The organism is Pseudomonas sp. B21-019, assembly GCF_024749225.1.
Lineage (GTDB): Bacteria > Pseudomonadota > Gammaproteobacteria > Pseudomonadales > Pseudomonadaceae > Aquipseudomonas.
Genome location: NZ_CP087193.1, coordinates 5372501 through 5487843, shown reverse-complemented (window position 1 = coordinate 5487843; position 115343 = coordinate 5372501). Strand labels below are relative to the sequence as shown.

Here is a 115343-nt window from a genome sequence, read left to right as displayed (position 1 = left end):
AAATTCCGCGGTTCTCCACGGCGTCCAGCGAGCTAGATCGCGTTTTGGGCGGCGGCCTGGTGGATGGCTCGGTGGTGTTGATCGGTGGTGACCCCGGTATCGGCAAGTCGACGATTCTGTTGCAAACCTTGTGCAACCTCGCCAAGAGCATGCCGGCGCTGTATGTCACCGGCGAAGAGTCCCAGCAACAAGTGGCCATGCGTGCCCGGCGGCTGGGCTTGCCTCAGGATCAACTGCGGGTAATGACTGAAACCTGCATTGAAACCATCATTGCCACCGCCCGGCAGGAAAAGCCCAAGGTGATGGTGATCGACTCGATTCAGACGATCTTTACCGAGCAACTGCAATCGGCACCGGGCGGTGTCTCCCAGGTGCGCGAAAGTGCGGCATTGCTGGTGCGCTATGCCAAGCAAAGCGGCACGGCGATTTTCCTCGTGGGCCATGTCACCAAAGAAGGCGCTCTGGCCGGCCCCCGAGTGCTGGAGCACATGGTCGACACCGTTCTGTATTTCGAAGGCGAATCCGATGGTCGCCTGCGTTTGCTGCGGGCGGTGAAAAACCGGTTCGGTGCGGTGAATGAACTGGGCGTGTTCGGCATGACCGACAAAGGACTGAAAGAAGTCTCCAACCCTTCGGCGATTTTCCTGACACGCGCTCAGGAAGAAGTCCCGGGCAGTGTGGTCATGGCGACGTGGGAAGGCACCCGGCCGATGCTGGTGGAAGTCCAGGCGCTGGTAGATGACAGCCACCTGGCCAACCCGCGCCGGGTGACGCTCGGTCTGGATCAGAATCGCCTGGCCATGTTGTTGGCGGTTTTGCACCGCCACGGCGGCATCCCGACCCACGATCAGGACGTGTTCCTCAACGTGGTCGGTGGTGTGAAGGTCCTGGAAACCGCTTCCGACCTGGCGCTGATGGCGGCGGTCATGTCCAGTTTGCGCAACCGGCCGCTGCCGCACGATCTGCTGGTGTTTGGCGAAGTCGGGTTGTCGGGTGAAGTACGCCCGGTACCGAGTGGCCAGGAGCGCTTGAAAGAAGCGGCCAAGCACGGCTTCAAACGCGCCATCGTGCCCAAGGGCAACGCGCCGAAAGAGCCGCCGCCGGGGTTGCAGATTATCGCCGTGACGCGGCTGGAACAGGCCCTCGACGCACTGTTCGAATAAGCATGTGATCGCAATCCTTGTAGGAAGCGAATCAGGGGGCGATCAGCGCTCCCAACTCCCGCTCCAACTCTTCGGGATCGCCGAGGTTCAGCTCGACCAGCCGCCTCAGGTGTTCGATCGATTCCAGCCCGATATTCAGGCAGACAAAACCCAACTGGCCCTTGCCATCGTGGGTCAGCTGCACGTCCATTCGGATCTCGGCCTCGTTGTTCAAATGGATATCGGCTGCGAAGGGCTGGCTGGCGTCGCCTGACCAGGGCTCGGGACGCTGGATCAGCATGCCCTTGAGCGACAGGTCGAGTAATTGCACCGGCCAACGCTGTCCGTCCTGGCTCAGTTCGGCCTTTGCACTGAAGGCGATGCGCTTGAAACGGCGGCGATCGGAATGCTGTTCGCTCATGGCCTGACCCTCTCTGCATGGTGCACTGACTATAGACCGGGCTTTGCATCAGCCGCCACGCAATCCCTTATCTAGACCAACGTTGGGGGTGGCCTTTGAGGCCAGTAGCGCTAAACTCGGGATGGCTGTCTTTCTTGTCCACTCTGGCTGGAATCATAAAATGAAAAATAATAATAGCCCGCTACGCCACTTACCCTGGCTGCTGCTGGCAGTCGTAGGAGCGTGCGCCCTGGGCGTAGTGGCATTGCGCCGAGGCGAGGCGATCAACGCCTTGTGGATCGTTGTCGCAGCAGTCGCTATCTATCTTGTCGCATACCGCTACTACAGCCTGTTCATCGCTAACAATGTGATGCAACTCGATTCACGTCGGGCTACACCTGCCGTAATCAACAATGATGGTCTGGACTACGTGCCGACCAACAAACACATCCTTTTCGGTCACCACTTCGCGGCCATCGCCGGCGCGGGGCCGCTGGTCGGTCCGGTGTTGGCGGCGCAGATGGGCTACCTGCCCGGTACGCTGTGGCTGATTGCCGGCGTGGTGCTGGCCGGTGCGGTTCAGGACTTCATGGTCCTGTTCATGTCCACCCGCCGCAACGGTCGCTCCCTGGGCGACATGGTTCGTGAAGAAATGGGCCGCATCCCCGGGACCATCGCGCTGTTTGGCTGCTTCCTGATCATGATCATCATCCTCGCGGTGCTGGCGCTGATCGTGGTCAAGGCCCTGGCCGAAAGCCCGTGGGGCATCTTTACCGTGATGGCGACCATCCCGATCGCGATGTTCATGGGCGTCTACATGCGCTACATCCGTCCTGGCCGTATCGGTGAAATCTCGGTGATCGGCGTGGCGTTGCTGCTGGGTTCGATCTGGCTGGGCGGGCAGATCGCCGCTGACCCGGTGTGGGCCAAGGCGTTCAGCTTTACCGGGGTCCAGATCACCTGGATGCTGATCGGCTACGGTTTCGTGGCAGCCGTGTTGCCGGTGTGGCTGATTCTGGCGCCGCGTGATTACCTGTCCACGTTCCTCAAGATCGGCACCATCGTTGCGCTGGCGATCGGCATTCTGATCACCATGCCCGTGCTGAAAATGCCGGCATTGACCCAGTTCATCGACGGCACCGGACCGGTGTGGAAGGGCGGGCTGTTCCCGTTCCTGTTCATCACCATCGCTTGTGGTGCGGTATCCGGTTTCCACGCGCTGATTTCCTCCGGCACCACGCCGAAGCTGCTGGATAATGAAGTCAACGCTCGCTACATCGGTTACGGCGGCATGTTGATGGAGTCCTTCGTGGCGATCATGGCGATGGTGGCCGCTTCGGTGATCGAACCGGGCGTGTACTTCGCCATGAACAGCCCGGCCGCGGTTGTCGGCGGTGATGTGGTGGCGGTAGCGACAGCGGTCAGCAATTGGGGCTTTGCCATCACGCCGGAAGCGTTGCAGGCGGTGGCCAAGGACATCGGTGAAACCACCGTCCTGGCCCGTGCCGGCGGTGCGCCGACCCTGGCGGTCGGTATCGCGCAGATCCTGCACAGCGTGCTGCCGGGCGAAAACACCATGGCGTTCTGGTACCACTTCGCGATCCTGTTCGAAGCACTGTTCATCCTGACCGCGGTCGACGCCGGTACCCGTGCCGGGCGTTTCATGCTGCAGGACTTGCTCGGCTCATTCGTACCGGCGCTGAGACGCACCGAGTCCTGGACCGCCAACCTGATAGCCACCGCCGGTTGCGTGGCGATGTGGGGCTACCTGCTGTACCAAGGCGTGATCGATCCACTGGGTGGCATCAACACCTTGTGGCCGCTGTTCGGTATCTCCAACCAGATGCTGGCCGGTATCGCGCTGATGCTGGCAACCGTTGTGCTGATCAAAATGAAACGCCAACGCTATATCTGGGTCACCATGCTGCCAGCCGTTTGGTTGCTGATCTGCACCACCACTGCAGGCTTCATCAAGCTGTTCGACGCCAACCCGGCGATCGGCTTCCTGTCGCTGGCCAAGAAGTACAGTGATGCCCTGGCCAGCGGTCAGATCCTCGCTCCGGCCAAGAGCATCGAGCAGATGCAGCACGTGATCTACAACGCCTACACCAACGCAACGCTGACCGCGCTGTTCCTGTTCGTGGTGTTCAGCATCCTGTTCTATGCGCTCAAGGTCGGTATTGCCGCCTGGGGCACCAAAGAACGCACGGATAAAGAATCGCCATTCCAGGCTCTGCCGGATGCGTAACCTGAGGATTGCACCATGTTCAATGACCTGAGCCGCCTCGGTAAATACCTCGGTCAGGCCGCGCGCCTGATGGTCGGCATGCCCGACTACGACAACTACGTCGAGCATATGCAAACCAAACACCCGGACAAACCGGTGATGAGTTACGAGGCGTTCTTTCGGGAGCGCCAAGAGGCTCGTTACGGCGGCAAGGGTGGACCGAAGTGCTGTTGATGTACGCGGTTTAGGTAACACACCACTGTAGGAGCAGGGCTTGTCGGCGAAGGCGATCTTCAAGATGCTTTCGCCGGCAAACCTGGCTCCTACAGTTTTTTTGCGTCCGGGAGATCTTATTTTGTTAGCGCCAATCCCTGTCACGATCCTCAGCGGCTTCCTCGGCGCTGGTAAAACCACTTTGTTGCGCCACCTGCTCAAAGCCGAGCACGGCCTGAAAATCGCCGTGATCGAAAACGAGTTCAGTGACGCCGGCATCGACACCCAACTGTTGGGCGACGAGCCTGTGCAAGTGATGACGCTGTCCAACGGCTGCGTCTGCTGCACCATCCACACCGATTTGACCAAAGCGCTGTACCTGCTACTGGAGCGCCTGGACAGTGGCGAAATCGCCTTTGACCGCCTGGTGATCGAATGCACCGGTCTGGCCGACCCGGCCCCGGTGGCGCAAACCTTTTTTATCGATGAAGAGCTGCGCGAACGCTACATCCTCGACGGCATCATCACCCTGGTGGACGCGGCTCATGCCGACCTGCACCTGACCCAGACCATCGCCCAGGCGCAGATCGGTTTTGCCGACCGCTTGCTGGTGAGCAAGCGCGATCTGGTGGATGAGCCGACCTTCACTGCCCTCAGCGAGCGCCTGACCCGCATCAACCGCCGCGCACCGATTCGTGTGGTCGACCACGGCAAGATTGATCTGGCCGAATTGCTCGATGTGCGTGGCTTCAACCTCAATGCCGACCTCGGTGGTGGCGTGAGTTTGCGCCCGGTGAGCAAGGCGCCCTCCATCGATCGCATTTCCAGCCTGGTGCTGCGTACCGACAAACCGCTGGATATCGACAAGCTCAGCGAGTTCATGAACGAACTGCTGGAAGACCATGGCAAGCAATTGCTGCGCTACAAAGGCGTTTTGAACATTCTTGGTGAGCCGCGGCGCATGGTGTTCCAGGGCGTGCTGAAACTGTACGGTTTCGATTGGGATACCGAGTGGGCGGACGATGACACACGCGAAAGCGTGATCGTGTTCATTGCAGATGAGTTGCCGGAAGAGAAGATTCGCGAGGGGTTTGCGCGGGTTGCGGCGGATTGAAACTGTGTTCGTCGATGATGACGTCTTCGCGGGCAAGCCTCGCTTCTACAGATGATCAAAACTGTAGGAGCGAGGCTTGCCCGCGAAGGCGATCTAACCGGCAACACGATTTCGGCGAGATACCGGTTCTGAGTTCAGTAATGTCTCTTCCAAATGATCCAGATGCCGGGTCATCAACATCACTACCATTGCCACATCCCCGCACTCAACCGCATTCAAAATGCCTTCGTGCGCCTGCCACGTGCAATAACCCTCCGCCTGCGCATCAAACTGCGCAATCGCCAGCGAAGTCAGCGGCACCAGACTCCCGAGAAAATGCGCCAACGGTGCGTTCCCCGCCATTTCGGCCAGTTGCAGATGAAACTCCCCAGACAATCGAATGGCCGGACCACGCGACGTGCATTGGCGTTCGCTGTCGATCAAGGCGCGCAGGCGTTTCAGGTCCTGTGGGCGAGGTTGCTGGCAGGCCAGTCGAGCCAGCGTGATTTCGGTCAGTCGTCGGGCATGCAGCGTTTGCCTCGTCTGCTCGGCATCGGGCGCGGCGACCCGGGGGCGATGATTAGTCCGCAGGATGATGATCTGCTGATGGGACAACTGCGTCAGCACACCACGAATGTCACTGCGCCTGGCACCGAACATCTGCGCCAGGCTATCTTCGGTAAAACGACTGGCCGCATTGATGCGCTGTTCGAGAATCGCGTCGAAGATCCGCGAATAGAGATCATCCACCGGCGGGCGAAAGGGCAGGGCAATAAGCGTTTGTGGTGAGGCGAAGCTGTTCATGGCCTGTCTCCAGTTCGAAGAGGGGGTCAACTGCCGAGGTGGTCGTCCGGGATATTCAATTCGATGCCCATCCGTTGACCTTCCCGAAGGATGTGCCGACGCATTTCGGCGCTGGCCTGGGCGCTGTTTTTGCTGCGGATCGCTCGTACCATGGCTTCGCTTTCTTCAAGGCGCTCAGCCAAGTGCTCGGGAGAATTGCGCAGCACGTCGGCGCTTTGCTTGAGGGCGTTGCTGGTCTGCTGCACCACACTCTGGAAAATCGGGTTCGAGGTCAGGGTGAACAACTCTTCGTGGAACGCGATGTAGGCGTTCACACCGGCCTCGCTGTCATTGGCTTCCAGGGCTTCGCGCATGTCCATCAGGGTCAGGCGCAGTTGCCCGACTTCCTTGCTGCTGATGGACTGCGCCACCAGGCCGACGATGAACGGTTCGAGGGTGTAGCGCAGTTGCAGCACGTCTTCCAGGCTGGCCCCGGCGACTGCGCTGTCGTGGCTTTGGCTGTCGCTGAGATTGGCCTCCAGCACCACCACGCCTTTGCCCGGCATCGAGCGTACCAGCCCGAGGGTTTCCAGCACGATCACCGCTTCGCGCAGGCTTGGGCGGCTGATGCCCAGTTGTTCGGCCAGTTCACGCTGGCCTGGCAGCATGTCGCCGGAGCGCCACTGACCGCGGGCCAGCGCGGCCCGAAGTTTTTCTACCACTGAATTTACGACGGTTGACGAGGTAATCACTGTTCGCTCCAGATCGCGATAAATGTGCCTGCCCGTGGGCAGGCACACGTTGTTTAAAATTCCTGCTGATGTGCCGGGACCACCGGTTTTCTCGGCTGGAAGGTATAACCCACCTGGCCGGACAGCACTTTGTTTGCCCGTTGGATATCGATGTCCTTTTCCCAGCGGGCAATGGCCACCGTGGCGACGCAGTTACCAATCAGATTGGTCAGTGCCCGGCCGATGCCCATGAACCAGTCCACCGCCAGCACCAGCACCAGGCCCACCACCGGAATTGCCGGGATCGCCGTCAGGGTGGCGGCGAGAATCACCAGCGCCGAGCCGGGAATCCCGTGGGCACCTTTGGAGGTGATCAGTGACACCAGCAGAATCGTCAGCAGGTCAGTCATGGCCAGCGGCGTGCCGGTGGCATTGGCGATGAACACAATGGCCAGGGTCAGGTAGATCGAAAAACCATCAAGGTTGAACGAATACCCGGTCGGAATCACCAGCCCGACCGTGGAGCTGCCGATGCCCAGATGCTCAAGCTTGCGCATGATTTGTGGCAGCACGGCGTCGGAAGAAGCGGTGCCCATGACGATCAGCAGTTCTTCGCGCAGGTACTTGAGCAGCGGCCACATCCGCAGACCCGAGAGGCGCATCACCAGGCCGAGAATCAGCGCCACGAATGCCGCGCAAGTCAGGTAAAACAGGCCGACCAGGCTGCCCAAGTGTTGCAGCGAGTCCAGGCCATATTTACTGGTGGTGAAGGCGATGGCGCCGAAGACGCCGATCGGCGCCAGGCGCACAATCATGCCCATGATGCGGAAGATCACATGGCTCAGCTCGTTGATCAGCCGGGAAATACCCGACGCCGCTTCACCCACCAGGTTCAGCGCGCTGCCGAACAGCACCGAAAACAGCAGGACTTGCAGGATGTTGTTGTCGGCGAAGGCGCCGATCACCGACGTCGGAATCAGGTCCATCAGGAACTGCGTGGTGGTGTGCATGTGCTGACCGCGCTGGGCGATGTCGCCCATGTCGGCGGCGGAGAGCTGCTCAAGATGAATGTTCGCGCCGCTGCCGATGCCGGTCGTGAAGGCGAACACCAGGCCGATCACCAGGGCGATGGTGGTCAGTATTTCGAAGTAGATGACCGATTTGAGGCCGATGCGTCCGACCTTCTTCAGGTCACCGGCACCGCTGATGCCGCTGACCACCACGCAAAACACGATCAGGCCAATAAGCATCTTGATCAGTTTGATGAAGCCGTCGCCAAGGGGTTTGAGTTGGGCGGAGTATTCGGGAAGGGTCAGCCCGCAGACGATGCCGAGCACCAGTCCGAGAACCACTTGAAGGAAGATTGAACGCGAGCACCATCTGAGCATGGGAGGAATCCTGGTCGGTGTCCTGGCTGCCGTGCGCCAAGCGCATCAGATTCAGGACTTAATTATTGTGGTCTTACCGGTATGTCCAGTGCAGGCGCAGTCTACGCTGAGTTTTTTCGGGATTACAAGTGAAAATCTAAAAATTGGCATGACCGGTCTGACCAGTGGTGCTAACCCCATTGATCTTTATGGCGGACGAAAAAAAACCGGCCATCACTGGCCGGTTTTTTCATTGCTGCGGTTTAGCGGGGCAATTAAGCGCCGTACACCGGCAGTTTCTTGCAGATGGCCTTGACCTTCTCACGAACGGCATCGATCACCGCCTCGTTGTTCAGGTCAGCCAGGATGTCGCAGATCCAGCCGGCCAGCTCTTTGCACTCTGCTTCCTTGAAGCCGCGAGTGGTCACAGCCGGGGTACCGAAACGCAGGCCGGAGGTGACGAACGGGGAGCGTGGATCGTTCGGTACCGAGTTCTTGTTCACGGTGATGAACGCTTTGCCCAGTGCGGCGTCGGCGTCTTTACCGGAGATTTCCTGCTTGATCAGCGACAGCAGGAACAGGTGGTTCTGAGTACCGCCCGACACCACGTCGAAACCGCGCTCGATGAACACGCCGGCCATGGCTTGGGCGTTTTTCACCACTTGTTGCTGGTAGGCCTTGAACTCAGGCTGCAGCGCTTCCTTGAAGCAGATCGCCTTGGCAGCGATCACGTGCTCTAGCGGGCCGCCCTGGGCACCCGGGAATACTGCGGAGTTCAGCTTCTTCTCGATGTCGGCGTTGGCGCGAGCCAGGATCAGGCCGCCACGTGGACCGCGCAGGGTTTTGTGGGTGGTGGTGGTCACCACGTCAGCGAAAGGCACCGGGTTCGGGTAGACGCCAGCGGCGACCAGACCGGCCACGTGGGCCATGTCGACGAACAGGTAAGCACCAACCTTGTCCGCGATAGCGCGGAAGCGTGGGAAGTCCAGAACCTGCGAGTAGGCAGAGAAACCGGCCACGATCATTTTCGGCTTGTGCTCAACGGCCAGACGCTCGACTTCGTCGTAGTCGATCAGGCCATTGGCATCGATGCCGTACTGAACGGCGTTGTACAGCTTGCCGGAGGACGAAACGCTGGCGCCGTGGGTCAGGTGACCACCGTGAGCCAGGCTCATGCCCAGAATGGTGTCGCCCGCTTGCAGCAGGGCCAGGTAAACGGCGCTGTTGGCTTGCGAACCGGCGTGCGGCTGAACGTTGGCGTAATCGGCGCCGAACAGTTCCTTGGCTCGATCAATTGCAAGCTGCTCGACGATGTCGACGAACTCGCAACCACCGTAGTAACGCTTGCCTGGGTAACCTTCGGCGTACTTGTTGGTCAGTACCGAGCCTTGAGCTTCCATCACCGCAGGGCTGGTGTAGTTTTCCGAAGCGATCAGCTCAATGTGTTCTTCCTGACGCTGAGCTTCTTGCTCCATGGCGGCAAAAAGGTCGGCGTCGAACTTGGCAATAGTCAAATCACGGCTGAACATGGCGGTCCTCAAGGATCGGGGCAGAAAAGGGAGGCATTCTAACCCAATGGGTTTTAGATGGCATATGAAAGGACATCATGTCGCAGACAAGTGGTGTTCATGCGCAGGATTTTCAATGTCTGTGGCGAGGGAGCTTGCTCCCGCTGGGCTGCGAAGCGGCCCCAAATCTTGCGAGCGCTACGCACTCGAGCGGGACGGTGCGGCGATCCGACAAGCTCCCTCGCCACAGAAGTTCCTCTTCAGTCGAACATGAACAACGCATCATTGCTGAACTGCGCTTCGAACCGGCCGGCCGGCATCGGGCGGCCGAACAGGTAGCCCTGAACCTCATCGCAACCATGCTCGCGCAGGAAGTCGAGCTGTTCGTGGGTTTCCACGCCCTCGGCGATTACCGCCAGATTGAGGCTGTGGGCCATGGCGATGATCGCCCGGGCAATCTGCGCATCCTGCTCGCCCGACGGCAGGCCATCAACGAAGGTGCGGTCGATTTTCAGCACATCGATCGGGAATTGCTTGAGGTAGTTGAGCGATGAATAACCGGTGCCGAAGTCGTCGACCGCAATGCTCAGGCCGAGGTTTTTCAGACCGGCGAGGATCTGCATCGCCTCGCTGACTTCGCGCATCAGGATACTTTCGGTCAGCTCCAGCTCCAGGCACGCCGGCGGCAGGCCGGTTTCCCTGAGGATGGTGGCGATCCGTGTGCCGAGCTGCCCGTCGGAGAACTGCCGGGCCGAAATATTCACCGAGACCTTCGGCACCCGCACCTTGGCCTGGTGCCAGGTCTTGAGTTGACGACAGGCCTCACCGATCACCCAGTCGCCGACATCCACCACCAGCCCGAGCTCTTCGAGCACCGGAATGAAATCTCCCGGCGGCACCAGGCCGCGGCGCGGATGGCGCCAGCGCAGCAGGGCTTCGGCGCCGGTCAGGCGTTTGCCGTCGCCGCTGAATTGCGGCTGGTAGTACAGCACGAATTCGTTTTGTTCCAGGGCGTGGCGCAAGTCGCTTTCCAGCTCGAGACGCTCCAGGGCGCTGGCGTTCATGTCGGCCTGATAGAACTGGAAGTTGTTCTTGCCGCGCTCCTTGGCGTGGTACATCGCGGTGTCGGCGTTCTTCATCAGCTGACTGAGTTCGCTACCGTCCTGAGGACTCAGGGCGATGCCGATACTGGCGGTGACGAAGAACTCGCGGCCTTCGAGCACGAACGGTTTCACCAGGCTGGCGAGGATCTGTTCGGCCACGTGAATCGCCCGGTTCAGCGCGATCTCGCGGTTGACCCGGGGTTGCAGCAGCAATGTGAACTCATCACCGCCCATGCGCGCCACGGTGTCGTCATCGTCGACGCAGCCGAGCAGGCGCGTGGCCATTTCCTTGAGCATGCGGTCGCCGGCGGCATGGCCCAGGGAGTCGTTGATCGGCTTGAAGCGGTCCAGGTCGAGGAACATCAGCACCACCCAGGACTTCTGCCGTTCGGCCGACTGCAGCGCGGTGTGCAGGCGATCCTGGAACAGCGTGCGGTTGGGCAGGTGGGTCAGGGCGTCGTAATAGGCGAGGCGGTGAATCCGTTGCTCACTGGCCTTGCGTTCGCTGATGTCGCTGAAGAAACACACATAACTGGCCAGATCGCCTTCGTCGTCGAGCACCGCCGTAATCCCGACCCAGGCCGGGTAGTGCTCGCCGTTGCGACGCTTGAGCCAGACTTCGCCTTCCCAGGTGCTGTGCTGATGCAACTGCTTGAGCACGTAGCGCAGATGAGTTTCCTGCTGCTCGTCGACGGTGAGCATGTTCGGCAACTGATCGAGCACCTGGGACACCGCATAGCCGCTGACTCGACTGAAGGCCTCGTTGGCCTGGACGATGTAGCCGGCCGGGTCAGTGATCAGAATCGCCGAGGTCGAGTGCTCGAATACCGTGGCCGCCATGCGCAGGTCTTTCTCGGCCCGGCGTTGCTGGCTGATGTCGCGACCGACCCCGAGCACACCTTCGAAGGCGCCGTGTTCGTCCCAGACCAACACCAGACGCAACTCGATAGGGATCTTGCGTCCGTCGGCCCGCAGGCAGTCGAACAAAAACAGTTGGGTCTGCACCTGACTGCGCAGCAGTGTCAGTTGATCGGGTTTATCCAGCGCTTTGCTGACCCGGTCCATCAGGCTGTAGATGCCGCTCAGTTGTTGCGGGTTGGCGATGGTCGATTGCCAGCCGTTCTGGAATATCCAGTCGGCGTCGAAGCCCAGCACCGCTTGTACCGAGGGGCTGACGTAATTGAGCGCCATCTTGCTGTCAGTGGAGAAAATCACGTCGCTGATACTTTCGGCGAGCATCCGGTAGCGCTGCTCGCTGTCGCGCAGGGATTCACTGGCTTCGATCTGCTCGGTGATGTCCTTGGCCACGCCGATGATGCGCGTGACCTGATCGTGCTTGTCCCGCGCCAGGGCCTGTTCGCGAATATCGAAACGCCGCCATTTGCCATCGCGATGACGGAAGCGCAGCTGGCACTGCAGCAATTGGGTATAACCCGCCTGACGCTGAGACTGGCGAGAGCGGTGGTAGTAGTCGGCATCTTCCGGGTGCAAGAGGATTTCCCAGAAGTACTCGCCCATCTGGTGCAGCTCGGTGCGGTTGTAACCCAGCGTCTGCCCCAGGTGATGGTTGCTGAAGATCATCCGCTGGCTGATCACGTCTTGCACATACAGATGATCCGGCACGGTACGCACCACATCGGACCAGAATCCTTCGCGCTCCAGCAGCGAAAGCTCAATGAGTTTGCGGCTGGTGATGTCGCTGATGCTCAGGATCACCGCCCTATAGTCGGGCTGATCTTCCGGCAGGCGCAGCACGAGCCACAAGTGCTGGTCGCGGCCATTGGCGTCCTGAAGCTTGATTTCCAGCTCAAGCTGTTTCTGCTGGTGGAGCACCGCTTCGAGCACTTGATTGCCGATGGCCGTGCAGTCCAGTGGGCAGCCGTTGATCAGTAGTTTCCAGGCCTGATCGCAGGAATTGACGTTGAGCAGTTGCAGGGCGACCTGGTTGACTTCGGTGATGCGCAGTTCCTGCAACAGTTGCTGGCGTTGCTCCGGTATCTCGAGCCAGGTTCTCAGCTGCTCGCTGCTGGTGAGTTGCTCCTTGTCGAAAAAACTTTTGAGCCCGGACAGGTCCAGCACGCACAGGGCAACGCCGGTGCCTTCGAAGATGTCCTGATAGCGTCGGCGGCCTTCATGCAGTTGGCGTTGGCGGCGACGAATGTTCAGCAAAGCGATGAACGGTAACAGTGAGAAGGCCAGGCCCAGAAGGCATTTGCCGATGAATGCCGGCAGCAGTTGTTCGATCACCCGTTGCCGGTCGAACAGTCCGCGCAGTTGCCAGTCGCTGCTGCTCAGGGGGACGGTCAACACGCTGTTGGTCAGTTCGTCGGGTGTCAGCACCGCGGGTTTGGCTGAAGCCAGGGCGTCATCGCGACTGATGATCTGATGATTGATGCGGTTTTCCACCAGCCACTGGGGGCGAATGCCGGCGTCGCCCTGTTTGGTCAATGAAGAGAAAAATGTCGGTGTCAGGCGCAGGGCCCAGTAGCCGCGAGTGCTGCCGCTGGCCTGATGCAGGAGCAGGTGCACCACCGAGCCGTCATCGGCATTGCTGAAATAGTGGGCCTGGGCGCGGCTGCGCTGGACCAGTTCGCTCAGGTAGTTGGCGTCCTGGCTGTCGACGGCGCTGTCACTCAGGACTTTCCCGGAAGGGCTGAGCAGCGCCAGGCTGCGCAGGTCGGGCAGCGACTGTTGCAGTTTGCGCAGCAATGCCTGCTGTTCGTCGGCGCTTTGCGGTTGTTCGACGATCGGTAGCAGATTAAGGGCGATCTGGGCGTTGAGCGCCATGTTGAGGCTGACTTGCGAAGCCAGGTCGGCGGTGTAGTCGATGGTGTACTGGCGCTGGTTTTTCTGGGTTTCGCGCAGTTGATCCAGCAACTGCCAGAACAGCAATGCGAGCAGCAACAGCACAAGCGTCGCCAGCGCGCCCTTCAAGCTTCCGCGCAGGGGCGAGCCGAGCCCAGGGTTGAGCACGCTCGCGGACGGTGGCGGAGTGACATTGGACAAACTGTAATCCTGCGGTTTGGCTGGACTGGCGCGGCGTGCACTATAAGCCGGACGCCCGAAGGGCGGCTAGCATGCCTTGAGTTGTGGCGAAGTGCCAGCCCCGCTCGGCTGGACTGCCTTCTGTCAATGAGGTAGCTTTGCCGGTTACGCGGGAGCGTTCCAGCTCCTAGGTTTTTTCAGCGCGCCGCCTTGATACCCATCAAACGAACGACGCGCATGGCCTGGCCGGGCATCGCCTGCGCTCCAATCATTCATCAGTCACTGACCCTAGGTTCTCCATGGCTCAATACGTCTTCACCATGCATCGGCTGGGCAAAGTTGTTCCGCCGAAGCGGGAAATCCTGAAAAACATTTCGCTGTCGTTCTTCCCCGGCGCCAAAATCGGCGTCCTCGGCCTCAACGGTTCGGGTAAGTCCACGCTGCTGAAAATCATGGCAGGCGTCGACACCGAGTTCGACGGCGAAGCCCGTCCGATGCCGGACCTGAACATCGGCTACCTGCCGCAAGAACCGATCCTGGACCCGACCAAGACCGTGCGTGAAGTGGTCGAGGAAGCGGTCAGCGTGATCAAGGACGCCCAGGCGCGTCTGGACGAGGTCTACGCGGCCTACGCCGATCCGGATGCCGACTTCGACAAGCTGGCTGCAGAGCAAGCCAAACTTGAAGCCATCCTGCAGGCCAGCGATGGCCACAACCTGGATCGCCAACTGGAAGTCGCTGCCGATGCGCTGCGTCTGCCGGCCTGGGATGCCAGGGTTGAACATCTTTCCGGTGGTGAAAAGCGTCGTGTGGCCCTGTGCCGCCTGCTGCTGTCCGCCCCGGACATGCTGCTGCTCGACGAACCAACCAACCACCTGGACGCCGACTCCGTCGCCTGGCTGGAGCACTTCCTGCACGATTTCCCGGGCACCGTGGTTGCGATCACGCACGACCGTTACTTCCTGGACAACGTTGCCGGCTGGATCCTCGAACTCGACCGCGGCGCCGGTATCCCGTACGAGGGCAACTATTCGGGTTGGCTCGAAGCCAAGTCCGATCGTCTGGCGGCCGAATCCAAGCAGCAATCGGCTCACGAAAAGGCCATGAAGGAAGAACTGGAGTGGGTGCGCAAAGGCGCCAAGGCCCGCCAGTCCAAGTCCAAGGCTCGTCTGCAACGCTTTGAAGAAATGCAATCGCAGGAATTCCAGAAGCGCAGCGAAACCAACGAGATCTACATCCCGGCCGGTCCACGCCTGGGCGACAAGGTCATCGAATTCAAGAACGTCACCAAGGGCTACGGCGATCGCGTGTTGATCGACAACCTGTCGTTCTCCATGCCTAAAGGCGCCATCGTTGGCGTGATCGGTGGTAACGGTGCCGGTAAATCGACCCTGTTCCGCATGCTGATGGGCAAGGAAACTCCGGATTCGGGCAGCATCGAAGTCGGCGAAACCGTGCAACTGGCGTGCGTCGATCAGAGCCGTGAAGACCTGGATGGCAGCAAGACTGTGTTCCAGCAGATCTCCGATGGTTCCGACCAGATTCGCATCGGCAACTACGAGATCCCGTCGCGTACCTACGTCGGTCGTTTCAACTTCAAGGGTGGCGATCAGCAGAAGTTCGTCAAGGACCTGTCCGGCGGTGAGCGTGGTCGCTTGCACCTGGCCCTGACCCTGAAAGAGGGCGGCAACGTCCTGCTGCTCGACGAACCGTCCAACGACCTCGACGTTGAAACCCTGCGTTCCCTGGAAGAAGCCTTGCTGGACTTCCCGGGCGCCGCCATTGTGATCTCTCACGATCGGTGGTTCCTTGACCGCGTCGCGACGCACATCCTGGCGTACGAAGACGACTCGCAAGCGGTGTTCTTCGAAGGCAACTACACCGAGTACGAAGCCGATCGCAAGAAACGCCTCGGCGAAGCGGCCTCCCAGCCGCACCGCGTACGGCACAAGAAACTGGCCTGATTTCAGGTTGGTCGCATAAAAAAAACGGAGCCTTTCGGGGGCTCCGTTTTTTTATGGGCGTTCAGCAAGATCGTGGCGGCCTGAAGATCACCCGATCTCTATGGCCAGCACCTCAATCACCAAATCCCCCGCCGGCCGCTTCCACAGCACTTCATCGCCCTTGTGCGCGCCCAGCAACGCCCGTCCCAGCGGCGAACTCCAATTGATCAGCCCATGGGCGGCATCCGCCTGGTCTTCTCCGACCAATTGCACGCGCTGTTCATGATCGTGCTCGTCGGCAAAGGTCACCCAATTGCCAATCTGCACTTTGTCGGTCGAGGAGGCTTGTGCGACCACCTGTGCGCTTTGCAGGCGCTGCTTGAAGTAGCGCCAGTCGCGATCGAGGTCAGCCTGGCGCTGCTTGTCGGCCAGGTCACCTTTGGCGCTTTCCTCGTCGAGCAGGCTTTGCAGCGCGGCGACTTTCGCCTGAAGCTGCATGAGCCCGGCGGGCGTGACGTAATTGGGCTGCGCGCTGACCTGTCGTTCGACTGGCAGGTCGGCTTGTGCGGCGGCGTTATCTTCATTGACGAAGGCGCGACTCATGCTTTTCTCCCGTTATAGGGTTTGGGCCATGGTCGCAGGCTTTAAGTTTCGACAAATGTCTGTAAACGACTTATTGCGAGCGATAGGCTCGCGCGGCGTCCCGGTCTTTCTGCTGTTGCCAGGCCCGTTCGCGCTCGTCCCAATGGCGTTCCCTGTACTCGTTTCGATCCTCGTTTTCGCGCATGGCCTGGCACTGACGGAAGCCATCGGTCCAGCCTTCGGCGTATTGCTTGTCCTTGAGGTAGCGCGGGACGTTTTTGCGAAATTCACCGGTAATCGCCCCGGCGGCTTGTCGACCGCTGCTGCAACCGTCATCGAAGCCATCGGCGAACGCCGGCGGATACCCTTTGGCGATCAGATCCTCGTGGGTGGACTGACACCCTGTAATCAATAGCAAAAACCCCAACACACCCACGCAACGCCACATCTCGGACTCCAGGGCCGTTCAACGGCCTATAGGGGAAGTCTAGAAGCGGATTTGTCGGATGGGAGTGAAAGAAAGGTCAAAAGATCGCAGCCTTCGGCAGCTCCTACAAAAAGTGCGGTTACATGCGGTCCTGTAGGAGCTGCCGAAGGCTGCGATCTTTTGCGGTTAAGCAACGATCAATAGTGATACCACTTCACTTCAAGCATCACTTCGTTTTCAGGAGATGCCAGATGGCTGAATTCGCGTTGGGCACTCAGGCGCAGCCCGAGGTTGCGCGACAACTCCCACTGCTGATTCAGGCTCATGCTCCGGCGCACTTCGCCGTTGGTGAAGTAATCGCCCTTGGCTTCCAGGCTGAAATTCCCCAGCGGGTTTTTCCACAGCAAACCGCTGTTGAAGCCCGCTGCCGGGGCAATGAAGCCCGCGAAGTCGTTGTTGTGCTCCACGCGCACGGTGCCCAAGGCGAACCCGAGCATGTCGTCGCTCAGTTGCCAGGTCCCGCCGCCACCACCATTGACATGACTGACCAGGGTTTCGTCATCATGCTTGCCCGGTACACGTTCCAGGCCGCCGGTGACTTGCCACGACAGCGGCTGCAACAGCGCGTTGCGCGGGGTCAGGGAGCGGATGGTCGCCAGGTCCAGTTGCTGCAACTGCCAGTGATTGCCTTCGTATTGGCGCAGCTTCATCTGCAGGATTTCGATCTGCGCGCCAAGGGGGAAACTTTCAGCGTTGTCGTTGAGGTCGTGGTAGGCCATGCGCAGGCCATATTCGCCGAAGGCTTTGTCGCCCCGGGTGCCGATGCCGGCCTGCCAGGTGCGGGACTCGTGGCCATCCTCGGGCAAGCCAGGTCGCGCAATATCCAGTTCAGGAGGCGGGTTTTGATTGATCGCGCGCAGTAATTCAAAACTGCGCTGAGCTCGTTGCGGGTCACGTTCCTGGCCGTTGGCGCGATAACGCTCCAGACGATAGGCCGCATCGATGATCAACGCCTGTCGCGCGCGCGGTTGCGCCTTGAACGCCGGTTCCTGCAATTGCTTCTGATCGGCGCTGACTTTCAGCACCCACTGCTGCTCTTCATCGGTCAACGGCTGCGCGCGGCTCAGCAGTTCACGCTCGCGGGACGGGCGATATTCGATCGACTCCACGAGTCCGGCCTGTTTCACCGCTTTGACGGTGTCGGTGGGAATGGCGGTCAACGGGAACTGATCGGTCAGCTTCAGGCCCGGCCGCGCCACCTGCAGCAGCTCAAGCAGGCGATAGGAGCAGTTTTCATCGAAGAAGAAGTAGTCGAACTGGATCTGCTTGAGCTCCCAGACATGCTCGACCATGCGCTCGGTTTCCTGCTGGGTCAGGTTCAAGCGGTATTCCCATAGGTCGCGGTTTTCGAGGCTACGGTATTCCGAGAGTTTTTCCTGATAGGGCACCAGTGCAAACAGCCCCGGATAACCACCCATCAGGCCTTTCCACGCGTACAAAATGCTGTTGTCCGACCCTTCGATGTAGGCGCCGAAGTTGATCGCGTAACTCAGCAGCGAGGTCTTGTCGCGCTGCACATCGGCCTGATCGATGCGCAGCAAGGTATGGCCGAACATCGACGACGGGCTGTTCAGGTAGGCGGCCGGGAAAATCATCACCGCACTGTGGGGCGAAACGTCCTTGAACCATTGCTTGAATTCAGCACAGTCCAGCGACGGCAGATCCGTCAGGTCAAGTTGCGCCTTGAGCCAGCGAGTACGGGCCGGATAGACGCATTGCGCATGCTGCTCGCCGGCACTGGTCGGGGCATACAGCGCCTGTACGGTCGCCGCCAGTTCGCGGTCGGGGTGTTCGTTGCCGTCGGAGGCGAGAAAGAATTTTTTGTCGCTGACATAGCTGCGCCAGCCACCGAGCTTGGCGGTTTCGTAATGACCCAGCGAAATCCAGAAGGGGTCGTTGGCCAGTTGCTGCAAACGTTGATTGTCGATGTGGGGCGCGGCGGACAGCGGGGCGCAGACACAGAGCGCCAGCCAGGCAAGGCGTTTGAGCATAGTGAGCAACTTAAGTCGAAAGAAACGAAGACCCAAGGAGGCAGCGAAAAAGAGCCAGGGTCAAAAAATAAAACCCGCTCCCCAAAGAGAGCGGGACGGGTCGAGCTTAAGCTTGAGTGGCGTACTTGGCCAGACGAGGATCGTTCTTCAGTACGGCCAGGGTGTTGGTATGCACATCCTCAGCGGTCACGTCAGCTTTGCTGAAAATTTGCTGGAAGTGTTGATGAGTCACGGTGGCGAAGTGCGCACGGTCTTCCGGCGCCACACCCAGTACCACGGCGTAAGTGGTCAGCGCTTCACCCTGACCTTTAGCCATGTCTTCGGACAGCTCGTTCATCATGCCATTCATGGCGAGCCAGGATTTGCCGCCATAGGTCAGCGCCGCATTGGTCGAGCAACCGTTGGTACCGGAGGTCATGCCGAAAGTTGCGTTACCTGAGGTGCCGTTGGTGGTGGATGCCAGGAAGTGTGCCGGGGTGCCACGCTGACCTTCGAACAGCATGTTGCCCCAACCGCAGTCCGGACCGCCTGGCGCCTGAGCCATGGCGTTGATGGATACAACGGTGAAGAGAGTACCAAGAAGAATCCGTTTCATAGCTATGTTCTCTTTGTGTGCATACCAATGGACAGGGTGCTGGCCCCTAATGGTGCCAGTGGGCCGGTTATTCGTTCCAGCCGCGCAGTTTGGAGTTTAGGCAGGTTCCAGGGGTTCCGTGATTTTTTGCGAAACATTCCCTGAAAACCTTGATTTTGACCCGCGCGGCCCGAGGATGGGGGCTTGTCTAAGCTTTGGCTTGAGGTGCGCCTTGCCAGTGGGTACGGGCAGCGCCAGAATGCCGTTATCTGCCCCGCCTGATGTAAGGAAGCCCGATGCCTGATCCTGTTGCTGCCAGCTTGCGTCTAGCGCCTGAAGCGCTGACCCGTCCGTTTTCCGCTGAACAGTTCAGCTTCTCTACCACCAATGATCTGGAGCCCTTTCGCGGTGTGCTTGGCCAGGAACGTGCGGTCGAAGCCTTGCAGTTCGGTGTGGCCATGCCGCGCCCCGGTTACAACGTGTTCGTCATGGGCGAGCCCGGCACCGGCCGGTTTTCGTTCGTCAAACGCTACCTCAAGGCCGAAGGCAAACGCCTGCAGACCCCGGCCGACTGGGTCTACGTCAATAATTTCGATGAGCCTCGCGAGCCTCGCGCCCTGGAATTGCCGTCGGGCACCGCCGGCGCCTTTATCGGTGACATCAACGGCTTGATCGACAACCTGCTGGCGACCTTTCCGGCAGTGTTCGAGCACCCGTCCTACCAGCAGAAGAAAAGCGCCATCGATCGCGCCTTCAACCAGCGTTATGACCGTGCGCTGGATGTGATCGAGCGTCTGGCGCTGGAGAAAGACGTCGCGCTCTACCGCGACAGCAGCAACATTGCCTTCACCCCGATGAGCGAAGGCAAGGCCCTGGATGAGGCGGAATTCGCCCAGTTGCCGGAAGCCGAGCGCGAGCGCTTTCATGATGACATTTCCGGGCTCGAAGAGCGGTTGAACGAAGAACTCGCCAGCCTGCCGCAATGGAAGCGCGAGTCGAGCAATCAGCTGCGCCAGCTCAACGAAGAAACCATCACTCTGGCCTTGCAGCCATTGCTGGCGCCGCTGTCGGAAAAGTACGCGGAAAACGCAGGCGTTTGCGGTTACTTGCAAGCGATGCAGGTGTACCTGCTTAAAACGGTGGTCGAGCAACTGGTGGACGACAGCAAGACCGACGCCGTCGCCCGCAAATTGCTTGAAGAGCAATACGCCCCGAGCCTGGTGGTCGGGCATCCGCACAGCGGCGGTGCGCCGGTGGTGTTCGAGCCGCACCCGACCTACGACAACCTGTTCGGCCGCATCGAATACAGCACCGATCAGGGTGCGCTCTACACCACCTATCGGCAGCTGCGACCGGGTGCTTTGCACCGGGCCAACGGCGGTTTCCTGATCCTCGAAGCGGAAAAAATGCTCAGCGAGCCATTCGTGTGGGATGCGCTCAAGCGTGCCTTGCAATCGCGCAAGCTGAAAATGGAATCGCCACTGGGTGAGCTGGGCCGTCTTGCCACCGTGACGCTGACGCCGCAACACATTCCGTTGCAGGTCAAAGTCGTGATCATCGGCGCCCGGCAGCTCTACTACACGCTGCAAGACCTCGATCCGGACTTCCAGGAGATGTTCCGCGTCCTGGTTGATTTCGATGAAGACATTCCGATGGTCGACGAAAGCCTGGAGCAGTTCGCCCAGTTGCTCAAAACCCGTACCTCGGAAGAAGGCATGGCGCCGCTGACCGCGGATGCGGTGGCGCGTCTGGCGACTTACAGCGCACGTCTGGCCGAGCACCAGGGACGTTTGTCGGCACGGATCGGCGATCTGTTCCAACTGGTCAGCGAGGCAGATTTCATTCGTGACCTGGCGGGTGACGAGATGACTGACGCCGGGCACATCGAGCGTGCGCTCAAGGCCAAGGCTACCCGTACCGGGCGAGTTTCGGCGCGGATTCTCGATGACATGCTGGCCGGGATCATTCTGATCGACACCGATGGCGCGGCGGTCGGCAAGTGCAACGGGCTGACGGTACTGGAAGTCGGCGATTCGGCCTTCGGGATACCGGCGCGGATTTCCGCCACGGTGTATCCGGGCGGCAGCGGCATCGTCGACATCGAGCGCGAGGTCAACCTCGGCCAGCCGATTCACTCCAAAGGCGTGATGATCCTCACCGGGTACCTGGGCAGCCGCTATGCCCAGGAATTCCCGTTGGCGATTTCCGCAAGCATCGCCCTGGAGCAGTCCTACGGTTACGTCGACGGCGACAGCGCATCGTTGGGCGAGGCCTGCACGCTGATCTCGGCCTTGTCGAAAACTCCACTCAAGCAGTGCTTTGCGATTACCGGTTCGATCAACCAATTCGGTGAAGTGCAGGCGGTAGGCGGGGTCAACGAGAAGATCGAAGGCTTCTTCCGGCTCTGCGAGGCTCGCGGCCTGACGGGCGAGCAGGGAGCGATCATTCCTCAGGCTAACGTCGCCACGCTGATGCTTGACGAGAAGGTGCTGGCGGCGGTGCGCGCGGGGCAGTTCCATGTCTACGCGGTGCGCCAGGCCGACGAAGCCCTGAGCCTGTTGGTCGGCGAGCCGGCCGGTACGCCGGATGAGAATGGCGACTTTCCCGAGGGCAGCGTCAACGCGCGGGTGGTGGAACGCTTGCGGGTGATCGCTGAAATGGTCAGCGAGGAAGACCTCAAGGAGGCCGAAAAGGAGTTGGCGCAGGAAGCATTGCTGGAAGTCAAACCAGCCTGAGTCAATCTCGAACCTGAGGAGGCTCCCTGTGGCGAGGGGGCTTGTCGGACCGCCGCACCGCCCCGTTCGGCTGCGTAGCAGTCGTCAAATCGGCGATGAGGTCTGTCTGATAAATTTCGGGGCCGCTTCGCTGCCCAACGGGGCGGTGCGGCGGTCCGACAAGCCCCCTCGCCACAAGTCTGGCGTCAATATTTGCACGGCGACCACTCGGCGCCTTCTGGCCGCGGGCCGCGTGCGAGCTGAACTTTTCTTCTATTCTCTGCTCAAGGATATCGACAGTTATCACTGGATCGAGACAGCCTTCCCGTGGAGGCTGAATACCGGATCTACCGAGGGTCGCCGCCATGTCGCGCAACCTCTGCCTCACCCGTCAATGCCTGGGCCTTGTGACCCGTATCGAATGTGCTATCCGCCCGCTGGCGGGAGATACGGGCATGTGGACCTTGCTTTTTGCCGCCGGAATGGCCGGCGAGCAACCTTCAGCCATCAAGGCTCAAGGCCCGTTCCGTGGGCCGGTCGTGGCTGAATCGATCCTCGACACCATCGTCGAAAGTCTGACCCTGCATGGCTACGAGTTGGCCGATGACCCGCAAATCTGGTGCCTGCACCTGCAAGCCCAGTTGCGAGAGATCAACGGTGGCCGTTTCCACAACCTTGCCGGTCCCGGGTTTCGACCTGAAGGCTGATCCAGGCTATTGATCCAGGTTACCTGGCTCGGTCTTGTCGAGTTTGACCTCGAAACCGTATTGCACGGTGGTGAGGTTGGTTCGCTGATAAGTTTCCAGACGTGTGGGCTGGCCGTAGAAGTAATGCACTGCGAATAACCCCGGACCTTGCGCATTCGCGTCGTGACTGACCGAAAGAATCTCCTTCAGATAGTTGCCACTGTCGTCCTTGGCGAAAAAGCGCCAGTCCTGGTCGGGGAACAGCTTCAGATCAACCACCAACTCATTCCCTTTGAGCGCCAGGCCCTTGGGCAGTTGGTGGGCGTCGTAGGTTTGCTTGTCGACAGTCGCCAGGAACAGCGGCATGGAGCCCACTGCGTAGGCCGGAGTTTCTGCAAACAGATTCAGATCGTAGGTGATGCTGCCGCGTAGCGGGTCGACCTGATACGCCTCCGGTGGCAGCTCGATCGGCCCGTCGCGCCGGCCATTGCTGTCTTGGGTAAAAAACGTCACGGGACTTTCGCCGGGATTGAACGAGGTGCCGAGCAGTTCGTCATTGAAGCTTCTGGGGTGATCGAAATCGATGCGCGCGGCGCTTGGATCATCGATCGACTGGCTGATACTGATGCTTTTTTTCAGTTGGTTCTCGTCCAGCGTCGCACCCTTGAGCCAGGTCGCAGCCTGGTCGTCGTATACCACCACGGGCAAGGCCAGTGGCTGGATGGTTTTTTCCGTCGTGTGCGGGTCGAAGCGGCGTACCGGCAGGTTTAGGTTCTTGCGGGTCACCGTGACCGCCGAGAAGTCCAGCAAGCTGACTTCGAGCGTGTCGATCGGTCCGTTGAAGTACACCTTGGCGTACTGTCGGGTTTGTTGTTTTTCAAAGGCGCGCTGGTCGTCCTCGAGCTGTTTTTCGAACGCTTCGCTCCAGGCTTTCTGCTGTTGCATTTGCGCCAGTTGTTTTTGATAGAACGCAATTTGCGCGGCGGTTTCATTGATCGCGCCCGAGCGCGAGAGGAATTGTCCGGTGGTGTCCCTGGCCTGAACGATCAGCGGGTTGGGCGGTGTATCGCGAACCTCGGGGGCTGGTGGTGCGCTGTTACTGAATTCGATTTCGGCATGGTTTTTTTCAAGCTTCAGCAGCGTGACACTGAGGTTGTCATTGGTGCGCGTCTGGCCGATGTCCTTTTTCGTCAGGTCGAAGCTGTAGAGTCGGCGCGGGGCGATGACCTCCACCTTGCCTTGCAGACTCACCGGTTGTGGCAGGTTCTTCTTGTCCACACCCAGGCCTTCGATGAAGGGGTAGGTCACCGTCAAGTCATCGGGGTTGGTCAGGTTGGAGCTCGACGGGCTCAGCTGGATTCCTGGATCGGTTTCCGACCATTCCGGCTGAAACGCGATGACGCGCTTGTTGCTGAGGGTCACCGATTGCCATTCCAGGTCATGAGGGAAAAGGAATGCGCCAGGGGTGTTGAAGTGGAGGGGGAATACCGGTTGCAGATCGGTCAGGTAATCCGAGCTGGACTCCTTGTGCAGCACGAACAGCCCGTTGATGTAGGTGTCGACCAGCGCCTGGGGCGTGGGGTAGTGCTTGAATACGGCGAGGGCATCTTCGCCGTATTCGGTGACCACCGGTTTACTGTCGAGCTTGAGTTGCGCACGCTCAAGCAGCAGCAGTGAACCGCCGAGTTCGGTCACGACGTCCTTGAGTTTCGGATCCTTGATCGCCTCCAGAGACTTTTCGAATTGCGCGGTCTTTTCTTCGAGGCTGACCTGGCGTTTCTCATCGCTGGGTGAACAACCACCGAGCAGCAATGCGAGGCAAAGTCCGGCACTCGTTAAGGGCAATCGCACATCCATTTCCAGTTTTCCTGTCCGATGTCGCTGACCTGTCATTGATCTGGACACTAGCAGAAAAACTTTGTCACACACACGCAGGTTGCGGATTTTCCGGCGGTTTCTGGGTGTAACAGGCGGCTGTTATACTCGCCGCCATTTCCAGCCCCTTGTGTGAGATTCAATGGAACGCTTTATCGAAAATACAATGTACGCCTCCCGCTGGTTGCTGGCGCCGATCTATTTCGGTTTGTCGCTGGGCTTGCTGGCGTTGGCACTGAAATTCTTCCAGGAAGTCATCCACGTCATCCCTAACGTGTTCTCGATGGCCGAGTCGGATCTGATTCTGGTGTTGTTGTCGCTGATCGACATGGCGCTGGTAGGCGGCTTGCTGGTAATGGTGATGATTTCCGGTTACGAGAACTTCGTTTCCGAACTGGATATCGACGACAGCAAGGAGAAGCTCAACTGGTTGGGCACCATGGATTCGTCTTCGTTGAAGATGAAGGTCGCGGCTTCCATCGTGGCAATTTCGTCGATCCACTTGCTGCGGATTTTCATGGACGCCAAGAACGTCGATCCTGAGCATTTGCAGTGGTACGTGATCATCCACATGACCTTCGTGGTGTCGGCGTTTGCCATGGGTTATCTGGACAAGCTGACCAAGCACTGATCCACCCTTACTTGCTCCACCGCACCGCCCGTCTGTTGCGAAACAGACGGGCGGTGTCGTTTGTGGCTTGTACTTTGGCGCGTCGAGGCATATCCCTGTAAGAACCCTGGCTCTCCACTGCGTGAGGTGCGCTCATGAACCTGCAAGAGTTGAATGCGTATGCCATCGCCGGAAAGATCGATGAGTTGAACCTGATCTCGATGGAAGGCGTGTTCTACGTGCTGGAAGCTCGGATGCATGGTGCGGCGCATCCAGTGCTCGATGCTCATGGCGAGACATTGCAGCTGCGCTCGGTCGAGCATGCGCGTGAAGTGCTTCACGCCTGTCCCAAGCCATTCAACGTTGTATATACCTCGGCCCATGATGAAATGTGCGGTACCAGCGCCGAGGAAAGTCCGAAATTACCGAGCACCTTCCGTACTGCGTAACAGGGCTGACGCCGCTCATCAACGTGGCGGCATCTGTGCTAGTCTGCTCGCCCTTTTGATTCCGGGCGCTCCGGGATGCGCTGTGCACGCACGGCAAGTTCCAGGGCCGTCCGCACAGCGGAGCAGTGTCATGTCCGAAGTAAATCTGTCCACCGATGAAACCCGCGTCAGCTACGGCATTGGCCGTCAGTTGGGCGACCAGCTGCGTGACAATCCGCCACCGGGCGTGAGCCTGGACGCAATCCTGGCGGGTCTGACCGACGCGTTCGCCGGTAAGCCAAGCCGTGTGGGCCAGGAAGAAATGTCCGCCAGCTTCAAGGTGATCCGCGAGATCATGCAAGCCGAAGCGGCTGCCAAGGCTGAAGCTGCTGCTGGCGAAGGCCTGGCTTTCCTGGCTGAAAACGCCAAGCGTGAAGGCATCACTACTCTGGCTTCGGGCCTGCAATTCGAAGTGCTGACCCAAGGTGAAGGCGCCAAGCCAACCCGTGAGGATCAAGTGCGCACTCACTACCACGGCACTCTGATCGACGGCACTGTGTTCGACAGCTCCTACGAGCGCGGCCAGCCTGCAGAATTCCCGGTGGGCGGCGTTATCGCCGGCTGGACCGAAGCCCTGCAACTGATGAACGCGGGCAGCAAATGGCGTCTGTACGTGCCGAGCGAACTGGCTTACGGCGCTCAAGGCGTTGGCAGTATTCCGCCGCACAGCGTACTGGTATTCGACGTCGAACTGCTCGACGTTCTGTAATCCCGGTGTTGGAGCTGGCCCGCTCCTGCAGGGCCAGCTCCGGCATTTTTACAAATGATCTTCATACCTCGAACTTGGTATTCAGGTCATGACTCGGGCGCAACGCCCGGGCATAGCAAAACAGAAATAGATTGCGCACCAGTTCCTTGAGTACCACCGGCTCACTGGAACTCAGGCCATTGACGTCCAGATCACCCTGATCCTGCAGCTCGTTCAAGGCTTCTTCTTCAAGCACCGCACAGACTTCCCCGGTTTCCCGATGCAGGATTCTGAGGTAGGGATGTGGGCGGTCCAGCCAGGCATCGATCAAATAAGTCATGGGTCTCATCTCCATTGATTGGTTTCAATGAGAATAATTCCTATTCATTAAATAGCAAGGGCCTATTGGCGGTTTGCGTTTTTTATCGGGTAAGGATTGCGTAAGGTCAAAACGGCTGGCGTTTGGCTATTGCGAGGAGTGCTGGGTGACGCGGGGAGGGTAAAGCACCATCCCACGCAGGGCGCGGGATGGAATACAGCGGGCTCAGACTTTTCTGACGAACTCGGATTTGAGTTTCATCGGGCCGATGCCGTCGATCTTGCAGTCGATGTCGTGGTCGCCATCGCACAGGCGGATGTTCTTGACCTTGGTGCCGACCTTGACCACCAGGGAAGTGCCTTTGACCTTGAGGTCCTTGATCACGGTGATGGTATCGCCGTCCTGCAGGACGTTGCCGACCGAGTCCTTTTTCACGGTATCGTCGGACGCTACTTCGGCTTCGCCGTTGGCGGACCACTCATGGGCGCACTCCGGGCAGATCAGCTGTGCGCCGTCTTCGTAGGTGTATTCGGAATTGCATTTCGGGCAGGGTGGCAACGTGCTCACTAAGGCTCCTTGGATTCAGGATGGCTAAAAAGCGCACATTATATAGGGTTTTATCGCGGGAGGGAGCGAGCAGCAAAAGATCAAAAGATCGCAGCCTCGCTCTGCTCGACAGCTCCTACAGGAATGTTGACTAACGCGGTCACCGTAGGAGCTGTCGAGTGAAACGAGGCTGCGATCTTTTGTTGTGAAATCAGTGCGTGCGAGCGACCGCAAATTCACTCAATTCCACCAGAGCATCGCGGTATTCGCTGGCGGGCAGGGCGTCGAGGCACTTGATCGCACGGGCCACGTAGTCGCGGGCCAGTTGCGCGGTGTAATCCAGCGAGCCGGAAGCTTCGACCGCTTCGCGAATGCTTTCCAGGTCTTCGATGCCACCTTTCTGGATCGCCTGACGAACCAGCGCGGCCTGCTCCGGAGTGCCTTCGCGCATGGTGTAGATCAGCGGCAGCGTAGGCTTGCCCTCGGCCAGGTCGTCACCGACGTTCTTGCCCAGGGTCTCGGCATCGCCACGGTAGTCCAGCAGGTCGTCGACCAGTTGGAAGGCTACGCCCAGGTGATCGCCAAAGGTGCGCAGCGCTTCGCTCTGTTCCAGCGAGGCGCCGGCCAGGGCTGCGGCGCTGTGGGTCGAAGCCTCGAAGAGCATCGCGGTTTTGCCGCGAATGACTTCCATGTAGGTTTCTTCGGTGGTGCTGGCGTCGCGGACCTTCGACAGCTGCAACACTTCGCCTTCAGCGATGATGCGCGTGGCTTGCGAAAGGATCTTCATCACCGGCATGGAGCCCAGTTCGACCATCATTTCGAAAGAGCGCGAATACAGGAAGTCACCCACCAGCACGCTCGGCGCGTTGCCCCACATGGCATTGGCGGTCGAACGGCCACGGCGCATGCCGGACATGTCGACGACGTCGTCGTGCAGCAGGGTGGCGGTGTGCAGGAACTCGATGGTCGCGGCCAGCAGGCGCAGGTCATCGCCTTCGCGGCCCAGTGCCTTGCCGCATAGCAGTACGAGCAAGGGACGCAGGCGTTTACCGCCAGCCGAGGTAATGTAGTCGCCGATTTTCGATACCAGCGGCACTCGGGAAGTCAGCTGCTTCTTGATGATGCCGTCGACGGCGCTAAAATCGTCCGCCACCGCGCGGTAGAAAGCTTGGGGTTGCATCAGCGACAGTTGCTCCAGAAGGGTTGCGCGGCATGCTAGGACCCACGTCCGGGCCTGTCAAGGCGCGATGGACGGCCACTTGCAACGCCAGAGTAGCTTGCGTACAATCGCGCACCCTGAACTTCCTGGGCAGCACCTGCCTTACGCAATGCAAACAGGCCTTCCAGCCTTATGCAGCCATGCCAGCCAATACCTCTTCTTATAAAGAGCTGGGTGAGCAGGATTATCGGAGAAATACCATGTCTTATGCAGTAATCGTTACTGGTGGCAAGCAGTACAAAGTTGCTCCAGGTGAATACCTGAAGATCGAAAAACTGGAAATCGCTACCGGCGAATCCGTAACTTTTGATCGCGTTCTGTTGGTTGCCAATGGCGACGACGTGAATATCGGCGCTCCAGTTGTTCCTGGCGCTACCGTTGTGGCTGAAGTGATCTCCCAAGGTCGTCACGATAAAGTCCGCATCATCAAGTTCCGTCGCCGTAAGCACCACATGAAGCGTATGGGCCACCGCCAGTGGTACACCGAGATCAAAATCACCGGTATTCAGGCTTAATCAGCCTAATTCCTCACTAGGAGAATTGAACTCATGGCACACAAAAAAGCTGGTGGTAGTACCCGTAACGGTCGCGACTCAGAAGCCAAACGCCTTGGCGTGAAGATGTATGGCGGCCAGGTCATCAAGGCCGGTAACATCATCGTGCGTCAGCGCGGCACCCAATTCCACGCTGGCTACGGCGTTGGCATGGGTAAAGATCACACCCTCTTCGCGAAAATCGAAGGCGTGATCAAGTTTGAAGTAAAAGGCGCCTTCGGTCGTCGTTACGTGAGCGTCGTCGCAGCTTAATTGCGCGATCGCTGGAAAAGCCCTGTCTTGCGACGGGGCTTTTTCGTTTGTGGGGTGAGTCTCTTGCAAAGCTGTTTGTGATGGGCTCCAGCGCTGTATTGGCGGTCGTTGATTGAGGTCGCTGCGCTCATTTTTGCAAGAGTCTTATGTCTTGGTTGTTTTTCGGCTCGTCCGTATGGCGAGAGGCGTTTTGTTATGAAGTTTGTTGATGAAGTATCGATTCGAGTAAAGGCTGGCGACGGTGGCAACGGTTGCATGAGTTTCCGTCGAGAGAAATTCATTGAAAACGGCGGCCCGAACGGCGGCGACGGTGGTGATGGCGGTTCCATCTACATGATGGCCGACGAAAATCTGAACACCCTGGTCGACTACCGTTACACCCGGCACTTCGATGCCGAGCGCGGTTCCAACGGTGGCAGCACCGACTGCACCGGCAAAAAAGGTGAGGATCTGATCCTGCGGGTGCCGGTCGGTACCACGGTGATCGACTCTGCCACCCAGGAAGTTATCGGCGACCTGACCAAGGCCGGCCAGAAGCTGATGGTGGTTCAGGGCGGCTGGCACGGTCTGGGTAACACTCGTTTCAAATCCAGTACCAACCGTGCGCCGCGCCAGACCACGCCGGGCAAGCCGGGTGAGCAGCGCGACCTGAAGCTGGAAATGAAGGTGTTGGCGGACGTCGGTCTGCTCGGTTTGCCGAACGCCGGCAAAAGTACTTTCATTCGCTCGGTGTCGGCCGCCAAGCCGAAAGTCGCTGACTACCCGTTCACCACATTGGTGCCGAACCTGGGTGTGGTCAGTGTCGATCGCTGGAAGAGCTTCGTGGTTGCGGATATTCCGGGCCTGATCGAAGGTGCTTCCGACGGCGCAGGCCTGGGGATTCGCTTCCTCAAGCACTTGTCGCGTACGCGTCTGCTGCTGCACCTCGTCGACATGGCGCCGCTGGATGACACCAGTGCGCCGGATGCCGCTGAAGTGATCGTCAGCGAGCTGACCAAGTTCAGCCCGTCCCTGGCTGAGCGTGATCGCTGGCTGGTGCTGAACAAGTGCGACCAGATCCTTGAGGAAGAGCACGATGCTCGCGTCAAGGAGATCGTTGATCGTCTGGAGTGGACTGGTCCGGTCTATGTGATCTCGGCGATCGCCAAGCAAGGCACCGAGCGTCTGTGCCACGACATCATGCGTTACCTGGAAGATCGCGCCGATCGCCTGGCTAACGACCCGGCCTACAAGGAAGAGTTGGCTGAGCTCGATCAGCGCATCGAAGATGAAGCTCGCGCCCAGTTGCAGGCGCTGGACGATCAGCGTGCCCTGCGCCGCAGCGGCGTGAAGTCGGTCCATGACATCGGTGACGACGATTGGGACGAAGAAGATGTGGATGACGAAGATGGTCCGGAAATCATTTACGTGCGTGACTGATTCGTTGCGATAAACTTAAGCGCCGCTCACAGGAGCGGCGTTTTAGTGTCTGGAAATCGACTGTTGGTCACGAAGAATCACGAATAACGTCACGGGCAGTGCCAGGTCGCGCTGCCCTCAAGCTAAGGTTGAAGATGATGCGGAGCAAGGTGACAGGTGCGCAGCGTTGGGTCGTGAAGATCGGCAGCGCTTTGCTGACGGCGGACGGCAAGGGCCTGGATCGCGCGGCAATGGGTGTCTGGGTCGAGCAGATGGTTGCCCTGCATGAGGCGGGCGTTGAGCTGGTGCTGGTGTCCTCTGGGGCGGTGGCGGCGGGCATGAGCCGTCTGGGCTGGACCTCACGACCCAGTGCGATGCACGAGTTGCAGGCGGCTGCCGCCATCGGTCAGATGGGGTTGGTGCAGGCCTGGGAGTCGAGCTTCGCCGAACATGGTCGGCATACCGCACAGATTCTCCTGACTCACGACGATTTGTCCGACCGCAAGCGCTACCTGAATGCTCGTAGCACCCTGCGTGCGCTGGTCGAGTTGAAAGTGATCCCGGTGATCAACGAAAACGACACCGTGGTCACTGACGAAATCCGTTTCGGCGATAACGACACGTTGGCGGCGCTGGTGGCGAATCTGGTCGAGGCTGATTTGCTGGTGATCCTCACCGATCGCGACGGCATGTTCGACGCTGATCCGCGCAACAATCCCGACGCCAAGCTGATTTACGAGGCGCGGGCCGATGATTCGGCGCTCGATGCGGTAGCTGGTGGCACTGGTGGTGCACTGGGGCGTGGCGGCATGCAGACCAAATTGCGCGCTGCGCGTCTGGCGGCGCGCTCCGGTGCGCACACCATCATCGTTGGTGGCCGTATTGAGCGAGTGCTGGATCGCCTCAAGGCTGGCGAGCGCATCGGCACTTTGCTGTCGCCTGAGCGCGGCATGCTGGCGGCCCGCAAACAGTGGCTGGCCGGGCATCTGCAGACTCGCGGCACGCTGGTGCTGGACGCGGGTGCGGTGACCGCGCTGTCCCAAGGCAATAAAAGTTTGCTGCCGGTAGGTGTAAAGCTGGTCCAGGGCAGCTTCCGTCGCGGCGAAATGGTGGTATGTGTGGCGCCGGACGGTCGTGAAATCGCCCGTGGCCTGGCTAACTACAGCGCTCTGGAAGCGCAAAAAATCATCGGTCAGTCGTCTGAGGCGATTATCGGTCTGTTGGGTTACATGGCGGAGCCGGAGCTGGTTCACCGGGATAACCTGATTCTGGTCTGAAGGAATACCTGAATGCGTGTGGCAAAAGGATTATTGGGCTTGTTGTTGGCGATGCCGCTGCTGGCCTCGGCCGAGGAGATTGGCCAGGTGTCGACGGTGTTCAAATTCGTCGGCCCGAACGACCGTATCGTTGTCGAGGCGTTTGATGATCCGAAGGTGGAGGGCGTGACCTGTTACTTGTCGCGCGCCAAGACGGGTGGCGTGAAAGGTGGTCTGGGATTGGCCGAGGATCGCGCTGAAGCGTCTATTGCATGTCGCCAGGTCGGGCCGATCAACTTCAAGGGTGAGCTCAAGGATGGCGAGGAGGTGTTCAAGGAGCGCACCTCGCTGGTATTCAAGACTATGCAGGTGGTGCGATTCCTCGACAAGAAACGCAATACCCTGGTGTATCTGGTCTACAGCGATCGTTTGATCGAGGGCAGTCCGCAGAATGCGGTGACGGCGATTCCGATTCTGCCGTGGACTCACGCCCAGTAATCTGACGCAGGTCCAGGTGTGGGAGTCTGTGTGGCGAGGGGGCTTGCCCCCGTTGGGGTGCGAAGCGCCCCTGTAATCAGTTGCCGCGATCTTGAATCAGAAAGTGGTGACCGGTTTACGATTGCTGCGCAATCGAACGGGGGCAAGCCCCCTCGCCACATTTGCTAAATCGCAGGCAATAAAAAACCGACCCTGAGGTCGGTTTTTTAACGAGCGCGTCGCTTAGGCAGCAGCGGCAACGTTCAGGGCCTTGACGTGGCCATTCAGACGGCTCTTATGGCGAGCAGCTTTGTTCTTGTGGATGATGCCTTTATCGGCCATACGGTCGATAACTGGCACGGCCAGAACGTAAGCAGCTTGAGCTTTAGCAGCGTCTTTTGCGTCGATGGCTTTAACTACATTCTTGATGTAGGTACGAACCATGGAACGCAGGCTGGCGTTGTGGCTGCGACGCTTCTCAGCCTGTTTTGCACGTTTTTTGGCGGAAGGTGTGTTGGCCACCGTCGAGCTCCTCGAAAGACTTTTTAGGAAATAGCAAACAAAATAGGCCGCGAATCATGCCGATGAGTTGATGGCTTGTCAAGGGCGGAAGAGACGTTCCGCTAAGTGGCCGGTTCCGGCCCCATGAAAACTACTGCGCTCGGCAATACAGCGTTGAAAGCAGACTCAAAATGCTCATTGACTAAAGTCAACTCCGCTTTCTCGCCTGCTTTCGCCTTGTCTTGCCTTCGCTCGCTACGTTTTCAAGGGGGCGGTGCGCTGGATATTTCTTTCCGGCGCGCGACCTGTAAACTCGCGAGCTTTGGCTCTGTGCTGTTGCGGCGCGGAGTATCGCATAAGTGGGCGCGTTGTTCGCCTGCTGTTTATCGACAGGCACAAACTCTTTCAATGAATCTGCTCAAATCGTTGGCCGCTGTCAGCTCTATCACGATGCTTTCCCGGGTGTTGGGGTTTGTTCGTGACACTCTAATCGCCCGTGCATTTGGTGCCGGAATGGCGACCGACGCCTTCTTTATCGCCTTCAAACTGCCCAATCTGCTGCGGCGGATCTTTGCCGAAGGGGCGTTTTCCCAGGCCTTTGTGCCGATTCTTGCTGAATACAAAAGCCAGAAGGGCGAGGAGGCGACGCGGACCTTCATTGCCTACGTCTCAGGCCTGCTGACATTGGTACTGGCGCTGGTCACTGCGTTGGGCATGCTCGCCGCCCCCTGGGTTATCTGGGCCACGGCACCGGGTTTTGTCGATTCTCCGGAAAAATTCCAGCTGACCACCGATCTGTTGCGGGTCACTTTTCCTTATATATTGCTGATCTCCCTGTCATCGCTGGCCGGGGCGATCCTCAACACCTGGAACCGCTTCTCGGTGCCAGCCTTCGTGCCGACCCTGCTCAATGTCAGCATGATCATCTTTGCGGTATTCCTGACGCCGTACTTCGATCCGCCGGTGATGGCGCTGGGTTGGGCTGTTCTGGTGGGCGGGCTGGCGCAGTTGCTGTTTCAACTGCCACACCTGAAGAAAATCGGCATGCTGGTTTTGCCGCGCCTGAATCTGCGCGATAGCGGTGTCTGGCGGGTCATGAAACAGATGCTGCCCGCGATCATCGGGGTTTCTGTGAGTCAGATTTCGCTGATCATCAATACTATTTTTGCCTCGTTCCTGGTGGCCGGTTCCGTGTCCTGGATGTATTACGCCGACCGCCTGATGGAGTTGCCATCCGGCGTGCTGGGTGTGGCGCTGGGCACGATTTTGTTGCCGACCCTGGCCAAGACCTATGCCAGTCAGGATCGCCACGAATACTCGCGAATCCTCGATTGGGGGCTGCGCCTGTGCTTCATGCTGGTGTTGCCGTGCGCCCTGGCGCTGGGGATTCTGTCTGAGCCGCTGACGGCCTCACTGTTCCAGTACGGCCAGTTCAGTGCTTTCGATGCGGCCATGACCCAGCGTGCGTTGATCGCTTATTCCGTCGGCTTGCTGGGGATTATTGTGATTAAAGTGCTGGCACCTGGCTTCTATGCGCAACAAAACATCCGCACGCCGGTGAAAATCGCGATTTTCACCCTGATCGTCACCCAGCTGTTCAACCTGGTGCTGATCGGTCCGCTGGCGCACGCCGGCCTGGCCCTGGCCATCAGCGCGGGTGCCTGCATCAACGCCGGTTTGCTTTTTTATCAACTGCGCAAGCAGCAGATGTATCAGCCGCAACCGGGCTGGGCGAAGTTCGGGCTCAAATTGCTGGTGGCGGTAGCGGTGATGTCTGCAGTATTGCTGGGTGCGATGCACTTTATGCCGGCCTGGGGGCAGGGGCCTATGCTTGAGCGGCTGCTGCGTCTGGGTGCATTGGTGATCGCTGGCGTCGTGGCGTATTTCGGCATGTTGCTGTTGATGGGCTTCCGTTTGCGCGACTTCAATCGCAAGGCCTTGAGCTGAAGACGTTATCTCGATAATCATGGGCGAACCGGCAGTTTTGTCGGCTCGATTACTTTGGGTTACGGTGTTGCCTGTCGTCGGCCGCCGGGTGTGGTTATAATCGACCACTTTATGAGCAAGAAGCGCGTTATGCAGCTGGTTCGAGGTCTCCACAACCTGCGCCCCCAGCATCGGGGCTGTGTCGCCACTATTGGCAACTTTGACGGTGTTCACCGTGGCCACCAGGCTATCCTGGTCCGGCTGCGAGAGCGTGCGCTCGAGTTGGGCGTGCCCAGCTGCGTGGTGATTTTCGAGCCGCAGCCGCGGGAGTTCTTCGCTCCGGAAACCGCCCCGGCCCGTCTGGCTCGTCTGCGGGACAAACTGCAGTTGTTGGCCGAAGAAGGTGTCGACCGGGTGTTGTGCCTGGCTTTCAACCATCGCCTGAGCAAACTCAGCGCCAGAGAATTCGTCGATACCATTCTGGTGGACGGCCTCGGCGTGCAGCATCTGGAAGTCGGTGACGATTTCCGGTTTGGCTGCGACCGGCTGGGGGATTTCGACTACTTGCAACAGGCCGGCGTCCTTCAGGGCTTTACCGTCGAAGCAGCGCAGACCGTCGAGCTGGACGGCATTCGTGTCAGCAGCACTCAGGTCCGCAATGCTCTGGCGGCTGCCGATTTCGCCTTGGCCGAGCAACTGCTCGGTCGCCCGTACCGGATTGCCGGGCGGGTCCTGCACGGCCAGAAGCTGGCGCGCCAGCTGGGTACGCCCACGGCCAACGTGCAACTCAAGCGTCGCCGTGTGCCGTTGAGCGGGGTTTACCTGGTCAGCGTCGACATCGATGGCAAGACCTGGCCAGGCGTCGCCAATATTGGTGTGCGGCCAACGGTCGAAGGGGATGGCAAAGCCCACCTCGAAGTGCACCTTTTAGATTTTGCCGGCGATCTGTATGACCGGCGTTTGACGGTGGTTTTCCACCACAAGCTGCGTGAAGAGCAGCGTTTCGCCTCTCTGGAGGCGCTTAAGACGGCGATCAATGCGGATATCGCCGCCGCCCGTGCCCTGTCGCACCTAGCGCCAATCGCTAATGAAGAGCCTTAAATGACCGACTATAAAGCCACGCTAAACCTTCCGGACACCGCCTTCCCAATGAAGGCCGGCCTGCCTCAGCGCGAACCGCAGATTCTGCAGCGCTGGGACAGCATTGGCCTGTACGGTAAGTTGCGCGAGATTGGCAAGGATCGTCCGAAGTTCGTACTGCACGACGGTCCTCCGTACGCCAACGGCACGATTCACATCGGTCATGCGCTGAACAAGATTCTCAAGGACATGATCATCCGCTCGAAAACCCTGTCGGGTTTCGACGCACCTTATGTTCCGGGCTGGGACTGCCACGGTCTGCCGATCGAGCACAAAGTCGAAGTGACCCATGGCAAGAACCTGGGCGCCGACAAGACCCGCGAACTGTGCCGTGCCTACGCCACCGAGCAGATCGAAGGCCAGAAGTCCGAATTCATCCGTCTGGGTGTGTTGGGCGACTTCGCCAACCCGTACAAAACTATGGACTTCAAAAACGAGGCCGGTGAAATCCGCGCCCTGGCGGAAATCGTCAAGGGTGGCTTCGTGTTCAAGGGCTTGAAGCCTGTGAACTGGTGCTTTGACTGCGGTTCGGCCCTGGCTGAAGCGGAAGTCGAGTACGAGAACAAAAAGTCCGCGACCATCGACGTGGCCTTCCCGATCGCCGACGAAGCCAAACTGGCTGCCGCGTTCGGTCTGCCGTCGTTGGGCAAACCTGCTTCGATCGTGATCTGGACCACCACTCCGTGGACTATCCCGGCCAACCAGGCGCTGAACGTTCACCCGGAGTTCAACTACGCCCTGGTCGACGTCGGCGACAAGCTGCTGGTACTGGCTGAAGAACTGGTCGAGTCCTGCCTGGCCCGCTACAGCCTGGAAGGTTCGGTGATCGCCACCACTACCGGTAAAGCGCTGGAACTGATCAACTTCCGTCACCCGTTCTACGATCGCCTGTCGCCGGTTTACCTGGCCGACTACGTCGAACTGGGCGCGGGCACCGGCGTGGTTCACTCCTCGCCAGCCTACGGCGTAGACGACTTCGTGACCTGCAAGAAGTACGGCATGGTCAACGATGACATCATCAATCCGGTGCAAAGCAATGGCGTGTATGTGCCATCGCTGGAGTTCTTCGGCGGCCAGTTCATCTGGAAGGCCAATCCGGCCATCGTCGATAAACTGACCGAAGTCGGCGCGCTGCTGCACACCACCACCATCGAACACAGCTACATGCATTGCTGGCGTCACAAGACCCCGCTGATCTACCGCGCCACCGCGCAGTGGTTCATCGGCATGGACAAAGAGCCAGCAGCGGGCGACACCCTGCGCAAACGCGCGATCAAAGCCATCGAAGACACCAAATTCGTCCCGGCCTGGGGCCAGGCGCGCCTGCACTCGATGATCGCCAACCGTCCGGACTGGTGCATCTCCCGTCAGCGCAACTGGGGCGTGCCGATCCCGTTCTTCCTGAACAAGGAAAGCGGCGAACTGCACCCACGCACCGTCGAACTGATGGAAATCGTCGCCCAGCGCGTCGAAGTCGAAGGCATCGAAGCCTGGTTCAAGATGGACGCCGCCGAGTTGCTCGGTGACGAAGCGCCCCTGTACGACAAGATCAGCGACACCCTGGACGTCTGGTTCGACTCGGGCACCACGCACTGGCACGTCCTGCGCGGTTCGCACCCGATGGGTCACGAGACCGGCCCACGCGCCGACCTGTACCTGGAAGGTTCGGACCAACACCGCGGCTGGTTCCACTCGTCGTTGCTGACCGGTTGCGCCATCGACGACCACGCACCGTACCGCGAACTGCTGACCCACGGTTTCACCGTCGACGAATCCGGTCGCAAAATGTCCAAGTCCCTGGGCAACGTGATCGCGCCGCAGAAGGTCAACGACACCCTGGGCGCCGACATCATGCGTCTTTGGGTCGCTTCCACCGATTACTCGGGTGAAATGGCGGTTTCCGAGCAGATCCTGCAACGCAGTGCGGACGCTTACCGGCGTATCCGTAACACCGCGCGCTTCCTGCTTTCCAACCTGACCGGTTTCAACCCGGCCACCGACCTCCTGCCGGCCGAAGAAATGCTCGCCCTGGACCGTTGGGCCGTGGATCGCACGCTGTTGCTGCAACGCGAGCTGCAGGAGCACTACGGCGAATACCGCTTCTGGAACGTCTATTCCAAGATCCACAACTTCTGCGTGCAGGAGCTGGGCGGTTTCTACCTGGACATCATCAAGGACCGCCAGTACACCACTGGCGCCGACAGCAAGGCCCGTCGTTCGTGCCAGACCGCGCTGTTCCACATCAGCGAAGCGCTGGTGCGCTGGATCGCGCCGATCCTGGCGTTCACCGCCGACGAGCTGTGGCAATACCTGCCGGGCGAGCGTAACGAGTCTGTGATGCTCAACACCTGGTACGAAGGCCTGAGCGAACTGCCGGAAGGCTTCGAGCTGGATCGCGCTTACTGGGACCGGATCATGGCGGTCAAGGTTGCGGTCAACAAGGAAATGGAAATCCAGCGTGCAGCCAAGGCCGTCGGTGGCAACCTGCAAGCCGAAGTGACGCTGTTCGCCGAAGACGCGCTGAGCGCCGACCTGGCCAAGCTGAGCAACGAACTGCGTTTCGTGCTGATCACTTCGACCGCCAGTGTTGCGCCATTGGTGCAGGCACCGGCCGATGCCGTGGTCACCGAAGTCAGCGGCCTGAAGCTCAAGATCGTCAAGTCGGCTCACGCCAAGTGCGCCCGTTGCTGGCACTGCCGTGAAGACGTCGGCGTGAACCCGGAACATCCGGAAATCTGCGGTCGTTGCGTCGACAACATCAGCGGCGCGGGCGAGGTTCGTCACTATGCCTAATGCGGCTGGCCGTTTCGGACGGCTGAGCTGGCTCTGGTTGAGTTTGCTGGTCCTGGTCATCGACCAGGCCAGCAAGTTCTACTTCGAAGGCAAGCTCGAGATGTACCAGCAAATCGTGGTGATCCCCGATTTATTCAGCTGGACCCTGGCCTACAACACTGGCGCGGCGTTCAGCTTCCTGGCTGACAGCTCCGGCTGGCAGCGCTGGTTGTTTGCCTTGATCGCGGTGGTGGTCAGTGCGGTGCTGGTGATCTGGCTCAAGCGCTTGGGGCGCAACGAAACCTGGCTGGCGATTGCGCTGGCCCTGGTGCTGGGTGGCGCGCTGGGCAATCTGTACGATCGTATTGCCCTGGGCCATGTGATCGATTTCATTCTGGTGCACTGGCAGAACCGCTGGTATTTCCCGGCGTTCAACTTTGCTGACAGTGCTATTTCTGTCGGTGCCGTGATGCTTGCACTGGATATGTTCAAAAGTAAGAAGACCGGAGAAACCGTTCATGACTGAACAGGTATTGGCTGAACAGCGTATCGGCCAGAACACGGAAGTCACCTTGCACTTTGCATTGCGCCTGGAGAACGGCGACACCGTCGACAGCACGTTCGATAAAGCCCCGGCGACCTTCAAGGTCGGCGACGGCAACCTGTTGCCAGGCTTCGAGGCCGCGCTGTTCGGCTTCAAGGCCGGCGACAAGCGCAGCCTGGCCATCGAGCCGGAAAACGCTTTTGGCCAGCCTAACCCGCAAAACGTGCAGATCATCCCGCGCTCGCAGTTCCAGGACATGGAACTGTCGCCAGGATTGCTGGTGATCTTCAATGATGCGGCCAATACCGAGCTGCCAGGCGTGGTGAAGGAATTCGATGACGCGCAAGTGACCATCGACTTCAACCACCCGCTCGCCGGTAAGACCTTGACCTTTGACGTCGAGATCATCAACGTCAAAGCGCTGTAAAGTTGTGGGAGCGAGCCACAGCAGGCTCGCTCCCACAGGTTTTTCACTGTTTTCGCTATTTCTTGCGCGCAAGACACGAGGCACAGCATGCAAATCAAACTCGCCAACCCCCGTGGCTTCTGCGCCGGTGTGGACCGGGCGATCGAAATCGTCAACCGCGCCCTGGAAGTCTTCGGGCCGCCGATCTATGTGCGCCACGAAGTGGTCCATAACAAATTCGTCGTCGAAGACCTGCGTGCCCGTGGGGCGATCTTCGTCGAGGAACTGGATCAGGTGCCGGACGACGTGATCGTGATCTTCAGCGCCCACGGCGTTTCCCAGGCCGTGCGTACCGAAGCCACAGGTCGTGGCCTGAAGGTGTTCGACGCGACCTGCCCGCTGGTGACCAAGGTGCACATCGAAGTCGCGCGTTACAGTCGTGACGGCCGTGAATGCATCCTTATCGGCCATGCTGGCCATCCTGAAGTCGAAGGCACCATGGGCCAGTACGATGGCAGCAATGGTGGCGCGATCTATCTGGTCGAAGACGAGAAAGATGTCGCCGAGTTGCAGGTGAACAACCCTGAAAAGCTGGCCTTCGTTACCCAGACCACCCTGTCCATGGACGACACCAGTCGCGTGATCGACGCCCTGCGTACACGTTTCCCGGCGATCGGCGGTCCGCGCAAGGACGACATCTGCTACGCCACGCAAAACCGTCAGGACGCTGTCAAGCAACTGGCGGACGAGTGCGACGTGGTGCTGGTGGTTGGCAGCCCGAACAGCTCCAACTCCAATCGTCTGCGTGAACTGGCCGAACGCATGGCCACCCCGGCCTATCTGATCGACGGTGCCGAAGACCTGCAAAAGAGCTGGTTCGACGGTGTCGAGCGTATTGGCATCACGGCCGGTGCCTCCGCTCCGGAAGTGCTGGTACGTGGCGTGATCCAGCAATTGCAGGCCTGGGGTGCCACGGGGGCCGATGAACTGGCCGGTCGCGAGGAGAACATCACCTTCTCCATGCCTAAAGAGCTGCGCGTGCGTTCGCTGCTGTAATACTTTTCGCCTTTCGACACAGCGCCTGCTCAGCCTTATGGTTGGCCAGGCGCACTCGACCGCTCGCCGCCAGCACCACCTGGAGCTGGCTGACCGGCTCGCGAGCCGAACAAATATGTAGCGTCCCTGCCTGAAATGCCCGTTCGGGCATCAGCGGTTGGCCCAGACTGCTGAAACGCACGAAGCGCCTGACCGGCCAATTGCCGACAATCGGCACCCGAGTGCTACTCATGTGCTCAACCAGCAGCGGATTGCTGTTGTCTTCCGGGCCTTTGCCGCTGATATCCAGAATGATCCGCCAGCCTTGGCTCCAGTCGCCGTTGATAGCGTGAATCACCACGCTCTGATTGCGGGTGATGGCAGCCGTTCTGGCTGTGCGTATACCACTGACAATTGACTGCGCCGCTTGCTCCCGATGGTTTGATTCTGTCAGGGCTGCAAATGCCGGGCTGACCAGGTGCAGAACAATCCCGACAATTGTCAGTCCCATGAGCAGTCCGATCAGGTTGAAACCTTGCTGATGCATGTCATCTCCCTCCATGGAGTGCTGCGGCCCGCGCGATCCTTGCGCGAGTAATGGCAAAACAACCGTACATCTGTCGGTCGAATGTTCTAGCGTGTAGAAGCAGGTATAGCCGACGGCAACGGAGGGCACTGATGGATCATCGTACAAAAGGTTTCACGCTGATCGAGCTGCTGGTCACGCTCGCGGTGTTTCTGATCCTGATTACCCTGGCCGTTCCGGCGTTCACCCGCTCGGTGCAAAGCAACAAGGCCGACACCGAGGTCGGCGATTTGCAACGGGCACTCAATTACGCACGGCTTGAGGCGATTGATCGGGGCCTCACCACTCGGGTTCGCCCGACGGCCGGCGGCAGTGTCTGGACCGGCGAGCTGAGCGTTTATGACGGTACTGGCAATCCGGCCAATGTATTGCGGGTTGTTCCAGCGATGAGCAGCGGAGCAACTCTGACGCTAACCTCAGGAGTGACCGCGATTGATTTCAACAATCTCGGCGGTTTGGCGGCGCCGTCCACGGCGGTGGTGATCAGTTATGTGCTGGGGGCGCAAAGCAGGACGCTGAATGTGTGTTTGAACGGACGAATTCTATTGGGTGGAAGTTGCGGATGAGGGGTTGGAGCAAGCGTGCACAGGAGGGCATGACGCTGATCGAGGTATTGGTCGCGTTGTTGGTGCTGGCTGTGGGTCTGTTGGGCGCGGCGGCGATTCAGCTCAATGCGCTGAAGTACACCGACAGCTCGCGGATGACCAGTCAGGCGAGTTTTATCGCCTACGACATGATGGACCGCATCCGCGCCAACTCCGGCGCCGATTACACCGTCACGCCACCGACCTCGGGCAACCTGAGCGTGGCCCGGGATCAGGACCTCTACGACTTCACTACCAATATCATCAATTTCGGCGGCGCCACGGCCACCGGCAGCATCGTCCGCAACCAGCGGGTGTACACCATCACCATTACCTGGGACGACTCCCGGGCCGCCAATATCGCCGATTCGCGCCGCAGTTTCGTCCTCACCAGCCGCGCCACCGTTGATCCGGCGACGACACCATGAACAGAACCAGCAGAGGTTTCGGCCTGATCGAATTGCTGATAGCCCTGGCATTGAGCTTGATCGTGATCCTGGGCGTGGCGCAGATTTTCATCGCGGCCAAAAACACCTACGTCAGCCAGAGCACTGCCGCCGGCATGCAGGAAGATGCACGGTTCGTCCTGAGCAAGATGATTCAGGAAATTCGCATGGTCGGCATGTTCGGTTGTCTGGGTACGATTACCGACGCCAGCTCGGCGGGGGATTTCAATGCAAGCCTGCTCACGCCGATCAGTTGGGATAATGCCAACCTCAAATTGACGCTGGTCACCGCAGATGTCGGCGGCAGTGGCGGAGTGCCGACCTGGACGGTGGTTTCCGACTGTCGAAATACCGCGACGGCCTACACCGGTTTACGCACGCCGGCATCGGGGCAGTTGGCGTTTCCGATCAGGCGGCTGATCTACAGCTTCAGCAACAACCAACTGCTGATGGGCACCGGCACCGGCACGCCGACTCAGGCGGTGCTCATCAATAACGTCAGTGCTTTTGGCGTGAGCTTCGGGCTCGCCAGCTCAGCTACGGATACAGCCGCCTCCAGCTATAGCAGCAATCCGTCCGATCCGGCGCGAATCCGCAGTGTGCGGCTGACGCTGACCCTCACCGACCCGAACAACCGGGTCCGCAATCAAACCTTCAACGTAGTTGCCGCCTTGCGCAACCGGTTGCAATGAGGGGAGGGCCGATGAGTCGTGCACCCATGACATCTCACGCCCAGCGCGGCATGGCGCTGTTGGTCAGCCTGGTGTTTCTCCTGGTGCTGACGTTGATCGGTCTCTCGTCGATGCAGAGCGCCACGTTGCAGGAGAAAATGACCAGCAGCGTGATCCTGCGCAACCAGTCGTTCCAGGGCGCGGAAGCGGCGTTGCGGGTTGGTGAAAGCGCGGTGCAACTGAACTCCTACTCATTGCCGGTCTGCAGTGGCACCAGCCAATGCGCGCCGCCGGCCGAGGCGTCGGTCATCACCGCCGCCGGGTTCAACTCCACCTCGGGGGTGACCTGGATCGCTTCCGGTAGCGGCTTTTACGGAGTGCAGAACATCGGCACTACCCTGACTGCCGTGAACGTGGCGAGCAACACGTCGGCAACACTTTACCGAGTGACCGCCGTAGGCATCGCGGGCAGCTCGCGCAGTGTGGTGGAGAGTATTTATGCGAAGTACTGAGACCCGCACAGGCTGGCGCCGTTGGTTACTGCAGCTGTTCTGCGGCGCGGCCTCGAGCCTTTATCTGGCCGCGCCGACCTACGCCTTCATGCCCTCGGATTCGCCGCTGTTGAGCGCCGCCGCCGTGCCTCCCAATGTGATGCTGCTGCTCGATGACTCGGGGAGTATGAACAACATTATCTGGGCGGCCGGCTTCGACCCGACGGTCGTACGCACCCCGGTGACGATTTGCCTCTCCAATGGTTCGTGCAACAAAGGCCGCGACCTGGACATGACCGATAACAATATCGCCTTGTCGAGTTTGAATCATGGAACATGCTCGAAGGCCGGATGGTACGGTTTTTATAAAAACAGCCTTCTCGGTCTGGATTCGCTTTGCCTGAAGCTTCCCGATCCGGTGGGAAGCGAGGACACGCGGTATACGGCGAATTATTTGTCCTACCTGATCAGCCTGGCCAACAACACTGACCGGGACTTCACCGACGGCTCGATCCCCAACGATTACCGGATGAACGTGGCGCGCAACGTTTCCAAGACGTTGGTGGCCAACAACCGTTCGCTACGCATCGGCCTGTCGACATTCAACCTGGCGGTCGGCAACCATAAGAATGACGGTGGTTACATCGCCCGCTCGATCAGCGATTTGTCGGCGGTCAGCGGCACTGTGACTCAGGCTCAAGCCGATACCAATTACACCTCACTGATCGCCGGGATCGACGAGCTGAGTGCGCAAGCCAATACGCCGCTGGCGGAAGCCTATTACGAGATCACTCGTTATTTCCGTGGCATGGCGCCGTACAACAACTCGACGCCCGCCACCTATACCAGTCCGATTCAGTACCGTTGCCAGAAAAACTACGGGGTGGTGATCAGCGATGGTCTGCCGACCTACGATCGAACCTTTCCGACCGACGATCCGCTGGGTGGCAGCCGGTTACCGAACTGGGACGGGATCAGCAGTAACGATGGTGCCGACCCCTCAGGCGATGATGAGGGCGACACCCTGTACCTGGATGACATTGCCAAGTTCGCCTTCGACATCGACATGCGCTCCACGGGAACCGATGCCACTGGCAAAAGTTGGAACGCCCTGGATTTTCCCAGGCAGTACATGAACACCTATACCGTGGGTTTCACCGCTGCAAACCAGATGTTGGCGGATGCCGCGACCTATGGGCAGGGCAAGTACTACCAGGCGAGCGACAGTGCGGGACTTAACAATGCACTGACTGCTGCCCTGAGCGACATCACTTCCAAGGCCGGCTCAGGTGGCAGTGGTGTGGCCAGCGGCACGACCCTGACCAGCAACTCGAGCTATTTCCAGACCAGCTACGATCCCAAGGACTGGCGGGGTACGATCAAGTCCTTCGGCTTCACGTCGGCGGGCGCGGTTAACACCGCCGCTGCGCTGTGGACGACCGACACCACCATCGTGCCCGGCGCCACTGCACCGACCTACCAGTCCTGGAACACGCAAACCAACGCGGCGGTCACCCTGGCTTACAGCAATTTCTCTGCGGCGCAGCAGACAGCCCTCAACCAGGGACTGCCCACTGGCATCAACGGCAACGATCTGGTGGAGTGGAGCAAGGGCATCAACAAAACCGGGCTGAAAGTTCGCAGTGTATTGCTCGGTGACATCATCAATTCGCCACTCGTGCTGGCCTCACCTACGGACAAAACCGCGTCCGATCTGGTGGCAGACACCAGCTACAGCACTTACCTGACCACCAAAGCCGCCAACATGAATGCCAGCCTGGTGGTGAATGCCAACGACGGTTTTGTAAACATCATCAACTCGGCCAACGGTGTCAGGCGTTATGCCTACATGCCCTCCAGCGTGCTGCCATCGTTGAACGACATCGCTGATCCCACTTACATCAACGGTGTGAGCCACAAGTTTCTGGTCGATGGCCAGGTCGGCGTGTTCGATGCCCAGCTCAACAGCGCCTGGAAAACCCTGGCGATTGGCGGAACGGGGGCGGGCGGCAGAACCTTTTATGCGCTGCAATTGTTCGACGCATCGGCTGGTAACGAGACTAAGGCACTGTGGGAAGTCAGCGCACCGGCCACGGCCAGTACAGCGAACATTTTCAATGATCTGGGTTATGCCTATGCACGTCCAGAAGTGGCACGCTTGGCTGATGGGCGCTGGGCTGCGTTTATCTCCAATGGCTATGGCAGCAACTCCGGGGTGGCGGCGTTGTATGTGGTGGATATTCGCGACGGCTCGCTGATTAAGAAAATCGTGGTCGACAGTACCGAAACCACCAACGGCCTGTCGTCGGTGAAGCTCAGGGTCAACTCGCAGAATGTGGTGCAGGCTGCCTATGGGGGCGACCTGAAAGGGCGGTTGTGGAAGTTCGATTTGAGTGGCACCACCCCTGACACCTGGGGCGTGGCGTTTTCCGGCAAGCCGTTGTTCACCACTGCAGGTGGCGCGACCCAGCCGATTACCGCGCAACCGTTGCTGGCGGATCACGTGTTGGGCGGCAAGGAGGTGTTTTTCGGCACCGGCAAATTCAATGAGGTTGCCGACAAGACCAACAAGGATCTGCAGGCGTTCTACGCGGTATGGGATGCCGAGGGGGGCGCAGGACAAATCACCGTTTCCAGTTTGCAGGCGCAGGCGGTGACCGGCGTGTTTTCGGGCAGCACCGGGCAATTCATCACCACCAGCCAGAACGAGGTGACCTACCCGGCCAAGAAAGGCTGGTACTTGCCCCTGGTGTACAACAACGTGCTGACGGGGGAGCGGGTGATCTATCAGGCCAGCCTGGTATCGGGGCGAATAGTTTTTACCACGCTCAGCGTGGATACCGTGGACCCCTGTGCCAGCTTCGGTACCGGCAAACTGGTCGAACTCGATGCGTTCAGCGGTAAGATGCTCAATTACGCGGTACTCGACACCAATGCCGACGGGGTGGTCGACAGCAACGACACGATTTCCAGCGGGGTGATCTTCACCGGTGGTATCCCGACCCTGAACGCGGTCGTCAATGACGCAACCCGCAAGATTGTGAACGACTCCGGTGGTGGCGTGACCACTCTGGTGGAAAAATCCGGTGGCGGCAGCGGCCGTCGCATCATGTGGCGACAAATACAGTAAGTGAGAGTTGAGGCATGCGCAGATCCAACCGAGGTTTTACCCTGATCGAAATCATGATCGTGATTGCGATCATCGGGATCGTCATCACCATTGGCTATCCGAGCCTCACCGAGTACGTAAAAAAGGGCCGCCGTACTGAAGTCGCCGGGTTGCTTTCCGAGCAGGCGCAGATCCTCGAGCGTTTCTATTCGAAGAATAATGTCTACACCAATGCCACTGGCCTCAGCGCTGGCAATGATTTCTACACCATCACCCCGACCCTGACCGATCAGACCTTCCTGCTGACGGCAACACGCAAGGCCGGTTCGACCATGGCCAGCGACAAGTGCGGTGATTTCACTCTCACCAATACCGGTGTCAGGAGCATGGTCAATGCCGCGTCCGGCCTGGCCACCAAGGATTGCTGGGGTCGCTGAGTTCCTTTTTCGGGCGCCTTTTGCGCCCTCTGTCTATTGAACGGTTGGATCAGAACATGAGCAGTGAACAGCAAGTGGTGATTGTCGGTGGCGGGGTGATTGGCCTGCTGACGGCGTTCAATCTCGCGTCCGAAGTGCAGAGCGTGGTGCTGCTGGACCGCTCGAACGTCGGTCAGGAGTCTTCCTGGGCCGGTGGCGGGATCGTTTCGCCGCTCTACCCATGGCGCTACAGCCCGGCGGTCACTGCACTGGCTCATTGGTCCCAGGATTTTTATCCACAACTGGCCCAGCGTTTGTTCGCTGCCACCGGTGTCGATCCTGAAGTGCACACCACCGGGTTGTATTGGCTGGACCTGGATGACGAAGCCGAAGCACTCGCCTGGGCCAAACGGGAGAACCGTCCGCTGCGGGCTGTGGATATCTCTGCGGCCCACGATGCAGTGCCGGTATTGGGCGACGGTTTTTCGCGGGCGATCTACATGGCCGATGTGGCCAATGTGCGTAATCCACGGCTGGTGAAGTCCCTCAAGGCCGCCTTGCTGGCGTTGCCGAACGTGACGATCCATGAACAATGCGAGGTCAGCGAATTTATCCGGGAAGGTTCTGCGGTGGTCGGGGTACAAACCTCGATGGGGGCCATTCGGGGTGATGAGGTGGTTTTGACGGCGGGGGCCTGGAGCGGTGACTTGCTGAAAAAGCTGGGCCTGGAGCTGCCGGTCGAACCGGTCAAGGGACAGATGATTCTCTACAAGTGCGCAGCGGACTTCCTTCCGAGCATGGTCCTGGCCAAGGGGCGTTATGCCATTCCCCGGCGCGACGGGCACATCCTGATCGGCAGTACGCTGGAGCATGAGGGCTTCGACAAGACGCCAACCGACACCGCGCTGGAAAGCCTGAAGGCATCGGCGGTGGAATTGATTCCGGCATTGGCGGATGCCGAGGTGGTGGGGCATTGGGCGGGGTTACGGCCCGGGTCGCCTGAAGGAATCCCCTATATCGGTCGGGTGCCGGGATATGACGGGCTCTGGCTCAATTGCGGGCATTACCGTAACGGGCTGGTGCTGGCGCCGGCGTCGTGTCAGTTGTTTGCCGATGTGATGCTGGGGCGGGCGCCGATTATCGACCCTGCGCCGTATGCGCCAGCCGGACGAATCTGACAGAAGAGCTGTTAACGGTTCAATCCAGCCCCAATTTCTTCAGCCTGTAACGCATCGACCGAAACGACAGATTCAATCGCTGGGCCGCCGCCGTGCGGTTCCAGCGGGTTTCTTCCAGGGCCTGGAGGATGAGTTTGCGTTCGACGTTTTCCAGATAGGCTTCCAGATTATCGATCTGTGTCAGGTCCGGCACGCCGCCGTCCGGGTTGCAGTTGCCTTCAGCCAGGCGCAGGTCGCTGGCTTCGATCTGTTTGTTCTCGCACAAGGTGTGAGCCCGCTCGAGCATGTTCTCCAATTCCCGCACGTTTCCAGGAAAGCGATAGTTTTTCAGCGCTTCGAGGGCTTGCGGGTGGAGTTTTGCTGGGGGTTGGCCAGTGCTGGCCGCCAGTCGCTTGAGCATATTGTTGGCCAGAAGCTCAATGTCGTCGCGGCGTTCGCGCAAGGACGGTACTCGCAGCTCGATCACGTTCAGGCGGTAGTACAGGTCCTGGCGAAAGCGTTCGGCGGCGACTTCGGCGTCGAGGTCTTTGTGTGTGGCGCAGAGGATGCGCACATCGACCACGGTTTCCTGCTGGCCACCGATGCTGCGAACGGCTTTCTCCTGAATCGCCCGCAGCAGTTTGACCTGCATTGCCAGCGGCAGGTCAGCCACTTCGTCGAGGAACAATGTACCGCCATGGGCGGCCTGGAACAGCCCGGGCTTGTCTTCGATGGCGCCGCTGAAACTGCCTTTGCGATGGCCGAAAAACTCGCTTTCCATCAGTTCTGACGGGATTGCCCCACAGTTCACCGGGACGAACGGTCGGCTGGCGCGCGGGCCTTGGTCGTGGATCAGTCGAGCGACCAGTTCCTTGCCGCTGCCGGACTCGCCACTGATGTACACCGGAGCCTGGCTGCGGGCCAGTTTGTCGATTTGTTTGCGCAGGTTGCGCATTGGCAGCGAGTCGCCCAGCAGTCGACGGTCGATGCCGCTGCTGGTGCCGCCTGGCGCTGGCAAGCTCAGGGCGCTGATGACCAGTTCGCGCAGGCGGGTGAGGTCGACCGGTTTGGTCAGGAAGTCGAAGGCGCCGGCCTTGAGGGCATTTATTGCTGTCTCCAGGCTGCCGTAGGCGGTGATCATCGCCACCGGCACTTGTGCATAGCGCTGCTGGATGTGCTGCACCAGCGCCAGACCGGTGCCGTCAGGCAGGCGCATGTCGGTCAGGCACAGGTCGAACGTATCCCGAGCCAGTAGCGCCTGCGCTTCTGCGAGGTTGCGTGCGCTGAAGGTGTCGAGTTTCATCCGTCCCAGGGTGATTTCCAGGAGTTCGCGGATATCCGGCTCGTCGTCGACGATGAGGATTTTTTGCCGTGGGCTCGTGTTCAACTTTGTTTCCGTCCGTGAGCAAAGGTGATGCGAAAGCAGCCGCCGCCTTGGCGTGATTTGAAGTCTAGGCGGGCTTGATTGCTTTCGCACAGCTCACGGGACAGATAAAGCCCCAGGCCAGTACCCTGGCTGCTGGTGGTGAAGAACGGTTCGAACAGGTGAGTACGCTGGTCCGGTGCAACGCCGGGGCCATCGTCCAGGACTTCCAGGGTCGGCAACTGGCTGTCCGGGTCGACAAACAACTCGAGCCAGGCCTGCGCCCGATCATGCTTGAGGGCGCTATGGCGCCAGGCATTGCGCAACAGGTTATCGAGAATCTGGGTCAGCTGATCCGGATCCATCAGGGTTTTGAAGTCTCCCGAACCGATGCGCAGGTGAATCTGCTGATGTTCTTTCGAGCCTTCGCGGGTTTCGGCGACGAAATGCTCCAGCCACGGCTTCAAATCGAGCCGTTGCGGCACGGTTTGCTGGCGACGGGACAATTGCAGGACGTTTTCGATTACCCGATTCATGCGCTGAGATTGGTCTTGAATAATCTGCGTCAGACGCCGGTCCGCGCCGTTCAGTTCCTCGGATTCCTGCAGTAACTGCGCGGCATGACTAATGGCGCCCAGTGGATTGCGGATCTCATGGGCAATCCCGGCGGTCAGGCGACCTAAGGCCGCGAGTTTCAGTTGTTGGGCCTGTTGGGCGATTTGGGCGAGGTCTTCGAGAAAAACCAGCGTCTGGTGGTGCGGGCTTTGGTCCAGGGCAATGAAGCTTGGTTGCAGCTCCAGGCCGTTGCTGGCGATCTGCAGGCTTTGCGGGCGCAACGTTGGATTGTTGAGCCACAGTTGGAGCCGCTCGACCAACGGTGTCGAGTAATCGTCGATCAACTGGCCGTCCAGTTTTTCCTGCCCCAGCAAGGTCAAGGCGCTGTGATTGGCCAGTTGCACCCGCCGCTGGTTGTCGAGCACCAGAATGCCCGTGCGCATGCGTTGCAGGATCAGTGCGTTGAGGGCTTCGAGACCGAGCACTTCACTGGCCCGCTGTTCGGCCAGGGTTTCGCTGACCTCCAATCGTCGGGTCAAGCCCTGCACCAGCAGCGCCGCGGCAAAACACAGGGCGCCGAGGGTGCCGATTTGCAGGTAATCGCTGGGGCTGGCGGGGTGGTTGAAGCTCAGGATGAAGCTCAAACCCACAATGCCAAGGGCACCGACCGCTGCGATCAGCAGACCGAAACGCCCGCGCAGCAAGGTATTGCTGATGGCCACTGAGACGATCAGCAAATTGCCGATGGCACTGGCCATGCCGCCTGCGGCATAGAACAGGCCGCACAGCAGCAGGACATCGACCAGCGCCAGGCCGAACAGCTGCGCGGGGCGCCGGGTGTTCCCCAGAAAGACCACCAGCAGGATATTCAGCACCAGGTACAACCAGCTGCCGTTGCGCAGCAGGTCGTCATTGGCGAACTTCAGCAACTGGTTGTCCATGTTGCTGGAGATCAACAGCACCAGGGTGATGCCGACGCTTAAGCGGTAGAGGTGATAGAGGCGCAGCAGTCGCTGGGCCTGTTTGTTGCCTGGGCTGGGCGTCTCAGCGATCACTGGAGCCCGGGCCTTGCTCAAGGTGAGCCTGGCTGCAATACCACTGTTGTTCGAGTTTCAACGCGCGGTCGCGGGGCAGGTGTACGCCGCAATGAGCACAGCGAACCATGGGCGGAGCATCTTGCTCGCGCGGCATATTGGCGACCGACGTCGGGCCCTTGAACTTGCGCCAGAACCATACGGCAGCGGCAATCAGGGCGATCCAGAACAATAGACGAAGCATGGTGAGCTGCTTTTTGATTAATGAATTGGCAGTTTAGCCAAGGACGGGTCAAGCGCACAGCGCAATACGCTCACCCTAAAGTCCGGCAATAAAAAAGGCGCCTCGAAAGGCGCCTTCCCGGTACAACATCCCCGCGTCAGTCGAACAGGCCGAAGGTCATGTGACTGAACCAGGAACGGTCGGTGTTGCTGGACTCGGGTTCCGGTTCTTCGATCACATCGCCGTTTTCATCTTTAGGCTTGAGCTCGTTCGGAATCGCGTCCTTGGCATCCTGGAACTGCTTCTGCACGTCCTGGTTGGCGCGGGTTTCGCCCGGCGGCAGTGGCGGACGGGATTCGATCAGGCCCAGGGTGGCCTTGCTCAGCCACGAACGGTTGTCGGCTTCGGCTACCCTCGGCACAAACTGACCGTCCACCAGGCTTGGGTGGTTCGGGTAGTTGAGTTTCAGGGTTTCGAGGCTGGTCGCAGCCAGTTCGTCCAGGTGCAGGCGCTGGTAGGCTTCGGTCATCACCGCCAGGCCGTCACCGACCGATGGGGTTTCCTGGAAGTTTTCCACTACATAACGGCCACGGTTGGCGGCGGCAACGTAGGCCTGACGGGTCAGGTAGTAGTCGGCAACGTGGATTTCATAGGCCGCCAGCAGGTTACGCAGGTAAATCATGCGCTGCTTGGCGTCCGGCGCGTAGCGGCTGTTCGGGTAGCGGCTGGTCAGCTGGGCGAACTCGTTGTAGGAGTCGCGGGCAGCGCCCGGGTCACGCTTGGTCATGTCCAGTGGCAGGAAGCGCGCCAGCAGGCCGACGTCCTGGTCAAAAGAGGTCAGACCCTTGAGGTAGTAGGCGTAATCGACGTTCGGGTGCTGCGGGTGCAGACGAATGAATCGCTCGGCGGCGGACTTCGCAGCCTCAGGCTCGGAGTTCTTGTAGTTGGCGTAGATGAGCTCGAGTTGAGCCTGATCGGCATAGCGACCGAACGGATAACGCGACTCCAGGGCCTTCAGCTTGGCTGTGGCGGCGGTGTAGCTATTGTTATCCAGATCGTGCTGAGCCTGCTGGTACAGCTCGACTTCGCTCAGGTTTTCGTCTACGACTTCCTTCGATGAGCAAGCAGCGGTCAATGCGAGGATGGCGATCAGCAGCAGGTGTTTCACTTGCATGGCGGCTTGCGTCCCTATGACGGCCGCTGTCTTGGGCGGGGCCGTCCTGTTATGATGAGTGCCCCGTTGAAAAGCCTCGGGGCAAAAGACGCCGTATTTAACCACAAGCGCGCAGCCGAAACCAAAGGCTGTGCCGACGCCTAGTCTGAGCATGTCCGATAAAATTGAACTTCGCGCAGAGGTGCCGTCCGAATTGGGCGGCCAACGCCTCGATCAAGTCGCCGCACAATTATTCGCTGAGCACTCGCGCTCGCGCCTTTCCGCCTGGATCAAAGACGGCCGCCTGACTGTGGATGGGGCGGTTATCCGCCCGCGAGACATCGTTCACGGTGGCGCCATTCTTGAACTGACTGCCGAGCAGGAAGCTCAGGGCGAATGGATCGCTCAAGACATTGAGCTGGACATCGTCTATGAAGACGACGACATCCTGGTGATCAACAAGCCCGCTGGCCTGGTGGTGCATCCGGCCGCCGGTCACGCCGACGGCACCTTGCTCAACGCCTTGCTGCACCACGTGCCGGACATCATCAATGTGCCCCGCGCCGGTATCGTGCATCGCCTGGACAAGGACACCACCGGTCTGATGGTGGTGGCCAAGACCATTCAGGCGCAGACACAGCTGGTCACGCAATTGCAGAGCCGCAGCGTCAGCCGGATCTACGAGTGCATCGTAATCGGTGTGGTGACGGCCGGCGGCAAGATCAACGCACCGATCGGTCGTCACGGCCAACAGCGCCAGCGCATGGCGGTGATGGAAGGTGGCAAGCAAGCCGTCAGTCACTACCGCGTGCTCGAGCGTTTCCGCTCCCACACTCACGTGCGGGTGAAGCTGGAAACCGGTCGTACGCACCAGATTCGCGTGCACATGGCGCACATCAACTACCCGTTGGTCGGAGATCCTGCCTACGGCGGTCGTTTCCGTATTCCACCGGCCGCCAGCGTGACCATGGTCGAATCCCTGAAGAATTTCCCGCGTCAGGCGCTGCATGCGCGGTTCCTGGAGCTGGATCATCCGACCACCGGTAAACGCATGAGCTGGGAATCGCCACTGCCGGATGACTTCGTCTGGTTGCTGTCGCTGCTCAAGCAAGACCGCGAGGCGTTCATCGGATGACCTGGCTGACGCCTGACTGGCCCGCGCCGGCCAGCGTCAAAGCCTGCGTTACCACCCGTGCGGGCGGCGTCAGTCTGGCGCCGTTCGACAGCCTCAACCTGGGCGATCATGTCGACGACAGCCCTGAAGCTGTCGCCGAAAACCGCCGTCGCCTCACCGATCGTTTCTCGATTCAACCGGCCTGGTTGCAACAGGTTCACGGCATTGTCGTGGCCCAAGCGGACCCAAACCTGGTAGCCACTGCCGACGCCAGCTGGACGGCAACACCCGGTATTGCTTGCACAGCTATGACCGCCGACTGCCTTCCTGCGCTGTTTTGCGACCGTGCCGGCACCCGCGTCGCTGCCGCCCATGCCGGTTGGCGCGGGCTGGCGGCGGGTGTGCTGGAAGCGACCCTCGACAGTCTGGCTGTACCGCCCGAAGACGTGCTGGTCTGGCTCGGCCCGGCCATAGGCCCTCAAGCCTTTGAAGTCGGCCCGGAAGTGCGCGAAACCTTCGTCCAGCAATTGCCTGAAGCCGCCCAAGCCTTCGTGCCGAGCCAGAATGCCGGCAAGTTCATGGCCGACATCTATGAGCTGGCGCGTTTACGTCTGGCCGCTCGCGGGGTTACCGCTGTTTATGGCGGCGGATTCTGTACCGTGACTGATCCTCGCTTCTTTTCTTACCGCCGCAGTCCACGCACCGGCAGGTTTGCCTCTCTGATCTGGCTCGAACGCTAGACTTCTCTGATCTACATCAACTGCACGACGCTTGAATCTCCCAGAATCGACCACATCTATAGCGGTATCTGGCAGGTTTCTTTATTCGGGATGTTTATAGGTCCGGCCTGCTCAAAAGGAAGGTGAACCCATGCGTATAGACCGTTTAACCAGCAAGCTGCAGTTAGCCCTGTCCGACGCCCAGTCCCTGGCTGTCGGCCTCGATCATCCGGCCATTGAACCGGCGCACTTGATGCAAGCCATGCTTGAGCAGCAGGGTGGTTCGATCAAGCCTCTGCTGATGCAGGTGGGTTTCGACGTCAACAGCCTGCGTAAAGAACTGACCAAAGCGCTCGATCAGCTGCCGAAAATCCAGAACCCGACCGGCGACGTGAACATGTCGCAGGATCTGGCGCGTCTACTGAACCAGGCCGATCGCCTGGCCCAGCAGAAGGGCGACCAATTCATCTCCAGCGAACTGGTGCTGCTCGCCGCGATGGACGAAAACAGCAAGCTCGGCAAATTGCTGCTCGGACAGGGCGTGAGCAAGAAAGCCCTGGAAAATGCGATCAACAACCTGCGCGGCGGTGACGCAGTCAATGACGCCAACCACGAAGAATCGCGTCAGGCGCTGGATAAATACACCATCGACCTGACCAAGCGCGCCGAAGAGGGCAAGCTCGATCCGGTGATTGGCCGTGACGACGAAATTCGCCGCACCATTCAGGTTCTGCAACGCCGCACCAAGAACAACCCGGTGCTGATCGGTGAGCCTGGCGTGGGTAAAACCGCGATCGCCGAAGGCCTGGCCCAGCGCATCATCAACGGTGAAGTGCCCGATGGCCTGAGAGGCAAGCGCCTGTTGTCTCTGGACATGGGGGCGCTGATTGCCGGTGCCAAATACCGTGGCGAATTCGAAGAGCGCCTCAAGTCTCTGCTCAATGAACTGTCGAAGCAGGAAGGGCAGATCATTCTGTTCATCGACGAATTGCACACCATGGTCGGTGCCGGCAAGGGCGAAGGCTCGATGGACGCCGGCAACATGCTCAAGCCTGCATTGGCTCGCGGTGAGCTGCATTGCGTCGGCGCGACCACGCTCAACGAGTATCGCCAATATATAGAGAAGGACGCGGCTCTCGAGCGGCGCTTCCAGAAAGTCCTGGTGGACGAGCCGAGCGAAGAAGACACCATCGCCATCCTGCGTGGCCTTAAAGAGCGTTACGAGGTTCACCACAAGGTGGCGATCACCGACGGCGCAATCATCGCCGCGGCCAAGCTCAGTCATCGCTACATCACTGACCGCCAGCTGCCGGACAAGGCCATCGACCTGATCGACGAAGCCGCCAGCCGCATCCGCATGGAGATCGACTCCAAGCCGGAAGTGCTGGACCGTCTGGAGCGTCGCCTGATTCAGTTGAAGGTGGAATCCCAGGCGCTGAAGAAAGAAAGCGACGACGCGGCGAAGAAACGTCTGGAAAAACTGCAGGAAGAAATCGCCCGTCACGAGCGTGAATATTCGGACCTCGAAGAAATCTGGAACTCGGAAAAAGCCGAAGTTCATGGTTCGGCGCAGATCCAGCAGAAAATCGAACAGTCCCGTCAGGAATTGGAAGCCGCACGCCGTAAAGGCGACCTGAACCGCATGGCCGAGCTGCAATACGGGGTGATCCCGGACCTGGAGCGCAGCCTGCAAATGGTCGACCAGCACGGCAAAAGCGAAAACCAGTTGTTGCGCAGCAAGGTGACTGAAGAAGAGATCGCTGAAGTCGTGTCGAAGTGGACCGGCATCCCCGTGGCGAAAATGCTCGAGGGCGAGCGCGAAAAACTGATGAAGATGGAAAGCCTGTTGCACCAACGTGTGATTGGTCAGGACGAAGCAGTGATCGCCGTCTCCAACGCAGTGCGGCGTTCCCGTGCCGGGTTGTCCGATCCGAATCGCCCGAGCGGTTCGTTCATGTTCCTCGGCCCGACCGGTGTCGGTAAAACCGAGTTGTGCAAGGCGCTGGCCGAGTTCCTCTTTGACACTGAAGAGGCGATGGTGCGGATCGACATGTCCGAATTCATGGAGAAACATTCCGTGGCTCGCCTGATTGGTGCGCCACCGGGATATGTGGGCTATGAAGAGGGCGGTTACCTGACTGAGGCGGTGCGTCGCAAGCCTTACTCGGTGATCCTCTTGGATGAGGTCGAGAAGGCCCACCCGGACGTGTTCAACATCTTGCTGCAAGTGCTCGAAGATGGCCGTTTGACCGACAGCCATGGCCGCACGGTGGATTTCAAAAATACCGTGATCGTCATGACCTCCAACCTCGGTTCGGTGCAGATCCAGGAACTGATAGGGGATCGCGAAGCGCAGCGCGCAGCGGTGATGGATGCGATTTCCACGCACTTCCGGCCGGAGTTCATCAATCGGGTCGACGAAGTGGTGATCTTCGAGCCGCTGGCTCGGGATCAGATCGCCGGCATTACCGAGATCCAGTTGGGTCGCCTGCGCAGCCGCCTGACCGAGCGCGAGCTGAAGCTTGAGCTGAGTCCGGAAGCGATGGATAAGCTGATCGCCGTCGGTTACGACCCGGTCTATGGCGCACGGCCGCTCAAACGGGCGATCCAGCGCTGGATCGAGAACCCGCTGGCACAGCTGATTCTATCGGGTCGTTTCATGCCCGGAGAGACCGCCAAAGGTGTGGTGGAGAACGACGAAATCGTCTTTGTCTGATCCCCGGTGGCAACAAAATGAAAGAGGCCTCGCATTGCGAGGCCTTTTTTTCGATAGGCTGTTGAACTCAAAGGAAAATGCTTGTAAAGTGCGCCCCGCAGTAAGTCACCCCGAAGGGGTTTCTGCTCCCCAAGCAGGAATCTGAAATAAGTTGCAAATCATTAACTTGAAAGCAATTTAGGGGGTTGACAGAGGTGCTTAAGATTGTAGAATAGCGCGCCTCAGACACACGAACGCAGCGATGCGAACGGGTCGAAGAGGTGAAGCAAGCTTCACAGTTGTAAATTGAAATACCAGTTGTAATTGAAATATGTAGTTCCGTGATAGCTCAGTCGGTAGAGCAAATGACTGTTAATCATTGGGTCCCAGGTTCGAGTCCTGGTCACGGAGCCAATTTCAAACCGGGGTATAGCGCAGTCCGGTAGCGCGCCTGCTTTGGGAGCAGGATGTCAGGAGTTCGAATCCCCTTACCCCGACCATTTTTGGGTCGTTAGCTCAGTTGGTAGAGCAGTTGGCTTTTAACCAATTGGTCGTAGGTTCGAATCCCACACGACCCACCATTTTTGAAACCAGTTAACGCTGGAATCGAATCTTAAGATCAGACGCCAAAAGCTCTGTTCGCAGAAGGCGCCTTTCAAAGGTGCCTTTTTTTTACCGGGGTATAGCGCAGTCCGGTAGCGCGCCTGCTTTGGGAGCAGGATGTCAGGAGTTCGAATCCCCTTACCCCGACCATATTAAAAATCCTCGTATCGAAAGATACGGGGATTTTTTTTGCCTGCGAAAAAGCAGATCGTTTCAAGTCATCGTACAACTTGCCGATAACGAGCTAACGGGGCACGGACAGGGCCTCCACTCCAGCCAATAAAAACAAAGGCGCTCGTTATGTTTCTTCGTCAGCTGAATATTGCCCCTCGCGCCGCGCTGGGTTTTGCCTTGATCGCGGTACTGGTGGCGTTGCTCGGGGTATTTGCACTGGGGCAGATGTCGAGCATTCGCGACAGCGAGGTGGCGGTGGAGACCCAATGGTTGCCGAGCATTCGCGGCGGTGACGAGATCCGCGAGCTCATGCTGCGCATCCGTACCATTTCCCTGCGCATGGCCCTGGATCAGGATCCGACGAACATCGCCACTTACCGCAGTCAGATGGACACGCGCGACAAGGAGTTGAGCGAGAAAATCGCCGCTTATGACAAATTGGTCACTACCCCTGAGGGCCAGGAGTTGTATGACCAGTTCAAAAAAACCTTCGCCGCCTACCGCAACGGCATCGCCCAATCCTTCACCCTCGCTGAGCAAGGGAAGCGTGACGAGCTGACCAAACTGCTGCTGGTCGACATGAAGACCGTTGTCGACGGTTCGGGCAAACAGCTCAACGATCTGGCGGAACTGTTCACCCGGCAAGTGGCTGCCGAGAGCCAGAAATCCCAAGAGCACTATGCCAGCTCCCGGATGATCGTCAGCCTGTTCATTGCCCTCGCGGCGTTGGCCACGGTCGGCCTTGCGATGCTGTTGACCCGCAGCATCGTCAAACCCTTGGCAGAGGCGTTGAACGCTGCGGAAAACGTGGCACGAGGCGATCTGACCCGTCCTATCGAAACCCATGGCAACGACGAAGTGAGCCGCTTGCTCAAGGCGCTGGCGACCATGCAACACAACTTGCGTGAAACCTTGCAGGGCATCAGCGGTTCGGCGGCGCAATTGGCGACGGCAGCCGATGAATTGAACGTGGTCACGCTCGACAGCACCCAGAATCTGCAACAGCAGAACAACGAGATAGAACAAGCGGCGACGGCCGTCACCGAAATGACCACGGCGGTGGAGGAGGTCGCACGCAATGCGGTTTCTACCTCCGATGCCACGCGCCAATCCAGTGAGTCGGCACACGTTGGTCAGCAGCGAGTGAGCGAAACCGTGAGAGCCATCAGCGCCCTTGCCAGCGACGTACAGACGACTGGCGGCTTGGTGCAATCGTTGGCCAACCAGTCCCAGGACATCGGCAAGGTGCTGGATGTGATTCGTGCCATTGCCGAACAGACCAACCTGTTGGCTCTTAACGCCGCCATTGAAGCGGCGCGAGCAGGCGAAAGCGGTCGAGGTTTCGCGGTGGTTGCCGACGAAGTGCGCGCCCTGGCGTACCGCACGCAACAATCGACTCAGGAAATCGAACAAATGGTTCAGGGCATGCGTACTGGCTCAACCCAGGCGCTGGACTCCATGCAAGCCAGCTCCTCGCGGGCAGCCAGCACCCTGGCGTTGGCTGAGCATGCGGGTGAGGCGCTGCAGACCATCACCGCCTCGGTTCACCAGATCCACGAACGCAACCTGGTGATCGCCAGCGCCGCCGAAGAGCAGGCGCAAGTGGCGCGTGAAGTTGACCGCAACCTGGTGAACATTCGCGATTTGTCGGTACGCTCCGCTGCTGGCGCCGATCAGACCAGCGCCTCCAGCCATGAGCTGTCGCAGTTGGCCAATTCGTTACGGACCATGGTGCAGCGGTTTCAGTTGTAAATCCGCCGGACGAAAAAAAGCCCCGCTCCTCGATGGAGAAGCAGGGCCTGGTCTTCATTGGCTTAGCTGTTGTCTTTCAGGTGCTCGAACAAGCCTTTTGGCATTTGTTTGCCATTGGCTTCGTAGCTGGCTTTCACATTGTCGAAAGCCTCTTGTTCCGAGATTTGACCATCGTGGTTAGTGTCGATCTTGTCGAAGTCGCCCTTGGGCGCCACTTTCAGGAACTCCGCACGGGACACCTGACCATCGCCATCGGTGTCGGTCTTGGCCATCGAGGCATCGCCGCACTTGCCTTCGCCACATTTGCCTTCTGGGGTTTTTACCGAAGTTTCGGCGGAGGCGACCATGTAGCCCTGGGTCAGTGGCTGCGCGGCGAATACGGAACCGGACAACATCAGGCCGCCGGCCAGGACAGCGCCGAGCAGGCCAACGGTGTTTTTGCTGAGAGTAGTGGTACGGGACATTACAAATCTCCTGGGTTGCACGACACAACCGTTCGATAAAGGACGCCACGTAGGTGCGGCGATGACCGAAGCAGGCGGTGCCTTGCTCGGGTGTGGCCATTTAGCGGGCGTGGTGTATCGCTACTGTGTCGTGCAAGGAGGGAGTTTGTAAGCGAAGGGGTGAAATCGTGGGGGAGATACAGTGAGACACAGAAGTGTTCACGGGGGTAGACCGAGGCGCCTGCATCGCGGGCAAGCCACGCTCCCACAGTTAATCTTTGTTGGCCGCATATTTGCGTACGACGCAGATCCTGTGGGAGCGTGGCATGCCCGCGATGAGGCCCTGACAGACGCCGAAAATTTAGTGCAGCTTGAGCCGTGGCTCGGTCCCACGCCCAATCTTGCTACCAAGCATCAACATCGCCGTACGGAACGCGCCATACAGTGCCATCTGGTGCATGCGGTACAGCGACACGTAAAACATCCGTGCCAGCCAGCCCTCGAGCATCACGCTACCGGTCAGGTTGCCCATCAAGTTACCCACAGCCGAAAAACGCGACAGCGAAATCAGCGAGCCATAGTCGGTGTATTTGTATTCCGGCAGGGCCTTGCCTTCGATCCGCAGTTTCAGCGATTTGGCCAGTAACGAAGCCTGTTGGTGGGCCGCCTGGGCGCGCGGCGGCACATTGCGGTCGCTGCCCGGTTGCGGGCAGGCCGCGCAGTCACCGAAGGCGAAGATGTTCTCGTCGCGGGTGGTTTGCAGGGTCGGCAACACTTGCAGCTGGTTGATGCGGTTGGTTTCCAGGCCATCGATGTCCTTGAGGAAACCCGGCGCACGAATCCCGGCGGCCCAGACTTTGAGGCTGGCGTTGATTACCTGGCCGTCGGCGGTAATCAGGCTGTCGGCGGTCACTTCGCTGACCGCGGCATTGGTCATGACGTTGACCCCGAGTTTCTCCAGGGTTTTATGCACAGGCCCGCCGATCCGTTCCGGCAGCGCCGGGAGAACCCGTGGCCCGGCTTCGATCAGGGTGATGTGCATGTTTTCCGGCTTGATCCGGTCCAGGCCATAAGCCGCCAGTTCATGGGCGGCGTTGTGCAGTTCCGCTGCCAGTTCGACCCCGGTGGCACCGGCGCCGACGATGGCCACGCTGATCTGTTGCACGGTGTCGGTCTGTCCGGCGTGCGCGCGCAGGTAGTGATTGAGCAGTTGCTGATGGAAGCGCTCGGCCTGTTTGCGGGTGTCGAGGAACAGGCAGTGTTGCGCCGCGCCTTGAGTGCCGAAGTCGTTGGTGGTGCTGCCGACCGCGATCACCAGCGAGTCGTAAGGCACTTCGCGCGCCGGCACCAGTTCCAGACCAGCTTCGTCATAAGTGGCGGCCAGCTGGATTCTCTTCTGTGCGCGATCGAGCCCGCTCATGCGCCCCAGCTGGAACTCGAAATGGTTCCATTTTGCCTGGGCAACATAGTTGAGTTCGTCTTCGGAAGAGTTGAGCGATCCAGCGGCCACTTCGTGCAACAGCGGTTTCCAGATGTGGGTCAGGTTCGCGTCGACCAGCATCACACTGGCCGTGCCGCGCTTGCCCAGAGTCTTACCCAGACGGGTAGCCAACTCCAGACCGCCGGCGCCGCCGCCAACGATGACAATACGATGAGTCATGGGGATATCTCGCAAGGCTAAAAGAAATCGGTGCAATTACCCGAGCGAGCGCGATGCAGCTCATAGCGTCAGGTAACTGATAAGTCGGCTCAACAGGCCCAGGCCAATGGTCACTGCCAACACCACCACCAGGAGCATCCACGGCCGGAAAGGCCGGCGCTCGACTTGGTGCTGGGACAGGTGCAGGTACTCTTCGACATGCTTCTGGTCGTCGGGGTTCAGGCGGCTGGTCATAAAGGCCTCGTCGGGTAGACGTTGCTGAATGTGCAGACGTTACAGCAGATTGTCTGCAAGCGTTGAACGGTGCATGTGGTTCGGGTGAACGATTGCGCTTTGTAACATTCGGCCAGTGATTGCGCCATCCTGTGCAGGGTTGCCGGTATCTGTGGCGGGACTCACAGGCTGATCCCGACATCGAAGACGATGCTGCGTCCCAGGTTGCTGCGCAGGAAATCCGGGGCGTCCGGGTGGGCGAAGAGCACGCGGGCGAAGGTCGGGCCGACCAGCGACAGCGAACGCCAGCCTTGACGCAGGTATTCGGTGGGGGGCGGGAAGTGGCTGTTGAGGTCCAGCACTTCGCGCTTGAGGCTGGCGAAGGCGATGATGTCCAGATCCCCCAGGTCCATGCCGCGCTCTTTGTAGTTGTGGGCTTTTTTGCGCAAGGTTGGCGCCAGTCTCAGCAGAAATTCATTAGCCGGGATCCGCCGGGGCTTGGCCTCGCGGCGCACCAGCTGGCTCAGGGAGAACGCGCTGCGCCGACGTTGCAGCTCATCACGCCATTCATCATTGAGGCGCCGGCCCTCGTCGAGCACGAAGAACACCTCGAAATTCGCGTCGCGAAACAGCACGTCCGGCGGCTCTCCGGCGGGGGCAAACTCGTCGGCGCGATAGGGAATGTTCAGACCTTGCAGCAGGCGCTGGCAAACCCAACGCTCACGCTCCCATTTGCGGGCATTGGAAAGGAACGTGTTGGCTTGCTCGGCCGCGATGGTCAGCAGGCGTAAATAATCTGAGTCATCCATAGGCCCAAGCTTAGCGTTCAAATGTGATCTGAATAATAAAGTCTGTCGCAAAAGAAAAAAGGCTGTCGCGATTTCTTCAGATAGAACCTTACCTGCTTTTTCTGACGTACCTATAGGTGTTCGCGCTGTTGTAGCCTTTCCATGCTGTGTTTGATGACATCCATCACCGCAGCGGTCATGACTGAGGTAGAGACACCAAACATCAGGATGCCGTTGGCGGCTTCCAGTGGGCCAAGCAGACGCCAGCGTGGGGACATGATGATATCGCCATAGCCCAGCGTGGCAAAGTTGACTGCCGAGTGATAGAGCGCAGTGGCGAATTCGTCGAATTCGTCGAGCAACATGAACAGGGTGGCCCAGATGACGATCTGCACGAAATTGCCGAGCAACATCAGCACCATGACCATCGACAGCAACAGGATATTCAGCCATTGCGATTCGCGATTTGGATGGGTATGCCTGAAATGCACGTAATGGCGCAAACAGATAGTTATGAAAACGGCTTGCATCAGCAGGCAGAACAGCATCACGGGGAGACCGGCGAGTAGATTCAACAGCATGGCGATATCCTCGGCAGACGTGTCAGGTCGGTCCCTGGTGGTCTGTCCCGGGTTCTTGCGCTTGATCGTCCACCCATTGCCAGAACAGCCGATAACCGACCGCCAGTATCACGGGGCCGATAAACAGGCCGAGGATACCGCTCGTGACCATGCCGCCCAAGGCACCGATCAGCACCACCGGCATTGGCACATCGACACCTCGACCTAGCAGCAACGGTTTGAGGACGTTATCGACCAGGCCCGCAACGAAGACATAGATGGCAAACACAATGGTCGCCGTACTGGCACCTTCGTTCGCGAAGACGTAGACGATGACCGGAAGGGTAATCAGGGTGGCCGGTAATTGCATGATGCCAATAAGCAGCACCGCCAAGGCGAGAAGACCTGCGCCGGGGATGCCCATGGACACAAAGCCGATGCCGATCAACAGCATCTGGATGAAGGCGATGCCGACCACGCCCAACGCCACTGCCCGGATGGTCGCGGTGCACAGCTCGGTGATTTTCGGTCCCTTGACCGGGCCGCAGAAGCGCGAAGCGATTTGCACTGCGCTGCGGTGGCCACTTTCACCATAGGCTAAAAAAATACCGGCAATCATCAGGGCGAAGATGAATAACAGGAGCCCCATGCCGGCCCCCGCCAGCTTGCTCAGCAGGGAGAGGCTGACACCTTTGATTTGCGGTATGAACTTCTGTAGCAGGTCGGGCAGGTTGGTGACAGCTTGTGTCCATAAGCCATGAAGGGGTTTGCCCACGAGTGGCCAGCCGGCCACCGCATCGGACGGCGGGGGGATATGGAAACTGTCACTTTTGACCATGCTTATCGCCCGTTCCACGGAGTCTGCAATCGAGGTTCCCAACAAATAGGCAGGCACCATAAGGATGCAGATGGCGATCAGCACAATCAGCGTCGCGCTGAGCCCATCCTTGTCTCCCAGCATGCCTTTGAACCTGACCTGTGATGGGTAGAGGGTGATTGCCAGGATTATCGACCACAGCATCAGATCGAGGAATGGACTGAATATCTGGAAGCAGAAAACCACCAGAACGGCAATCAACCCGGCACGAATCAGTACATCGAGCAGACCTCGAGAGAAAGCCTTCTCGGAAATGGGCGTGGGAACCATTGATTTTTCCTCCTGTAGATAGGAGCAAAGGCATGAGCGGTGTAAGTCCAGCATAGACGTGCTCCTCGCCACAGGTTTCTCTGATTCAAGCCCCTCTTTCCCCACCCAACGCCCGGTTCCGGGCAGTGCACAAAACGGATAGCGATCTGCGCAAAGCGGATATTGCCCCGTGCCTGGCGACTTTACCCTCGGCTGTACGGACGTTAGCCGCGTTACCGACTCTTAAAAAAACAACAACAAGAGATAGATGCCATGCGCAAGATTGACGTACATGAGGTTATCGACAAGGCACGATTCAACCGCTTTCACTGGATGGTGCTGTTCTGGTGCGCCCTGATCATCATTTTCGACGGTTACGATTTGGTGATCTACGGCGTGGTGTTGCCGATGCTGATGAAAGAGTGGGGGCTCAGTCCTCTGCAAGCCGGCGCACTGGGAAGTTATGCACTGTTTGGAATGATGTTTGGCGCGCTGTTTTTCGGCCCGCTGTCAGACAAGATCGGTCGTAAAAAAGCCATCACCCTGTGCGTGATGCTGTTCAGCGGTTTTACCGTACTCAACGGTTTTGCCAGTGACCCCACCGAGTTTGGCCTCTGTCGGTTCATTGCCGGGCTGGGCATTGGCGGGGTGATGCCCAACGTCGTGGCGCTGATGAACGAATACGCGCCGAAGAAAATCCGCAGCACGCTGGTGGCGATCATGTTCAGCGGCTACTCGGTGGGCGGCATGCTCTCGGCGGGGCTCGGCATCGTGCTGATCCCAAGTTTCGGTTGGCAGTCGGTGTTTTACGTGGCGGTGCTGCCGTTGCTGCTGTTGCCGTTGATCATGTACTTCCTGCCTGAATCGGTGGGTTTCATGCTGCGTCAGGGGCGCAATGAAGAGGCGCGCAACATTCTCCAGCGAGTCGATCCGGCGTATATCGCGCAAACCGGCGATCAGCTGCACATGAGCGAAGTGAAGGGCAGCGGCACCCCGGTGTTGCAGTTGTTTCGTGAGGGGCGGGCGCTGCGCACGCTGATGCTGTGGCTGGCTTTTTTCTGCTGCTTGCTGATGGTCTACGCCTTGAGTTCCTGGCTGCCGAAACTGATGGCAAACGCCGGTTACAGCCTGGGCTCGAGCCTGTCGTTCCTGCTGGTGCTCAACTTCGGCGCCATTTTTGGCGCGGTCGGCGGCGGTGTGCTGGGTGACAAACTCAACCTGCCGCGCGTGTTGGCGATGTTCTTCGCCGGTGCAGCCGTATCGATCACCTTGCTTGGCTTCAACAGTCCGATGCCGGTGTTGTACCTGCTGATCGCCATCGCTGGCGCCACCACCATCGGCTCGCAGATTCTGCTGTACGCCTGCGCCGCGCAGTTCTACTCCATGGCCATTCGCTCCACCGGTTTGGGCTGGGCGTCGGGCATCGGCCGCAACGGCGCTATCGTCGGCCCGCTGCTGGGTGGTGCCTTGCTGGGGATCAGCCTGCCGCTGCAACTGAACTTCATGGCGTTTGCCTTGCCCGGTGCGGTGGCCGCCATTGCCATGACCGTGTTCGCGATCAGCAGTCAGCGCAGTGTCAAACAAGCGCTGTCGGGCCTGCGCCATGGTTCGCCTGGCGGGTCTGTCGGCGACGTTTCATGAAAACGTTAGTCCGGGATTTTTCCTTGTCGGCTGCCGTCGCCGGATTTATCGCGACGGTGATTTCCTACGCGGGCCCCTTGGTGATCATCTTTCAAGCCGCCGAAACCGCGCACCTCTCGCGAGAAGTGCTGTCGTCGTGGGTCTGGGCGATTTCCATCGGCAGCGCGGTGCTCGGCATCGGTTTGAGCCTGCGTTACCGGGTGCCGGTGATTATCGCTTGGTCGGCGCCGGGCTCGGCGTTGCTGGTGGCGCTGTTGCCGGGAATCTCCATGCCCGAAGCGGTGGGCGCGTACCTGGTCAGCAGCCTGATTATCTTTCTGGTCGGGGTGTCGGGAGCATTTGACCGGATCATCGGCAAACTGCCCGCGGCGATTGCGGCGGCGATGCTGGCGGGGATTCTGTTCAGTTTCGGCACCGGGTTGTTCGTCTCGTTGCAAGGCAAGCCGCTGCTGGTGCTGGTGCTGGCGATGTTTGCAACGTATCTGATCTGCAAACGGGTGATGCCGCGATATGCGGTGTTGATGGTGCTGCTGGTGGGCTGTTCCATCGCGTTTCTCGCCGGTGATTTGCACCGCGAAGCGCTGGTGATCGGTTTGGCCACGCCAGTGTGGATCACGCCTGCGTTCAGTTTGAGCGCGACGCTGAATATCGCCTTGCCGCTGGTGATGGTGGCGCTGACCGGCCAGTTTGTCCCCGGCATGGCGGTGCTGCGCGCCAGCGGCTACTCAACGCCCGCCGGCCCGATCATCGCCAGCAGTGCGTTGGGCACTGCGCTGTTGGCGCCGTTCGGTTGTCACGGGCTGAATCTGGCGGCGATTACCGCCGCCATCTGTACCGGTCGCGAGGCCCATGAAAACCCGGGCAAACGCTATGTGGCCGGGGTGGTGGGCGGTCTCTGTTATTTGGTGCTGGGGATCTTTGGCGCCACGCTGGTTTCGTTGTTTTCGGCGTTTCCCAAGGAGTTGATCGCAGCCCTGGCCGGGCTGGCGCTGTTCTCCGCGATCGCCGGGGCACTGGCTGGCGCAATGGCGGTGCCGAGTGATCGTGAAGCCGCGTTGGTGACCTTTCTCACCACCGCCTCGGGCATGTCGCTGTTTGGGTTGTCTGCCGCTTTCTGGGGACTGATTTTCGGCATGGTCACCCACTTGTTTTTAAGCGCCCGTCGTCCCGTCCCTAGCGGCGAAATCGCCGCAATCGAATCACTTCAACCTGTCGATCAATAAAAATAAGAGAAAAAACGATGAAACAGATTTTTCCAACAACCGGTTCAGTGTTGTCCATCGCTGTCGTCTCGAGTTTCTCCACCGGTGCGATGGCCGCCGAGGGCGGCATCATCGAAGACAGCACCGCCACCTTGCAAGCGCGCAATTACTACTTCAGCCGAGACTTTTCCGACATCGTCGGCGCCAATAAACAGTCGAAGGCCGAAGAGTGGGCACAGGGCTTCATTCTCAACGTCAAATCCGGTTACACCCAGGGGCCTGTCGGTTTTGGTGTGGATGTCATTGGCCTGCTCGGCCTCAAACTCGACAGCAGCCCGGATCGGGTCAATACCGGTTTGTTGCCGGTGCACGATGATGGACGCGCGGCGAATGAATACAGTCGTCTGGGGGGCGCGCTGAAGGTGCGTTACTCCAAGACCGAATTGAAGGTGGGGGAACTGCAACCCAACCTGCCGGTGCTGGCCTTCAGCGATATCCGTCTGCTGCCACCCAGTTATCAGGGCGCAAGCATCAGCTCCAATGAGATCGATGGCTTGACCTTACAGGGCGGTCATTTGAGTTCGACCAGCCTGCGCAACGAGGCTGGCGATGAAAAGATGCAAGCCATGCTCGGTCATGTACCCCAGCGTCAGGTCAGCAGCGATGGTTTCAACTTTGCCGGCGCCGACTACGCGTTCAATGATAAACGCAGTTCGGTCAGCGCCTGGTTCGGGCAACTGGAAGATATCTACAACCAGCGCTTTCTCGGCTTCAAGCACAGCGAGCCGGCGGGAGACTGGACCCTGGGCGCCAACCTTGGCTATTACGATTCGCGCGAAGACGGCAAAAAGTTGCTGGGCAATATCGACAACCAGGCGTTCTTCTCCCTGCTGTCGGCCAAGCGCGGGGGCCACACGTTTTATGTCGGCTACCAGGGCATGTTCGGCGACAGCGCCTTTCCGCGAGTGTTTGCCAACATCTCACCGCTGGGCAACGAGGTGCCGACCTATGAGTTTGCCTACACCGATGAGCGTTCCTGGCAGGCGCGTTACGACTACGACTTCGCCGCCCTCGGCGTGCCGGGGCTGACCAGCACCGTGCGTTACATCACCGGCAATAACGTCGACACCGGCAAGGGGTTTGAAGGCAAGGACCGCGAGCGCGATCTGGACATCGGCTATGTGTTGCAAAGCGGCAGCCTCAAAGGCCTCGGGATCCGCGTGCGCAACGCCATGGCGCGCTCCAACTACCGCAGTGATATCGACGAGAATCGCCTGATTCTCAGCTACACATGGAAGTTGTTATGACTGGGGCGATCACAGATCGGTGGTGCAGTTGCCCATGACTTCGTACGTCACGCGATGGGTCTGGCCCTGATGGTCGATATATTCCATGGTCGCTGGCACGACTCCGCAGGCGGTTGCGGTGTCTGTCACTGAAACGACCTTGGCGATGTCCAGTGGCTGTGCCGGGTTGTACGGGGTGGCAGCGGCTGGCTCGTTGGCGGCCAGGGCCGAGGTGGCGGCGAGGGTCAGGAACAGGCTGGTCAGGGTTTTCATTTTTCTGTGCTCTGTGTGGGTTCCAGTGTCTGAATTTTAGTCTTTGCCTGCGGGGGATAAAGGGGGCTGGGTCTGATTCAGTCTTGCAGGAAATGTAACAATCGCTGGGTCTTTGATCGTGTGCATATCCGTTTCTGCGGTAGTGCCGGCTGGCGGTTTCGCTCTTACAGCGAGTCACTTTGAAAAGCCCAAAGTAACCAAAGGCTCTTGCCCCTTTCGTTCGGCCCTTCGCCTAGGCTCAGGGTGCCCTCGCTCCGGTCCTGCTCCGTGGGCCCGCCGCCATCGGCCATCCATGGCCGGGGGCGGCTAACCCGGCATCCATGCCGGGTTGCCCACTGCGCAGAACCTCCACTCGGTCTCTCGAGGGGGCGTGCACCGCAAAAGCCAAAGCGAGGCGGCCTACCGGCCGGCCTGACTTCAAGTGAACGCATTCCCCTGTAGGAGCTGCCGAAGGCTGCGATCTTTTGATCTTGCCGTTGCCGTTGCTTTGGTTTTTGATCTTGATCTGTCCGCCCCTTTCCCAGAGGCCGAACGCAGGCGTTGCGTAGGGGGCACCGCGGCAGGGATGCCGCGGTAGCCGCCCCCGGCCATGGATGGCCGATGGCGGCGGGCCCCCGGAGCAATGCCGGAGTGAGGGCATGCCGAGCCTAGGCGAGGCACCGAATGGAGGGGCAAAAGCGCTTTGGTTACTTTCGCGCTTTTCGAAAGTGACTCGCTGTAAAAGCGAAACCATAAGTCGCCGTTACCGCAGTAACGGATATGTACACGATCAGAAAAGAGCCGCCATATGCCCCCTAATCCTAAAACGCCCCTCCAGAGCAATGTCGAAGGGCGGTGTAGACTGATGACCTGTTCTCTTCTGGCAAGACAAGGGAGTGTGCCCAGCCATGATCGGTGCCGAGTTACTGTCATCCGAAACCCTGACGGTGGGTTGGCTGATCTATATACCGGCGCTGATCTGGGCAATTGCGCGAGCGCCATGGGTCGAACTGTTCAGCGACAGCCGTCGCCAGCATCTGCTGTTCGGTACGGTGTTCGCGCTGTTCATGCTGTGGCTGGTGCGACGGGACTTCGATACCGGCGTGTCCTATCACTTCATCGGCATGACCGCCGTGACCTTACTGCTGGATTGGCCGTTGGCGATTGTCGGCGGGTTGGTCGCGCAGGTGGGCTTGGTGTTGCTCGGGCGTCAGGACCTGGCCGCTGTCGGCGTAAACGGAGCGCTGCTGATTCTGCTGCCGGTGCTGGTCACCGAGTGCTGCGCCATCCTGGTGGAGCGCGCGCAGCCACGTAATCCCTTCGTGTACATCTTCTGTTCCGGTTTTTTTGCCGCTGCGCTGTCGGCCTTGTTGTGCCTGATCCTGACACTCACGCTGCTGTGGTACGACGAGCGATTCGCCATGCCGTATTGGCTGGAAGACTTTGTTGGTTACCTGTGGTTGCTGATTTTTCCGGAAGCGTTCATCAACGGCATGGTGGTCAGCGCGTTGGTGGTGTTCTGCCCCGAATGGCTGGAGACGTTCAATCGCACGCGCTATCTATCGGCGCCCTGGAAAGATGACGATCCCGAATCTTGATCCACATCAAATCCAAAAAACGTTGACGAATCCATGCTTCGGAAAACTTTCAGGAGCATCGAAATGAGTGTCTACGAGTGGGCCAGGCAGGAGCTGCGTCAGAGTCTGGATGTGGCGCAAGAGGTGGGTTTCGATCCGGGATTGAGCCTGCGCGCCTTGCTCAGTGCAGTGGTGCAGCAGAGCAAGGCAGTACGCAATATCGAAGACCTGGCCGATGAGTTGCGGTTTCTCGCCGAGAACCTCGACGAGGGCCAGGACTATGGCTTTATGCGGCCCTGATGGCCGGGATCAGTGACGTGGGTCGAAGTCGCCGCTGAACAACTCGTCCTCGGCATCGGGGGGCACCGGGATCTTGTGCTCTTCCGACGCCCAGGCGCCCAAGTCGATCAGTTTGCAACGGTCCGAACAGAATGGCCGGAATTTGTTCTCGGGGCTCCATTCGACAGGGGCGCCACAGGTTGGGCAATCGACGGTCGGGGTTTGGCTCATGACTGGCCTCCACGCAAAGTAAGGTAAAAGTGATGCAGGCGTTCGACCTCGCTGTGCAGCCAGGCGAGGTCGCGGTCGTTGACCACCACATCGTCGGCATGGCTCACGCGGTCCTGTCGGCTGGACTGAGCCTTGAGGATCGCCTGGACTTGCTGTTCGCTGGTCTGGTCACGCTGCAGGGTGCGTTCGATCTGTAACTGTTCCGGGGCATCGATCACCAGGACCCGTTGGGTCATGGCGTACTGCCCGGACTCGATCAGCAGCGGCGAAACCAGAATCGCATAAGGCGATTGTGCCTTGGCCAGATGATGGGCGATTTCCTCGGCGATCAACGGATGCAGTAGCGCTTCAAGCCAGCGGCGTTCTTCCGGCACCTCGAAGATCAGCTTGCGCAGGGCCGCACGATCCAGCTGGCCATCGGCTTGCAACACGCCGGGGCCAAAGTGCTCGGCGATTTTTGCCAGTGCCGGGCGACCGGGTTCGACCACCCAGCGAGCCGCATGATCGGCGTCCACCACGTGCACGCCGAGGTCGATGAAGTGCTGCGCGGCCGCGCTTTTGCCGCTGCCGATGCCGCCGGTCAGGCCGAGAATCCAGGGTTTTTCCACAGGGGTATTCATTTCAAACCGACAAACTGCCAATAGAAGCCGGTTATTTGACCACCCCAGAGCAAGGCAATCCAGCCGGCAATGGCCAGATAGGGTCCAAAGGGTAGGGGCGTCGAGGTTTTCGCATCCCGCAGGCGCAGCAAAATAACCCCGAGAATGGCCCCTACCAGCGATGACAGCAGAATGGTCATGGGCAGGATCTGCCAGCCGCCCCAGGCGCCGAGCATCGCCAGGAGCTTGAAGTCACCGTAACCGATGCCGTCCTTGCCGGTGACCAGCTTGAACAGCCAGAACACTGTCCACAGCGCCATGTAGCCGGCCACCGCGCCCCAGAACGCGTCATGCAGTGATACGAAGAGCCCGAAGCTGTTGAGGACCAGTCCCAACCACATCAATGGCATCACCAGTACGTCCGGCAACAGTTGATGTTCGGCATCGATCAGGCTCATCGCCAGCAGGCCCCAACTCAGGACCAGCACCATGCAGGCCTGCCAGCCGAAACCGAAATGCCAGGCGACGAACGCCGACAGCAGGCCGCAGGCCAGTTCGGTCAGCGGGTAACGTTTACTGATCGGCGCTGCACAGCTCGAGCATCGCCCACGTAAAAACAGATAACTGAGTATTGGAATGTTCTCCCACACTCGAATCCGATGGCCGCAGTGAGGACACTCGGAGTGGGGCAATATCAGGTTGTAGGTCGGGCCGGGGGCTTCGGCTGGCAAGTCCAGTACGTCATGGGCCTGCAGGCGCCATTCACGCTCAAGCATTTTCGGCAGGCGCCAGACCACCACGTTGAGAAAACTGCCGATCAGCAGGCCGATTACCCCTGCGGTAATCACGAAGGCCAGCGGGTTGAGGCTCAGAAAATCGTTCAAGGACATATCAGACCGCTGAGCCGAGTTGGAAGATGGGCAGGTACATTGCAACCACCAGCCCGCCGACGATAACACCCAGCACCACCATGATGAATGGCTCCATCAGGCTGGTCAGGTTATCGACCATGTTGTCCACCTCGGCCTCGTAGAAACTCGCGACCTTGTCGAGCATGTCGTCCAGCGCACCGGACTCTTCGCCAATGGCCGTCATCTGGATCGCCATGGTCGGAAAGATGCCGGAGGTACGCATGGAAAAATTCAGCTGCATGCCGGTCGAAACGTCCTGCTTGATGCGCAACACCGCTCGCTTGAACACGATATTGCCGGTCGCGCCCGCCACTGACTCCAGGGCTTCGACCAGTGGCACGCCGGCGGCAAACGTCGTCGACAGGGTGCGGGCGTATCGGGCCACGGCGGACTTGTACATGAGCGCGCCAACCAGCGGCAGTTTCAGCAACCAGGTGTCCGTCCGGTCGCGAAAACCCGGGGAATTCTTGAAGGCATGGCGCAGGCCGAAGATCCCCCCAGCCAGCACGCCGAGTATCATCCACCACCAGTCCTGCATGAACTCCGACAAGCCGATGACCATCACGGTGAACGCCGGCAGTTCGGCGCCGAACCCCGAGAATACCGACTGGAACTGCGGCACAACCTTGACCAGCAGAATGCCGGTCACAATGATTGCAACGAACACCACCGCCAGCGGGTAGGTCATGGCTTTCTTGATCTTGGCCTTGAGGCTTTCGCTCTTTTCCTTGTAGGTCGCCACCCGTTCCAGCAAGGTATCCAGGGCACCGGCCTGCTCGCCGGCGTCCACCAGGTTGCAGTACAGCTCGTCGAAATACTGGGGCTTTTTGCGCAGGGCCGCGGCGAAGCTGTTACCGGCCGCGACTTCCTGTTTCACCTCGTCCACCAGCTTGCGCATGTTCGGGTTATCAAAGCCTTCGCCGATGATCTCGAACGATTGCAGCAGCGGTACGCCGGCTTTCATCATGGTCGCCATCTGCCGGGTAAACAGGGCAATGTCCAAGGGTTTGATGCGCTTACCGGCACTGAAAATGGACGTGGACTTTTTCCGCACCTTGCCCGGGTTGATGCCCTGCTTGCGCAACTGGGCCTTGATCAGCGCAGGATTTTGTCCGGTCAACTCGCCGGTCATTTTCGCACCTTTGCGATCCGTGCCTTCCCAGGCATACACGCTGATTTTCGCTGCTTTGACCGCCATATTCAGTCCTTCGTGACCCGGTTGATTTCTTCAAGGCTGGTGATGCCTTGCATGGCCTTGAGCAAGCCCGAGGTGCGCAGGTCGTTGAAGCCGTCCTTGCGCATCTGGAGGTCGATCTCCAGTGAATTGCCTTCGGCCATGATCAGCCGTTGCAGGTCAGGGGTGTTCTTTACCACTTCATAAATCCCCACTCGCCCTTTGTAGCCGGCGTTACATTGATTGCAGCCGACCGGTTCATAGATCGTGAACGAGCCGATGCGTTCCTCGGGGAAGCCTTCCTTGAGCAGCGTCTCGCGGGGAATCTCGATGGGTTTCTTGCAATGGCTGCACAACTTGCGCGCCAGGCGCTGGGCAATGATCAGGCTGACCGAGGTCGCAATGTTGAAGCCCTGAATCCCCATGTTGTGCAGGCGGGTCAGGGTTTGCGCGGCGCTGTTGGTGTGCAGGGTTGAAAGCACCATGTGCCCGGTCTGGGCGGCTTTGATGGCAATTTCGGCAGTTTCGAGGTCGCGGATTTCGCCGACCATGATCACGTCCGGGTCCTGGCGCAGAAACGAGCGCAACGCTTGGGCGAAATCCATTCCCTGCCTGGGATTGACGTTGACCTGGTTGATGCCCTCCATGTTGATTTCCACCGGGTCTTCGGCAGTGGAGATGTTGATGTCGACGGTGTTGAGGATGTTCAGCCCGGTATAGAGCGACACGGTCTTGCCTGAACCGGTGGGCCCGGTCACCAGGATCATCCCCTGTGGTTGTTTGAGGGCGGCCATGTACAGGTCTTTCTGCTCCGGCTCATAGCCGAGGGCATCAATGCCCATTTGCGCGCTGGACGGATCGAGGATCCGGATCACCACTTTTTCGCCCCACAGGGTCGGCAGGGTGTTGACCCGGAAGTCGATGGACTTGCTCTTGGACAGGCGCATCTTGATCCGCCCGTCCTGGGGTTTGCGCCGCTCGGAGATGTCGAGACTGGCCATGACTTTGAGCCGGGAAGCAATGCGGTTGGCCAGTTGCGTGGGTGGCTTGGCGACTTCATGCAGGATGCCATCGGTGCGCATCCGCACGCGGTAGGTTTTTTCGTAGGGTTCGAAATGCAGGTCGGAAGACCCGCTCTTGATCGCATCGAGCAGCATCTTGTGGACGAAGCGCACCACGGGCGCGTCATCGGTATCCTGTCCGGCGATGGTGTCCTGTTTCTGGTCATCGACCGACTCGATGTCCAGACCGTCGAGGTCGACATCGGCCATCTCTTCCAGGCCGGTGGCGTGGCTGTCGAAGAATTTTTCGATGGCGTCGCTGAGCTTGTCTTCTTCGACCAGGATGGCTTCGGTGTTCAGCCCGGTACTGAACTGGATGTCGTTGATGACCTGTTGATTGCTCGGATCGGAAACCCCCACGAACAGTTTGTTGCCGCGCCGCCAGAGGGGTAGGGCGTGGTGCTGGCGGATCAGTTTTTCGCTGACCAGCCCCTTGGGCTGGGTGTCTTTTTCCAGGCAGTTGAGGTCCAGCAGGGCCATGCCGAAATGCTCCGAAGCCACCTCGGCGACCTGCCAGCTTTTCAGCAGTTTGTTTTGCACCAGATAACTGACCAGTGAGACTCGATCGCGTTGGGCTTGCTGATATGCCTGTTGCGCACTTTGATCAGTGATCAGCTCGGCCAGTACCAATTGCTTGGCCAGACCGCTAAGGGCAATGTCATTCATTGGGATTCCGGACGCAGGCGGTTAATGACTTATAGCCTAGTCAAGCAGTGGAACCAAACCAGCCGAGGTGAGGTGACAAAAAGTGTCAGAAAGTGCGGATCCTGGGGGTAGGAAAGGTCTTTGTCGTGATCCCGAGCCCAGTCTGCAGGGGCGCATACGACTTGGCATGACCTGTGCTGTACCCTGTACAGATCATGAGATTTCGACTCATGCATGGAGCCTGTCTATGAAAAATCAAAATGGTTTTACCCTGATCGAACTGCTGATCGTGGTGGCGATCATCGGGATTCTGGCGACGTTTGCGTTGCCGCAGTATTCGAAGTACCAATCACGGGCGAAGGTCACCGCTGCGCTTGCGGAAATCTCGGCACTGAAGGTGCCTTTCGAAGACATTATGAATCAGGGTACCGATCCTACCCTCGCTTTGATCGGCGGTACGGCGACTACAGGTAACTGCACGATTACGGCATCGGGTACCACCGCTACCGGTGTGGGCACTATTGCCTGCACGATCCTCAATGCTCCAGGGCCTGTGCTCAGCAAAACCATTACGCTTTCGCGTACCCTCGCCGGTGGCTGGACATGCGCCACCACGGCTCTACAAGAGTACGCACCTAAAGGCTGCACCGGCACCTGATCCATACCACCCGGCATAAACAATGCCCCGCTTCTCACGACGCGGGGCATTTTTGTTGGTCATTTGGGCGGGGGGCGATTCGGATGATCACGAAAACCCCCGACAATTCATGCCCTTAGGCCTACGCTAAAACCCGCAACTTGCATGTAGATAATGTCGCACTCATGCATTTTGCATGATTTCGAAAGTTGTCATTTTTATTAAGTTGTTGATTTATAGGTATTTATTTTTAGGTCGCTAGTTGGCACAGCGTTCGCACTCTCTCTGGTAACCCTGCTGACAAGACGACACGCAGCAGACTTTCCAGAAGAACAGGAGTTACTCGTATGAAGAAGTTCGCTATCGCTGCCGCTACTGCTACCGCGCTGACCCTGACGATGGTCAACGCTGCATTTGCACAGACCACCCAAACCACCCAGGCTCCCATGACGCTGGCCGCCGGTGAAGTGACCAAAGCCAAGGAAGCTACTTCCGATACCTGGATCACGACCAAAGTCAAAGCAGACCTGGTGACTGAAAAAGGCATCCCTGGCACCGACATCAAAGTCGAAACCAACAAAGGTGTCGTGTCGCTGTCGTCCACTGTTGCGGTGACTGAAGCTCAGAAAACCACCGCCGTGGCCATTGCCAAGAAAATCAAAGGCGTCAAAGCGGTGTCCGCTGACGGCCTGAAAGCCGAGTAAGGCAAGGCTTCTCGCCTGGACCGGGAGAAGATGCGGCAGGCGGGCCAGGTCATACGTCTGTCGCTTTTTGAGAGTTCATGCGAAAGGCCATATGGACGTGGCCGTTACAGGCCCCCGACATTCGTGTCGGGGGCCTGTTCTATTGGGAGCAACGCAAAAAACTGTGGGAGCAAGCCTTTGTGGCGAGGGGGCTTGCCCCCGTTCGATTGCGAAGCAATCGTAAACCGGTTACCGCTTTCCCATTCAAGATCGCAGTGACGGGTTTCAGGGGCGCTCCGCACCCCAACGGGGGCAAGCCCCCTCGCCACACATTGGTTTGTAGTGGGTTCAGTTACCGCGTTTGCTGGTGATTTGAACCAACCGGTTTCCTTCAAAGCGCAGGTACTGGTACATCCCGCTGTTGGGCCCGTAGGTCCATTCCTCGACCTGAAACTCTTCCCGTCGATTGGCGCTGCGCTTGTAGCCAAGCAGGTCGCGGGCGACGGGCTCTCCGCATTTTTGCAGCACTTCGCTGGACCTGTCCCCGACGCTGATCAATTGACTGCCGCAGCGCAGGGTATCGGCCGCCGCGGCTTGGCCGGCAGCCAATACCAGGGCCAGGCTCACAAGCCATTGCGCGCCCATCACTCGGCATCCAGATGCAAGGCCGTCACCACGCGGCCATCACTTTCGGCCTCGCCGAGGTTGGCGTCGATGAAGTACACGCGGTCATCGGCCAACTGCCCTTTGTCCACCAGGTAGTCCTTGATACTGCTGGCCCGTTCCTGGCCCAGCTGACGCAACAGAACCTCGCTGGAGCTCCAGAAACCGATCACGCTTTCACGCATTTTTTTGCTGCGTTCTTCCTTGCCCAAATCCTTCCATTCCGCGGGCGGCTGGATCTTGAGGCGTGTGCGGTAGATTCCTTCGAGCAGCGGGCCTTTCTCGCTTTCCGGCACTTCCAGCATGGAGGCCTGGGCCGGCACCTTGTCGCCGCGGCGCTGGAGCATTTTGTAGTAGTTGTACTGGTATTCCCGTTCCAGGCGTTGCTCGGCGAGCAGCGGGCCGTCGCTGCTCTTGGCGGCAGTGCCTTCGATTTCCAGGCGCAGGGCCGGACGCTCCTTGAGCGCCTGGGACAGTTTGATCAGTGTTGCTTCGGCTTCCTTGCTCAAGTCACTCGAACCTGGTGCAAACGCCACAGTGCCCAAGTCCTCTGAACCACCGCCGCTGACCAGCCCGCCAATCATTTTGAACGGCGCCGCGGCCGCCTTCACGATCAGATTGCGCAGGGTCTGCCAGATGATCGGCATGATGCTGAACTGCGGGTTGTTCAGGTCGCCGCTCACCGGCAATTCGATGGAAATCTTGCCGTCGACATCCTTGAGCAAGGCAATCGCCAGTTTCAGCGGCAGGCTTACTGCATCCGGACTGTCGACTTTTTCACCCAGTTGCAGCTGCTCGACCACCAATTTGTTTTCGGCCAGGAGCTGACCGTTGGTGATCTTGTAATGCAGATCCAGATTGAGCCGGCCCTTGCGGATGCGGTAGCCGGCGAACTTGCCGGAGTAGGGCGTCAGGGTCGTCAGTTCCACCCGTTTGAAACTGGTGGCGATGTCCAGGCTGGCCATCGGGTCGAACGGGTTGACCGAGCCCTTGATGGTCACCGGCGCATAGCGGTCGACCTTGCCTTTGACGTCGACGTTGGCCGGTTTTACGTGGCGGCTGTCGATGGTGCCGATGTTGCCGTTCAGTTGTTGGACGGCGGTGGCGAAGTTCGGCGTCAGGCTGAAGTCGGCGAAGTTTGCCGAACCGTCATTGATGGCGATGCTGCCAATGTGGATGCCCAGTGGTTTTTCGCTTCCGGTTGCCGGTTTGGCGGCGGCGGTCTTGGCGCCGGAGTCGGCCGGTTGCGGGATCAGCAGGTCATCGATGTTGGTGGTGCGGTCATCGTTGATCATGAAGCGCGCATAGGGCTGGAACAGATTGACCTTGTCGATCGACAGGCTGTCGCCGTGCTGATAGTTCAGGCCTTCGAGCGCCACCTGTTGCCACTTGAGGAAGTCACGGGTTTTCAGAGTGTCGAGGGTATGCAACTGGTCGATCTGGGCTTTACCTGTGACGCTGAACGCCAGCGGCTCGGTGCTTTTCAAGTCGACCGCCAGATCACTGCCCAGCATGCCGCTACGCAGTTCGAGGCGAATGAACGGATTGATGTAGGACTGGGCGACGCGCAGGTCGATATCCCTGGTCTGCACGTTCAGTTTGGCGCTGATCGGGGCCAGATTGACCGTGCCGTCCGCCATGATCTTGCCTTGCTTGCCCACGCCCGTGTCGAGCTTGAGGTTGAAAGGGGAGCCATTGAGGCTGTCGAAATTCTGCAGGTCCAGGTTCAGCGGGCCGAGCTCCAGCGCTACGGCGGGTTGTGCCTTGCGGTCGGCCAGGTGCACCTGATAATTACGCAGTTGCACGTCTTTGAGCAGCACCTGCCAGGGCTTGCTCGGCGCAGTCGGTTCGGGCTTCGGTGAATCGGCTGCCGCGGGTGTGCTGGTGGGTTCGGCGTTGGCTTTGGCCGCCTGTTTGGACGGCTGGCTGGCGAACAGTTTTTGCCAATCGAGTTGCCCATCGGCTTCGAGGGCTGCCCAGGTTTCCAGTTTCTGGCTGCGGATCTTGCCGACCACCACTTGTTGCTTGGCCAGGTCCACGGTGGTGTCGCTGATGTCCAGACGTTCGAGCTTCGCCAGCGGTCGGCCGTCCGGCGCCTTGATGGCGAAAGGCGCAACGCTGACGGCGACGTTGTCCAGCAGCAGTTCGGTGCCTTTGTTCAGATTGAGTTTGTAGTCGGTGCTCAAGTTCAGGACACCGTTTTCCAGGACCAGTGGCACTGCATCGCGCACGTAGGGCCAGAAGGATTTCATCTTGCCATCGGTGATTTTCAGCTTACCTTCAGAGGCGATCGGGCTCAGGCTGAAATTGCCGGTCCAGTCGATCTGCCCGCCGGCGGGGCCGACCGCGACCAGGGTCATGTCGGCGTTGTCGTCGGGCAGGGTGCTGAGGTTCTTCAGCTCGAAATCGAGTTTGTCGTAGAGGAACTCGATGGGCTCGCTGGGCCGGGCATCTTCGAAGTGCACGTAGCCGCCGGCCAGTTTGATCCGCTCCACGCGCAGCGGGAAGGGTTTGGCGTTCGGGTCGACCGGGGTCGGTTCGCTGGCGGGGATTTTGAACAGCCCGAGAAGATTGAGCTGGCCGTCCTTGCCGAAGAGTATTTCGGTCTTGGGTTTGTCCAGTTCGATATCGGACAGATGCAGCGCCTTGGTCCACAGGCTGTCGATCTGCAGGTTGGCGTACAGGCGTTCGAAGCCCACTTGTTCCTTGCCCGGCTCGCCGATGATCAGGCCCCAAAGGGTTACTTCAAGGCTGAACGGGTTGAGTTCGATCCGCGAAATCGTCGCGGGCGTCGTGGCGTAGTTGGCCAATTGCTGGTTGGCAACCCGCAACGCGATGCCCGGCAAAATCAGAAACCCCAGCAGGCTGTAAAGGGCCAGGGCTGTTAACAGGGCGCCGATAGCGCGGATCAATCCTTTGGGCATGTGTGGCTTCATCTGTCGGAATCGGAGTGCCTTGGAGTATGGCATGCGTTTGCGGTTCCGAAGCAATCACGCTTTATAGGATTTGTCTGATAATGGGTGTGGATTTTCAGAGCTGCAGGATCAGCGTTTTCAGCGGCGGTTGTTGATCCATCGACGGAAAGTCGCTGCCCGGTGTCAGCGCTGTCCACTCACGCACCGGGCGCCCGGCCTTCTCTGCGCAGCGCAGCACTTGCTCGCGCCAATCGTCCATGCTGACCTTCGCCAGGTTGTTGCAGCAGATCAACACGCCATTATCAGCAGTGGTCAGCAGCGCCGGTTTGAGCAGGCTCTGGTAGTCGCGCAGCAGGTCGACCGTGCCGAAAGCACTCTTGGCCCAGGCCGGTGGATCGAGCAGCACCAGATCGTACTGACGCTGCTCCAGACGTTGATAGCTTGGCAGTTTCTGCCCGCGACGCTGGCTGATCGGCAGGCCGGCCAATTGACGAATCGCCGGGAAGTAATCGGACTGGATAAATTCCATGGTCGGCAAATGCGGGTTGAGTAGACCGTTCTCGCGGCCGACCGCCAGGTTGCCTTCGGCAAAGTCCAGGTTGCACACCTCGCTGGCACCACCGGCCGCAGCGCAGAGACCGACGCCACAGGTGTAGGCAAACAGGTTCAGCACACTTTTGTTTTTGCTGTGCGCCTTGACCCAGCCGCGGGCATTGCGCAGGTCGAGAAACAGCAACGGATCCTGGCCGGCATGGCGCCCGCGAACCCGATAATTCAGCCCCCATTCGTGGCCGATCAAATCTTGCAGGGCTGCTTCGTCCGCGCGGTAGACGGTGTCTTCGCGGTCGATGCGCGAGTTGCCGCGAGAACGGTCGTTGTACACCAGCAGGGTATCGAGGCCCAGCTGTTGATTGACGATCTCGTGCAATTGCAGCAGGGCGTCGCGCTCCAGTGACTGATGAAAGCTTTGCACCAACAGTTGTGGGCCGTAGCGGTCGATGGTCAAACCGCCGGCACCTTCCTGGCTGCCGTGGAACAGGCGATAGCAATCGGTGCCTTGCTGATGCAGCTCGGCGAGCAGGTCCTGGCGACGATCAAGGGCGGCGCACAGCGCCTGATTCAAGGAAGACATGCTGGGCGCCTTGCTGGAGGGTATTGAGGGCGCGGGAGTTTAACACTGTGGCGAGGGGGCTTGCCCCCGTTCCAGTGCGCAGCACTGGCAAAAATTCGAGGGAGCGCCAAGTTTTTTGGGCCGCTTCGCTGCCCAACGGGGGCAAGCCCCCTCGCCACAATAAGCCTCACAGCGCGGCCGGTGGCCGCGCGCAACATTATTGGTTCAGGCGTTGATCAATCAGCCCTTGCACCACGCTCGGGTCGGCGAGGGTCGAGGTGTCGCCGAGGCTGTCCAGTTCGTTGCAGGCGATCTTGCGCAGGATCCGTCGCATGATTTTGCCCGAACGGGTTTTCGGCAGGGCCGGGGCCCACTGGATCAAGTCCGGTTTGGCGAAGCTGCCGATTTCCAGGCTGACATGGGCCAGCAGTTCTTTCTTCAGATCGTCGTTGGGGTCGATGCCGTTCATGGGGGTGACGAAGGCGTAGATGCCCTGGCCTTTGATGTCATGGGGGTAACCGACCACGGCGGCCTCGGCGATGCTGTCGTGCAGCACCAGCGCGCTCTCCACTTCGGCGGTGCCGATGCGGTGCCCGGAGACGTTGATCACGTCGTCGATGCGCCCGGTGATCCAGTAATCGCCATCCTCATCGCGGCGTGCGCCATCGCCGGTGAAGTAGTAGCCGGGGTAGGGCTTGAAGTAGGTTTCGACCATCCGTTTCGGATCGCCGTAGACGCTACGGATCTGCGCTGGCCAGCTGGACTTGATGGCCAGCACGCCGCTGCCGGCGCCTTTGATTTCCTTGCCGTGCTCATCGAGCAACACCGGTTGCACGCCGAACATCGGTTGGGTGGCGCAACCGGGTTTGATCCGTTGGGTGCTGACCAGCGGGCTGAGCATGATGCCGCCGGTTTCGGTCTGCCACCAGGTATCGACAATCGGGCAGCGTTGCTCGCCGACCGTATTGAAATACCACTCCCAGGCTTCCGGGTTAATCGGCTCGCCGACAGTGCCGAGTAAGCGCAGGCTCTCGCGGGACGTTTCCTTCAACGGCCCGGGACCTTCACGCATCAACGCGCGCAGGGCGGTCGGGGCGGTGTAGAAGATGTTCACGTGGTGCTTGTCGATCACCTGCCAGAAGCGCGAGGTGCTGGGGTAGCTCGGTACGCCTTCGAAGATCAGCGTGGTCGCGCCGTTGGCCAGCGGCCCGTAGACAATGTAGCTGTGGCCGGTGACCCAGCCGACATCGGCGGTGCACCAGAAGACTTCACCGTCGCGATAGTCGAGCACGTATTTGAAGGTCATCGCCGCTTGCAGCAGGTAGCCGCCAGTGGTGTGCAGCACGCCTTTGGGTTTACCGGTGCTGCCGGAGGTGTAGAGGATGAACAGCGGGTCCTCGGCGTCCATCGGCTCTGGCGGGCAATCGTCACCGACATCGCGCAGGGCCTGGTGATACCAGAGGTCGCGGTCTTCAACCCAATTCACCTGGTTTTGGGTGTGCTCGACCACGATCACGCTGCTGACGTGCGGGCAACTTTGCAGGGCCTTGTCGACGTTCTGTTTGAGCGGCACGAATTTACCGCCGCGCACGCCTTCATCGGCGGTGATTACGGTGCGGCAGTCGGCGTCGAGGATCCGGTCACGCAGTGAGTCTGGGGAGAATCCGCCGAACACCACCGAATGAATCGCGCCGATCCGCGCACAGGCGAGCATGGCGTAGGCAGCTTCGGGGATCATCGGCATGTAGATGCACACGCGGTCGCCTTTCTTCACGCCACGACTTTTGAGCACGTTGGCCAGTCGACAGACGTTGTGATGGAGTTTTTTGTAGGTGATCTGGATGGATTCGGCGGGGTCATCGCCTTCCCAGATGATCGCGGTTTGATCGCCACGCTTTTCCAGATGACGATCGATGCAGTTGTAACTGACGTTTAACTTTCCGCCGGCAAACCAGCTTGCGTCACCGGTTTTCAGGTCGTACCGCTGAACGGTCTGCCACGGCGTGCTCCAGTCGAGGAACCGTGTGGCCTGTTCGGCCCAGAAGGTGCTGGGGTGTTCAATGGATTCACGGTACAGGCGCTTATAGTCGTCCTGACTCAACTGTGCAGCCCGGCGGACGGCATCGGCTTTGGGGAACGTGCTGATATCGAACATGACGGTTCCTTATTCTTGTTTTGCGACAAGAGGGGAGCTGCGCGACCCCGTGTAGGAGCTGCCGAAGGCTGCGATCTTTTGATCCTGGTTGTAAAAACAAGATCAAAAGATCGCAGCCTTCGGCAGCTCCTACACAGTAATAGCGCACGCCACCGATTTTGCAGTAAACCCGGTGCCGTGGAACTGTCGGTGCTGCAAGTTGAAGGGGCGGGTAAACCGCCCCTTCAGCCTATCACCCGCGGTGACGACCGCGGAAGTAGTTGATCAGGCCTTGGGTGGAAGCATCGTCGGCCGGGGTTTCTTCGCTGCCGACCAGGCGGTTGTAGACGCCTTTGCCCAGCTCTTTACCCAACTCCACGCCCCACTGGTCGAAGGCATTGATGCCCCAGACCACGCTTTGCACGAAGACTTTGTGTTCGTACAACGCGACCAGTGCGCCAAGACGCCGCGGGCTGATACGTTCGAGCACCAAGGTGTTGCTCGGACGGTTGCCCGGGATCACCTTGTGCGCGGCCAGTTTTTGCACTTCATCCTCGGCCATACCCTTGTCACGCAGCTCGGCTTCAGCCTCGGTGCGGGTCTTGCCGAGCATCAATGCCTGGCTTTGCGACAGGCAGTTGGCGTACAGCCACTGGTGGTGGTCGGACACCGGGTTGAAACTGACGATCGGCACGATGAAGTCGGCCGGGATCAGTTGGGTGCCCTGGTGCAGCAACTGGTGGTAAGCATGCTGACCGTTGCAACCGACGCCGCCCCAGATTACCGGGCCGGTATCGGTGGACACTGGCGTGCCGTCCTGGCGCACGCTCTTGCCGTTGGATTCCATGTCCAGCTGTTGCAAGTGCTTGGTGATGTTGCGCAGGTAGTGGTCGTACGGCAGGATCGCGTGGCTCTGCGCGCCCCAGAAGTTGCCATACCAGACGCCGAGCAACGCCAGCAGTACCGGCATGTTCTGTTCGAATGGCGCGCTCTGGAAATGCTGGTCCATGGTGTAGGCACCGGACAGCAGTTCCTTGAAGTTCGACATGCCGATGGCCAGGGCAATCGGCAAACCGATGGCCGACCACAGCGAGTAACGGCCGCCGACCCAGTCCCACATCGGGAAGATGTTCTCTTCGCGAATACCGAACGCAACGGCCGCCGCGTTGTTGCTGGAAACGGCGATGAAGTGACGGTACAGCTCGGCTTCCGAACCGCCCTGAGCCAGGTACCAGGCGCGGGCGGCCTGGGCGTTTTTCAGGGTTTCGAGGGTGTTGAAGGATTTCGACGAGACGATGAACAGCGTGGTCTCGGCGCGCAGCTTCATGGTCAGTTCGTGGAATTCACTGCCGTCGATGTTCGCCAGGTAATGGCAGCGCACGCCTTTCTGGGCGTAGGACAGCAGCGCTTCGGACACCAGCTCGGGGCCGAGGAACGAGCCACCGATGCCGATGTTCACAACGTCGGTGATCGGCTTCTCGGTGTAACCGCGCCACAGACCGTCGTGGATACGGCCCACGAGATCGGTGATCTGGTTCAGCACTTTGTGTACGTCGGGCATCACGTTGACGCCGTTGACCGACAGCTTGTCGCCCACCGGGCGGCGCAGTGCGGTGTGCAGGGCCGGGCGTCCTTCGGAAGCGTTGACGATTTCGCCCGAGAACAGCGCTTTGATCGCGCCCTTGAGGTCGACTTCGTTGGCCAGGCCCACCAGCAGATTGCGGGTCTCGGCGTTGATCAGGTTCTTCGAGTAGTCGAGAAACAGGCCGCAGCTGCTGAGGGTGAATTGATTAAAACGCTGCGGATCGGCATTAAAGGCTTCGCGCATGCTGAAATCCTGCATGGCTTGGCGGTGGTCATTCAGCGCTTGCCAAGCGGGCAGAGCGGTAACGTCGTGAGGAGTGCGGTAATACGCCATCGCTGCGGTTTTCCTTTTACTTGAACGGCCTTTTGAACACTAAAAATCCCGGAGCGCTGTGGGTGGGCGTCCGGTCAACTGCGTCGACACGATTTCTGGCGCAGGGCGAATACAGTAAACCTCGCGCTGCAATCTGTCTTGACTTTGTCTGACCTGCTCCCGGTACTTTTTTAACATTTAACCAGGAGCGGTCCGACAAACGGAAAGCTGGCAGGGGGGCGGTTCGGTCAGGCGACCTGAACTGGAATGGCATTGCTGGTGTGGCTCAGTTCGTTACCCGGCGCCATGTAGAGCATGCGCGGCTTGAAGTTGAGCAGCTCGGCTTCGCTGTAGTGAGCGTAAGCGCAGATGATCACGCGGTCGCCGACCTTGGCCTTGTGGGCCGCGGCACCGTTGACCGAGATCATGCGCGAACCTTCTTCGCCACGAATCGCGTAGGTGGTGAAGCGTTCGCCGTTGTCGACGTTGTAGATCTGGATCTGTTCGTACTCACGGATGCCGGACAGGTCCAGCCATTCGCCGTCGATGGCGCAAGAGCCTTCGTAATCGAGTACAGCATGGGTGACTTCGGCGCGATGCAGCTTGGCCTTGAGCATGATGGCGTGCATGAGTGTTTCCCCGGGTCGGAATCGAACGGGGGGCAGTTTGCCCGAAGGCTTTGTGGGCGGCAATACAGTCTGGAAACGACGCAGATCTAATGTGGGAGCGGGCCTGTGGCGAGGGGGCTTGCCCCCGTTTGAGTGCATAGCACTCACAGGATCTTTGATATATCAGAGATTTTGGGGCTGCTTCGCAGCCCAACGGGGGCAAGCCCCCTCGCCACAGGGTTTTGCAGTGTTTATGCGGGTGTGTCGAGGTTCAGATGCAGGTTGTCGATCAACCGCGTCGTGCCGAGGAACGCCGCCGCCAGAATCACCAGATCCCGATCTTGCGCTGTCGCCGGACGCAAGGTCAGCGCATGGCGAATTTCCAGGTAATCCGGACGCAGGCCAGCGGCTTCCAGTTGCTTGATCTGCTCGTTGATCAGCGTCGGGTAATCGCGCTCGCCCTGTTTGATCGCGTCGCTGATCCGGGTCAGTGTGCGATAGACCTCTGGTGCGATGGCCCGCTGTTCTTCGCTGAGGAAACCATTGCGTGACGACAACGCCAGACCGTCGGCGGCCCGTACGGTCGGTTCGCCGATGATCTGGATCGGCATGTTCAGGTCGTGCACCAGGGCGCGAATCACCGCCAGTTGCTGGAAGTCTTTCTGGCCAAAGATCGCCAGGTCCGGCTGGACCATGTTGAACAGTTTGCTGACTACCGTCGCCACCCCTTCGAAATGCCCCGGACGGCTGGCACCGCACAGACCTTCAGACAGTTGCGGAACGCTGACGCGGGTCTGGCCGGCCATGCCGTCGGGGTACATTTCTTCGACGGTTGGGGCAAACAGCAGATGGCAACCGGCCTGGAGCAGTTTCTCCTGATCGGCGGCCAGGGTCCGCGGGTATTTGTCGAGGTCTTCGCCAGCGCCGAATTGCAGCGGGTTGACGAAAATGCTCGCGACCACGAAATCCACCCGTTGGCTGGCTTTGGTAATCAGCGCGATATGCCCGCTGTGCAGGTTGCCCATGGTCGGCACAAAGCCGATGCGCTTGCCTTCGCTACGGGCGCGGGCCACCGCGGCCCGCAGTTCGCGTACGGTTTTTACGGTGTTCATGCAGAGAATCCGTGTTCGATGCCAGGGAAAGTCGCCGCTTTGACTTCAGTGACGTAAGCGCTCAAGGCGGCTTGAATGCTGGTTTGGCCGGTCATGAAGTTCTTCACGAACTTTGGCACGCGGCCGGTCATGGACAAGCCCAGCATGTCGTGCAGAACCAGGACCTGACCGTCGGTGCCACTGCCGGCGCCAATGCCAATCACCGGGATCTTCACCGCCTGGCTGATTTCTTCGGCCAGTTCGCTCGGTACGCATTCGAGCAGCAGCATGGCCGCGCCGGCCTGTTCCAGGGAAATCGCGTCGGCACGCATCTGCCGTGCCTGGTTCTCATTGCGGCCCTGGACTTTATAGCCGCCGAGGATGTTGACCGATTGCGGTGTCAGCCCCATGTGCGCGCACACCGGGATGCCGCGTTCGGCCAGCAGACGGATCGAGTCCGCGAGCCACAATGCCCCTTCAACCTTGACCATGTGCGCACCGGCCTGCATCAACAGCGCGCTGTTGGTCATGGTTTGTTCAATGGTGGCGTAGGCCATGAAGGGCAGGTCGGCGAGGATCAGGGCATCGGTGTTGCCGCGTTTGACGGCTGCCACATGGTAGGCCATTTCAGCAGTGGTCACCGGCAGGGTGCTGTCGTGACCTTGCAAGACCATGCCGAGGGAGTCGCCCACCAGCAGCACTTCAACCCCGGCCTCATTGCAGGCGTGGGCGAAGGTCGCGTCATAGCAGGTCAGCATGGTGATCTTTTCACCTGCCTGCTTGAGGCTCTGGAGCGTGGTCAGGGTGATGGCTGGCATGAAAAAAATCCTCATTACAGGCGCTATGAAAACTACTGCGAGTAACGCGCGTGATTCGTCATTTATACAGGCGCACCCTCTTTCGTGGTGCTTGTAAGGCCTGGACTGCGCCCTTTAGCGCCGCGTTGGCGGCAGCGGGACGCCTATAGTCGTGAGGAGAACCCGGGAAGTCAATTGCATGTGTTACCGCATTGTTACGTGTGGGGTGTTACCGACGTTACTGATGCGATTCAGCAGATTAGCGATGGGCTTGTCTCGTCAAAAGATCGCAGCCTTCGGCAGCTCCTACTGATGTATGTAGGAGCTGCCGAAGGCTGCGATCTTTTGGCGGCAACTCAGGCTGCCGGGAGGCGTTCCAGGCCGACGAACGGGCAGGCGGCGAGTAATTCTGCGAGGGTGCGGCCGTCAGCCAGGCGCAAGTCAGCCGGTGCCAGTTCGGCCAGCGGATAGAGCACAAAGGCTCGTTCCTGCAGGTGATAGTGAGGGACTTTGAGGCGCGGTTCGTCGATCAGTCGATCGCCGAACAACACGATGTCCAGATCCAGCGTGCGTGGGCCCCAGCGTTCAAGGCGCTGGCGGCCTTGTCCGTTCTCGATGGCTTGCAGGGCATCGAGCAGCTCCAGCGGCGCGAGGCGGCTGTCGAGAGCGGCGACCGCGTTGGTATAACGCGGTTGGCCGGGCAGCAGCGAGTCGCTTTGATAAAACCCGGAAACACCGACCAGTTCGGTCTGCGGCAAGCGTGCCAAGGCCTCGACAGCGCTGCGCAACTGTTCGGCAGGGTCAGCCAGATTGCTGCCCATGCCGATGTAGATGCGTTCCATGGCTTATTCGCCTGTCGTGCTCGAGGCGCCGGCAGCGCGTTTGCGTTTGGCTCCGCCACTGCGGCGACGTTTGCGCGGAGCACCACTGCCGTCGTCCTTGCCGCTGAGTTCGCGGATCATGTCCCGACGTTCGCTGTCGTTGGCGTCCTGATAGTCGGTCCACCATTCGCCCAGGCCATCAGTTTGTTCGCCAGCGCTTTCGCGCAGCAGCAGGAAGTCGTAACCGGCACGGAACCGCGGGTTGTCCAGCAACAGGTCGGCACGCTTGCCGCTGCGGCGCGGCAGACGCTCTTGCATGTCCCAGATCTCGCGGATCGGCATGGTGAAGCGTTTCGGAATCGCAATACGCTGGCACTGTTCGGCAATCAACTCGTGCGCCGCTTCCTGCATCGCCGGAATCGGCGGCATGCCACGTTCTTGCAGGCGCAGTACGCGGGCCGGCAGGGCAGGCCAGAGCAGGGCGGCGAACAGGAACGCCGGGGTGACCGGTTTGTTCTGCTTGATCCGCAAGTCCGTGTTGATCAGTGCTTCACTGATCAGCGTGTGGGTGTACGTCGGGTTGTATTCCAGCGCCTCGGCACTGGCCGGGAACAGCGGATCGAACAGCTGCAGGTCGACCAGCATCTCGAAGGTGTCCGCGGCGTGGCCGGAGAGGAACAGCTTGAGCACTTCTTCGAATAGACGGGCTGATGGAATCTCGCGCAGCATCGGTGCCAGATCGCGGATCGGCAGGGCGCTGTGCTTCTCGATACCGAAATTCAGCTTGGCGGCGAAACGCACGGCCCGCAGCATCCGCACCGGGTCTTCCTGGTAGCGCTGCTTCGGATCGCCGATCAGGCGGATCAGGTGATTGCGGATGTCGTGTACGCCATTGGCGTAGTCGAGAATGCGCTCGCTGACCGGATCGTAATACAAGGCGTTGATGGTGAAGTCGCGGCGTTGCGCGTCTTCTTCCAGGGTGCCGTAGACGTTATCGCGCAGAATGCGCCCGCTTTCGTTGCGGGAAGACTGGTTGCTGTCTTCGTCCTCGTCGTTTTGCGGGTGATTGGCGCGGAAGGTCGCGACTTCGATGATTTCGCGGCCAAAGTGGATATGCACCAGTTTGAAGCGACGACCGATGATCCGCGCGTTGCGGAATTCGGCCCGTACCTGTTCAGGGGTGGCACTGGTGGCGACGTCGAAATCTTTCGGCGTGATGCCGAGCAGCATGTCACGCACACAGCCGCCGACCAGGTAAGCCTGGTAACCGGCGTTCTGCAAGCGTTCGACGATGTTGACCGCGTAACGGCTGAATTGCGCCTTTTGCAGCGAATGTTGGCCGCTATTGAGCACTTCAGGCGTGCTGCGGATGTGTTGCGTACGACGCAGGGGAGAACGGAATGACTGGAACAGCTTCTTCAGCATGGGATGCACTGTTTGAAGGAATGTTCGGCCATAACGAAGAATGACCGCATGATGGGCCGGGATTCTAGCATTTAGTCGGGGGATGGTGTAGGAAGCTGCGCAAGCGCTTGAAGGGGAATGTCTTGAAAGGGGCGGTTTTGTAGCAGCTGCCGAGCAGCGCGAGGCTGCGTTCGGCGGCGAAGCCGTCGTAAAACCAGAGATTGCGGTGTGTCAGTAGGAACCGGTTGCCCGTATTTGCGACTGCTGCGCAGTCGAACGCAGACTCGCGCTGCTCGGCAGCTGCTACAGACAGAGAATGCCAAACGGCAGAAACCACAAGGGGAGCCGAAGCTCCCCCAGAAGTAGTTGCGTGCTCTATTTTTATTATTGGTTTCGGGCTTCTTGTTTTTGTTGAGCGCCCTCGCCATGAAGTTTTCCTTCATGACCCTCCCAATCGGGAGCCAAGAGCAAACGGATTGCTTTGGTCGCTGTGTTGCTATGATCGTGTGATCCAACCAGTTCAGGCACTGTCTTAAGACAGTTTTTTATTATTCTCGGCCTGGTTGCGGGGCAAACCCCAAATGCAACGCCTCTCCAAAAGAATCAGTTAGCTACGCCTCTCGCCGTCTTGTTTTTATTGTGCGTGAGTCGATTCGTCTTATTTTTATTGTCTTGTGCATTACTTGTTATTGTTCTTGTACTGAACATATAGCAGGGTGCGTGCCAACTTTTGTGAAGTCCAATAAAACAAGGGGTTAGGCGGGCTAATTGGGCTTTCCGAGGCCAAAAAAAACCGGGGCTTCGTTACCGTAAGCCCCGGCTTCTGTTACGTGAAAAAGCTGAGGTAACAGTTTTTCCACAATGTCACGTGTTACCCGCGCATCCGACAGGCGCGGTTCAGCTCTCGCTGGCCACCCCGGTCTTGCGCCGCGGGATGCCCAGGCGCTGACGGCGTTCCCACAAGCATTTGCGACTGACCCCGAGTTTGCGGGCCAGTTCGGTTTCGGTCATGTGGTCCTGATGCTCGAGTACGAAGTGCTGGAAGTAGTCTTCCAGGGACAGATCTTCGGTCGGTTCGTGGCTGGTGTTACCGGCGCTGTTGCCCTGCTGGGGCGCGAGGCCGATGAAATCGTCGTCTTCCAGATCGCTGAGTTCGATGTCGATGCCCAGCAGCTCGGCGGAAATCTCCGGGCTCTCGCACAGAATCACCGCGCGCTCGACCGCGTTTTCCAGTTCGCGAACGTTACCCGGCCAGGAGTAATGCCGAATTGCTTGCTCGGCATCCAGGGCGAATTTCAGATCGGTGCGGTTGACCCGCGCGCTCTGCCGCGCCAGGAAGGCATTGGCAATTTCATTGACGTCCGCACCGCGCTCGCGCAGGGCCGGCAGTTTCAGGGCGATCACGTGGAGGCGGTAATACAAGTCTTCACGGAACTGGCCGATCTTCGCCAGGCTCTTGAGGTCCCGGTGGGTCGCGGCGATCAGGCGTACATCGACCTTCTGCGACTGGACCGAGCCAACCCGGCGGATTTCACCTTCCTGCAATACGCGCAACAGGCGGGCCTGGGCTTCCAGTGGCAGTTCACCGATTTCATCGAGGAACAAGGTGCCGCCGTCCGCCGCTTCCACCAACCCGGCACGCCCGGCGCTGGCGCCGGTGAACGCGCCTTTTTCGTGGCCGAACAGTTCGGACTCGATCAGGCTTTCCGGGATGGCTGCGCAGTTCACCGAAATCATCGGTGCCTTGGCGCGTTTGGACAGGTTGTGCAGGGCACGTGCTACCAGTTCTTTACCAGTACCGGATTCGCCCTGGATCAGGACATTGGAATCGGTCGGCGCGACTTTACGGATTTTGCTGTACAGGTCCTGCATCGGCGGGCAAGAGCCGATGATGCCAATTTCGCCGTTGCTGTTGTCGACACCGCTTTTGGCTGCGGCACCATTGGACGCTTTGCCGACGACCGGCTCACCGCTGGCTTGCGCCGATTGCCGGTCACGCAGGATTCGCGCGACGGCCTGGAGCATCTCGTCGTGATCGAAAGGCTTGGCGATGTAGTCCACCGCGCCCATTTTCATGGAGTCGACGGCCGAACGCAGGCTGGCGTAACTGGTCATGATCAGCACCGGAGTGCCCTGGCCGAGTTTGATCAACTCGGTACCCGGCGCGCCCGGCAGGCGCAGGTCACTGACGATCAGGTCAAACGTGGGAATGCTGAAACGCTCTTGTGCTTCCTGCACGGATCCGGCTTCACTGACCTGGTACTGGTTACGTTCCAGCAGACGGCGCAAGGCGGAGCGGATAATTGTTTCGTCTTCGACGATCAAAATGTGCGGCATTGATTCGATACTCTCGACGGTCTCAGTTCACAGCGGACGTCGCTTCGACATGACGCGGTAAGGTCACCCGGATACGGGTGCCGCGTTGGCTTTGAACATCAGCCGGGCTGTCGATGGTGATTTGTCCATAATGCTCTTCAACGATGGAATAGACCAGTGCAAGGCCCAGACCGGTGCCTTCGCCAGGATCCTTGGTGGTGAAGAAGGGTTCGAACAGTCGGTCCATGATGCTCGAGGGAATACCGCTGCCTTCGTCTTCGACGATCAGATCGACCGTGTGTTCGCCGGCTTCGCTCTTGACGCGCACTGCGCTGCCCGGAGGCGAGGCGTCACGGGCGTTTGAGAGCAGATTGATCAATACCTGGGCGAGCCGCTGCGGGTCGCCTTCGACCCAGTGATCGGGGTCGCACAGGTTGTAGAACTGTACTTCGAAATTGCGCCGGTTCAAGGCCAGCAGGCCGATGGCATCCTGGGCCACTTCCGCCAGACAAACGGGCTCGTCGCTGTGCTGATGAGCGCCCGCGTGGGCGAAGCTCATCAGCGACTGAACGATGCGTGACACGCGTTTGGTCTGCTCGAGGATCTGCCCGCTGATTTCCGTGAGTTCGGAGTCTTCTTCACGTTCTTCGCGCAGGTTTTGCGCGAGACAGGCAATGCCGGTGATCGGGTTGCCGATTTCATGGGCCACGCCGGCCGCCAGTCGGCCGATGCTGGCCAGACGCTCGGAGTGCACCAGTTTGTCTTCGAGCATCTGGGTTTCGGTCAGGTCTTCCACCAGCAGCACCAGGCCGCTGTTACCCGGTGCCAGCGGTTCGTCGATTGCCGCTTTGTGCAGGTTCAGCCAGCGGGTCTGGCCATCGAGGGCCAGGTGCTGCTTGTGCAAGTGTTCGTCCGGCAGATTGATGAAGCCTTGCAGCAGCTCTTTCCATGGATCGGCAATGGTACTCAGGCGCGAACCGACCACGCGCTGCGCGGCAATCCCGGTCAGCTCCTCCATGGCTTTGTTCCACATGAGGATTTCCTGATCCTTGGCTAGCGAACACACGCCCATCGGCAGTTCCTGCAGGGTTTGGCGGTGGTAGCGGCGCAGGGCATCGAGTTCGGCGGCAAGGCCGGTGAGGCGCGAGTGGTAGTCCTCGAGGCGACTTTCGATGAAATGGATGTCTTCGGTGACGTAGTTTTCGCCGCCGGCCTTATAGGGCAGGAAGGTTTCGACCATGTCCTGCGCCACGCTCGGGCCCATCAGGCCGGAGAGGTTGGCTTCGATACGGTCACGCAAACGACGCAAGGCGTAAGGCCGGCGTTCGTCGAACGGCAGATAAAGGTCACGCAGTGCTTGTTCGACTTCTTTCTGCGCGGCCTTGGCACCCAGCGGTTTGGCCAGTTGCGTGGCGAATTCCTGAGGCGAGGCGGCATGCAGTTCGCGGCGTTGCGGGCGGCGAACGTTGTCCACCGCGCAGGCTTCGGCGGCGCTGGCCTCTTCGGGGCTGGCGTTGGTGAACAGTGAAATCAGGGTGAACATCAGCACGTTGGCGGCCAGCGAGGCAATTGCCGCCATGTGCCAGCTGGTGTCGTCCAGCACGTAAATCATGTTCAGCAACGGAATGTAGAAGCCTTGCAGATTGCCGACCAGCGGCAACAGCATGGTCACCAGCCACACCAGAATCCCCGCCAGGAGGCCTGCGATGAAGCCGCGACGGTTGGCGGTCGGCCAGTACAGCACCGACAACACTCCCGGCAGGAACTGCAACGTGGCGACGAAGGCGACGATGCCGAGGTTGGCCAGGTCCTGTTCCGCGCCCAGCATCAGGTAGAAACCGTAGCCGGCCATGATGATCGCGACGATCAGTGCCCGGCGGGTCCATTTCAGCCAGCGGTAGATATTGCCTTCGGCCGGCGGCTGATAGAGCGGCAGCACCAGGTGGTTCAGCGCCATCCCGGACAGCGCCAGCGTAGTGACGATGATCAGCCCGCTGGCCGCCGACAATCCACCGACATACGCCAACAGCGCCAGGGCTTTGCTATTGGCGGCGATGCCGATGCCCAGGGTGAAATATTCCGGATTGGTGGTGGCGCCGAGTTTCAGCCCGGCCCAGAGAATCAGCGGCACTGCCAGGCTCATCAGCAGCAGGAACAGCGGTAAGCCCCAGCTCGCACTGACCAGAGAGCGCGGGTTGAGGTTTTCGGTAAAGGTCATGTGGTACATGTGCGGCATGACGATCGCCGAGGCGAAGAACACCAGCAGCAGCGTGCGCCATGGGCCTTCCTGCAGAGGCGTGTGCAGGGCGGCGAGGGCGGTCTGGTTTTGCAGCAGCCACAGTTCCAGCTGTTGCGGGCCGTCGAACACGCCATACAGCGCATACAGGCCGACGCCACCAATCGCGATCAGCTTGATCACCGACTCGAAGGCAATCGCGAACACCAGGCCTTCATGTTTCTCGCGGGTGGCGATGTGGCGCGAGCCGAAGAAAATCGTGAACAGCGTAATCAGCGCGCAGAAACTCAGGGCCACGCGATGCTGAACTGGCTCACGGGTGAGGATGCCGATGGAGTCGGCCACCGCCTGAATCTGCAATGCCAGCAACGGCAGCACGCCGACCAGCATGAAAATTGTCGTCAACGCGCCGGCCCAGGTGCTGCGGAAACGGAACGCGAACAGGTCGGCCAGCGACGAGAGTTGGTAAGTGCGGGTGATCTTCAGGATCGGGTACAAAAGCACCGGCGCCAGCAGAAACGCCCCGGAAACCCCGAGGTAGCTGGACAGAAAACCGTAGCCGTACTGATAGGCCAGGCCCACTGTGCCGTAAAACGCCCAGGCACTGGCATAAACGCCCAGCGACAGGGTGTACGTCAGCGGGTGGCGAATGATCGCCCGGGGGATCATCCCCCGTTCACTGATCCAGGCCACACCGAACAGCACCGCCAGGTACGCGGCGCTGATCAGGATCATCTGGGTCAGGCTAAAGCTCATCGGCATCTTTTTGGCTCTGCAGGATGAAGGTCACGACGATCAGAATCAGCCAGAGCAAATAAGGGCGATACCAGGCGCCAGTGGCGTCGATCCACCAATCCATGATGGCCGGGGAGAACAGATAAATCCCCACTACCAGGAGCAGGACCAAGCGATAGATGTACATCCCGGCCTCTCTCTTTTATGCGCGTGCCCGAAAACGTGCGGCGATGGTAACGGATGGGTGCGCCACTGCAAGTGGCATCACTGCAGTTGCGCTTCAGGCAACGTCAGTGTGCGCGGGATCAGCGACGCATCCCAGTGGGCAATGCCCCAATTCAGCACCTCCCGTGGTGTGGCGTCATTCAGTTCGGAAACGGGAGTGTGCCCCAGCGCCCGCAATGCGCGCAGCAACAGCGGCGTAGCCTGATCCTCGGTCAGCGGCGGCGATCGATAGGACTTGCCGAGTTTGTGGCCGTCCGGCTGGGTAATCAGCGGGATGTGCAGGTAGCGCGGTTGCGGCAGGCCGAGCAGTTCTTGCAGATAGAGCTGGCGTGGCGTGGAGTCCAGCAGGTCGGCGCCGCGCACGATATCAGTGATGCCTTGCCAGGCATCGTCCAGCACCACCGCCAATTGATAGGCGTAGAGCCCGTCACGGCGACGAATCACGAAGTCACCCACCTCGCGGCCCAGGTGTTGACGGAATTCGCCCTGCACCCGGTCGATGAAGTGGTATTCCAGCTCCGGTACGCGCACGCGGATCGCCGCATTCTCGGTGCCGTGCCCCGCGTTGCGGCAGAACCCGGGATAGATGCCGTGATACGGCTCCAGTTGCTTGCGCGAGCAGGTGCACGCATAGGCCAGGCCCTGGCTGAACAGGCGATTGAGGACTTCGGCGTAGGCCGCGTACCGGTCACTCTGTCGGACCATCTCGCCATCCCACTCGAAACCGTAGCTTTCCAATGCCTTGAGAATCGCCGCCTGAGCGCCGGGCTCCTCACGTGGCGGATCGAGATCCTCCATGCGCACCAGCCAGCGCCCGCCGACCGAACGGGCGTCGAGGTATGAGGCTAGCGCGGCCACCAGCGAACCGAAATGCAGATGCCCGCTGGGCGTGGGGGCGAAGCGCCCGATGTAGGTGGGGGAGGAGATGGCAGTCATGGCGATTATTTAACGTCTAAAAGCGTCAGAAACAAAAACGGAGCGTTCGCACGCTCCGTCTTTCGTTCAAGTCGAGATTACTTGCCGACTTGCTTTTCCTTGATTTCCGCCAGGGTCTTGCAGTCGACGCACATGTCGGCGGTAGGGCGGGCTTCCAGTCGCTTGACGCCGATCTCGACGCCGCAGGACTCGCACCAACCGTATTCTTCGTCTTCGATCAATTGCAGGGTCTTGTCGATTTTCTTGATCAACTTGCGCTCGCGGTCGCGGGCGCGCAATTCGAGGCTGAATTCCTCTTCCTGGCTGGCACGGTCTGCCGGGTCAGGGAAGTTGGCCGCCTCGTCTTTCATGTGATCAACAGTACGGTCGACTTCCTGCATCAAGTCCTGTTTCCACTTGTTCAGGATCTTGGTGAAGTGAGCACGCATGGGTTTGCCCATGTACTCTTCGCCCTTCACTTCTTTGTAGGGTTCGAAGCCGCTGATCGACTGATTTTGCTGCTTTGCTTGGGTGGGCATGAAATGGACCGCCTCTACTCTTGTAATCCATTGCGCAGGATTGCTCCATCACCGACACCTGCCGGCCCTGCGGCTGCAAGCGGGCGAACTTACCAGATCAAATCGGACCGCGCTACTCCCGGATGTCGAGCCCGCGGCCCGTGGTGCTTGCAAAAGATTGCAAAGCTTCGTCTGGTGGCTAAGGAGACCTGATCAATTATTGATTTTAGCCAAACCTGAGACATACGCTTGAATCAATTGAGGCCCGCATTATATGGGCTCTGACCGCTTTAGACTCTCGCTCGTTCCTGCGCTTGGGTAGAATCAATTCTTTTCCCCGTTGTAAGGAAGGCTAATGGCTCTGTCCTACAGTGCGCGTAGTCGCGCTATCGAACCGTTCCACGTTATGGCCCTGCTGGCGCGGGCCAACGAGCTGCAAGCGGCTGGCCACGACGTGATTCACCTGGAAATCGGCGAGCCGGACTTCACCACCGCCGAGCCGATCATCCAGGCCGGCCAGGCTGCGCTAACGGCGGGGAAGACCCGTTACACCGCCGCTCGCGGCATTCCCGAGCTGCGTGAGGCCATTTCGGGCTTTTATCAGCAGCGCTACGGGCTGAACATCGATCCGCAGCGCATCCTGATCACGCCTGGCGGCTCAGGTGCGTTGCTGTTGGCCAGCGCCTTGCTGGTGGATCCGGGCAAGCACTGGCTGCTGGCCGACCCGGGTTACCCGTGCAACCGGCACTTCCTGCGCCTGGTGGAAGGCGCGGCGCAACTGGTGCCGGTCGGCCCGGACGTGCGTTATCAACTGACCCCGGACCTGGTCGCGCGTCATTGGGATCACGACAGCGTCGGCGCCTTGGTGGCATCGCCGGCCAACCCCACCGGGACCATCCTGACCCGTGATGAGCTGGCCGGGCTGTCCGCGGCGATCAAGGCCCGCCACGGTCATTTGGTGGTCGACGAGATTTACCACGGCCTGACTTACGGCACGGACGCGGTCAGCGTGCTGGAAGTCGATGACAGCGCTTTCGTCCTCAATAGTTTTTCCAAGTATTTCGGCATGACCGGTTGGCGCCTTGGTTGGCTGGTCGCGCCTGAAGCGGCGGTCGGTGAACTGGAAAAGCTCGCCCAGAACCTCTACATCAGTGCACCGAGCATGGCCCAGCACGCGGCATTGGCCTGCTTCGAGCCCGCCACCATCAGCATTTTCGAGGAGCGCCGCGCCGAGTTCGGTCGACGTCGTGACTTCCTGCTGCCAGCCCTGCGGGAATTGGGTTTCGGCATCGCCGTTGAACCGGAAGGCGCGTTCTATTTGTACGCCGATATCAGCAAGTTCGGCGGCGATGCCTTCGCGTTCTGCCGACACTTCCTCGAAACCGAGCACGTTGCGATTACCCCGGGGTTGGACTTTGGGCGTCATCAGGCCGGGCATCATGTGCGGTTTGCCTACACCCAAAGCCTTCCGCGCTTGCAAGAAGCAGTCGAGCGGATCGCCCGCGGTTTGAAGAGCTGGCAAGGCTGATGCGCTTTCATCCTCCCCTTGAAGAGGGTCGCTTGATTCGTCGTTACAAGCGTTTTCTTGCCGATATCGAAACCGTTGGCGGCGAGTTGCTGACCATTCACTGCCCGAACACTGGCTCGATGCTTAATTGCCAGGTCGAGGGCGGGCAAGTCTGGTTCAGCCGCTCCACCGACCCCAAGCGCAAGTTGCCCGGCACTTGGGAAGTTGGCGAAACCCCACAGGGGCGGCTGTTTTGCGTGAACACCGGGCGCGCCAACGGCTTGATCGAGGAGGCGTTGCAGGCCGGCGTCATCACCGAGTTGAACGGCTTTACCGAACTGAAGCGCGAAGTGGCCTACGGTCAGGAAAGCAGTCGCATCGATTTTCGTCTCGATTACCCGGGCGGCCCGGCTTATGTGGAAGTCAAAAGCGTCACCCTGGGCTTCGATGGCTCGGCAGTGGCGGCATTTCCTGACGCGGTGACCCAGCGCGGGGCCAAGCATTTGCGCGAACTGGCGCATTTGGCCAGGGACGGGATTCGGGCAGTGCAGTTGTATTGCGTGAGCCTGACAGGGATTGACGCGGTACGTCCTGCCGAAGAAATCGATTCGGCCTACGCAGCTGCGTTGCGTGAGGCGGTGGCGTGTGGAGTCGAAGTGCTGGCGTATGGCGTGCGCTTGACCCACGAAGAGATGGTGGTCGATCGGCGGCTGGATGTGTTGCTTTAGAGCGTAACCCAGATCCCTTGTTCATCCTCGCGGCAGAGGATGGTAGTCAGGGATTGCCCGGCGCAGGGGCCGGCGACGCATTCACCGTCCTCGATCAGAAACAGTGCGCCGTGGGTCGCGCACTGGATCAGGCTGTTGCTGGGGTCGAGAAACTGGTCGGGTTTCCATTCCAGTCCGACGCCCCGGTGCGGGCAGCGATTTTCATACACATACACCCGACCGCCCCGGCGCACGGCCAGGAGCTTCTGGCCGTCGACGTCGAAACCGCGACTGCTGGCGTCAGCCAATTCGGCGCCTGTGCAAAGAAACTTCATGTCTATCCTCAAGTCCAGCAGCTCGTGACCCGGAATGTCCGAGCTTGACGTTCAAATGCAAGCAATTATCAAATGGTAGCTCGCCCTCGGGGCGATTACCGGATGCCGAGAATATTTGGCCTGTCATCTCTATGCCTGGGAAACCTTTAAAGGAGGCTGTTTATGCACCTGTTCGATCCCGGTACGACTGGCCAATGACCCTTCTGATTAAACCTCGTGCGTTGTTCATTGGCTTGAGCCTGTTGTGTTTGCTGGCGATCTGGCTGTCGCTGGCGTTAGGGCCGGTGAGTTTGCCGTTGTTCGACACCTTGCGCGCGTCGCTGCGCTTGGTCGGCCTGCCGATTGCTGCCGACGGGTTGGAGCAGGCCGAACTGATCCTCGGGCAAATCCGCCTGCCGCGAACCTTGCTGGGCTTGGCGGTGGGCGGCGTTCTGGCGCTGTCCGGCGTGGCGATGCAGGGCTTGTTTCGCAATCCTCTGGCCGACCCGGGCCTGGTGGGGGTGTCGAGCGGTGCGGCACTGGGCGCGGCTATCGCGATTGTCGGCGGCTCGGTATTCGGTGGACTGTCTGAATCCATCGGACCTTATCTGTTGTCAGTGTGCGCGTTTCTCGGCGGGTTGGGTGTGACGGCGCTGGTCTATCGACTGGGGCGACGCGATGGCCAGACCAACGTCGCGACCATGCTGCTGGCTGGTATTGCATTGACTGCCCTGGCTGGTTCGGCGGTCGGGCTCTTCACCTATCTGGCGGATGACGCGACCCTGCGCACCCTGACGTTCTGGAACCTGGGCAGTCTTAACGGCGCCAGTTATGCGCGACTCTGGCCGTTGCTGCTGGTGAGCACCGGCGTGGCGCTGTGGTTGCCGCGTCGGGCCAAGGCCTTGAACGCATTGTTGCTGGGGGAGTCGGAGGCCGGCCACCTGGGTATCGACGTCGAAGGACTCAAGCGCGAATTGGTGTTCTGCACGGCGCTGGGTGTCGGCGCGGCGGTAGCAGCGGCGGGGATGATCGGGTTTGTCGGCCTGGTGGTGCCGCATCTGGTGCGACTGCTGGTCGGCCCCGATCATCGGGTGTTGTTGCCGGCGTCGGTGTTGGCGGGGGCCAGTCTCCTATTATTTGCCGATCTGGTGGCGCGGCTGGCGCTGGCGCCGGCTGAGTTGCCGATCGGGATTGTCACGGCCTTCATCGGCGCGCCGTTCTTTCTGTATTTATTGCTCAGGGGGCGTGCCTGATGTTGCGAACGCAGAACCTGCAAATCCGCCGCGGTCGAAAGATTGTCCTGACGGACATCACCCTTGAGCTTAAGCCGGGCGAAGTCCTCGGCGTATTGGGTCCTAACGGCGCCGGCAAAAGCACGTTGCTCGGCGCCCTGTGCGGCGAATTGCCTGCGGACCACGGCAGCGTCTGGCTCGATGAGCGTGAGCTGAGTCATTGGAACGGAGCGCAGCGAGCCCGGCGTTTGGCGGTGTTGCCGCAAGTGTCGACCCTGGACTTTGCCTTTCGCGTCGAAGAAGTGGTCGGCATGGGCCGCCTGCCTTATCAAAGCGGTCGGGTCCGGGATGACGAGATTGTCGCCGCCGCGCTACAGGCGGCCGATGCGGGGCACTTGAGCGGTCGCAGTTATCTGGCGTTGTCCGGCGGCGAACGTCAGCGGGTGCATTTGGCGCGAGTGTTGGCGCAGCTTTGGCCGGGCGAGGCGGGGCAGACGTTGTTGCTCGATGAGCCGACGTCGATGCTCGACCCGCTGCATCAGCACACCACTCTGCAAGCGGTGCGTGAATTCGCCGATCGCGGTGCGGCGGTGCTGGTGATCTTGCATGATCTGAACCTGGCGGCGCGTTATTGTGATCGCCTGTTACTGCTCGAAGGTGGGCGTCCTGTGGTGCTGGACACGCCGGAGCAGGTATTGCGCCCGGAACCGCTCAAGGCTGTGTTTGGGCTGGAAGTATTGGTGCAACCGCACCCGGAGCGTGGGCATCCGCTGATCATCGCCCGCTGAGGTGTTTTAGGGATGAAAACACGCGTGATAGTTTTTCTGGCTGCGCTGTTACTGAGTGCCTGCCAGCATGTAGCGGTACCGCCGCCGGTCAGCGGCGAAATCCGGGATCTGCGCAGCGGTCAGGTCCTGACAGCGCAAGAACTGCTTGCACGGCTGGCTGAACCTTCGCGGCTGATCGTCGGTGAGCAGCATGACAATCGTGATCACCATCAACTGCAATTGTGGATATTGCAGGCACTGGGTGAGCGACGGCCTCAAGGCAGTCTGCTGCTGGAAATGCTGACGCCGGCTCAGCAACAGCGCGTCGATGACGTTCGGCATGCCTCACCGCTGCCGACCGACTTGGCCGGGGCATTGGCCTGGCAGCCGGGATGGGACTGGAGTCTATACGGGCCGATCGTTCGTTTTGCCCTGACTCGGCCATACCCGTTACTGGCGGCCAATCTGGATACGCCTGAAGTCCGTACGGTTTATGCCAAACCGCCAACATTGAGCGGTACGCGATCCAACGCTCCCACGGTCAAGAATGAGTTGCTGGCACAGATCAGCGATTCCCACTGCGGCTTGTTGCCTGAATCACAGATGCCCGCGATGCTGGCCGTCCAGCAGCAGCGTGACCGGCGGATAGCCGAGCGATTACTGGCGGCACCGATGCCTTCACTGTTGTTTGCCGGCGCGTTCCACGCACGCAAGGATGTCGGGGTGCCGATCCATGTGCTGGATCTGGGTGAGCAGGCTCCAACGGTATTGATGCTGGCGGAGCAGGGCGCTGAGGTCACGCCGGCCATGGCTGATTACGTCTGGTATACGCCAGCCACGCCGCCACAGGATTACTGCGCGCAAATGCGCAAGCAGTTCGGCAAGCCGTCAGGCCAATAAAATCAGGTGAGTTTTCCACAGGCAAAAAAAGACCCGGCAAGAGCCGGGTCAAATAACCGTGATTAGCCTGATGAGGAGATAATCTGAGAGTCCGAACCAAGGGCTTTTCAGAATATCGACCAGTCTCGCGACCAGTTGTGATAATCATATCGATTCTCATTACCAAGTCAACCGCTGATTTCTCGTTTCCGTGAATTACGTCGTTCCTTCGCTGGAAAGCCTCGTAATCATTGGGTTTCAGGCTGTGCGTTCGAGTGAAATTATCCGTTCAATTCTTGTGGCGAGACGAAATAGCATCCAGCTGTTTGTTCAAGGCTTCCTTGCGCTCGGCGGGAATGTCGTTCCAGTGAACATCCATCAACGCGCCTTCAATCGCATACAACAACACCTTGGACGCCCGAAAACCGCGAGTGCGCACGGCCCGATAAGCATCCACAGCTCCCAGCCGACGCAAGTCCGAGGCACTGTGGATGCCCACGGCATGCAGCCATTGCGCCGACGTCTTGCCAAGATTCTTCAGGTGTTGCAGTTCATCATTCATCAAGCCTCCTTGCGACAGCCGAATGGTGCGTGGGCGAGCCTCTCAGCAGTGTAGCCATCAGTAGGAAAAGCGTGATTGTTTGGTCGGTTTCGACGCAAAAGCTTCTAAGAGGAAAACTCAAGAAGCGGCGGGAAAAGGTGGCTGATGCAACCCGATGGCGTATGGAAAATTGAGTTTTCGAGCAAAAAAACTACAAAGTCCAGCGCAAAGCGGGGGGCGCCGGACTGAGTGAAACATCGCTTTTTAGCGGGTGCGATAACGCAGGCGTGTCCCGAAATTCATCGACATCAGAATCTCATCGGCACTCAGCTCTGGCGGGAAGTAGGCGCCGGAGATCTGCGCGTGGGCCAGGCTCGCGCCTTCCAGGGATGAGTTGCGAAAGTCGATGCCGCGCAAGTCGGCAGAGCGGAAATAGGCATCGGTGAAGTCGATGCCGTCGGCGTTCAGTTCACGCAGATCGAGCCCGCGGAAGTCACCACCGACCATGTCGATAGGTCCATCTTTCGGGCGTTCATTATTGAAGCTTGTGATGTCGTCTTTGTGCAGCAAGGCATAAAGCGGGGTGTCGAGAAGTTTCGGCTGGCTCATGTCACATCACCTGATGGTTTTATGACGCCAGTATAGTGCCACTATTTGACAGCCGTGAAGCCGGCGAGGGCTTCACGGTTGAAATAGTTTCTTACAGGCCTGGCAGGCGTTGGCGAATTTGCGCTACGACGGTGTCGAGGGTGCCACTTTCATTGGTCTGGACGCGTTTGCTGCAGAGGATTTCTGCGGGCGTCAGGGCTTCGCGGCTGGCTTGCTGGGCAGCGATAACAGCCAGGTTGGCGTCGGACGGATCGTTGTTGTCCGCCTGGCGTTGCTTCAACCAGCTCTCGATCACCGCTTGAGGTGCGTCGCAATCGAGGATCAGGAACGGCGCGCCGGTGGCCTCGGCGATTTTTGCCGCGCTGTCGCGTTGGTCGCGCTTGAGATAAGTGGCATCGATCACCACCGGGAAGCCGGCACGCAGAATCACATTGGCAACTTCATGCAGACGGGCATAGGTGGCGACGCTGGCGTCGGCGCTATAAATGCCGGCCTGCGGGGCGTTCGGTACGGTCTGTTCGCCGAACATACGCTTGCGCTCTACATCCGAACGCAGGCGAATGGCGCCCAATGCCTCCACCAGGCGCATGGCCACATGGCTTTTGCCGACGGCGGAAACACCGTGGGTAATCGCCAGGAAACGCGAAGGAATGGTGCTGTAGCTTTCCGCCAGGTTGGCGTAGTTGCGGTACTGACGCAGAGTGGTAGCGCGCTGCACCGGGTCGGCTTCGGCCGGCATGCTGAACAGGCTGACCTTGGCGCGAACCAGCGCGCGGTAGGCTTTATAGAAGTTCAGCAGCTCAAGGCCCTGGTAGTCGCCGGTCAGTTCCAGGTATTGGCTGATGAAACGGCGCGCCAGGCTCTTCAGGCCGCGGTCTTCCAGGTCCATTGCCAGGAAACCGGTGTCGGCGTAAACGTCGGTGAAGCGGAACGGTTCGTTGAACTCGATGCAGTCGAAGATCACCACTTTGCCGTCGATCACGGTAGCGTTGCCCAGGTGAATGTCACCATGGCATTCACGAATGAAGCCGTCGGCCTTGCGCTGGGCGAACAGCGGCTTGAGGCGCTCGAAGCTGCTTTCGGCCCAGGCTTGCAGTGCCTCGAGTTGCAACAGATCGGCCTTGTCGCTGAGGAACGGACGGATCTGTTCGAAGTTCTGCCGTACCGGCGCCATGACGCTGTCCGGCGTGCCGGCTTCGTGTTCGGCAGGCACTTTCGGCGCGCTGAGGTGGAATTGAGCGATCTGCGCGGCCATCTCGTCGATGTGCGCGGTGGTCAATTCGCCGTTGGCTTGCAGGGTGCTGAGCAGTTGGCTTTGTGGGAACTGACGCATTTTCAGGGCGTAGTCGACAACCGGACCATCGCCGCCCAATTGTGGTGCCTCGGCGCTGCCGGTGATCGGCAACACTTCAAGGTACAAGTCATGGGTCAAGCGCTGGTTCAGGCGCAGCTCTTCACCGCAGAAATGCTCGCGAGCCTCAAGGCTGGTGAAGTCGAGGAAGCCGAAATTCACCGGCTTCTTCACTTTATAAGCATAGGGGCCTGTGAGTATCACCCAGGAAATATGGGTCTCGATGACCTGGAACCCTTCTACAGGATGCGGGTAGAGGGCCGGGTTTTGCAGGGCAGCGATCAGGGACTGGCTCACAGGTGATCCTTCAGAGTCTGGGGGGAATTCAAGGCCGTCATTATGGCTGCAAGTCCGTCCGACGCAAACCTCAGAGGGCTCCTGTTGAGGATGAATAAAGTGCGTATAATCCGCCGCCATGACTCGATCCCGATCCCCCCGCACCCCTAAAAAACCACCTTCCAAGGGCATGCGCCCCTGGCTGGGCTGGGCCCTTAAACTCAGCCTGGTCGGCCTTGTGGTGCTTGCCGGGTTCGCGGTTTACCTCGATGCCGTGGTCCAGGAGAAGTTCTCCGGCAAGCGCTGGACCATCCCGGCCAAGGTGTACGCGCGCCCGCTTGAGCTGTTCGTCGGACAAAAGCTCAGCAAGGACGACTTCCTCACCGAACTCGACGCCTTGGGCTACCGGCGCGAAGCGGTCAGCAACGGCCCCGGCGCGGCGGCGGTCAATGGCAATACCGTCGACTTGAATACCCGAGGCTTCCAGTTCTATGAAGGCATGGAGCAGGCGCAGCCCGTGCGCGTGCGGTTCTCCGGCGATTACGTGGCCGAGCTCTCGGCGACCAACGGTTCGAAGCTTTCCGTGGTGCGACTGGAGCCGCTGCTGATCGGCGGCATTTACCCGAAAAACCTTGAAGACCGCATCCTGATCAAGATCGATCAGGTTCCGCCGTATCTGCTCGAAACCCTGGTTGCCGTAGAAGACCGGGATTTCTACAGCCACTGGGGCGTGTCGCCGAAGTCGATTGCTCGAGCTATCTATGTCAACACCTCGGGCGGCAAGATGACCCAGGGCGGTAGTACGCTGACGCAACAGTTGGTCAAGAACTTCTACCTCACCAATGAACGCAGCCTGACCCGTAAGCTCACCGAAGCCATGATGGCGATGTTGCTTGAGCTGCATTACGACAAGAGCGAAATTCTTGAGGCTTACCTCAATGAAGTGTTCGTCGGCCAGGATGGTCAGCGCGCGGTGCACGGCTTCGGCCTGGCCAGCCAGTTCTTCTTCGGGCAGCCATTGTCCGAGCTGAAACTGCATCAAGTCGCTTTGTTGGTGGGCATGGTCAAGGGGCCGTCCTATTACAACCCGCGTCGCAACCCTGAGCGGGCGCTGGAGCGGCGCAATCTGGTACTCGATGTTCTGAAGGAACAAGGCGTTGCCAGCGCCGAGCAGGTTGAGGCGGCGAAGAAAATGCCACTGGGTGTGACCACTCGCGGCAAGTTGGCCGACAGCTCGTTCCCGGGCTTCCTCGATCTGGTCAAACGTCAGTTGCGCGAAGACTACCGCGACGAAGACTTGACTGAAGAAGGGCTGCGAATCTTCACCAGTTTCGACCCGATCCTGCAGATGAAAGCCGAAGCTTCGGTCAACGACACGTTCAAGCGCTTGGCCGGGCGCAAGGGTTCCGATGACGTGGAAGCGGCGATGGTCGTGACCAACCCGGAAACCGGTGAGGTCCAGGCCATGATCGGCAGCCGTCAGGCGAGTTTTGCCGGTTTTAACCGTGCGTTGGACGCGGTGCGACCGATCGGCTCTTTGATCAAGCCGGCGGTTTATCTGACCGCTCTTGAAAAGCCGAGCCAGTACACGCTGACCAGTTGGCTATCGGATGACTACTTCTCGGTCAAAGGCGCGGATGGTCAGATCTGGAAACCACAGAACTATGATCGCCGCTCCCACGGCACGGTGTTCCTGTACCAAGGGTTGGCGCATTCCTACAACCTGTCGACCGCGCGTCTCGGGTTGGCGGTGGGCGTGCCGAATGTCTTGAAGACCCTGGCACGACTGGGGGTGAGTCGCGAGTTCCCGGCGTTCCCGTCGATGTTGCTCGGTGCCGGCGGTATGACCCCGATCGAAGTGGCGACCATGTACCAGACGCTGGCCAATGGCGGGTTCAATACGCCGATGCGCGGGATTCGCAGCGTACTGACTGCCGAGGGCGAGCCGCTCAAGCGTTATCCGTTCCAGATTCAGCAGCAATTTGATCCGGCGTCCATTTACCTGATCCAGAACGCCATGCAGCGCGTCATGCGTGAAGGTACCGGCAGTTCGGTTTACAACGTGTTGCCGAAAACCCTGACCCTGGCCGGCAAGACCGGTACCAGTAACGATTCGCGGGACAGCTGGTTCGCCGGTTTCAGTCAGGATCTGCTGGCCGTGGTCTGGCTGGGGCGCGATGATAATGGCAAGACACCGTTTACCGGTGCCACCGGTGCGTTGCAGGTCTGGACCAGTTTCATGCGCAAGGCCGATCCGCTGCCGCTGGACATGCCGCAGCCGGATAACATTGTTCAGGCCTGGGTCGATTCACGTACCGGGCAAGGTTCCGAAGCCAGCTGCCCAGGCGCGGTGCAGATGCCGTATATTCGCGGCAGCGAACCGCCTCCCGGTGCTGCTTGCGGTGGCGAAAGCCCTGCTGAATCGGTGATGGATTGGGTCAAGGGCTGGATGAATTAAGCAAAGAGGATTTGAAGTGAACAAGTGGTTGATTCCAGCGGTGACTGCCGTGGCTTTGCTCAGCGGCTGCTCCACTGTACAGCGTGGTTCGATCCCGGTTGTGGACGCCGGGACTGCTGTCTCCAACAGTGAGCGGATTTCGGCGAATGGCGGTTTCCGTCAGTCGACGGTGAAACGTCCTGTACAAGCTCAGACTCAGGCGATCCCGCAAGGTGACACCGGGGTCGTGGTGATGGTCCCGGGTGGTGGCGCCGTCTCCTCGGCACCGATCAGCACTTCGCCGATCACCCCGGGTCCGATTACTCCAGGGCCGATCGATACCTCGCCGGTTCAGTCGGCACCGATCAATCAGGGCAGTTACAGCATGCCGTCGACGCCCAGCGGGATTCCTTCGGCGAACTCCGGCGGTCTGTCCGCCGATGAGCAACTGGACGGTCCGGTCCTGGCATTGTTGACCACCGCCCAGCAGCAACAGGCCAGTGGCGACCTTAATGGCGCATCTTCCAGCCTCGAACGTGCCCAGCGTGTTGCACCGCGCGAGCCGCAAGTGCTTTATCGCCTGGCCCAGGTACGTATGGCTCAAGGTGATGCGGCGCAGGCCGAGCAGTTTGCCCGTCGTGGCCTGACGTTCGCCAATGGGCGTCCGGATCTTCAGGCCAGCCTGTGGGAATTGATCGCCCAGGCCCGTGAGAAGCAGGGTGACCCGGCCGGTGCAGCGTTGGCTCGTCAGAAGGCCAAGGTTTCGCTGTGATGGATATGCGCTTTCCGAAGATTGCCGAGCAGTTGCTGTTGATCGAGCGCGAACTGCGCGTTCAGGGTTGGTGGGATGAAGTGCCGCCGTCCGCTGAGGCGCTCTCCAGCGTTGAACCGTTTTCGGTGGATACGCTGGATTTCGAGCAGTGGCTGCAATGGATCTTCCTGCCAAGGATGAAGTCGATCCTGGAGCAGAACCTGCCATTGCCCAACGCATCGGGGATTCAGGAGATGGCCGAGATGGTCTTCGCCTCCCGCAACGTCCGGGGCAAGGATCGGCAGCTTCAGGTCTTGCTCAAAGAGTTCGACGTGTTGATCACCGCTTCCCGCTGATCCCGAACCCTCGACAGCTCCTACATGCAGTTTTTCGTAATCTGTTTCTGTGCTTCGGTGATGCGCTCCTGACGTTGTTGGTCGGTCAGGCGGCGCGTCTCGCCGTCGACTTCCTCCCGCAATCTCGGATTGTTCTGCAATTGAGCCAGGTTCGTCCGAGCCTGTTCGCAGAACACTTTTAGCTGGGCCTGCTGCTCGGCGACCTGCTTTTTCACTTTTTTATCGATGGCTTTTTGATCGCCTATGACGTTGCCGCGCGATGGCGCGCTCGGCTTGCCGACGGGCGGGGAGGGCGTGACCATCAAGGTGGCCTCTCGGCCCTGGGGTGGTTGCGCATCGAAATGGGTGACGCCCTGGGCATCGACCCATTTATAGATCTGACCCGCCATGCACAAAGGGCTCAGGCTGATCAGCAAGCTGGCGGTGAAGATGAGCGTTCGCATGCCATTTCCTTATCGGGGGTGCGCAATTGAAGCTAACACAGTTGCGGTTTAAAGGTTTTTTCTTGCGTTCTCATGCGCTTAGTTCAATAAAGCACATTGACGGCTTGACTTGCGATGGGCGAAACAGAAGAATCCAAAGTCCGCTGTAGAGGGACTGCCAGAAGCAGACCCACTCGGTAGATCATGAGGCGCACATCCGCGCCGACCTGTTACACCCGCAACGCGTTACCTCGCGCTGGGTGGGAAAGGCCCGCAACACTTGGGACGATCCCAATACTTGCTCAGTCAGTGCTGACGTAGTCGGCGACCACCGTCGCTCATGCTCTGCCGAGAAGTAAACCTATTAAGACCCGTCCTCTTGTATGTGGGCGGTATTCTGGCGTTTTAGAGGTGAACAACGTGGAGCTTTTATCTGGCGGTGAGATGCTCGTCCGCTTCTTGCGTGACGAAGGCGTCAAATATATCTACGGGTACCCGGGTGGTGCTCTTCTTCATGTCTACGATGCCCTGTTCAAAGAACCGGAAGTGACCCACATCCTGGTTCGTCACGAGCAGGCTGCGACCCACATGGCTGACGGCTATGCCCGTGCCACCGGTAAAGCCGGCGTGGTACTGGTGACGTCCGGCCCGGGCGCAACCAACGCCATCACCGGTATTGCCACGGCCTACATGGACTCCATTCCGATGGTGATCATTTCCGGCCAGGTGCCAAGCACCATGGTAGGTACCGATGCGTTCCAGGAAACCGACATGATCGGTATCTCCCGGCCGATCGTGAAGCACAGCTTCATGATCAAGCACGCCTCGGAAATCCCGGAAGTCATGAAGAAGGCGTTCTACCTGGCGCAATCCGGTCGTCCTGGTCCGGTCGTTGTTGATATCCCGAAAGATATGACCAACCCGGCCGAGAAGTTCGAATACATCTTCCCGAAAAAAGCCAAGCTGCGTTCCTACAGCCCGGCCGTTCGCGGTCACTCCGGGCAAATCCGCAAGGCAGCCGAAATGCTCCTGGCGGCCAAGCGCCCTGTGTTGTATTCGGGCGGCGGCGTGATCCTCGGTGGTGGCTCTGCGCCGCTGACCGAGCTGGCGAAGATGCTCAACCTGCCAGTGACCAATACCCTGATGGGCCTGGGTGCCTACCCTGGCACCGACCGTCAGTTCATCGGCATGCTCGGCATGCACGGCAGCTACACCGCCAACCTGGCGATGCACCATGCTGATGTGATCCTTGCAGTCGGCGCGCGTTTCGATGACCGCGTGATCAACGGCCCGGCCAAGTTCTGCCCGAATGCCAAGATCATTCACATCGACATCGACCCGGCTTCGATTTCCAAGACCATCAAGGCAGACGTGCCTATTGTTGGCCCGGTCGAGAGCGTCCTGACCGAAATGGTCGCGATCCTCAAGGAAATCGGCGAGACCCCGAACAAGGAGTCCGTTGCCAGCTGGTGGAAGCAAGTTGATGAGTGGCGCGGTGACCGCGGTCTGTTCCCTTACGACAAGGGCGACGGCAGCGTGATCAAGCCGCAGACCGTGATCGAAACCCTGTGCGAAGTGACCAAGGGCGACGCCTTTGTGACCTCCGACGTGGGTCAGCATCAGATGTTCGCGGCGCAGTACTACAAGTTCAACAAGCCGAATCGCTGGATCAACTCCGGTGGCCTGGGCACCATGGGCTTCGGTTTTCCGGCGGCCATGGGCATCAAGCTGAGCTTCCCGGATGACGATGTCGCCTGTGTAACAGGCGAGGGCAGCATCCAGATGAACATTCAGGAACTGTCGACCTGCCTGCAATACGGTTTGCCGGTAAAAATCGTCATCCTGAACAATGGCGTGCTGGGTATGGTTCGCCAGTGGCAGGACATGAGTTATGGCAGCCGTCACTCGCACTCCTACATGGAATCGCTGCCTGACTTCGTCAAACTGGCAGAGGCCTATGGTCACGTTGGCGTGCGCATCACCGACTCGAAAGATTTGAAGTCGAAGATGGAGGAGGCGTTCGCCATGAAAGATCGCCTGGTGGTTATCGATATCTCGGTTGACACAAGCGAGCACGTCTACCCGATGCAGATCAAAGACGGCTCCATGCGTGATATGTGGTTGAGCAAGACGGAGCGTACTTAATCATGCGGCACATTATTTCCCTGCTTCTGGAAAACGAACCGGGCGCTCTGTCTCGTGTAGTCGGCCTGTTTTCGCAGCGCAACTACAACATCGAAAGCCTGACCGTGGCGCCAACCGAAGACCCGACTTTGTCGCGTCTGACGCTGACCACTGTCGGCCATGATGAAATCATCGAGCAGATCACCAAGAACCTGAACAAACTGATCGAAGTGGTCAAACTGGTCGACTTGTCGGAGAGTGCTCACATCGAGCGCGAACTGATGCTGGTCAAGGTCAAGGCCACCGGCGCCCAGCGCGCCGAGATCAAGCGCACCACCGATATTTATCGTGGGCAGATCGTTGATGTCAGCGCCAGCGTGTATACCGTTCAATTGACCGGTACCAGCGACAAGCTCGACAGCTTCATTCAATCGATCGGCACTGCCTCGATTCTGGAAACCGTACGCAGTGGCGTCACCGGGATTGCCCGCGGCGACAAAGTACTGAGCATCTAAACCAAATTAGCGAATGGCCTGAGGGCCAGATATAAAGGGGAAATTCATGAAAGTTTTCTACGATAAAGACTGCGACCTGTCGATCATCCAGGGCAAGAAAGTTGCCATCATTGGCTACGGCTCCCAAGGCCACGCTCAAGCGTGCAACCTGAAAGACTCCGGTGTTGACGTTACCGTCGGCCTGCGTAAAGGTTCGGCCACCGTTGCCAAAGCCGAAGCCCACGGCCTGAAAGTGACCGACGTTGCTTCCGCCGTAGCAGCTGCCGACCTGGTCATGATCCTGACCCCGGACGAGTTCCAGTCCTCCCTGTACAAGAACGAAATCGAGCCGAACATCAAGAAAGGCGCCACCCTGGCCTTCTCCCACGGCTTCGCGATCCACTACAACCAGGTTGTGCCGCGCGCTGACCTCGACGTGATCATGATCGCGCCGAAAGCTCCGGGCCACACCGTGCGTTCCGAGTTCGTCAAAGGCGGCGGTATCCCTGACCTGATCGCTATCTACCAGGATGCTTCGGGCAACGCCAAAAACGTTGCACTGTCCTACGCTGCCGGCGTTGGTGGCGGTCGTACCGGCATCATCGAAACCACCTTCAAGGACGAGACCGAAACCGACCTGTTCGGCGAACAAGCCGTTCTGTGCGGCGGTACCGTTGAACTGGTAAAAGCCGGTTTCGAAACCCTGGTTGAAGCTGGCTACGCGCCGGAAATGGCCTACTTCGAATGCCTGCACGAACTGAAGCTGATCGTTGACCTCATGTACGAAGGCGGTATCGCCAACATGAACTACTCGATCTCTAACAACGCTGAGTACGGCGAGTACGTGACAGGTCCGGAAGTAATCAACGCCGAATCCCGTCAGGCCATGCGCAACGCCCTGAAACGTATTCAGGACGGCGAATACGCCAAGATGTTCATCAGCGAAGGCGCCACCGGCTATCCTTCGATGACCGCCAAGCGTCGTAACAACGCCGCTCACGGTATCGAAATCATCGGTGAGCAACTGCGCTCCATGATGCCGTGGATCGGTGCCAACAAGATCGTCGACAAAGCCAAGAACTAAGTCACGAGCTTGTACGGAAAACGCGGCCTAGGCCGCGTTTTTTCGTTTGGATCCGCCGGTTCTGGTATAAAGCTGCATCGTTTGCGGTCGAACCGTCGTCCCAGACACCTGTCGAAACTTTCCACCCCGTTGCAAGGTAATGTCCATGAGCGAACGTCCCGAAGAGCCAAAGCAGGCTTCTGACGCCGAAAGCCTTCTGCCCATCGATGAGCACATCGAAGAAGGGCATGACGCTGAAGGCCGTAAAGTCCGGCATCGTGGTATCTATCTTCTGCCGAATCTGTTCACCACTGCGAACCTGTTCGCAGGGTTCTATTCCATTATCAACTCGATGAGCGCCCAAAGCGCCTTGAGTGCCGGTGATGCAATCGGCGCGAGCAAATATTTTGCGTTTGCCGCGATCGCGATTTTCGTCGCCATGGTGCTCGACGGCCTCGACGGTCGCGTCGCTCGCATGACCAACACCCAAAGCGCCTTCGGTGCGGAGTACGACTCGCTGTCGGACATGGTTGCCTTTGGCGTCGCGCCGGCTTTGCTGGCATTCGGCTGGGCCTTGGGCGATATGGGCAAAGTCGGCTGGATGGTCGCCTTCATCTATGTGGCGGGTGCGGCGTTGCGCCTGGCGCGCTTCAACACGCAGGTCGGCACCGCTGACAAGCGCTACTTCATCGGTCTGGCCAGCCCGGCTGCGGCCGGTGTGGTCGCGGGCATTGTCTGGGCGTTCAGCGATTACGGCATTCAGGGTTCCAAAATGTCGTTCCTGGTTGCGCTGATGGTCGCCGCCGCGGGCATGCTGATGGTCAGTAACATCAAGTACAACAGCTTCAAGGAGCTGGACTTGAAGGGGCGCGTTCCCTTTGTCGCGATCCTGGCAGTGGTGCTGGTATTTGCCGTTGTATTCAGTGATCCGCCGCGCATCCTGCTGCTGGTTTTCCTTGCCTATGCGGCTTCCGGGCCGGTGCAGTACCTGCTGCGTCTTCGTCGGCACAAAAAAGCCGAGTAATGTAATTTCCCTCATACTCCGCAGTCTATGGGTGCATCTGTCCTCCATTGCTGCGGAGTTGCCATGCTGATCAAAGTCCCCAAAGCGTCTGACTGTCATGAGTCGGACGTCACGCCTGAATCTCTCTACCTTTCCCGTCGCAATATATTAGGCGCCGCTGTCGCCGGTTTGGCTGTGAGTACTCTGCCGCGCTGGGCGAGTGCCGACGATGCTGCGCGTTATGCCGATGTCGAGCCTGGCAAGGCGCCGTCCTGGTTTGCCGAAAAACTGCCTTCCACTAAATGGGGCGCGGTCAACGTCAAGGATGAAGCAATCACGCCTTTCAAGGATGCGACCCACTACAACAACTTCTATGAGTTCGGTACCGACAAAGGCGATCCTGCGGCCAACGCCGGCGGGCTGAAAACCGAACCGTGGAGCGTGGTGGTAGACGGGGAGGTGGGTAAGCCGGGGCGGTATGCGCTGGAAGACTTCATGAAGCCTTATCAGCTGGAAGAGCGTATTTATCGTCTTCGCTGTGTGGAGGCCTGGTCGATGGTCATTCCATGGATAGGTTTTCCCATTTCGGCTTTGCTGAAGGAAGTAGAACCGACGTCCAAGGCCAAATTCATTCGCTTTGAAACCCTGCAAGATCCCAAGAGTATGCCTGGACAGCGTTCTGGCTTTGCCTTGATCGACTGGCCATATGTAGAAGGGCTGCGCCTGGATGAGGCGATGAATCCGTTGGCGATTCTCGCTGTAGGCATGTATGGACGTGAGTTGCCCAATCAGAACGGTGCACCGCTACGTCTGGTGGTGCCGTGGAAATACGGCTTCAAGAGCATCAAGTCCATCGTGCGAATCAGTCTGGTCAGTGAGCAGCCGAAAACCACCTGGCAGAGCATTGCCTCGAATGAGTATGGTTTTTATGCGAACGTGAACCCGACAGTCGACCACCCGCGCTGGACGCAGGCACGGGAAAGACGTTTGCCGAGCGGTCTGTTCAAGCCCAATGTGCGGGACACGCAAATGTTCAACGGCTACTCGGATGAAGTCGCTTCTTTATATGCAGGGCTCGATCTGCGGAAGAATTACTGATGCGATATCTGTTCTGGCGTATTGGTGTCTTTATCGCCGCGGCGATTTGGCCGCTGCTTTGGTTGTATCAAGCCTGGGCGGATGTGCTGGGGCCTGATCCGGGAAAGGTGCTGGTTGATCGTCTGGGGTTGGGGGCGCTTGTCCTGCTGCTCATTACGTTAAGCATGACGCCTTTGCAGAAGCTCACCGGTTGGTCGGGGTGGATAGCTGTCCGACGGCAGTTGGGGTTGTGGTGTTTCGCCTATGTGGCTTTGCATTTGAGCGGCTATACGGCGTTCATCCTCGGCTTTGATTGGTCACAACTGGGTATCGAGTTGCGCAAGCGGCCGTACATTATCGTCGGGGTGCTGGGGTTTCTCGGTTTGTTGGTGCTGGCGGTTACCTCCAGTCGTTACAGTCAGCGGCGTTTGGGCGTTCGCTGGAAAAGATTGCATCGGTTGGTCTATGTGATTCTCGGGCTTGGGCTGCTGCATATGTTGTGGATTGTTCGTGCCGATCTGAGGGAGTGGGCGATCTACGCTTCTATAGGCGCGTTGTTATTAGTCTTGAGATTGCCGCCTGTAACCCGCCGAATTCCACGCTTAATTGTTAAAAAGGTACCTTCTGCAAGAAAGGCGTAATTAAAGGTTGACGGCAGATTTTGGACGTCTATAATTCGCCCCACTTCCGGCGCAGTCG

105 protein-coding genes, 4 tRNA genes and 1 pseudogene (1 of these 110 cut by a window edge) are annotated in these 115343 nt (G+C 59.4%); 58 read left to right on the top strand and 52 right to left on the bottom strand.

Annotated features, from left to right (window positions below; genetic code table 11):
- Positions 1–1163 carry the 3' portion of a DNA repair protein RadA gene (gene radA, locus LOY36_RS24610; protein ID WP_019581287.1) on the top strand. Its footprint begins 205 nt before the window's first position, so only the last 1163 of its 1368 coding nucleotides appear in the window; its start codon lies beyond the left edge, outside the window; it ends in the stop codon at positions 1161–1163.
- Between the two features lie 31 nt (positions 1164–1194).
- Here radA and LOY36_RS24605 read toward each other — a convergent pair whose 3' ends face one another.
- On the bottom strand, positions 1195–1563 hold the full coding sequence (locus LOY36_RS24605; protein WP_019650945.1) for a PilZ domain-containing protein: 369 nt from the start codon (positions 1561–1563) through the stop codon (positions 1195–1197).
- A gap of 160 nt (positions 1564–1723) precedes the next feature.
- Here LOY36_RS24605 and LOY36_RS24600 point away from each other — a divergent pair, with 160 nt between their 5' ends.
- From LOY36_RS24600 to yjiA, 3 genes are all read left to right on the top strand, one after another.
- Complete coding sequence (locus LOY36_RS24600; RefSeq protein ID WP_258671206.1) at positions 1724–3790, top strand: carbon starvation CstA family protein; 2067 nt, start codon at positions 1724–1726, stop codon at positions 3788–3790.
- 15 nt (positions 3791–3805) lie between these two features.
- Entirely contained in the window at positions 3806–4003 is a 198-nt protein-coding gene (locus tag LOY36_RS24595) for a YbdD/YjiX family protein (RefSeq protein WP_007937254.1), read from the top strand.
- 121 nt (positions 4004–4124) lie between these two features.
- Positions 4125–5096, top strand: a complete 972-nt coding sequence (gene yjiA / locus LOY36_RS24590; RefSeq protein WP_258671205.1) for a GTPase — start codon at positions 4125–4127, stop codon at positions 5094–5096.
- Positions 5097–5189: 93 nt separating this feature from the next.
- Here the strand turns inward: yjiA and LOY36_RS24585 are convergent, their stop codons facing one another.
- The 5 genes from LOY36_RS24585 to LOY36_RS24565 form a co-directional block, all read right to left on the bottom strand.
- A complete protein-coding gene (locus tag LOY36_RS24585; RefSeq protein WP_258671204.1) occupies positions 5190–5879 on the bottom strand; it encodes a GntR family transcriptional regulator in 690 nt (229 codons plus the stop codon).
- Positions 5880–5905: 26 nt separating this feature from the next.
- A complete protein-coding gene (locus tag LOY36_RS24580) occupies positions 5906–6610 on the bottom strand; it encodes a FadR/GntR family transcriptional regulator (protein ID WP_018925864.1) in 705 nt (234 codons plus the stop codon).
- Positions 6611–6663: 53 nt separating this feature from the next.
- Positions 6664–7977: a C4-dicarboxylate transporter DctA gene (locus LOY36_RS24575; protein ID WP_018925865.1), complete on the bottom strand. Its 1314-nt coding sequence runs from the start codon at positions 7975–7977 to the stop codon at positions 6664–6666.
- 254 nt (positions 7978–8231) lie between these two features.
- Entirely contained in the window at positions 8232–9485 is a 1254-nt protein-coding gene (glyA, locus tag LOY36_RS24570; protein WP_018925867.1) for a serine hydroxymethyltransferase, read from the bottom strand.
- Between the two features lie 239 nt (positions 9486–9724).
- Positions 9725–13573 carry a bifunctional diguanylate cyclase/phosphodiesterase gene (locus LOY36_RS24565; RefSeq protein ID WP_258671203.1) on the bottom strand — a complete coding sequence of 1283 codons (3849 nt, stop codon included), beginning with the start codon at positions 13571–13573 and terminating at the stop codon, positions 9725–9727.
- Between the two features lie 278 nt (positions 13574–13851).
- Between LOY36_RS24565 and ettA the strand changes: the two genes are divergently transcribed.
- The gene (gene ettA, locus LOY36_RS24560; protein ID WP_018925869.1) at positions 13852–15516 is read left to right on the top strand and encodes an energy-dependent translational throttle protein EttA; all 1665 of its coding nucleotides are present in this window, start codon (positions 13852–13854) and stop codon (positions 15514–15516) included.
- 87 nt (positions 15517–15603) lie between these two features.
- On the opposite strand, the gene LOY36_RS24555 is transcribed toward ettA, so the two are convergent.
- From LOY36_RS24555 to LOY36_RS24540, 4 genes are all read right to left on the bottom strand, one after another.
- On the bottom strand, positions 15604–16098 hold the full coding sequence (locus LOY36_RS24555; RefSeq protein ID WP_258671202.1) for a GreA/GreB family elongation factor: 495 nt from the start codon (positions 16096–16098) through the stop codon (positions 15604–15606).
- 70 nt (positions 16099–16168) lie between these two features.
- Positions 16169–16525, bottom strand: coding sequence for a hypothetical protein (locus LOY36_RS24550; protein ID WP_258671201.1), 357 nt, complete (start codon positions 16523–16525; stop codon positions 16169–16171).
- 176 nt (positions 16526–16701) lie between these two features.
- The gene (locus tag LOY36_RS24545) at positions 16702–18555 is read right to left on the bottom strand and encodes a DUF4105 domain-containing protein (RefSeq protein ID WP_258671200.1); all 1854 of its coding nucleotides are present in this window, start codon (positions 18553–18555) and stop codon (positions 16702–16704) included.
- Positions 18556–18661: 106 nt separating this feature from the next.
- Complete coding sequence (locus LOY36_RS24540; RefSeq protein WP_019650956.1) at positions 18662–19150, bottom strand: DUF3015 domain-containing protein; 489 nt, start codon at positions 19148–19150, stop codon at positions 18662–18664.
- Positions 19151–19425: 275 nt separating this feature from the next.
- Here LOY36_RS24540 and LOY36_RS24535 point away from each other — a divergent pair, with 275 nt between their 5' ends.
- Together LOY36_RS24535 and LOY36_RS24530 are read left to right on the top strand one after the other, a co-directional pair.
- Positions 19426–21864 (top strand): Lon protease family protein, encoded by a 2439-nt coding sequence (locus LOY36_RS24535; protein WP_019650957.1) that lies wholly within the window; start codon positions 19426–19428, stop codon positions 21862–21864.
- A 344-nt stretch (positions 21865–22208) separates the two neighbouring features.
- Positions 22209–22550: a hypothetical protein gene (locus LOY36_RS24530; protein ID WP_019581273.1), complete on the top strand. Its 342-nt coding sequence runs from the start codon at positions 22209–22211 to the stop codon at positions 22548–22550.
- Positions 22551–22556: 6 nt separating this feature from the next.
- Here LOY36_RS24530 and LOY36_RS24525 read toward each other — a convergent pair whose 3' ends face one another.
- Positions 22557–24386: a hypothetical protein gene (locus LOY36_RS24525; protein WP_258671199.1), complete on the bottom strand. Its 1830-nt coding sequence runs from the start codon at positions 24384–24386 to the stop codon at positions 22557–22559.
- Between the two features lie 160 nt (positions 24387–24546).
- On the opposite strand from LOY36_RS24525, the gene LOY36_RS24520 reads away from it, so the two are divergent.
- The 3 genes from LOY36_RS24520 (at position 24547) to LOY36_RS24510 (ending at position 26211) form a co-directional block, all read left to right on the top strand.
- Entirely contained in the window at positions 24547–25035 is a 489-nt protein-coding gene (locus LOY36_RS24520) for a TIGR00645 family protein (protein ID WP_007938436.1), read from the top strand.
- A gap of 134 nt (positions 25036–25169) precedes the next feature.
- The gene (locus LOY36_RS24515; protein WP_258671198.1) at positions 25170–25463 is read left to right on the top strand and encodes a DUF6482 family protein; all 294 of its coding nucleotides are present in this window, start codon (positions 25170–25172) and stop codon (positions 25461–25463) included.
- A gap of 130 nt (positions 25464–25593) precedes the next feature.
- On the top strand, positions 25594–26211 hold the full coding sequence (locus LOY36_RS24510) for an FKBP-type peptidyl-prolyl cis-trans isomerase (RefSeq protein ID WP_007938433.1): 618 nt from the start codon (positions 25594–25596) through the stop codon (positions 26209–26211).
- Between the two features lie 61 nt (positions 26212–26272).
- Here the strand turns inward: LOY36_RS24510 and LOY36_RS24505 are convergent, their stop codons facing one another.
- From LOY36_RS24505 to LOY36_RS24495, 3 genes are all read right to left on the bottom strand, one after another.
- Positions 26273–26530: a hypothetical protein gene (locus tag LOY36_RS24505; protein ID WP_018925879.1), complete on the bottom strand. Its 258-nt coding sequence runs from the start codon at positions 26528–26530 to the stop codon at positions 26273–26275.
- 204 nt (positions 26531–26734) lie between these two features.
- Positions 26735–27076, bottom strand: coding sequence for a zinc ribbon domain-containing protein YjdM (locus LOY36_RS24500; RefSeq protein WP_007938431.1), 342 nt, complete (start codon positions 27074–27076; stop codon positions 26735–26737).
- A gap of 190 nt (positions 27077–27266) precedes the next feature.
- Positions 27267–28235 (bottom strand): polyprenyl synthetase family protein, encoded by a 969-nt coding sequence (locus tag LOY36_RS24495; protein ID WP_019650960.1) that lies wholly within the window; start codon positions 28233–28235, stop codon positions 27267–27269.
- A 239-nt stretch (positions 28236–28474) separates the two neighbouring features.
- On the opposite strand from LOY36_RS24495, the gene rplU reads away from it, so the two are divergent.
- The 5 genes from rplU (at position 28475) to LOY36_RS24470 (ending at position 32232) form a co-directional block, all read left to right on the top strand.
- Entirely contained in the window at positions 28475–28789 is a 315-nt protein-coding gene (gene rplU / locus LOY36_RS24490) for a 50S ribosomal protein L21 (protein ID WP_007901869.1), read from the top strand.
- A 33-nt stretch (positions 28790–28822) separates the two neighbouring features.
- Positions 28823–29080, top strand: a complete 258-nt coding sequence (gene rpmA / locus LOY36_RS24485; protein WP_003228360.1) for a 50S ribosomal protein L27 — start codon at positions 28823–28825, stop codon at positions 29078–29080.
- A gap of 195 nt (positions 29081–29275) precedes the next feature.
- Positions 29276–30499 carry an Obg family GTPase CgtA gene (gene cgtA / locus LOY36_RS24480; protein WP_018925882.1) on the top strand — a complete coding sequence of 408 codons (1224 nt, stop codon included), beginning with the start codon at positions 29276–29278 and terminating at the stop codon, positions 30497–30499.
- Positions 30500–30636: 137 nt separating this feature from the next.
- Entirely contained in the window at positions 30637–31755 is a 1119-nt protein-coding gene (gene proB, locus LOY36_RS24475; RefSeq protein WP_258674218.1) for a glutamate 5-kinase, read from the top strand.
- A gap of 12 nt (positions 31756–31767) precedes the next feature.
- Positions 31768–32232, top strand: a complete 465-nt coding sequence (locus LOY36_RS24470; protein WP_007938427.1) for a CreA family protein — start codon at positions 31768–31770, stop codon at positions 32230–32232.
- 222 nt (positions 32233–32454) lie between these two features.
- Here the strand turns inward: LOY36_RS24470 and rpsT are convergent, their stop codons facing one another.
- Positions 32455–32733, bottom strand: a complete 279-nt coding sequence (rpsT, locus tag LOY36_RS24465; protein WP_007901883.1) for a 30S ribosomal protein S20 — start codon at positions 32731–32733, stop codon at positions 32455–32457.
- 387 nt (positions 32734–33120) lie between these two features.
- Here rpsT and murJ point away from each other — a divergent pair, with 387 nt between their 5' ends.
- From murJ to ispH, 6 genes are all read left to right on the top strand, one after another.
- A complete protein-coding gene (gene murJ, locus LOY36_RS24460) occupies positions 33121–34659 on the top strand; it encodes a murein biosynthesis integral membrane protein MurJ (RefSeq protein ID WP_258671197.1) in 1539 nt (512 codons plus the stop codon).
- Positions 34660–34788: 129 nt separating this feature from the next.
- Positions 34789–35739 carry a bifunctional riboflavin kinase/FAD synthetase gene (gene ribF / locus LOY36_RS24455; RefSeq protein ID WP_019650963.1) on the top strand — a complete coding sequence of 317 codons (951 nt, stop codon included), beginning with the start codon at positions 34789–34791 and terminating at the stop codon, positions 35737–35739.
- Positions 35740–38571, top strand: a complete 2832-nt coding sequence (gene ileS / locus LOY36_RS24450; protein ID WP_204124866.1) for an isoleucine--tRNA ligase — start codon at positions 35740–35742, stop codon at positions 38569–38571.
- Positions 38564–39076, top strand: a complete 513-nt coding sequence (lspA, locus tag LOY36_RS24445) for a signal peptidase II (RefSeq protein WP_007938422.1) — start codon at positions 38564–38566, stop codon at positions 39074–39076. Before ileS ends, lspA begins: the two co-directional genes overlap by 8 nt.
- 7 nt (positions 39077–39083) lie before the next feature.
- Positions 39084–39521 (top strand): FKBP-type peptidyl-prolyl cis-trans isomerase, encoded by a 438-nt coding sequence (fkpB, locus tag LOY36_RS24440; protein WP_258674217.1) that lies wholly within the window; start codon positions 39084–39086, stop codon positions 39519–39521.
- Between the two features lie 87 nt (positions 39522–39608).
- Complete coding sequence (gene ispH / locus LOY36_RS24435; RefSeq protein ID WP_018925888.1) at positions 39609–40556, top strand: 4-hydroxy-3-methylbut-2-enyl diphosphate reductase; 948 nt, start codon at positions 39609–39611, stop codon at positions 40554–40556.
- Here the strand turns inward: ispH and LOY36_RS24430 are convergent.
- On the bottom strand, positions 40525–41082 hold the full coding sequence (locus LOY36_RS24430) for a GspH/FimT family pseudopilin (protein ID WP_258674216.1): 558 nt from the start codon (positions 41080–41082) through the stop codon (positions 40525–40527). The two genes, ispH and LOY36_RS24430, sit on opposite strands and share 32 nt — an antisense overlap.
- Positions 41083–41213: 131 nt before the next feature.
- Here LOY36_RS24430 and LOY36_RS24425 point away from each other — a divergent pair, with 131 nt between their 5' ends.
- From LOY36_RS24425 to thiO, 7 genes are read left to right on the top strand one after another with little or no spacing between them, the layout of a single operon-like run.
- Positions 41214–41687 carry a GspH/FimT family pseudopilin gene (locus LOY36_RS24425; RefSeq protein WP_064620450.1) on the top strand — a complete coding sequence of 158 codons (474 nt, stop codon included), beginning with the start codon at positions 41214–41216 and terminating at the stop codon, positions 41685–41687.
- Positions 41684–42133 carry a type IV pilus modification protein PilV gene (gene pilV / locus LOY36_RS24420; protein ID WP_026346003.1) on the top strand — a complete coding sequence of 150 codons (450 nt, stop codon included), beginning with the start codon at positions 41684–41686 and terminating at the stop codon, positions 42131–42133. The genes LOY36_RS24425 and pilV overlap by 4 nt, the downstream gene beginning before the upstream one ends.
- Positions 42130–42843, top strand: a complete 714-nt coding sequence (locus LOY36_RS24415) for a PilW family protein (RefSeq protein WP_019650968.1) — start codon at positions 42130–42132, stop codon at positions 42841–42843. The genes pilV and LOY36_RS24415 overlap by 4 nt, the downstream gene beginning before the upstream one ends.
- Positions 42844–42854: 11 nt before the next feature.
- Positions 42855–43334, top strand: coding sequence for a PilX N-terminal domain-containing pilus assembly protein (locus LOY36_RS24410; RefSeq protein ID WP_258671196.1), 480 nt, complete (start codon positions 42855–42857; stop codon positions 43332–43334).
- Positions 43321–46443 carry a pilus assembly protein gene (locus LOY36_RS24405; RefSeq protein ID WP_258671195.1) on the top strand — a complete coding sequence of 1041 codons (3123 nt, stop codon included), beginning with the start codon at positions 43321–43323 and terminating at the stop codon, positions 46441–46443. Before LOY36_RS24410 ends, LOY36_RS24405 begins: the two co-directional genes overlap by 14 nt.
- 14 nt (positions 46444–46457) lie before the next feature.
- Positions 46458–46859 (top strand): type IV pilin protein, encoded by a 402-nt coding sequence (locus LOY36_RS24400; protein WP_019581258.1) that lies wholly within the window; start codon positions 46458–46460, stop codon positions 46857–46859.
- Between the two features lie 56 nt (positions 46860–46915).
- Complete coding sequence (gene thiO / locus LOY36_RS24395; RefSeq protein WP_258671194.1) at positions 46916–48016, top strand: glycine oxidase ThiO; 1101 nt, start codon at positions 46916–46918, stop codon at positions 48014–48016.
- A gap of 19 nt (positions 48017–48035) precedes the next feature.
- Here thiO and LOY36_RS24390 read toward each other — a convergent pair whose 3' ends face one another.
- The 4 genes from LOY36_RS24390 to LOY36_RS24375 all read right to left on the bottom strand — a co-directional run bounded on the left by LOY36_RS24390 (position 48036) and on the right by LOY36_RS24375 (position 52344).
- Positions 48036–49382, bottom strand: coding sequence for a sigma-54 dependent transcriptional regulator (locus tag LOY36_RS24390; RefSeq protein WP_019650972.1), 1347 nt, complete (start codon positions 49380–49382; stop codon positions 48036–48038).
- Entirely contained in the window at positions 49379–50968 is a 1590-nt protein-coding gene (locus tag LOY36_RS24385) for a PAS domain-containing sensor histidine kinase (RefSeq protein ID WP_258671193.1), read from the bottom strand. Before LOY36_RS24385 ends, LOY36_RS24390 begins: the two co-directional genes overlap by 4 nt.
- Positions 50958–51191: a PP0621 family protein gene (locus tag LOY36_RS24380; RefSeq protein ID WP_007938406.1), complete on the bottom strand. Its 234-nt coding sequence runs from the start codon at positions 51189–51191 to the stop codon at positions 50958–50960. The genes LOY36_RS24385 and LOY36_RS24380 overlap by 11 nt, the downstream gene beginning before the upstream one ends.
- Positions 51192–51327: 136 nt before the next feature.
- Positions 51328–52344 (bottom strand): outer membrane protein assembly factor BamD, encoded by a 1017-nt coding sequence (locus LOY36_RS24375; protein ID WP_258671192.1) that lies wholly within the window; start codon positions 52342–52344, stop codon positions 51328–51330.
- Between the two features lie 151 nt (positions 52345–52495).
- Between LOY36_RS24375 and rluD the strand changes: the two genes are divergently transcribed.
- The 9 genes and pseudogenes from rluD to LOY36_RS29185 all read left to right on the top strand — a co-directional run bounded on the left by rluD (position 52496) and on the right by LOY36_RS29185 (position 59380).
- Positions 52496–53458, top strand: coding sequence for a 23S rRNA pseudouridine(1911/1915/1917) synthase RluD (rluD, locus tag LOY36_RS24370; RefSeq protein ID WP_007901932.1), 963 nt, complete (start codon positions 52496–52498; stop codon positions 53456–53458).
- Positions 53455–54177, top strand: coding sequence for a peptidoglycan editing factor PgeF (gene pgeF / locus LOY36_RS24365; protein WP_019650975.1), 723 nt, complete (start codon positions 53455–53457; stop codon positions 54175–54177). Before rluD ends, pgeF begins: the two co-directional genes overlap by 4 nt.
- A gap of 130 nt (positions 54178–54307) precedes the next feature.
- Positions 54308–56872, top strand: a complete 2565-nt coding sequence (clpB, locus tag LOY36_RS24360) for an ATP-dependent chaperone ClpB (protein WP_019650976.1) — start codon at positions 54308–54310, stop codon at positions 56870–56872.
- A 317-nt stretch (positions 56873–57189) separates the two neighbouring features.
- Positions 57190–57265 (top strand) — tRNA-Asn (locus LOY36_RS24355).
- Positions 57266–57274: 9 nt separating this feature from the next.
- Positions 57275–57351 (top strand) — tRNA-Pro (locus LOY36_RS24350).
- 5 nt (positions 57352–57356) lie between these two features.
- A tRNA-Lys gene (locus LOY36_RS24345) sits at positions 57357–57432 on the top strand.
- Between the two features lie 95 nt (positions 57433–57527).
- Positions 57528–57604 (top strand) — tRNA-Pro (locus tag LOY36_RS24340).
- A 150-nt stretch (positions 57605–57754) separates the two neighbouring features.
- A pseudogene (locus tag LOY36_RS29190) lies at positions 57755–58525 on the top strand (MCP four helix bundle domain-containing protein); the annotation flags it as partial.
- The gene (locus LOY36_RS29185) at positions 58517–59380 is read left to right on the top strand and encodes a methyl-accepting chemotaxis protein (RefSeq protein WP_408981130.1); all 864 of its coding nucleotides are present in this window, start codon (positions 58517–58519) and stop codon (positions 59378–59380) included. The pseudogene LOY36_RS29190 and the gene LOY36_RS29185, both read left to right, overlap by 9 nt.
- Before the next feature lie 62 nt (positions 59381–59442).
- Here LOY36_RS29185 and LOY36_RS24330 read toward each other — a convergent pair whose 3' ends face one another.
- From LOY36_RS24330 to LOY36_RS24305, 6 genes are all read right to left on the bottom strand, one after another.
- Complete coding sequence (locus LOY36_RS24330; RefSeq protein ID WP_138866324.1) at positions 59443–59844, bottom strand: EF-hand domain-containing protein; 402 nt, start codon at positions 59842–59844, stop codon at positions 59443–59445.
- A gap of 340 nt (positions 59845–60184) precedes the next feature.
- Positions 60185–61483: an NAD(P)/FAD-dependent oxidoreductase gene (locus LOY36_RS24325; protein WP_019650979.1), complete on the bottom strand. Its 1299-nt coding sequence runs from the start codon at positions 61481–61483 to the stop codon at positions 60185–60187.
- 60 nt (positions 61484–61543) lie between these two features.
- Positions 61544–61717 (bottom strand): DUF3094 domain-containing protein, encoded by a 174-nt coding sequence (locus tag LOY36_RS24320; protein ID WP_007938396.1) that lies wholly within the window; start codon positions 61715–61717, stop codon positions 61544–61546.
- A 161-nt stretch (positions 61718–61878) separates the two neighbouring features.
- The gene (locus LOY36_RS24315; protein WP_007938395.1) at positions 61879–62505 is read right to left on the bottom strand and encodes a DUF1780 domain-containing protein; all 627 of its coding nucleotides are present in this window, start codon (positions 62503–62505) and stop codon (positions 61879–61881) included.
- Between the two features lie 110 nt (positions 62506–62615).
- Complete coding sequence (locus LOY36_RS24310; RefSeq protein WP_019650980.1) at positions 62616–63065, bottom strand: potassium channel family protein; 450 nt, start codon at positions 63063–63065, stop codon at positions 62616–62618.
- A gap of 22 nt (positions 63066–63087) precedes the next feature.
- Positions 63088–64191 (bottom strand): AI-2E family transporter, encoded by a 1104-nt coding sequence (locus LOY36_RS24305; protein WP_258671190.1) that lies wholly within the window; start codon positions 64189–64191, stop codon positions 63088–63090.
- A gap of 252 nt (positions 64192–64443) precedes the next feature.
- On the opposite strand from LOY36_RS24305, the gene LOY36_RS24300 reads away from it, so the two are divergent.
- Genes LOY36_RS24300 through LOY36_RS24290 form a run of 3 tightly spaced genes read left to right on the top strand, consistent with a single transcriptional unit; the run spans position 64444 to position 68320 of the window.
- Complete coding sequence (locus LOY36_RS24300; protein WP_258671189.1) at positions 64444–65811, top strand: aromatic acid/H+ symport family MFS transporter; 1368 nt, start codon at positions 64444–64446, stop codon at positions 65809–65811.
- Entirely contained in the window at positions 65808–67034 is a 1227-nt protein-coding gene (locus LOY36_RS24295) for a benzoate/H(+) symporter BenE family transporter (protein ID WP_258671188.1), read from the top strand. The genes LOY36_RS24300 and LOY36_RS24295 overlap by 4 nt, the downstream gene beginning before the upstream one ends.
- Positions 67035–67051: 17 nt before the next feature.
- Positions 67052–68320, top strand: coding sequence for an OprD family porin (locus LOY36_RS24290; RefSeq protein WP_258671187.1), 1269 nt, complete (start codon positions 67052–67054; stop codon positions 68318–68320).
- Between the two features lie 9 nt (positions 68321–68329).
- Here LOY36_RS24290 and LOY36_RS24285 read toward each other — a convergent pair whose 3' ends face one another.
- Positions 68330–68572 (bottom strand): DUF2790 domain-containing protein, encoded by a 243-nt coding sequence (locus LOY36_RS24285; RefSeq protein WP_018930181.1) that lies wholly within the window; start codon positions 68570–68572, stop codon positions 68330–68332.
- 887 nt (positions 68573–69459) lie between these two features.
- Between LOY36_RS24285 and LOY36_RS24280 the strand changes: the two genes are divergently transcribed.
- Positions 69460–70149 carry an energy-coupling factor ABC transporter permease gene (locus LOY36_RS24280; protein WP_258671186.1) on the top strand — a complete coding sequence of 230 codons (690 nt, stop codon included), beginning with the start codon at positions 69460–69462 and terminating at the stop codon, positions 70147–70149.
- Between the two features lie 63 nt (positions 70150–70212).
- Positions 70213–70428 carry a hypothetical protein gene (locus LOY36_RS24275; protein WP_007938959.1) on the top strand — a complete coding sequence of 72 codons (216 nt, stop codon included), beginning with the start codon at positions 70213–70215 and terminating at the stop codon, positions 70426–70428.
- A 9-nt stretch (positions 70429–70437) separates the two neighbouring features.
- On the opposite strand, the gene yacG is transcribed toward LOY36_RS24275, so the two are convergent.
- The 5 genes from yacG to pilB are packed head-to-tail and all read right to left on the bottom strand — an operon-like array spanning position 70438 to position 75049.
- Positions 70438–70638, bottom strand: a complete 201-nt coding sequence (gene yacG / locus LOY36_RS24270) for a DNA gyrase inhibitor YacG (RefSeq protein WP_007938961.1) — start codon at positions 70636–70638, stop codon at positions 70438–70440.
- Positions 70635–71258: a dephospho-CoA kinase gene (coaE, locus tag LOY36_RS24265; RefSeq protein ID WP_026346004.1), complete on the bottom strand. Its 624-nt coding sequence runs from the start codon at positions 71256–71258 to the stop codon at positions 70635–70637. The genes yacG and coaE overlap by 4 nt, the downstream gene beginning before the upstream one ends.
- Entirely contained in the window at positions 71255–72127 is an 873-nt protein-coding gene (locus tag LOY36_RS24260) for an A24 family peptidase (RefSeq protein WP_258671185.1), read from the bottom strand. The genes coaE and LOY36_RS24260 overlap by 4 nt, the downstream gene beginning before the upstream one ends.
- A 1-nt stretch (position 72128) precedes the next feature.
- Positions 72129–73346 (bottom strand): type II secretion system F family protein, encoded by a 1218-nt coding sequence (locus LOY36_RS24255; protein WP_019650988.1) that lies wholly within the window; start codon positions 73344–73346, stop codon positions 72129–72131.
- A gap of 2 nt (positions 73347–73348) precedes the next feature.
- Positions 73349–75049 (bottom strand): type IV-A pilus assembly ATPase PilB, encoded by a 1701-nt coding sequence (pilB, locus tag LOY36_RS24250; protein WP_258671184.1) that lies wholly within the window; start codon positions 75047–75049, stop codon positions 73349–73351.
- Between the two features lie 226 nt (positions 75050–75275).
- Between pilB and LOY36_RS24245 the strand changes: the two genes are divergently transcribed.
- Both LOY36_RS24245 and LOY36_RS24240 read left to right on the top strand, forming a co-directional pair.
- Positions 75276–75686 carry a pilin gene (locus LOY36_RS24245; RefSeq protein WP_019650990.1) on the top strand — a complete coding sequence of 137 codons (411 nt, stop codon included), beginning with the start codon at positions 75276–75278 and terminating at the stop codon, positions 75684–75686.
- A gap of 326 nt (positions 75687–76012) precedes the next feature.
- Complete coding sequence (locus LOY36_RS24240; protein WP_019650991.1) at positions 76013–76369, top strand: BON domain-containing protein; 357 nt, start codon at positions 76013–76015, stop codon at positions 76367–76369.
- A gap of 327 nt (positions 76370–76696) precedes the next feature.
- Here the strand turns inward: LOY36_RS24240 and LOY36_RS24235 are convergent, their stop codons facing one another.
- The 15 genes from LOY36_RS24235 to dksA form a co-directional block, all read right to left on the bottom strand.
- On the bottom strand, positions 76697–76993 hold the full coding sequence (locus LOY36_RS24235; RefSeq protein WP_007938996.1) for a DUF2845 domain-containing protein: 297 nt from the start codon (positions 76991–76993) through the stop codon (positions 76697–76699).
- Positions 76993–79947 (bottom strand): DUF748 domain-containing protein, encoded by a 2955-nt coding sequence (locus LOY36_RS24230; protein ID WP_258671183.1) that lies wholly within the window; start codon positions 79945–79947, stop codon positions 76993–76995. Before LOY36_RS24230 ends, LOY36_RS24235 begins: the two co-directional genes overlap by 1 nt.
- 94 nt (positions 79948–80041) lie before the next feature.
- Entirely contained in the window at positions 80042–81058 is a 1017-nt protein-coding gene (locus tag LOY36_RS24225) for a class I SAM-dependent rRNA methyltransferase (protein ID WP_258671182.1), read from the bottom strand.
- Positions 81059–81254: 196 nt separating this feature from the next.
- Positions 81255–83192, bottom strand: coding sequence for an acetate--CoA ligase (gene acs / locus LOY36_RS24220; protein WP_258671181.1), 1938 nt, complete (start codon positions 83190–83192; stop codon positions 81255–81257).
- 232 nt (positions 83193–83424) lie between these two features.
- A complete protein-coding gene (pgi, locus tag LOY36_RS24215) occupies positions 83425–85089 on the bottom strand; it encodes a glucose-6-phosphate isomerase (protein WP_018930196.1) in 1665 nt (554 codons plus the stop codon).
- Between the two features lie 227 nt (positions 85090–85316).
- On the bottom strand, positions 85317–85697 hold the full coding sequence (gene panD, locus LOY36_RS24210; protein ID WP_003228271.1) for an aspartate 1-decarboxylase: 381 nt from the start codon (positions 85695–85697) through the stop codon (positions 85317–85319).
- A 230-nt stretch (positions 85698–85927) separates the two neighbouring features.
- Complete coding sequence (gene panC / locus LOY36_RS24205; RefSeq protein ID WP_258671180.1) at positions 85928–86788, bottom strand: pantoate--beta-alanine ligase; 861 nt, start codon at positions 86786–86788, stop codon at positions 85928–85930.
- Positions 86785–87585, bottom strand: a complete 801-nt coding sequence (gene panB / locus LOY36_RS24200; protein WP_019650996.1) for a 3-methyl-2-oxobutanoate hydroxymethyltransferase — start codon at positions 87583–87585, stop codon at positions 86785–86787. The genes panC and panB overlap by 4 nt, the downstream gene beginning before the upstream one ends.
- Before the next feature lie 335 nt (positions 87586–87920).
- Positions 87921–88406: a 2-amino-4-hydroxy-6-hydroxymethyldihydropteridine diphosphokinase gene (gene folK / locus LOY36_RS24195; RefSeq protein WP_019650997.1), complete on the bottom strand. Its 486-nt coding sequence runs from the start codon at positions 88404–88406 to the stop codon at positions 87921–87923.
- Between the two features lie 3 nt (positions 88407–88409).
- Positions 88410–89810: a polynucleotide adenylyltransferase PcnB gene (locus LOY36_RS24190; RefSeq protein WP_018930200.1), complete on the bottom strand. Its 1401-nt coding sequence runs from the start codon at positions 89808–89810 to the stop codon at positions 88410–88412.
- An 876-nt stretch (positions 89811–90686) separates the two neighbouring features.
- On the bottom strand, positions 90687–92126 hold the full coding sequence (locus LOY36_RS24185) for a sigma-54 dependent transcriptional regulator (RefSeq protein ID WP_019582860.1): 1440 nt from the start codon (positions 92124–92126) through the stop codon (positions 90687–90689).
- 22 nt (positions 92127–92148) lie between these two features.
- A complete protein-coding gene (locus LOY36_RS24180) occupies positions 92149–95103 on the bottom strand; it encodes a sensor histidine kinase (RefSeq protein ID WP_258671179.1) in 2955 nt (984 codons plus the stop codon).
- Positions 95087–95263, bottom strand: a complete 177-nt coding sequence (locus LOY36_RS24175) for a hypothetical protein (protein ID WP_003176118.1) — start codon at positions 95261–95263, stop codon at positions 95087–95089. The genes LOY36_RS24180 and LOY36_RS24175 overlap by 17 nt, the downstream gene beginning before the upstream one ends.
- A gap of 77 nt (positions 95264–95340) precedes the next feature.
- The gene (gene gluQRS, locus LOY36_RS24170; protein ID WP_258671178.1) at positions 95341–96237 is read right to left on the bottom strand and encodes a tRNA glutamyl-Q(34) synthetase GluQRS; all 897 of its coding nucleotides are present in this window, start codon (positions 96235–96237) and stop codon (positions 95341–95343) included.
- Positions 96238–96314: 77 nt separating this feature from the next.
- Positions 96315–96755, bottom strand: a complete 441-nt coding sequence (dksA, locus tag LOY36_RS24165) for an RNA polymerase-binding protein DksA (protein ID WP_007902025.1) — start codon at positions 96753–96755, stop codon at positions 96315–96317.
- Positions 96756–97089: 334 nt separating this feature from the next.
- Between dksA and LOY36_RS24160 the strand changes: the two genes are divergently transcribed.
- Complete coding sequence (locus tag LOY36_RS24160; protein WP_258671177.1) at positions 97090–98262, top strand: pyridoxal phosphate-dependent aminotransferase; 1173 nt, start codon at positions 97090–97092, stop codon at positions 98260–98262.
- Complete coding sequence (gene sfsA, locus LOY36_RS24155) at positions 98262–98969, top strand: DNA/RNA nuclease SfsA (protein ID WP_258671176.1); 708 nt, start codon at positions 98262–98264, stop codon at positions 98967–98969. The genes LOY36_RS24160 and sfsA overlap by 1 nt, the downstream gene beginning before the upstream one ends.
- On the opposite strand, the gene LOY36_RS24150 is transcribed toward sfsA, so the two are convergent.
- Positions 98966–99283 carry a Rieske (2Fe-2S) protein gene (locus LOY36_RS24150; RefSeq protein WP_007938052.1) on the bottom strand — a complete coding sequence of 106 codons (318 nt, stop codon included), beginning with the start codon at positions 99281–99283 and terminating at the stop codon, positions 98966–98968. The two genes, sfsA and LOY36_RS24150, sit on opposite strands and share 4 nt — an antisense overlap.
- Positions 99284–99531: 248 nt before the next feature.
- Here LOY36_RS24150 and LOY36_RS24145 point away from each other — a divergent pair, with 248 nt between their 5' ends.
- The 3 genes from LOY36_RS24145 to LOY36_RS24135 are packed head-to-tail and all read left to right on the top strand — an operon-like array spanning position 99532 to position 102161.
- Positions 99532–100515 carry an iron ABC transporter permease gene (locus tag LOY36_RS24145; protein ID WP_258674215.1) on the top strand — a complete coding sequence of 328 codons (984 nt, stop codon included), beginning with the start codon at positions 99532–99534 and terminating at the stop codon, positions 100513–100515.
- A complete protein-coding gene (locus LOY36_RS24140) occupies positions 100515–101282 on the top strand; it encodes a heme ABC transporter ATP-binding protein (protein ID WP_258671175.1) in 768 nt (255 codons plus the stop codon). The genes LOY36_RS24145 and LOY36_RS24140 overlap by 1 nt, the downstream gene beginning before the upstream one ends.
- A 12-nt stretch (positions 101283–101294) precedes the next feature.
- A complete protein-coding gene (locus tag LOY36_RS24135; protein WP_258671174.1) occupies positions 101295–102161 on the top strand; it encodes a ChaN family lipoprotein in 867 nt (288 codons plus the stop codon).
- Between the two features lie 268 nt (positions 102162–102429).
- Here LOY36_RS24135 and LOY36_RS24130 read toward each other — a convergent pair whose 3' ends face one another.
- The 3 genes from LOY36_RS24130 to LOY36_RS24120 all read right to left on the bottom strand — a co-directional run bounded on the left by LOY36_RS24130 (position 102430) and on the right by LOY36_RS24120 (position 104938).
- Positions 102430–102702 (bottom strand): TfoX/Sxy family protein, encoded by a 273-nt coding sequence (locus LOY36_RS24130; RefSeq protein ID WP_009050884.1) that lies wholly within the window; start codon positions 102700–102702, stop codon positions 102430–102432.
- 243 nt (positions 102703–102945) lie between these two features.
- Positions 102946–103290, bottom strand: a complete 345-nt coding sequence (locus LOY36_RS24125; RefSeq protein WP_019582853.1) for a pentapeptide repeat-containing protein — start codon at positions 103288–103290, stop codon at positions 102946–102948.
- Between the two features lie 91 nt (positions 103291–103381).
- The gene (locus LOY36_RS24120; RefSeq protein ID WP_258671173.1) at positions 103382–104938 is read right to left on the bottom strand and encodes a bifunctional aminoglycoside phosphotransferase/ATP-binding protein; all 1557 of its coding nucleotides are present in this window, start codon (positions 104936–104938) and stop codon (positions 103382–103384) included.
- Positions 104939–105056: 118 nt separating this feature from the next.
- Between LOY36_RS24120 and mrcB the strand changes: the two genes are divergently transcribed.
- From mrcB to LOY36_RS24105, 3 genes are read left to right on the top strand one after another with little or no spacing between them, the layout of a single operon-like run.
- On the top strand, positions 105057–107375 hold the full coding sequence (mrcB, locus tag LOY36_RS24115; RefSeq protein ID WP_258671172.1) for a penicillin-binding protein 1B: 2319 nt from the start codon (positions 105057–105059) through the stop codon (positions 107373–107375).
- A gap of 16 nt (positions 107376–107391) precedes the next feature.
- Complete coding sequence (locus LOY36_RS24110; RefSeq protein WP_019582850.1) at positions 107392–108126, top strand: M48 family metallopeptidase; 735 nt, start codon at positions 107392–107394, stop codon at positions 108124–108126.
- Positions 108126–108461, top strand: coding sequence for a YqcC family protein (locus LOY36_RS24105; RefSeq protein WP_258671171.1), 336 nt, complete (start codon positions 108126–108128; stop codon positions 108459–108461). The genes LOY36_RS24110 and LOY36_RS24105 overlap by 1 nt, the downstream gene beginning before the upstream one ends.
- A 20-nt stretch (positions 108462–108481) precedes the next feature.
- Here the strand turns inward: LOY36_RS24105 and LOY36_RS24100 are convergent, their stop codons facing one another.
- Positions 108482–108904, bottom strand: a complete 423-nt coding sequence (locus tag LOY36_RS24100) for a DUF4124 domain-containing protein (RefSeq protein ID WP_258671170.1) — start codon at positions 108902–108904, stop codon at positions 108482–108484.
- 399 nt (positions 108905–109303) lie between these two features.
- Here LOY36_RS24100 and LOY36_RS24095 point away from each other — a divergent pair, with 399 nt between their 5' ends.
- The 6 genes from LOY36_RS24095 to msrQ all read left to right on the top strand — a co-directional run bounded on the left by LOY36_RS24095 (position 109304) and on the right by msrQ (position 115285).
- The gene (locus tag LOY36_RS24095; RefSeq protein WP_026331976.1) at positions 109304–111028 is read left to right on the top strand and encodes an acetolactate synthase 3 large subunit; all 1725 of its coding nucleotides are present in this window, start codon (positions 109304–109306) and stop codon (positions 111026–111028) included.
- 2 nt (positions 111029–111030) lie between these two features.
- Complete coding sequence (gene ilvN, locus LOY36_RS24090) at positions 111031–111522, top strand: acetolactate synthase small subunit (RefSeq protein WP_003205610.1); 492 nt, start codon at positions 111031–111033, stop codon at positions 111520–111522.
- A 46-nt stretch (positions 111523–111568) separates the two neighbouring features.
- A complete protein-coding gene (gene ilvC, locus LOY36_RS24085; RefSeq protein WP_003228216.1) occupies positions 111569–112585 on the top strand; it encodes a ketol-acid reductoisomerase in 1017 nt (338 codons plus the stop codon).
- A gap of 145 nt (positions 112586–112730) precedes the next feature.
- Positions 112731–113588 (top strand): CDP-diacylglycerol--serine O-phosphatidyltransferase, encoded by an 858-nt coding sequence (gene pssA / locus LOY36_RS24080; protein ID WP_008006914.1) that lies wholly within the window; start codon positions 112731–112733, stop codon positions 113586–113588.
- Positions 113589–113651: 63 nt separating this feature from the next.
- Positions 113652–114665, top strand: coding sequence for a protein-methionine-sulfoxide reductase catalytic subunit MsrP (gene msrP / locus LOY36_RS24075; protein ID WP_258671169.1), 1014 nt, complete (start codon positions 113652–113654; stop codon positions 114663–114665).
- Positions 114665–115285 carry a protein-methionine-sulfoxide reductase heme-binding subunit MsrQ gene (gene msrQ, locus LOY36_RS24070; RefSeq protein ID WP_258671168.1) on the top strand — a complete coding sequence of 207 codons (621 nt, stop codon included), beginning with the start codon at positions 114665–114667 and terminating at the stop codon, positions 115283–115285. Before msrP ends, msrQ begins: the two co-directional genes overlap by 1 nt.
- Positions 115286–115343: the final 58 nt, after the last annotated feature.

Coding starts and splice junctions, on each gene's coding strand:
- LOY36_RS24605 (WP_019650945.1), bottom strand. CDS start 1,563: ATGAGCGAACAGCATTCCGATCGCCGCCGTTTCAAGCGCATCGCCTTC.
- LOY36_RS24600 (WP_258671206.1), top strand. CDS start 1,724: ATGAAAAATAATAATAGCCCGCTACGCCACTTACCCTGGCTGCTGCTG.
- LOY36_RS24595 (WP_007937254.1), top strand. CDS start 3,806: ATGTTCAATGACCTGAGCCGCCTCGGTAAATACCTCGGTCAGGCCGCG.
- LOY36_RS24585 (WP_258671204.1), bottom strand. CDS start 5,879: ATGAACAGCTTCGCCTCACCACAAACGCTTATTGCCCTGCCCTTTCGC.
- LOY36_RS24575 (WP_018925865.1), bottom strand. CDS start 7,977: ATGCTCAGATGGTGCTCGCGTTCAATCTTCCTTCAAGTGGTTCTCGGA.
- glyA (WP_018925867.1), bottom strand. CDS start 9,485: ATGTTCAGCCGTGATTTGACTATTGCCAAGTTCGACGCCGACCTTTTT.
- ettA (WP_018925869.1), top strand. CDS start 13,852: ATGGCTCAATACGTCTTCACCATGCATCGGCTGGGCAAAGTTGTTCCG.
- LOY36_RS24555 (WP_258671202.1), bottom strand. CDS start 16,098: ATGAGTCGCGCCTTCGTCAATGAAGATAACGCCGCCGCACAAGCCGAC.
- LOY36_RS24550 (WP_258671201.1), bottom strand. CDS start 16,525: ATGTGGCGTTGCGTGGGTGTGTTGGGGTTTTTGCTATTGATTACAGGG.
- LOY36_RS24545 (WP_258671200.1), bottom strand. CDS start 18,555: ATGCTCAAACGCCTTGCCTGGCTGGCGCTCTGTGTCTGCGCCCCGCTG.
- LOY36_RS24540 (WP_019650956.1), bottom strand. CDS start 19,150: ATGAAACGGATTCTTCTTGGTACTCTCTTCACCGTTGTATCCATCAAC.
- LOY36_RS24535 (WP_019650957.1), top strand. CDS start 19,426: ATGCCTGATCCTGTTGCTGCCAGCTTGCGTCTAGCGCCTGAAGCGCTG.
- LOY36_RS24530 (WP_019581273.1), top strand. CDS start 22,209: ATGTCGCGCAACCTCTGCCTCACCCGTCAATGCCTGGGCCTTGTGACC.
- LOY36_RS24525 (WP_258671199.1), bottom strand. CDS start 24,386: ATGGATGTGCGATTGCCCTTAACGAGTGCCGGACTTTGCCTCGCATTG.
- LOY36_RS24520 (WP_007938436.1), top strand. CDS start 24,547: ATGGAACGCTTTATCGAAAATACAATGTACGCCTCCCGCTGGTTGCTG.
- LOY36_RS24515 (WP_258671198.1), top strand. CDS start 25,170: ATGAACCTGCAAGAGTTGAATGCGTATGCCATCGCCGGAAAGATCGAT.
- LOY36_RS24510 (WP_007938433.1), top strand. CDS start 25,594: ATGTCCGAAGTAAATCTGTCCACCGATGAAACCCGCGTCAGCTACGGC.
- LOY36_RS24505 (WP_018925879.1), bottom strand. CDS start 26,530: ATGACTTATTTGATCGATGCCTGGCTGGACCGCCCACATCCCTACCTC.
- LOY36_RS24495 (WP_019650960.1), bottom strand. CDS start 28,235: ATGCAACCCCAAGCTTTCTACCGCGCGGTGGCGGACGATTTTAGCGCC.
- rplU (WP_007901869.1), top strand. CDS start 28,475: ATGTCTTATGCAGTAATCGTTACTGGTGGCAAGCAGTACAAAGTTGCT.
- rpmA (WP_003228360.1), top strand. CDS start 28,823: ATGGCACACAAAAAAGCTGGTGGTAGTACCCGTAACGGTCGCGACTCA.
- cgtA (WP_018925882.1), top strand. CDS start 29,276: ATGAAGTTTGTTGATGAAGTATCGATTCGAGTAAAGGCTGGCGACGGT.
- proB (WP_258674218.1), top strand. CDS start 30,637: ATGCGGAGCAAGGTGACAGGTGCGCAGCGTTGGGTCGTGAAGATCGGC.
- LOY36_RS24470 (WP_007938427.1), top strand. CDS start 31,768: ATGCGTGTGGCAAAAGGATTATTGGGCTTGTTGTTGGCGATGCCGCTG.
- murJ (WP_258671197.1), top strand. CDS start 33,121: ATGAATCTGCTCAAATCGTTGGCCGCTGTCAGCTCTATCACGATGCTT.
- ribF (WP_019650963.1), top strand. CDS start 34,789: ATGCAGCTGGTTCGAGGTCTCCACAACCTGCGCCCCCAGCATCGGGGC.
- ileS (WP_204124866.1), top strand. CDS start 35,740: ATGACCGACTATAAAGCCACGCTAAACCTTCCGGACACCGCCTTCCCA.
- lspA (WP_007938422.1), top strand. CDS start 38,564: ATGCCTAATGCGGCTGGCCGTTTCGGACGGCTGAGCTGGCTCTGGTTG.
- ispH (WP_018925888.1), top strand. CDS start 39,609: ATGCAAATCAAACTCGCCAACCCCCGTGGCTTCTGCGCCGGTGTGGAC.
- LOY36_RS24430 (WP_258674216.1), bottom strand. CDS start 41,082: ATGCATCAGCAAGGTTTCAACCTGATCGGACTGCTCATGGGACTGACA.
- LOY36_RS24425 (WP_064620450.1), top strand. CDS start 41,214: ATGGATCATCGTACAAAAGGTTTCACGCTGATCGAGCTGCTGGTCACG.
- pilV (WP_026346003.1), top strand. CDS start 41,684: ATGAGGGGTTGGAGCAAGCGTGCACAGGAGGGCATGACGCTGATCGAG.
- LOY36_RS24415 (WP_019650968.1), top strand. CDS start 42,130: ATGAACAGAACCAGCAGAGGTTTCGGCCTGATCGAATTGCTGATAGCC.
- LOY36_RS24410 (WP_258671196.1), top strand. CDS start 42,855: ATGAGTCGTGCACCCATGACATCTCACGCCCAGCGCGGCATGGCGCTG.
- LOY36_RS24405 (WP_258671195.1), top strand. CDS start 43,321: ATGCGAAGTACTGAGACCCGCACAGGCTGGCGCCGTTGGTTACTGCAG.
- LOY36_RS24400 (WP_019581258.1), top strand. CDS start 46,458: ATGCGCAGATCCAACCGAGGTTTTACCCTGATCGAAATCATGATCGTG.
- thiO (WP_258671194.1), top strand. CDS start 46,916: ATGAGCAGTGAACAGCAAGTGGTGATTGTCGGTGGCGGGGTGATTGGC.
- LOY36_RS24380 (WP_007938406.1), bottom strand. CDS start 51,191: ATGCTTCGTCTATTGTTCTGGATCGCCCTGATTGCCGCTGCCGTATGG.
- LOY36_RS24375 (WP_258671192.1), bottom strand. CDS start 52,344: ATGCAAGTGAAACACCTGCTGCTGATCGCCATCCTCGCATTGACCGCT.
- rluD (WP_007901932.1), top strand. CDS start 52,496: ATGTCCGATAAAATTGAACTTCGCGCAGAGGTGCCGTCCGAATTGGGC.
- pgeF (WP_019650975.1), top strand. CDS start 53,455: ATGACCTGGCTGACGCCTGACTGGCCCGCGCCGGCCAGCGTCAAAGCC.
- clpB (WP_019650976.1), top strand. CDS start 54,308: ATGCGTATAGACCGTTTAACCAGCAAGCTGCAGTTAGCCCTGTCCGAC.
- LOY36_RS29185 (WP_408981130.1), top strand. CDS start 58,517: ATGCAACACAACTTGCGTGAAACCTTGCAGGGCATCAGCGGTTCGGCG.
- LOY36_RS24330 (WP_138866324.1), bottom strand. CDS start 59,844: ATGTCCCGTACCACTACTCTCAGCAAAAACACCGTTGGCCTGCTCGGC.
- LOY36_RS24325 (WP_019650979.1), bottom strand. CDS start 61,483: ATGACTCATCGTATTGTCATCGTTGGCGGCGGCGCCGGCGGTCTGGAG.
- LOY36_RS24320 (WP_007938396.1), bottom strand. CDS start 61,717: ATGACCAGCCGCCTGAACCCCGACGACCAGAAGCATGTCGAAGAGTAC.
- LOY36_RS24315 (WP_007938395.1), bottom strand. CDS start 62,505: ATGGATGACTCAGATTATTTACGCCTGCTGACCATCGCGGCCGAGCAA.
- LOY36_RS24310 (WP_019650980.1), bottom strand. CDS start 63,065: ATGCTGTTGAATCTACTCGCCGGTCTCCCCGTGATGCTGTTCTGCCTG.
- LOY36_RS24305 (WP_258671190.1), bottom strand. CDS start 64,191: ATGGTTCCCACGCCCATTTCCGAGAAGGCTTTCTCTCGAGGTCTGCTC.
- LOY36_RS24300 (WP_258671189.1), top strand. CDS start 64,444: ATGCGCAAGATTGACGTACATGAGGTTATCGACAAGGCACGATTCAAC.
- LOY36_RS24295 (WP_258671188.1), top strand. CDS start 65,808: ATGAAAACGTTAGTCCGGGATTTTTCCTTGTCGGCTGCCGTCGCCGGA.
- LOY36_RS24290 (WP_258671187.1), top strand. CDS start 67,052: ATGAAACAGATTTTTCCAACAACCGGTTCAGTGTTGTCCATCGCTGTC.
- LOY36_RS24285 (WP_018930181.1), bottom strand. CDS start 68,572: ATGAAAACCCTGACCAGCCTGTTCCTGACCCTCGCCGCCACCTCGGCC.
- LOY36_RS24280 (WP_258671186.1), top strand. CDS start 69,460: ATGATCGGTGCCGAGTTACTGTCATCCGAAACCCTGACGGTGGGTTGG.
- LOY36_RS24275 (WP_007938959.1), top strand. CDS start 70,213: ATGAGTGTCTACGAGTGGGCCAGGCAGGAGCTGCGTCAGAGTCTGGAT.
- yacG (WP_007938961.1), bottom strand. CDS start 70,638: ATGAGCCAAACCCCGACCGTCGATTGCCCAACCTGTGGCGCCCCTGTC.
- coaE (WP_026346004.1), bottom strand. CDS start 71,258: ATGAATACCCCTGTGGAAAAACCCTGGATTCTCGGCCTGACCGGCGGC.
- LOY36_RS24260 (WP_258671185.1), bottom strand. CDS start 72,127: ATGTCCTTGAACGATTTTCTGAGCCTCAACCCGCTGGCCTTCGTGATT.
- LOY36_RS24255 (WP_019650988.1), bottom strand. CDS start 73,346: ATGGCGGTCAAAGCAGCGAAAATCAGCGTGTATGCCTGGGAAGGCACG.
- pilB (WP_258671184.1), bottom strand. CDS start 75,049: ATGAATGACATTGCCCTTAGCGGTCTGGCCAAGCAATTGGTACTGGCC.
- LOY36_RS24245 (WP_019650990.1), top strand. CDS start 75,276: ATGAAAAATCAAAATGGTTTTACCCTGATCGAACTGCTGATCGTGGTG.
- LOY36_RS24240 (WP_019650991.1), top strand. CDS start 76,013: ATGAAGAAGTTCGCTATCGCTGCCGCTACTGCTACCGCGCTGACCCTG.
- LOY36_RS24235 (WP_007938996.1), bottom strand. CDS start 76,993: ATGGGCGCGCAATGGCTTGTGAGCCTGGCCCTGGTATTGGCTGCCGGC.
- LOY36_RS24230 (WP_258671183.1), bottom strand. CDS start 79,947: ATGAAGCCACACATGCCCAAAGGATTGATCCGCGCTATCGGCGCCCTG.
- LOY36_RS24225 (WP_258671182.1), bottom strand. CDS start 81,058: ATGTCTTCCTTGAATCAGGCGCTGTGCGCCGCCCTTGATCGTCGCCAG.
- acs (WP_258671181.1), bottom strand. CDS start 83,192: ATGTTCGATATCAGCACGTTCCCCAAAGCCGATGCCGTCCGCCGGGCT.
- pgi (WP_018930196.1), bottom strand. CDS start 85,089: ATGGCGTATTACCGCACTCCTCACGACGTTACCGCTCTGCCCGCTTGG.
- panD (WP_003228271.1), bottom strand. CDS start 85,697: ATGCACGCCATCATGCTCAAGGCCAAGCTGCATCGCGCCGAAGTCACC.
- panC (WP_258671180.1), bottom strand. CDS start 86,788: ATGAACACCGTAAAAACCGTACGCGAACTGCGGGCCGCGGTGGCCCGC.
- panB (WP_019650996.1), bottom strand. CDS start 87,585: ATGCCAGCCATCACCCTGACCACGCTCCAGAGCCTCAAGCAGGCAGGT.
- folK (WP_019650997.1), bottom strand. CDS start 88,406: ATGGAACGCATCTACATCGGCATGGGCAGCAATCTGGCTGACCCTGCC.
- LOY36_RS24190 (WP_018930200.1), bottom strand. CDS start 89,810: ATGCTGAAGAAGCTGTTCCAGTCATTCCGTTCTCCCCTGCGTCGTACG.
- LOY36_RS24185 (WP_019582860.1), bottom strand. CDS start 92,126: ATGCCGCACATTTTGATCGTCGAAGACGAAACAATTATCCGCTCCGCC.
- LOY36_RS24180 (WP_258671179.1), bottom strand. CDS start 95,103: ATGCCGATGAGCTTTAGCCTGACCCAGATGATCCTGATCAGCGCCGCG.
- LOY36_RS24175 (WP_003176118.1), bottom strand. CDS start 95,263: ATGTACATCTATCGCTTGGTCCTGCTCCTGGTAGTGGGGATTTATCTG.
- gluQRS (WP_258671178.1), bottom strand. CDS start 96,237: ATGACTGCCATCTCCTCCCCCACCTACATCGGGCGCTTCGCCCCCACG.
- dksA (WP_007902025.1), bottom strand. CDS start 96,755: ATGCCCACCCAAGCAAAGCAGCAAAATCAGTCGATCAGCGGCTTCGAA.
- LOY36_RS24160 (WP_258671177.1), top strand. CDS start 97,090: ATGGCTCTGTCCTACAGTGCGCGTAGTCGCGCTATCGAACCGTTCCAC.
- sfsA (WP_258671176.1), top strand. CDS start 98,262: ATGCGCTTTCATCCTCCCCTTGAAGAGGGTCGCTTGATTCGTCGTTAC.
- LOY36_RS24150 (WP_007938052.1), bottom strand. CDS start 99,283: ATGAAGTTTCTTTGCACAGGCGCCGAATTGGCTGACGCCAGCAGTCGC.
- LOY36_RS24140 (WP_258671175.1), top strand. CDS start 100,515: ATGTTGCGAACGCAGAACCTGCAAATCCGCCGCGGTCGAAAGATTGTC.
- LOY36_RS24135 (WP_258671174.1), top strand. CDS start 101,295: ATGAAAACACGCGTGATAGTTTTTCTGGCTGCGCTGTTACTGAGTGCC.
- LOY36_RS24130 (WP_009050884.1), bottom strand. CDS start 102,702: ATGAATGATGAACTGCAACACCTGAAGAATCTTGGCAAGACGTCGGCG.
- LOY36_RS24125 (WP_019582853.1), bottom strand. CDS start 103,290: ATGAGCCAGCCGAAACTTCTCGACACCCCGCTTTATGCCTTGCTGCAC.
- mrcB (WP_258671172.1), top strand. CDS start 105,057: ATGACTCGATCCCGATCCCCCCGCACCCCTAAAAAACCACCTTCCAAG.
- LOY36_RS24105 (WP_258671171.1), top strand. CDS start 108,126: ATGGATATGCGCTTTCCGAAGATTGCCGAGCAGTTGCTGTTGATCGAG.
- LOY36_RS24100 (WP_258671170.1), bottom strand. CDS start 108,904: ATGCGAACGCTCATCTTCACCGCCAGCTTGCTGATCAGCCTGAGCCCT.
- ilvN (WP_003205610.1), top strand. CDS start 111,031: ATGCGGCACATTATTTCCCTGCTTCTGGAAAACGAACCGGGCGCTCTG.
- ilvC (WP_003228216.1), top strand. CDS start 111,569: ATGAAAGTTTTCTACGATAAAGACTGCGACCTGTCGATCATCCAGGGC.
- pssA (WP_008006914.1), top strand. CDS start 112,731: ATGAGCGAACGTCCCGAAGAGCCAAAGCAGGCTTCTGACGCCGAAAGC.
- msrP (WP_258671169.1), top strand. CDS start 113,652: ATGCTGATCAAAGTCCCCAAAGCGTCTGACTGTCATGAGTCGGACGTC.
- msrQ (WP_258671168.1), top strand. CDS start 114,665: ATGCGATATCTGTTCTGGCGTATTGGTGTCTTTATCGCCGCGGCGATT.